Origin of the sequence: Kribbella sp. NPDC051936, assembly GCF_040680955.1 — a bacterium.
In the GTDB taxonomy this organism is placed as follows: Bacteria; Actinomycetota; Actinomycetes; order Propionibacteriales; family Kribbellaceae; genus Kribbella.
This window is the reverse complement of sequence record NZ_JBFAXS010000006.1, coordinates 559,511-671,223: the sequence shown is the minus strand read 5'-3', so window position 1 is coordinate 671,223 and position 111,713 is coordinate 559,511. Positions and strand designations below refer to the sequence as shown.

The 111,713-nt window shown below is 70.0% G+C and carries 114 protein-coding genes (2 of these 114 running past the window's edge); 63 read left to right on the top strand and 51 right to left on the bottom strand.

Annotated features, from left to right (window positions below; all coding sequences use genetic code 11):
- The 5 genes in view from AB0L64_RS24440 to thpR are tightly spaced (at most 55 nt apart) and all read right to left on the bottom strand, a layout consistent with a single transcriptional unit that may run on beyond the window.
- Positions 1-257: the beginning of a hypothetical protein gene (locus AB0L64_RS24440; RefSeq protein ID WP_363713461.1), read on the bottom strand. It extends 583 nt beyond the left edge of the window; 257 of the gene's 840 nt are visible here — the first part of the coding sequence; its start codon is at positions 255-257; its stop codon lies beyond the left edge, outside the window.
- 25 nt (positions 258-282) lie between these two features.
- Positions 283-1,533 carry an iron uptake transporter deferrochelatase/peroxidase subunit gene (efeB, locus tag AB0L64_RS24435; protein ID WP_363713459.1) on the bottom strand — a complete coding sequence of 417 codons (1,251 nt, stop codon included), beginning with the start codon at positions 1,531-1,533 and terminating at the stop codon, positions 283-285.
- On the bottom strand, positions 1,530-2,669 hold the full coding sequence (efeO, locus tag AB0L64_RS24430) for an iron uptake system protein EfeO (protein ID WP_363713457.1): 1,140 nt from the start codon (positions 2,667-2,669) through the stop codon (positions 1,530-1,532). The genes efeB and efeO overlap by 4 nt, the downstream gene beginning before the upstream one ends.
- Positions 2,670-2,684: 15 nt before the next feature.
- Positions 2,685-3,533 carry an iron uptake transporter permease EfeU gene (gene efeU / locus AB0L64_RS24425; protein ID WP_363713455.1) on the bottom strand — a complete coding sequence of 283 codons (849 nt, stop codon included), beginning with the start codon at positions 3,531-3,533 and terminating at the stop codon, positions 2,685-2,687.
- A 55-nt stretch (positions 3,534-3,588) separates the two neighbouring features.
- Entirely contained in the window at positions 3,589-4,152 is a 564-nt protein-coding gene (gene thpR / locus AB0L64_RS24420) for an RNA 2',3'-cyclic phosphodiesterase (RefSeq protein WP_363713453.1), read from the bottom strand.
- A 33-nt stretch (positions 4,153-4,185) separates the two neighbouring features.
- Between thpR and AB0L64_RS24415 the strand changes: the two genes are divergently transcribed.
- The gene (locus tag AB0L64_RS24415) at positions 4,186-5,634 is read left to right on the top strand and encodes an LLM class flavin-dependent oxidoreductase (RefSeq protein ID WP_363713451.1); all 1,449 of its coding nucleotides are present in this window, start codon (positions 4,186-4,188) and stop codon (positions 5,632-5,634) included.
- Here AB0L64_RS24415 and AB0L64_RS24410 read toward each other — a convergent pair.
- Positions 5,617-7,020, bottom strand: coding sequence for a mycothione reductase (locus tag AB0L64_RS24410; protein WP_363713449.1), 1,404 nt, complete (start codon positions 7,018-7,020; stop codon positions 5,617-5,619). The genes AB0L64_RS24415 and AB0L64_RS24410 overlap by 18 nt on opposite strands.
- 67 nt (positions 7,021-7,087) lie before the next feature.
- Here AB0L64_RS24410 and AB0L64_RS24405 point away from each other — a divergent pair, with 67 nt between their 5' ends.
- Complete coding sequence (locus tag AB0L64_RS24405) at positions 7,088-7,777, top strand: DUF4429 domain-containing protein (RefSeq protein WP_363713447.1); 690 nt, start codon at positions 7,088-7,090, stop codon at positions 7,775-7,777.
- Here the strand turns inward: AB0L64_RS24405 and AB0L64_RS24400 are convergent.
- A complete protein-coding gene (locus tag AB0L64_RS24400) occupies positions 7,774-9,105 on the bottom strand; it encodes an MFS transporter (protein WP_363713445.1) in 1,332 nt (443 codons plus the stop codon). The genes AB0L64_RS24405 and AB0L64_RS24400 overlap by 4 nt on opposite strands.
- Positions 9,102-9,551 carry a MarR family transcriptional regulator gene (locus AB0L64_RS24395; protein ID WP_355701090.1) on the bottom strand — a complete coding sequence of 150 codons (450 nt, stop codon included), beginning with the start codon at positions 9,549-9,551 and terminating at the stop codon, positions 9,102-9,104. Before AB0L64_RS24395 ends, AB0L64_RS24400 begins: the two co-directional genes overlap by 4 nt.
- A gap of 96 nt (positions 9,552-9,647) precedes the next feature.
- Here AB0L64_RS24395 and AB0L64_RS24390 point away from each other — a divergent pair, with 96 nt between their 5' ends.
- Complete coding sequence (locus AB0L64_RS24390) at positions 9,648-10,748, top strand: hypothetical protein (RefSeq protein ID WP_363713443.1); 1,101 nt, start codon at positions 9,648-9,650, stop codon at positions 10,746-10,748.
- Here the strand turns inward: AB0L64_RS24390 and AB0L64_RS24385 are convergent.
- Positions 10,709-12,181: an NCS2 family permease gene (locus tag AB0L64_RS24385; protein ID WP_363713442.1), complete on the bottom strand. Its 1,473-nt coding sequence runs from the start codon at positions 12,179-12,181 to the stop codon at positions 10,709-10,711. The genes AB0L64_RS24390 and AB0L64_RS24385 overlap by 40 nt on opposite strands.
- A gap of 69 nt (positions 12,182-12,250) precedes the next feature.
- Here AB0L64_RS24385 and AB0L64_RS24380 point away from each other — a divergent pair, with 69 nt between their 5' ends.
- Complete coding sequence (locus tag AB0L64_RS24380; protein ID WP_363713440.1) at positions 12,251-12,562, top strand: DUF2530 domain-containing protein; 312 nt, start codon at positions 12,251-12,253, stop codon at positions 12,560-12,562.
- 34 nt (positions 12,563-12,596) lie between these two features.
- Here AB0L64_RS24380 and AB0L64_RS24375 read toward each other — a convergent pair whose 3' ends face one another.
- On the bottom strand, positions 12,597-13,370 hold the full coding sequence (locus tag AB0L64_RS24375) for a DUF3027 domain-containing protein (RefSeq protein WP_363713438.1): 774 nt from the start codon (positions 13,368-13,370) through the stop codon (positions 12,597-12,599).
- 118 nt (positions 13,371-13,488) lie between these two features.
- Here AB0L64_RS24375 and AB0L64_RS24370 point away from each other — a divergent pair, with 118 nt between their 5' ends.
- Complete coding sequence (locus AB0L64_RS24370; protein ID WP_363713436.1) at positions 13,489-15,348, top strand: MFS transporter; 1,860 nt, start codon at positions 13,489-13,491, stop codon at positions 15,346-15,348.
- A 65-nt stretch (positions 15,349-15,413) separates the two neighbouring features.
- Here the strand turns inward: AB0L64_RS24370 and AB0L64_RS24365 are convergent, their stop codons facing one another.
- Entirely contained in the window at positions 15,414-16,964 is a 1,551-nt protein-coding gene (locus tag AB0L64_RS24365; protein ID WP_363713434.1) for an MFS transporter, read from the bottom strand.
- Between the two features lie 99 nt (positions 16,965-17,063).
- Here AB0L64_RS24365 and AB0L64_RS24360 point away from each other — a divergent pair, with 99 nt between their 5' ends.
- Entirely contained in the window at positions 17,064-17,792 is a 729-nt protein-coding gene (locus AB0L64_RS24360) for a TetR/AcrR family transcriptional regulator (RefSeq protein WP_363713432.1), read from the top strand.
- Here AB0L64_RS24360 and AB0L64_RS24355 read toward each other — a convergent pair whose 3' ends face one another.
- Both AB0L64_RS24355 and larE read right to left on the bottom strand, forming a co-directional pair.
- Positions 17,793-18,176 carry a cold-shock protein gene (locus tag AB0L64_RS24355; RefSeq protein WP_355482957.1) on the bottom strand — a complete coding sequence of 128 codons (384 nt, stop codon included), beginning with the start codon at positions 18,174-18,176 and terminating at the stop codon, positions 17,793-17,795.
- A 127-nt stretch (positions 18,177-18,303) separates the two neighbouring features.
- Entirely contained in the window at positions 18,304-19,779 is a 1,476-nt protein-coding gene (gene larE, locus AB0L64_RS24350; protein ID WP_363713429.1) for an ATP-dependent sacrificial sulfur transferase LarE, read from the bottom strand.
- Between the two features lie 112 nt (positions 19,780-19,891).
- Here larE and AB0L64_RS24345 point away from each other — a divergent pair, with 112 nt between their 5' ends.
- Genes AB0L64_RS24345 through AB0L64_RS24335 form a run of 3 tightly spaced genes read left to right on the top strand, consistent with a single transcriptional unit; the run spans position 19,892 to position 22,414 of the window.
- On the top strand, positions 19,892-20,821 hold the full coding sequence (locus AB0L64_RS24345; RefSeq protein ID WP_363713427.1) for a TauD/TfdA family dioxygenase: 930 nt from the start codon (positions 19,892-19,894) through the stop codon (positions 20,819-20,821).
- 55 nt (positions 20,822-20,876) lie between these two features.
- Positions 20,877-21,470: a TetR family transcriptional regulator gene (locus tag AB0L64_RS24340; protein WP_363713425.1), complete on the top strand. Its 594-nt coding sequence runs from the start codon at positions 20,877-20,879 to the stop codon at positions 21,468-21,470.
- Positions 21,467-22,414 (top strand): R2-like ligand-binding oxidase, encoded by a 948-nt coding sequence (locus AB0L64_RS24335; protein WP_363713423.1) that lies wholly within the window; start codon positions 21,467-21,469, stop codon positions 22,412-22,414. Before AB0L64_RS24340 ends, AB0L64_RS24335 begins: the two co-directional genes overlap by 4 nt.
- On the opposite strand, the gene AB0L64_RS24330 is transcribed toward AB0L64_RS24335, so the two are convergent.
- Complete coding sequence (locus AB0L64_RS24330) at positions 22,388-23,545, bottom strand: MFS transporter (protein WP_363713421.1); 1,158 nt, start codon at positions 23,543-23,545, stop codon at positions 22,388-22,390. The two genes, AB0L64_RS24335 and AB0L64_RS24330, sit on opposite strands and share 27 nt — an antisense overlap.
- A 7-nt stretch (positions 23,546-23,552) precedes the next feature.
- Here AB0L64_RS24330 and AB0L64_RS24325 point away from each other — a divergent pair, with 7 nt between their 5' ends.
- Entirely contained in the window at positions 23,553-24,515 is a 963-nt protein-coding gene (locus tag AB0L64_RS24325; protein WP_363713419.1) for a LysR family transcriptional regulator, read from the top strand.
- Here the strand turns inward: AB0L64_RS24325 and AB0L64_RS24320 are convergent.
- Positions 24,508-24,948, bottom strand: coding sequence for a helix-turn-helix domain-containing protein (locus tag AB0L64_RS24320; protein WP_363713417.1), 441 nt, complete (start codon positions 24,946-24,948; stop codon positions 24,508-24,510). The two genes, AB0L64_RS24325 and AB0L64_RS24320, sit on opposite strands and share 8 nt — an antisense overlap.
- A gap of 50 nt (positions 24,949-24,998) precedes the next feature.
- Between AB0L64_RS24320 and AB0L64_RS24315 the strand changes: the two genes are divergently transcribed.
- Positions 24,999-26,156 carry an MFS transporter gene (locus AB0L64_RS24315; protein ID WP_363713415.1) on the top strand — a complete coding sequence of 386 codons (1,158 nt, stop codon included), beginning with the start codon at positions 24,999-25,001 and terminating at the stop codon, positions 26,154-26,156.
- Here the strand turns inward: AB0L64_RS24315 and AB0L64_RS24310 are convergent.
- A complete protein-coding gene (locus AB0L64_RS24310) occupies positions 26,092-27,714 on the bottom strand; it encodes an AMP-binding protein (protein ID WP_363713413.1) in 1,623 nt (540 codons plus the stop codon). The genes AB0L64_RS24315 and AB0L64_RS24310 overlap by 65 nt on opposite strands.
- 153 nt (positions 27,715-27,867) lie before the next feature.
- Here AB0L64_RS24310 and AB0L64_RS24305 point away from each other — a divergent pair, with 153 nt between their 5' ends.
- From AB0L64_RS24305 to AB0L64_RS24295, 3 genes are read left to right on the top strand one after another with little or no spacing between them, the layout of a single operon-like run.
- Entirely contained in the window at positions 27,868-29,331 is a 1,464-nt protein-coding gene (locus AB0L64_RS24305) for a restriction endonuclease (protein ID WP_363713411.1), read from the top strand.
- A gap of 58 nt (positions 29,332-29,389) precedes the next feature.
- Positions 29,390-30,019, top strand: coding sequence for a nucleotidyltransferase domain-containing protein (locus AB0L64_RS24300; RefSeq protein ID WP_363713409.1), 630 nt, complete (start codon positions 29,390-29,392; stop codon positions 30,017-30,019).
- Complete coding sequence (locus tag AB0L64_RS24295; RefSeq protein WP_363713407.1) at positions 30,019-30,396, top strand: HEPN domain-containing protein; 378 nt, start codon at positions 30,019-30,021, stop codon at positions 30,394-30,396. The genes AB0L64_RS24300 and AB0L64_RS24295 overlap by 1 nt, the downstream gene beginning before the upstream one ends.
- On the opposite strand, the gene AB0L64_RS24290 is transcribed toward AB0L64_RS24295, so the two are convergent.
- On the bottom strand, positions 30,389-31,324 hold the full coding sequence (locus AB0L64_RS24290; protein ID WP_363713405.1) for a DUF6454 family protein: 936 nt from the start codon (positions 31,322-31,324) through the stop codon (positions 30,389-30,391). The two genes, AB0L64_RS24295 and AB0L64_RS24290, sit on opposite strands and share 8 nt — an antisense overlap.
- Positions 31,325-31,404: 80 nt before the next feature.
- On the opposite strand from AB0L64_RS24290, the gene AB0L64_RS24285 reads away from it, so the two are divergent.
- From AB0L64_RS24285 to AB0L64_RS24275, 3 genes are read left to right on the top strand one after another with little or no spacing between them, the layout of a single operon-like run.
- The gene (locus tag AB0L64_RS24285; RefSeq protein WP_363713403.1) at positions 31,405-32,022 is read left to right on the top strand and encodes an SIMPL domain-containing protein; all 618 of its coding nucleotides are present in this window, start codon (positions 31,405-31,407) and stop codon (positions 32,020-32,022) included.
- 60 nt (positions 32,023-32,082) lie between these two features.
- Positions 32,083-33,318 carry an Nramp family divalent metal transporter gene (locus tag AB0L64_RS24280; RefSeq protein ID WP_355699626.1) on the top strand — a complete coding sequence of 412 codons (1,236 nt, stop codon included), beginning with the start codon at positions 32,083-32,085 and terminating at the stop codon, positions 33,316-33,318.
- A 19-nt stretch (positions 33,319-33,337) separates the two neighbouring features.
- Positions 33,338-34,105, top strand: a complete 768-nt coding sequence (locus AB0L64_RS24275; protein ID WP_363713400.1) for a metallophosphoesterase — start codon at positions 33,338-33,340, stop codon at positions 34,103-34,105.
- A gap of 26 nt (positions 34,106-34,131) precedes the next feature.
- Here AB0L64_RS24275 and dmpI read toward each other — a convergent pair whose 3' ends face one another.
- Together dmpI and AB0L64_RS24265 are read right to left on the bottom strand one after the other, a co-directional pair.
- A complete protein-coding gene (gene dmpI / locus AB0L64_RS24270; RefSeq protein ID WP_355699624.1) occupies positions 34,132-34,314 on the bottom strand; it encodes a 4-oxalocrotonate tautomerase DmpI in 183 nt (60 codons plus the stop codon).
- Positions 34,315-34,398: 84 nt separating this feature from the next.
- On the bottom strand, positions 34,399-35,271 hold the full coding sequence (locus AB0L64_RS24265) for a LysR family transcriptional regulator (RefSeq protein WP_363713398.1): 873 nt from the start codon (positions 35,269-35,271) through the stop codon (positions 34,399-34,401).
- Between the two features lie 58 nt (positions 35,272-35,329).
- Here AB0L64_RS24265 and AB0L64_RS24260 point away from each other — a divergent pair, with 58 nt between their 5' ends.
- On the top strand, positions 35,330-35,695 hold the full coding sequence (locus AB0L64_RS24260) for a DUF427 domain-containing protein (RefSeq protein WP_363713396.1): 366 nt from the start codon (positions 35,330-35,332) through the stop codon (positions 35,693-35,695).
- Here the strand turns inward: AB0L64_RS24260 and AB0L64_RS24255 are convergent.
- A complete protein-coding gene (locus AB0L64_RS24255; protein WP_363713394.1) occupies positions 35,659-36,432 on the bottom strand; it encodes an alpha/beta hydrolase in 774 nt (257 codons plus the stop codon). The genes AB0L64_RS24260 and AB0L64_RS24255 overlap by 37 nt on opposite strands.
- 108 nt (positions 36,433-36,540) lie before the next feature.
- Between AB0L64_RS24255 and AB0L64_RS24250 the strand changes: the two genes are divergently transcribed.
- From AB0L64_RS24250 to AB0L64_RS24230, 5 genes are read left to right on the top strand one after another with little or no spacing between them, the layout of a single operon-like run.
- A complete protein-coding gene (locus AB0L64_RS24250; RefSeq protein WP_363713392.1) occupies positions 36,541-37,323 on the top strand; it encodes a GNAT family N-acetyltransferase in 783 nt (260 codons plus the stop codon).
- Complete coding sequence (locus tag AB0L64_RS24245; protein WP_363713390.1) at positions 37,320-37,847, top strand: kinase; 528 nt, start codon at positions 37,320-37,322, stop codon at positions 37,845-37,847. Before AB0L64_RS24250 ends, AB0L64_RS24245 begins: the two co-directional genes overlap by 4 nt.
- Entirely contained in the window at positions 37,844-40,126 is a 2,283-nt protein-coding gene (locus tag AB0L64_RS24240) for a helicase-associated domain-containing protein (RefSeq protein WP_363713388.1), read from the top strand. Before AB0L64_RS24245 ends, AB0L64_RS24240 begins: the two co-directional genes overlap by 4 nt.
- The gene (locus tag AB0L64_RS24235) at positions 40,126-40,779 is read left to right on the top strand and encodes a DUF6000 family protein (protein WP_363713386.1); all 654 of its coding nucleotides are present in this window, start codon (positions 40,126-40,128) and stop codon (positions 40,777-40,779) included. The genes AB0L64_RS24240 and AB0L64_RS24235 overlap by 1 nt, the downstream gene beginning before the upstream one ends.
- 45 nt (positions 40,780-40,824) lie before the next feature.
- On the top strand, positions 40,825-42,465 hold the full coding sequence (locus AB0L64_RS24230; RefSeq protein ID WP_363713384.1) for a DNA repair helicase XPB: 1,641 nt from the start codon (positions 40,825-40,827) through the stop codon (positions 42,463-42,465).
- Positions 42,466-42,576: 111 nt separating this feature from the next.
- Here the strand turns inward: AB0L64_RS24230 and AB0L64_RS24225 are convergent, their stop codons facing one another.
- The 4 genes from AB0L64_RS24225 to AB0L64_RS24210 form a co-directional block, all read right to left on the bottom strand.
- Positions 42,577-43,437, bottom strand: coding sequence for a DUF559 domain-containing protein (locus AB0L64_RS24225; RefSeq protein WP_363713383.1), 861 nt, complete (start codon positions 43,435-43,437; stop codon positions 42,577-42,579).
- A gap of 159 nt (positions 43,438-43,596) precedes the next feature.
- A complete protein-coding gene (locus tag AB0L64_RS24220; RefSeq protein ID WP_363713381.1) occupies positions 43,597-44,307 on the bottom strand; it encodes an FCD domain-containing protein in 711 nt (236 codons plus the stop codon).
- 27 nt (positions 44,308-44,334) lie between these two features.
- Complete coding sequence (locus tag AB0L64_RS24215; RefSeq protein WP_363713379.1) at positions 44,335-45,270, bottom strand: dihydrodipicolinate synthase family protein; 936 nt, start codon at positions 45,268-45,270, stop codon at positions 44,335-44,337.
- Between the two features lie 14 nt (positions 45,271-45,284).
- Complete coding sequence (locus AB0L64_RS24210; protein ID WP_363713377.1) at positions 45,285-46,346, bottom strand: sialidase family protein; 1,062 nt, start codon at positions 46,344-46,346, stop codon at positions 45,285-45,287.
- Between the two features lie 47 nt (positions 46,347-46,393).
- Here AB0L64_RS24210 and AB0L64_RS24205 point away from each other — a divergent pair, with 47 nt between their 5' ends.
- The 5 genes from AB0L64_RS24205 (at position 46,394) to AB0L64_RS24185 (ending at position 52,750) form a co-directional block, all read left to right on the top strand.
- Positions 46,394-48,016 (top strand): extracellular solute-binding protein, encoded by a 1,623-nt coding sequence (locus tag AB0L64_RS24205; RefSeq protein ID WP_363713376.1) that lies wholly within the window; start codon positions 46,394-46,396, stop codon positions 48,014-48,016.
- Positions 48,016-48,960, top strand: a complete 945-nt coding sequence (locus tag AB0L64_RS24200) for an ABC transporter permease subunit (RefSeq protein WP_359927412.1) — start codon at positions 48,016-48,018, stop codon at positions 48,958-48,960. The genes AB0L64_RS24205 and AB0L64_RS24200 overlap by 1 nt, the downstream gene beginning before the upstream one ends.
- Complete coding sequence (locus tag AB0L64_RS24195) at positions 48,957-49,844, top strand: carbohydrate ABC transporter permease (protein ID WP_363713374.1); 888 nt, start codon at positions 48,957-48,959, stop codon at positions 49,842-49,844. The genes AB0L64_RS24200 and AB0L64_RS24195 overlap by 4 nt, the downstream gene beginning before the upstream one ends.
- 79 nt (positions 49,845-49,923) lie before the next feature.
- Complete coding sequence (locus AB0L64_RS24190) at positions 49,924-50,703, top strand: phosphatase PAP2 family protein (RefSeq protein ID WP_363713372.1); 780 nt, start codon at positions 49,924-49,926, stop codon at positions 50,701-50,703.
- 37 nt (positions 50,704-50,740) lie between these two features.
- Positions 50,741-52,750, top strand: a complete 2,010-nt coding sequence (locus AB0L64_RS24185) for an AAA family ATPase (protein WP_363713370.1) — start codon at positions 50,741-50,743, stop codon at positions 52,748-52,750.
- Here the strand turns inward: AB0L64_RS24185 and AB0L64_RS24180 are convergent.
- Positions 52,737-53,927 carry an MFS transporter gene (locus tag AB0L64_RS24180; RefSeq protein WP_363713368.1) on the bottom strand — a complete coding sequence of 397 codons (1,191 nt, stop codon included), beginning with the start codon at positions 53,925-53,927 and terminating at the stop codon, positions 52,737-52,739. The genes AB0L64_RS24185 and AB0L64_RS24180 overlap by 14 nt on opposite strands.
- Positions 53,928-54,017: 90 nt before the next feature.
- Here AB0L64_RS24180 and AB0L64_RS24175 point away from each other — a divergent pair, with 90 nt between their 5' ends.
- From AB0L64_RS24175 to tuf, 4 genes are all read left to right on the top strand, one after another.
- Positions 54,018-54,329: a metalloregulator ArsR/SmtB family transcription factor gene (locus AB0L64_RS24175; RefSeq protein WP_355699606.1), complete on the top strand. Its 312-nt coding sequence runs from the start codon at positions 54,018-54,020 to the stop codon at positions 54,327-54,329.
- Positions 54,330-54,396: 67 nt separating this feature from the next.
- Entirely contained in the window at positions 54,397-56,646 is a 2,250-nt protein-coding gene (locus AB0L64_RS24170; RefSeq protein WP_363713365.1) for a PQQ-binding-like beta-propeller repeat protein, read from the top strand.
- Positions 56,647-56,851: 205 nt separating this feature from the next.
- Positions 56,852-59,233, top strand: coding sequence for a PQQ-binding-like beta-propeller repeat protein (locus AB0L64_RS24165; protein ID WP_363713363.1), 2,382 nt, complete (start codon positions 56,852-56,854; stop codon positions 59,231-59,233).
- A gap of 284 nt (positions 59,234-59,517) precedes the next feature.
- Positions 59,518-60,705, top strand: a complete 1,188-nt coding sequence (tuf, locus tag AB0L64_RS24160; RefSeq protein ID WP_363713362.1) for an elongation factor Tu — start codon at positions 59,518-59,520, stop codon at positions 60,703-60,705.
- A 15-nt stretch (positions 60,706-60,720) separates the two neighbouring features.
- Here tuf and AB0L64_RS24155 read toward each other — a convergent pair whose 3' ends face one another.
- Both AB0L64_RS24155 and AB0L64_RS24150 read right to left on the bottom strand, forming a co-directional pair.
- A complete protein-coding gene (locus tag AB0L64_RS24155) occupies positions 60,721-60,987 on the bottom strand; it encodes a DUF4031 domain-containing protein (RefSeq protein WP_355699602.1) in 267 nt (88 codons plus the stop codon).
- Positions 60,984-61,688, bottom strand: coding sequence for a copper homeostasis protein CutC (locus tag AB0L64_RS24150; RefSeq protein WP_363713359.1), 705 nt, complete (start codon positions 61,686-61,688; stop codon positions 60,984-60,986). Before AB0L64_RS24150 ends, AB0L64_RS24155 begins: the two co-directional genes overlap by 4 nt.
- 109 nt (positions 61,689-61,797) lie before the next feature.
- Between AB0L64_RS24150 and AB0L64_RS24145 the strand changes: the two genes are divergently transcribed.
- From AB0L64_RS24145 to AB0L64_RS24120, 6 genes are all read left to right on the top strand, one after another.
- Positions 61,798-62,826, top strand: coding sequence for a LacI family DNA-binding transcriptional regulator (locus AB0L64_RS24145; protein ID WP_359927434.1), 1,029 nt, complete (start codon positions 61,798-61,800; stop codon positions 62,824-62,826).
- Positions 62,827-62,910: 84 nt separating this feature from the next.
- The gene (locus tag AB0L64_RS24140) at positions 62,911-63,135 is read left to right on the top strand and encodes a hypothetical protein (protein WP_363713357.1); all 225 of its coding nucleotides are present in this window, start codon (positions 62,911-62,913) and stop codon (positions 63,133-63,135) included.
- Positions 63,136-63,326: 191 nt separating this feature from the next.
- Positions 63,327-63,671, top strand: a complete 345-nt coding sequence (locus tag AB0L64_RS24135) for a hypothetical protein (protein ID WP_355482883.1) — start codon at positions 63,327-63,329, stop codon at positions 63,669-63,671.
- Between the two features lie 58 nt (positions 63,672-63,729).
- Positions 63,730-64,095, top strand: coding sequence for a hypothetical protein (locus AB0L64_RS24130; RefSeq protein ID WP_363713355.1), 366 nt, complete (start codon positions 63,730-63,732; stop codon positions 64,093-64,095).
- Positions 64,092-64,526: a hypothetical protein gene (locus AB0L64_RS24125; RefSeq protein ID WP_363713353.1), complete on the top strand. Its 435-nt coding sequence runs from the start codon at positions 64,092-64,094 to the stop codon at positions 64,524-64,526. Before AB0L64_RS24130 ends, AB0L64_RS24125 begins: the two co-directional genes overlap by 4 nt.
- Positions 64,523-66,028: a multicopper oxidase domain-containing protein gene (locus tag AB0L64_RS24120; RefSeq protein WP_363713351.1), complete on the top strand. Its 1,506-nt coding sequence runs from the start codon at positions 64,523-64,525 to the stop codon at positions 66,026-66,028. Before AB0L64_RS24125 ends, AB0L64_RS24120 begins: the two co-directional genes overlap by 4 nt.
- A 10-nt stretch (positions 66,029-66,038) precedes the next feature.
- Here the strand turns inward: AB0L64_RS24120 and AB0L64_RS24115 are convergent, their stop codons facing one another.
- Both AB0L64_RS24115 and AB0L64_RS24110 read right to left on the bottom strand, forming a co-directional pair.
- Complete coding sequence (locus AB0L64_RS24115; protein WP_363713349.1) at positions 66,039-66,521, bottom strand: Clp protease N-terminal domain-containing protein; 483 nt, start codon at positions 66,519-66,521, stop codon at positions 66,039-66,041.
- On the bottom strand, positions 66,521-66,745 hold the full coding sequence (locus AB0L64_RS24110) for a hypothetical protein (protein WP_355699594.1): 225 nt from the start codon (positions 66,743-66,745) through the stop codon (positions 66,521-66,523). Before AB0L64_RS24110 ends, AB0L64_RS24115 begins: the two co-directional genes overlap by 1 nt.
- Before the next feature lie 123 nt (positions 66,746-66,868).
- On the opposite strand from AB0L64_RS24110, the gene AB0L64_RS24105 reads away from it, so the two are divergent.
- From AB0L64_RS24105 to AB0L64_RS24090, 4 genes are read left to right on the top strand one after another with little or no spacing between them, the layout of a single operon-like run.
- The gene (locus AB0L64_RS24105; protein ID WP_355482873.1) at positions 66,869-67,195 is read left to right on the top strand and encodes a metalloregulator ArsR/SmtB family transcription factor; all 327 of its coding nucleotides are present in this window, start codon (positions 66,869-66,871) and stop codon (positions 67,193-67,195) included.
- A 2-nt stretch (positions 67,196-67,197) separates the two neighbouring features.
- The gene (locus AB0L64_RS24100; RefSeq protein WP_363713346.1) at positions 67,198-67,668 is read left to right on the top strand and encodes an SRPBCC domain-containing protein; all 471 of its coding nucleotides are present in this window, start codon (positions 67,198-67,200) and stop codon (positions 67,666-67,668) included.
- A gap of 1 nt (position 67,669) precedes the next feature.
- Positions 67,670-68,269 carry a dihydrofolate reductase family protein gene (locus tag AB0L64_RS24095; RefSeq protein ID WP_363713344.1) on the top strand — a complete coding sequence of 200 codons (600 nt, stop codon included), beginning with the start codon at positions 67,670-67,672 and terminating at the stop codon, positions 68,267-68,269.
- Positions 68,269-68,856, top strand: coding sequence for a dihydrofolate reductase family protein (locus AB0L64_RS24090; protein WP_363713343.1), 588 nt, complete (start codon positions 68,269-68,271; stop codon positions 68,854-68,856). Before AB0L64_RS24095 ends, AB0L64_RS24090 begins: the two co-directional genes overlap by 1 nt.
- Positions 68,857-68,861: 5 nt before the next feature.
- On the opposite strand, the gene AB0L64_RS24085 is transcribed toward AB0L64_RS24090, so the two are convergent.
- Positions 68,862-69,539, bottom strand: a complete 678-nt coding sequence (locus AB0L64_RS24085; protein WP_363713341.1) for a peptidyl-tRNA hydrolase — start codon at positions 69,537-69,539, stop codon at positions 68,862-68,864.
- 33 nt (positions 69,540-69,572) lie between these two features.
- Here AB0L64_RS24085 and AB0L64_RS24080 point away from each other — a divergent pair, with 33 nt between their 5' ends.
- The 12 genes from AB0L64_RS24080 (at position 69,573) to AB0L64_RS24025 (ending at position 83,192) form a co-directional block, all read left to right on the top strand.
- A complete protein-coding gene (locus tag AB0L64_RS24080) occupies positions 69,573-70,364 on the top strand; it encodes a thymidylate synthase (RefSeq protein ID WP_363713339.1) in 792 nt (263 codons plus the stop codon).
- Entirely contained in the window at positions 70,361-70,816 is a 456-nt protein-coding gene (locus tag AB0L64_RS24075) for a dihydrofolate reductase (RefSeq protein ID WP_363713337.1), read from the top strand. The genes AB0L64_RS24080 and AB0L64_RS24075 overlap by 4 nt, the downstream gene beginning before the upstream one ends.
- Positions 70,817-70,936: 120 nt before the next feature.
- Positions 70,937-72,211: a toxic anion resistance protein gene (locus tag AB0L64_RS24070; protein ID WP_363713335.1), complete on the top strand. Its 1,275-nt coding sequence runs from the start codon at positions 70,937-70,939 to the stop codon at positions 72,209-72,211.
- 37 nt (positions 72,212-72,248) lie between these two features.
- The gene (locus AB0L64_RS24065; protein WP_359927472.1) at positions 72,249-72,827 is read left to right on the top strand and encodes a hypothetical protein; all 579 of its coding nucleotides are present in this window, start codon (positions 72,249-72,251) and stop codon (positions 72,825-72,827) included.
- Positions 72,824-74,323: an AAA family ATPase gene (locus AB0L64_RS24060; RefSeq protein WP_363713333.1), complete on the top strand. Its 1,500-nt coding sequence runs from the start codon at positions 72,824-72,826 to the stop codon at positions 74,321-74,323. Before AB0L64_RS24065 ends, AB0L64_RS24060 begins: the two co-directional genes overlap by 4 nt.
- Positions 74,320-75,651: a hypothetical protein gene (locus tag AB0L64_RS24055; protein ID WP_363713331.1), complete on the top strand. Its 1,332-nt coding sequence runs from the start codon at positions 74,320-74,322 to the stop codon at positions 75,649-75,651. Before AB0L64_RS24060 ends, AB0L64_RS24055 begins: the two co-directional genes overlap by 4 nt.
- Positions 75,648-76,643 carry a glutamate ABC transporter substrate-binding protein gene (locus AB0L64_RS24050; protein ID WP_363713330.1) on the top strand — a complete coding sequence of 332 codons (996 nt, stop codon included), beginning with the start codon at positions 75,648-75,650 and terminating at the stop codon, positions 76,641-76,643. Before AB0L64_RS24055 ends, AB0L64_RS24050 begins: the two co-directional genes overlap by 4 nt.
- Positions 76,640-77,755, top strand: coding sequence for a hypothetical protein (locus tag AB0L64_RS24045; protein ID WP_363713328.1), 1,116 nt, complete (start codon positions 76,640-76,642; stop codon positions 77,753-77,755). The genes AB0L64_RS24050 and AB0L64_RS24045 overlap by 4 nt, the downstream gene beginning before the upstream one ends.
- Positions 77,752-80,097, top strand: coding sequence for a tetratricopeptide repeat protein (locus AB0L64_RS24040; protein WP_363713326.1), 2,346 nt, complete (start codon positions 77,752-77,754; stop codon positions 80,095-80,097). The genes AB0L64_RS24045 and AB0L64_RS24040 overlap by 4 nt, the downstream gene beginning before the upstream one ends.
- A complete protein-coding gene (locus AB0L64_RS24035; protein WP_363713324.1) occupies positions 80,094-81,149 on the top strand; it encodes a PP2C family serine/threonine-protein phosphatase in 1,056 nt (351 codons plus the stop codon). The genes AB0L64_RS24040 and AB0L64_RS24035 overlap by 4 nt, the downstream gene beginning before the upstream one ends.
- Positions 81,150-81,177: 28 nt before the next feature.
- On the top strand, positions 81,178-82,455 hold the full coding sequence (locus tag AB0L64_RS24030; protein WP_363713322.1) for a VWA domain-containing protein: 1,278 nt from the start codon (positions 81,178-81,180) through the stop codon (positions 82,453-82,455).
- Positions 82,452-83,192, top strand: a complete 741-nt coding sequence (locus tag AB0L64_RS24025) for an FHA domain-containing protein (RefSeq protein WP_363713320.1) — start codon at positions 82,452-82,454, stop codon at positions 83,190-83,192. Before AB0L64_RS24030 ends, AB0L64_RS24025 begins: the two co-directional genes overlap by 4 nt.
- On the opposite strand, the gene AB0L64_RS24020 is transcribed toward AB0L64_RS24025, so the two are convergent.
- Positions 83,189-83,650 (bottom strand): hypothetical protein, encoded by a 462-nt coding sequence (locus AB0L64_RS24020; protein ID WP_363713318.1) that lies wholly within the window; start codon positions 83,648-83,650, stop codon positions 83,189-83,191. The two genes, AB0L64_RS24025 and AB0L64_RS24020, sit on opposite strands and share 4 nt — an antisense overlap.
- Before the next feature lie 81 nt (positions 83,651-83,731).
- Positions 83,732-84,664 (bottom strand): GNAT family N-acetyltransferase, encoded by a 933-nt coding sequence (locus AB0L64_RS24015; RefSeq protein ID WP_363713316.1) that lies wholly within the window; start codon positions 84,662-84,664, stop codon positions 83,732-83,734.
- A gap of 215 nt (positions 84,665-84,879) precedes the next feature.
- Between AB0L64_RS24015 and AB0L64_RS24010 the strand changes: the two genes are divergently transcribed.
- Complete coding sequence (locus AB0L64_RS24010) at positions 84,880-85,290, top strand: ribonuclease domain-containing protein (RefSeq protein ID WP_363713312.1); 411 nt, start codon at positions 84,880-84,882, stop codon at positions 85,288-85,290.
- A gap of 55 nt (positions 85,291-85,345) precedes the next feature.
- Positions 85,346-86,293 carry a glycoside hydrolase family 6 protein gene (locus tag AB0L64_RS24005; protein ID WP_363713310.1) on the top strand — a complete coding sequence of 316 codons (948 nt, stop codon included), beginning with the start codon at positions 85,346-85,348 and terminating at the stop codon, positions 86,291-86,293.
- A 150-nt stretch (positions 86,294-86,443) separates the two neighbouring features.
- On the opposite strand, the gene groL is transcribed toward AB0L64_RS24005, so the two are convergent.
- Entirely contained in the window at positions 86,444-88,069 is a 1,626-nt protein-coding gene (gene groL, locus AB0L64_RS24000) for a chaperonin GroEL (protein ID WP_355699573.1), read from the bottom strand.
- 233 nt (positions 88,070-88,302) lie between these two features.
- Between groL and AB0L64_RS23995 the strand changes: the two genes are divergently transcribed.
- Positions 88,303-88,866: a GNAT family N-acetyltransferase gene (locus AB0L64_RS23995; protein WP_363713308.1), complete on the top strand. Its 564-nt coding sequence runs from the start codon at positions 88,303-88,305 to the stop codon at positions 88,864-88,866.
- On the opposite strand, the gene AB0L64_RS23990 is transcribed toward AB0L64_RS23995, so the two are convergent.
- From AB0L64_RS23990 to AB0L64_RS23980, 3 genes are read right to left on the bottom strand one after another with little or no spacing between them, the layout of a single operon-like run.
- The gene (locus tag AB0L64_RS23990; protein ID WP_359927508.1) at positions 88,847-89,182 is read right to left on the bottom strand and encodes an MmcQ/YjbR family DNA-binding protein; all 336 of its coding nucleotides are present in this window, start codon (positions 89,180-89,182) and stop codon (positions 88,847-88,849) included. The two genes, AB0L64_RS23995 and AB0L64_RS23990, sit on opposite strands and share 20 nt — an antisense overlap.
- 37 nt (positions 89,183-89,219) lie before the next feature.
- Positions 89,220-90,077 carry a PASTA domain-containing protein gene (locus AB0L64_RS23985; RefSeq protein ID WP_363713306.1) on the bottom strand — a complete coding sequence of 286 codons (858 nt, stop codon included), beginning with the start codon at positions 90,075-90,077 and terminating at the stop codon, positions 89,220-89,222.
- The gene (locus AB0L64_RS23980) at positions 90,074-90,565 is read right to left on the bottom strand and encodes a SigE family RNA polymerase sigma factor (RefSeq protein WP_363713304.1); all 492 of its coding nucleotides are present in this window, start codon (positions 90,563-90,565) and stop codon (positions 90,074-90,076) included. The genes AB0L64_RS23985 and AB0L64_RS23980 overlap by 4 nt, the downstream gene beginning before the upstream one ends.
- 129 nt (positions 90,566-90,694) lie before the next feature.
- Between AB0L64_RS23980 and AB0L64_RS23975 the strand changes: the two genes are divergently transcribed.
- A complete protein-coding gene (locus tag AB0L64_RS23975) occupies positions 90,695-91,030 on the top strand; it encodes a PspC domain-containing protein (RefSeq protein WP_355699568.1) in 336 nt (111 codons plus the stop codon).
- A 95-nt stretch (positions 91,031-91,125) separates the two neighbouring features.
- Positions 91,126-92,385 (top strand): M48 family metallopeptidase, encoded by a 1,260-nt coding sequence (locus AB0L64_RS23970; protein WP_363713301.1) that lies wholly within the window; start codon positions 91,126-91,128, stop codon positions 92,383-92,385.
- On the opposite strand, the gene AB0L64_RS23965 is transcribed toward AB0L64_RS23970, so the two are convergent.
- Positions 92,382-93,347, bottom strand: coding sequence for a glycerophosphodiester phosphodiesterase (locus tag AB0L64_RS23965; RefSeq protein ID WP_363713299.1), 966 nt, complete (start codon positions 93,345-93,347; stop codon positions 92,382-92,384). The genes AB0L64_RS23970 and AB0L64_RS23965 overlap by 4 nt on opposite strands.
- 169 nt (positions 93,348-93,516) lie before the next feature.
- Here AB0L64_RS23965 and AB0L64_RS23960 point away from each other — a divergent pair, with 169 nt between their 5' ends.
- A complete protein-coding gene (locus tag AB0L64_RS23960) occupies positions 93,517-95,235 on the top strand; it encodes an ABC transporter ATP-binding protein (RefSeq protein WP_363713297.1) in 1,719 nt (572 codons plus the stop codon).
- Entirely contained in the window at positions 95,232-96,968 is a 1,737-nt protein-coding gene (locus AB0L64_RS23955) for an ABC transporter ATP-binding protein (protein WP_363713295.1), read from the top strand. The genes AB0L64_RS23960 and AB0L64_RS23955 overlap by 4 nt, the downstream gene beginning before the upstream one ends.
- A 65-nt stretch (positions 96,969-97,033) precedes the next feature.
- Here the strand turns inward: AB0L64_RS23955 and AB0L64_RS23950 are convergent, their stop codons facing one another.
- Both AB0L64_RS23950 and AB0L64_RS23945 read right to left on the bottom strand, forming a co-directional pair.
- Complete coding sequence (locus AB0L64_RS23950; RefSeq protein WP_363713294.1) at positions 97,034-97,576, bottom strand: rRNA adenine N-6-methyltransferase family protein; 543 nt, start codon at positions 97,574-97,576, stop codon at positions 97,034-97,036.
- Between the two features lie 61 nt (positions 97,577-97,637).
- Entirely contained in the window at positions 97,638-98,777 is a 1,140-nt protein-coding gene (locus tag AB0L64_RS23945) for a CapA family protein (protein WP_363713292.1), read from the bottom strand.
- Positions 98,778-98,884: 107 nt separating this feature from the next.
- Here AB0L64_RS23945 and map point away from each other — a divergent pair, with 107 nt between their 5' ends.
- Positions 98,885-99,652 carry a type I methionyl aminopeptidase gene (gene map / locus AB0L64_RS23940; RefSeq protein ID WP_363713290.1) on the top strand — a complete coding sequence of 256 codons (768 nt, stop codon included), beginning with the start codon at positions 98,885-98,887 and terminating at the stop codon, positions 99,650-99,652.
- A 12-nt stretch (positions 99,653-99,664) separates the two neighbouring features.
- On the opposite strand, the gene AB0L64_RS23935 is transcribed toward map, so the two are convergent.
- The 3 genes from AB0L64_RS23935 to AB0L64_RS23925 are packed head-to-tail and all read right to left on the bottom strand — an operon-like array spanning position 99,665 to position 102,133.
- Complete coding sequence (locus tag AB0L64_RS23935; RefSeq protein WP_363713288.1) at positions 99,665-100,693, bottom strand: Rv2578c family radical SAM protein; 1,029 nt, start codon at positions 100,691-100,693, stop codon at positions 99,665-99,667.
- A 32-nt stretch (positions 100,694-100,725) separates the two neighbouring features.
- On the bottom strand, positions 100,726-101,289 hold the full coding sequence (locus AB0L64_RS23930; RefSeq protein ID WP_363713286.1) for a DinB family protein: 564 nt from the start codon (positions 101,287-101,289) through the stop codon (positions 100,726-100,728).
- Positions 101,270-102,133 carry an NAD(P)H-binding protein gene (locus AB0L64_RS23925; RefSeq protein ID WP_363713284.1) on the bottom strand — a complete coding sequence of 288 codons (864 nt, stop codon included), beginning with the start codon at positions 102,131-102,133 and terminating at the stop codon, positions 101,270-101,272. The genes AB0L64_RS23930 and AB0L64_RS23925 overlap by 20 nt, the downstream gene beginning before the upstream one ends.
- 68 nt (positions 102,134-102,201) lie before the next feature.
- Here AB0L64_RS23925 and AB0L64_RS23920 point away from each other — a divergent pair, with 68 nt between their 5' ends.
- Positions 102,202-103,005 carry a TetR/AcrR family transcriptional regulator gene (locus AB0L64_RS23920; RefSeq protein ID WP_363713282.1) on the top strand — a complete coding sequence of 268 codons (804 nt, stop codon included), beginning with the start codon at positions 102,202-102,204 and terminating at the stop codon, positions 103,003-103,005.
- Between the two features lie 15 nt (positions 103,006-103,020).
- On the opposite strand, the gene AB0L64_RS23915 is transcribed toward AB0L64_RS23920, so the two are convergent.
- The 9 genes from AB0L64_RS23915 to AB0L64_RS23875 form a co-directional block, all read right to left on the bottom strand.
- Entirely contained in the window at positions 103,021-103,998 is a 978-nt protein-coding gene (locus tag AB0L64_RS23915; RefSeq protein WP_363713280.1) for a winged helix-turn-helix domain-containing protein, read from the bottom strand.
- A 312-nt stretch (positions 103,999-104,310) separates the two neighbouring features.
- Positions 104,311-105,861 carry a glutamine-hydrolyzing GMP synthase gene (gene guaA / locus AB0L64_RS23910; RefSeq protein ID WP_363713509.1) on the bottom strand — a complete coding sequence of 517 codons (1,551 nt, stop codon included), beginning with the start codon at positions 105,859-105,861 and terminating at the stop codon, positions 104,311-104,313.
- Between the two features lie 21 nt (positions 105,862-105,882).
- Entirely contained in the window at positions 105,883-106,080 is a 198-nt protein-coding gene (locus tag AB0L64_RS23905; RefSeq protein ID WP_355699556.1) for a hypothetical protein, read from the bottom strand.
- 11 nt (positions 106,081-106,091) lie between these two features.
- On the bottom strand, positions 106,092-107,180 hold the full coding sequence (locus tag AB0L64_RS23900; RefSeq protein WP_363713277.1) for a hypothetical protein: 1,089 nt from the start codon (positions 107,178-107,180) through the stop codon (positions 106,092-106,094).
- On the bottom strand, positions 107,177-107,839 hold the full coding sequence (bioD, locus tag AB0L64_RS23895; RefSeq protein ID WP_363713275.1) for a dethiobiotin synthase: 663 nt from the start codon (positions 107,837-107,839) through the stop codon (positions 107,177-107,179). The genes AB0L64_RS23900 and bioD overlap by 4 nt, the downstream gene beginning before the upstream one ends.
- A gap of 203 nt (positions 107,840-108,042) precedes the next feature.
- A complete protein-coding gene (locus AB0L64_RS23890; protein ID WP_363713273.1) occupies positions 108,043-109,164 on the bottom strand; it encodes an 8-amino-7-oxononanoate synthase in 1,122 nt (373 codons plus the stop codon).
- Positions 109,164-110,477, bottom strand: a complete 1,314-nt coding sequence (locus AB0L64_RS23885) for an adenosylmethionine--8-amino-7-oxononanoate transaminase (RefSeq protein ID WP_363713271.1) — start codon at positions 110,475-110,477, stop codon at positions 109,164-109,166. Before AB0L64_RS23885 ends, AB0L64_RS23890 begins: the two co-directional genes overlap by 1 nt.
- A gap of 95 nt (positions 110,478-110,572) precedes the next feature.
- On the bottom strand, positions 110,573-111,529 hold the full coding sequence (locus AB0L64_RS23880) for a zeta toxin family protein (RefSeq protein WP_363713269.1): 957 nt from the start codon (positions 111,527-111,529) through the stop codon (positions 110,573-110,575).
- A protein-coding gene (locus tag AB0L64_RS23875) for a hypothetical protein (RefSeq protein ID WP_363713267.1) crosses the window boundary here: on the bottom strand, positions 111,522-111,713 show its 3' portion. The gene runs 189 nt beyond the window's last position; 192 of the gene's 381 nt are visible here — the last part of the coding sequence; its start codon lies beyond the right edge, outside the window; it ends in the stop codon at positions 111,522-111,524. Before AB0L64_RS23875 ends, AB0L64_RS23880 begins: the two co-directional genes overlap by 8 nt.

Sequence of the window (111,713 nt, the reverse complement as noted above, 5' to 3'; positions counted from 1 at the left end):
ACCGGCTTGGCCGAACCGTCGGCGGCGTCGTCCGAGCCGCCGGTGAACCGGGTGACCACGAACACACCGGCACCGATGAGCATCAGCGCACCGACGATCGCGACCACGATCGGCCCCACCTTGCGCGACGGCGGAGGTGGCGGCGGGTAACCGCCGTACTGCTGCTGCCCGTACTGTTGGGGGTACGGCGGCTGCTGCGGGGCCTGTCCCCCGTACGGCGGCTGCTGACCGGGGTAACCGCCCTGATGGTTGCTCACCGCCACAATGTAGTGACCGACCGGTTCAGGAGAACAGCTTCTCGCCCCAGTACGAGCCGGGTGTCACACCTGCTGGGCAGGCGAAGATGCCGGAGCCCACGTGGTGGATGTACTCGTTCATCGTGTCGTTCTTGGCCAGCTGGTTCTGGATCGGGATGAACTGTTTGCGCGGGTCGCGCTGGTAGGCGAGGAAGAACAGGCCCGCGTCGAGCCGGCCGAGGCCGTCCGAGCCGTCGACGAAGTTGTAGCCGCGGCGGAGCAGTTCGGCGCCCTTGTTGAACTGCGGGTGCGCGAGCCGCACGTGCGAGTCCACCGGCATCTTCGGTGCGCCGTCGGCGTTCTTCGCGGTGAAGTCGATCGCGTCGAACTCGTCCGCCTTGCCCAGCGGCGCGCCGGTGCCCTTGCCGCGGCCGATGATCGTCTCCTGCTCGCCGAGCGACGTACGGTCCCAGATCTCGATGTTCATCCGGATCCGCCGCGACACCAGGTACGCGCCGCCGACCATCCAGTCCGGGCCGTCCTCGGGCTGGACCCACAACTGCTGCTCGAGCTTGTCGGCTTCCTCGAGTTTCAGGTTGTTGGTCCCGTCCTTGAATCCGAACAGGTTCCGCGGCGTCGCCTGTGCCCGCGACGTCGACGACGTCCGGCCGAATCCGAGCTGCGAGTACCGGACGGCGACCCGCCCGAACCCGATCCGCGCGAGGTTCCGGATCGCGTGTACGGCGACCTGCGGGTCGTCCGAGCACGCCTGGACGGCGATGTCGCCACCGGACCGTGCGGGGTCCAGGTCGTCGCCGATGAAGTGCGGCAGGTCGACGAGTGCCTGGGGACGCTTCGACGCCAGCCCGAACCGCTTGTCGAACAGCGACGGCCCGAACCCGATCGTCAGCGTCAGCCGCGCCGGCGGCAGGCCGACCGCCTCGCCGGTGTCCTCCGGCGGCGCCTCGCCCGGTCCGTTCACCGCGCCGTACTGCCCGATGTCGCGACCGGCCGTGAGCAGCGCGGCCGCCGCGGTCCACTCCTTCAGCAGGGCGATCAGCTCGTCACGCTTGGTCGTGGTCACATCGAAGGCAGCGAAGTGCAGCCGGTCCTGCACAGGCGTCGTGATACCGGCCTGATGCGGTCCGTGGAACTCCACCGGCCCGTTGTCGTCCGCCGCCTGCGACTCTTCACCGGTCAGTGCCGAGTGGGCGACGTACCCCGCGACTCCGGTGGCGACAGCGGCACCCGCGGCCCCGAACAGGCCGCGTCGGGACAATCCCGTGCGTCCGCTCATTTCTTGGCCAGTACTGCGGCGACCTTGCTGACCGGCTCGGCCAAGCCGTCGACGACCGCGCCGAGGGCCTTCTTCTCGGGCTCGGTGGCCGTGTACGGCTTGAAGCCGTCGCCTTCGCGGTACTTGTCCAGCGACGCGAAGACGGCCTTGAACTGCGTGTCCAGCTGGGTGACGAGCGCGGCGTCGCGCTTCTGCAGGGCCGGGCGGAGCGCCTGGATCGCGGCCTGCGAACCCTCGACGTTCGCCTGGAAGTCCCACAGGTCGGTGTGCGAGTAGCGGTCCTCCTCGCCGGTGACCTTGCCGGTGGCGACCTCGTCGAGCAGTTCCTTGGCGCCGTTGGCCAGCTGCAGCGGCGTGAGCTTCACGGTCTTCGCCTTCGCGACCACCGTCTTCACATCGGTCAGCAGCTGGTCGGCGTACTTCTCCATGCCCTTGGTGGAGTTGGAGACCCAGAGCGCCTGCTCGATCCGGTGGAACCCGGTCCACTCGGTGCCCGGCTCGACGTCGTTCACGCGGGCGTCGATCTTCGGGTCGAGGTCACCGAACGACTCGGCGACCGGCTCGATCCGCTCCCAGTACGTGCGGGCGACCGGGTAGAGCGCCTTGGCCTTGGCGACGTCGCCGGCCTTCACCGCCTCGACGAACTCGCCGGTCTCCTCCTCGAGCTCGGCTGCCTGCGAGTTCACGTACCGCTGGTAGCTGTCGGTCGCCTGCTTCAGCGCGGTGTCGGTGTCGACCTGCGCGGCCGCGTCGCCGGTGACCGTGAGGTCACCGCGGATCCCGTCACCGACCATGCCGGGCTTGCAGACCGCCTGGTACTTCCCGGTGGGCAGCTCGACGATCAGCTCGCGCTTCAGGCCCGGTCCGATGTTCTCGACCTCGCCCATCACCCGGTCGCCATCGGCGTACACGTAGAACTCGGTGACCTTGCTGCCCGCGTTCTCCACCGAGAACGTGCTGGTGCCGGACTTCACGTCGCGGCGGCTCAGCTCACACGCCGAGTCGGACGCCTTGACCGACACCGGGCCGGTGCCGTCGTCCTTGGCCGCGGGCTCCTCCTTCGCACACGCGGTCAGCGCCGCGAGGCCGAGGACGACACCGATGACACAGGCCCGGCGGGCCACAGTGCTGCGCATGGTTCTCCTGGGGATTCAGGCCGCTTTGTGAGCGGTCGTCGCCGGTACGGCGGGCGGTGCGGAGCTCTTCACCGGGCGGAAGTAGAACACCATCACCGGGACGAGATAGACGACCCACGCGGTCGCCTCCACCACGGTCGGGGCCGGGTTGAAGTTGAAGATGCCCTTGAGCAGTACGCCGTACCAGCTGTCGGGCGGGATCACGTGGGAGATGTCGAAGGCCAGCGTGTGCAGGCCGGGCAGGATGTTCGCCTCCTGCAGGTCGTGGAAGCCATAGGCGAAGATCCCGGCCGCGACCAGGATCAGCACCGCGCCGGTCCACTTGAAGAACACGGCCAGGTTGATCTTCACCGCGCCCTTGTAGATCGCGACGCCGAGCAGCACCGCGGTCGCGAGCCCGAGCAGGACGCCGACGAACGGTACGGCGGTGGTCGCGGTGGCGGCCGACGCGTACACGATGAACGCGGTCTCGATGCTCTCCCGGAAGACCGCCAGGAACGCCAGGATCACGACCGCGCGCGACCCCACCTCGAGCGCCTGGCCCATCCGCTCCCGGAGCTCTCGGGCGATGCTCCGGGACGCCTTGCGCATCCAGAAGATCATCCAGGTGACGAAGCCGACCGCGAGGATCGACATCACGCCGCCGACGGTCTCCTGGGTCGTGAAGGACTTCGCGGTCAGCGCGGTGACGAACTGGAGCAGACCCCAGGCGGCGACCGCCACGGCAAGCGCCGTGGCGACACCGATCCAGACCAGTTTGAGTCGATCGCGGTGGCCCGACTTGACCAGGAAGGTGGCGAGGATGCTGACGACCAGCGAGGCCTCGAGCCCTTCACGGAGTCCGATCAGGTAGTTCGCGAGCATGGCGGGACTCTCTCAGTACAGAATTAGGCATTAGGTACGGCTAACCTTCCTGAGGTTAACCTAAGAAGTCCCATTCGCCTACCGTGACGTACGCCGCACTGTGGCCCGGTCCCTCGCCGAGCCTGGACTCGATCAGCTGGAGACTGCCCGCGGTCCACACCGGGCTCTCGTAGGTGTCGAAGATCCGCACCCATTTGGTGACGTCGACGGGCCGCCGCAGCCGCGCGAGCGTCAGGTGCGGGTTGAACTTGCGCCCCTCGACGGTGACGCCGGCCCGGTTGGCGGCCGCCCGGGTGGTCATCGACAGGTGTTTGAGCGACTCGGTCTCGTCGCGCACCCCGGCGTACAGCACCCGGGCGTCCGGGACCCCGGGGAACGCACCCGCTCCGGCGAGCTGCAGCGCGAACGGCTGCTGCCGCTTCGCGGCCCGCTCCAGCCGCTCCTCGAGCTCCTCGGTCCTCCAGTCCGGCACCTCGCCGAGGAACGCGAGCGTGAGATGCCAGTGGTCGTCCGCCGCCCACCGGATGTCGTCATCCGGGTGCTGCCGGCGCGGCTCGACGAACTCGCTCAGATCCTCCACTACTTCGCTGGGTGGCACGACGGCCACGAACAATCGCATCCGAAAAGCGTATCCGTGGTGGAAACTGCTTTTGTGTCCGAGCTCAAGCTGCCGTCGCCGTGTGTGGTGATCCTGGCCGGTCCGGGGGCCTCGGGGAAGTCGACCTGGGCGGCGGAGCACTTCGCCGGCGACCTGATCGTGTCCAGTGACCGGTTGCGGGCGTTGGTCGGGGCCGCCGAGGACGACATCGCGGCGAGCGCGGATGCGTTCGCGGTGCTGGACGTGGTGGTGCGGCAACGAATCGGGCGGGGCCTGACGACTGTCGTCGACACCCTGGGGCTGGACGCGGACCGGCGAAGGTCCTGGCTGGCACTGGCTCGGGATGCCGGGATGGCTTGTGTTGCGGTGGCGTTCGATACACCTGCCGAGGAGTGCCGGCGGCGGAATCGTCAACGGGACAAGCGCATCCCTGCCGACGCCCTGACGGCGCAGCTGCGGTCATGGGCCACGGTGAAGAAGGAGTTGCCGACGGAGGGGTACGACGACGTACTGGAGCCGACCGCCGCGCGGGTGGTGCCGAGCGTGTTCGTCGAGTCGACCGCGGCGCATACCCGGCAATCGGAAGCTCCGGTCGGGTTGCGCTTCGGGCTGCAGCTGAGCAGTTACACCCATCCGGCGGGACGGGCGGGGACGGCCGCGTGGGTGCGTGACGTGGCGGAACGGGCCGAGGCGGCCGGGTTCGACGCGATCTACGTGATGGACCATTTTCGGCAGATCCCGCAGGTGGGGCGGGCCTGGGAGGACTTCCTGGAGAGCTGGACGACACTCGGCTACCTCGCCGCCTGTACGACGCGTGTCCGGCTGGGCACGCTGGTCTCGGGCATCACGTACCGCAACGTCGCGCACCTCGGGAAGATCGCGGCGACGCTCGACGTACTGAGCGGTGGGCGGGCGGTCTGCGGCGTCGGGCTCGCGTGGTTCGAGGCCGAGCACAAGGCGTACGGCTGGCCGTTCCCGCCGGTCGGTGAGCGTTACGCGCTGCTCGAAGACGCGTTGCAGTTGCTGCCGGCTCTATGGGGCCCTGGCAACAAACCGTTCCGCGGCAAGGTCCTCGACGTACCGGACACCACGTGTTATCCGCGACCGCTGCAGGAACACCTGCCGGTGCTCGTCGGCGGCAGCGGCCCACGGACCCTGCGGCTGGCCGCACGGTACGCCGACGCGGTGAACGTGTTCGGCGACGCCGCCGCGGTCCGCAAGGCCGCCGGCTACCTGCAGGGCAGCCGGGCCGAGCTGACACATCTGTCCACAACGCTCGTAGGGAAAGACCACGAACAGCTCGACCAGCTGATTCGCAAGCTCCGGCCGCGGAACGTGAACCCCGCGAAGTACGCGGACCACGTGAACGCAGGCACCGTCGACGATCAGATCGGCCGCTTCCGCGAGCTCTCCGAGGCCGGGGTGACCGAGGTGATGATCAGCCTCCCCGACCTCGACACGCTCGCCACGGTGGCCGACGTGATCTCAGCGTTCCGGACGTAGGTCCAGCTTCAGCAGGGCGTTCTCGATCAGTTCGGGCATCGCCGGGTGGATCCAGTACTGGCCGCGCGCCATCGTGTATGCGTCCAGGCCGAAGCTCATCGCCTGGATCACCGGCTGGATCACGGTCGGCGCCTGCGGGCCGATGACGTGGCAGCCGATGATCTGCCCGGTCTGCGGGTCGGCGAGCACCTTCGCGAAGCCGGTGGTGTCCTCCATCGCCCAGCCGTACGCGATGTCGCCGTACCGCTGAACCGCTGCCACATAAGGGATTCCGCGGTCCCGCGCCTGCTCCTCGGTGAGTCCGACGGAGGCGATCTGCGGCGAGCTGAACACCGCGTGCGGGACGAACCGGTGGTCGGCCTCGATCCGGTCGTCGGGGTTGAGGAGGTTGTGCTTCACCACCCGGGCCTCGTGGTTCGCGACGTGCTTCAGCTGGTGCGGGTTCGTCACGTCGCCGAGCGCGTAGATGCCGTCGACGGTGGTCTGCTGGTACGCATCCACGACGACGCGTCCCTCGTGGTCCACCTCGACGCCGGTCGCGTCCAGGTTCAGCAGGTCCGAGTTCGGCTCCCTGCCGACGGCGACCAGCAGCTCGTCGACCTCCAGCTCGTCGGACCCGTCCGGGTGCAGCATCCCGAGCAGGATCGTCCCGTCGTCACGGCGCGCGACGCGGATGGTCTCGTGGTTGAGCCGGACGTCGTACTTCGCCTGCGCGATCTCCGTGTAGCGCGCGGCGATCTCCGCGTCCTCGGTCCGGAGCAGCTCCTTCGAGCGGGCGACCACGGTGACCTCGACCCCGAACGACGCGAACACGTGCGCGAACTCGGCCGCCACGAACCCGCTGCCGATGATCGCCAGCCGGCGCGGCAGCTCCTCGAGCCGCATGATCGTGTTCGACGTGTGGAACCCGGTGTCCTCCAGCCCCGGGATCGGCGGCACGATCGGCCGGCTGCCGCTGGCGATCACGAACCGGTCCGCGCTGAACACGCTCGACGCCCCGTCCTTGGTGTCGACGGTCAGCTCCTTGAAGCCGGTGAACCGCCCGGTGCCGTCGTACACGGTGACGTTCGCGTTGTCCGCGTTGTGGTGCCGGTACTCCGAGCCGCCGGCCGCGATCGGGTCGATACGGCCGAAGATCCGGTCCCGGACCTCGGGCCAGCGGACGCCGAGCAGCTGCTCGTCGACGCCGTACCGCGAGCTCACCGACGGGGTCGCGGCCACGTCGGCGGCGTGCACGAACATCTTCGTCGGGATGCAGCCGACGTTCAGACAGGTGCCGCCGAACGTGCCGCGCTCGACGATCGCCACCTTCCAGTCGGCGAACCGCCGGTTGACGATGGTGTTGCCGGAGCCGGTCCCGATGATGACAACGTCGTAATGGGTCACGCCTCATTGTGCCCCTGACCCGCAAGGACTGCGCTGGACCTGCGCACGGTGAAAGATAGGACACGTGGTGAGTGGTGAGCTGACGAGCACGCACGGCACGGTCGTCTGGGACGGCCTCGGCACCCTCCGGATCCGGTACGACGGCACGCCGGGCGGGTTCCATCCGCTCGCCGCCGCGGTCCGGGCCCGGCTGGGCGAGCGCGTGCTGCCGGTCGAGGCGTTACGGTCGGTCGAGGTGACCGGGACCGGGCTCCGGCTCGTCCTGCGCGACGGCGCCGACCCGCTGCGGTCGGTGACCCGGCTGATCGACGTCTACGACTTCCCGGACGTCGACCGGGATCTCGCCGAGGACATCGCCCGCGACGTCGCCCAGGTCCTGGTACGGCGCGACGTCCCGGAGACCGCAGCCACCGCGTGGCTGGTCGCGCCGCCGGCCGCACCGGACCAGTTCGAGGGACACGACGCGACCCTGGTGGTGGCGAACGGGCGCCTCACGTTCACCTACCACCGGTTCGCGGGCCGGAAGAAGAAGGCGCACGGCGACCTCTGGCCGGTGCCGCTCGGCGAGATCGTCGACGTCGAGTGGATGCCGGAGCAGGGCCGCTTCGGCCGCGGATTCCTCCGGATCGCCACCGCCGAGACCCCCGACGTACGCCCGAAGCCCAGGCACGACCCGGCGGCGATGGTCAGCCGGCGGCACACGGACGTCGACGCGCTCTTCTTCGCGGCTCGCCTGCTGACCCGGATCAGGCCCTAGGCGACCTGCGGGCCGACGGTCTTCTTGGGCTCCGCCTCGGGGGAACCTTCGAGGACCGCCTTCTCGCCGAGCAGCTCGGTCTGCGGCAGCACCTCGAGGTGCGGGCGCGGCAGCAGCCGCGGCCGGATCGCGAGACCGCGCCGGCGGGAGAAGTACAGCACCGAGCCGACGGTTCCGAGCACGGTCAGCCCGCCGCCGACGATCAGCGAGTAGCGGGCGCCGAACTCCTGCCCGACCCAGCCGATGAACGGCGACCCGATCGGCGTACCGCCCATCAGAACGGTCATGTACAGCGCCATCACGCGGCCGCGCATCGTCGGCTCGATACTCAGCTGCATCGTCGCGTTCGCGGACGTCAGCATGGTCAGCGAGGCGAGGCCGACCAGCGGCAGCACCAGCGCGAAGCCCAGGTAGCTCGGCATCAGCGCACTGACGACCTCGGCGATCCCGAAGGCCAGGGCCGCACCGATCACCAGGCGAGCGCGGATCCGGACCCGGCGGGCCGCCAGCAGGGCACCGGCCAGCGAGCCGATCGCGAGCACCGAACCGAGGATGCCGTACTCCCCCGCGCCCTTGTGGAAGACCTCCGTCGCCATCAGGGCCGAGGTCAGCTGGAAGTTCAGGCCGAACGTGCCGGCGAAGAACACCGCCACCAGCACCATCATCAGATCCGGCCGGCGCCACAGGTACCGCATGCCGTCGCGGATCATGCCCTTGTCCCGAGCCGCGGGTTTCGGCGTGTGCAGCTCGCCCACCCGCATCAGGTGCAGCGACAGGATCACGGCGGAGTAGGTGAACCCGTTGATCAGGATCACCGGTCCGGTGCCGATCCAGTTGATCAGCAGGCCGGCCAGCGCCGGGCCCAGCAGCCGGGCCGCGTTGAACGACGCGGAGTTGAGACCCACCGCGTTCGACAGCTCGTCGCGGCCGACCATCTCGACCACGAACGCCTGCCGGGTCGGGGCGTCGAAGGCTGTGCCGACACCGAACAGCAGCGCCAGCAGATACACGTGCCACGGCTGGACCACACCGGCGATCGTGAGACCGCCGAGCACCAGGGCGACGCTCGCCATCGCGATCTGGGTCGCGGTCAGCACCTGCCGCTTCGGGAAGCGGTCGGCGACCAGCCCGGCGTACGGGCCGAGCAGGAGGGCCGGAAGGAACTGGAGGCCGGTGACGATGCCGAGCGCCGTACCGGAGTGGGTCAGCTCCAGGACCAGCCAGTCCTGGGCGACGCGCTGCATCCAGGTGCCGACGTTCGAGACGATCGCGCCGGAGGCGTACAGACGGAAATTTCGGACTTTGAAGGCACGGAAGGTGGGGCTCATCGAGCCGCCAGTCGTTCCAGTACAGGTGCTGCCTTGCGCAGGATGTCGCGCTCCTCGGGGGTCAATTGCTTCAGCTTGGTCTGCAGCCACTCGTCGCGGCGCCGGCGGTTCGCCAGGATCAGCTCGTCGGCCCTGGCGGTGAGCTCGACCATGATCTGGCGCTTGTCGGTCGGATGGGGCCGGCGGACCACCAGGCCCGCCTCCTCCATGTTCGTCACGATCCGCGTCATCGACGGCGGCTTCACCTGCTCGTGCGCGGCCAGCTCGCCGATCGTCATCGCCTCGTGCTTGGCCAGCGCGCCGAGCACGCTCAGCTGGTTCGCGGTGAGGTCGTGACCGGGCTCGCGCTGCCGGCGGATCTGCCGGGACAGCCGCAGGGTCGACGACCGCAGAGCACTCGCCAGCCCGACGTCACTCTTCACCTGCTGCGCTACGACTTCGGGCATGTCGTTACCTTAACTCATTACCTTTGCTAACTAAAACCGGTTTCCACCGGCTGGTATTCCCCGGCCCGCCACGGCCATGGCCTAGAGTTCGCGATCATGGGGACGACGGCCGAGCTGGAGCGGTACGAGCAGCGGTTCCGCCGGGCGGGACTGCCGCTGTTCATCGAGGATTTCTCGCCCACGCACGACATCTACACGCGGGCCGCGCCGCTGCTCTGGCTGGTGTTCCTGGCCGAGATGCTCGGCGCCACCTCGCTGGACTGGCTGTGGTGGCAGAACCTGCTGGCCGCGGTCGGCGGCCTGGTCGCGCTCGTCATCGGCTTCGGCCTGCTGAACGGGTTCCGCGGCCGGCCGTTCTGGTCGTTGCCGACCCGGTTCGGGATCCCGGAGCTGGCGGTGTTCGTGCTGCTGCCCGCCCTGCTGCCGGTGGTCACCCAGGGGCAGGTCAAGCAGTTCTTCGGCGTCGCCGGCGGCAACCTGGTCCTGCTGGGAGCGGTGTACGTCGTGGTCGGCTACGGCTTCATCGCGACCGTCGTCTGGGGAATGCGCCAGCTGGCCCGCGAGCTGGCCAACTCGGTCGCCAGCTTCATCCGGGCGTTGCCGCTCCTGCTGGTCTTCTCACTGGTGCTGTTCATGACCGCGGACATGTGGCAGGTGTTCGCGGGGATGCCCGCCGCCTTCATCGTCTTCTCGGTGATCGCCTTCACCCTGCTGAGCACGGTGTTCCTGCTGATCCGGCTGCCGCTGGAGGTGGACGCGATCGAGCGCACCGCCGGGTCCGGTCCGCCGCTGCGCCGGATCCAGCGCTTCAACGTCAGCGTCAGCCTGGTGATCCGGCAGTGGATGCAGGTCCTGGTGGTGAGCGCCGGCGTCGGACTGTTTTTCGTTGCCTTCGGCATGCTCGCGATCAGCGAACACATCTACGAACAGTGGGGCGTCGACGCCGGCTCCTGGTCGTACCACCTCACGCTGCTGGACCACCCGCTCGTCCTCAGCGCCTCGCTGATCAAGGTCGCCGTCGGCATCGCGAACTTCACCGGCCTGTACTACTCGATCGCGCTGCTCACCGACTCGACGTACCGCACCGAGTTCCTCGACACCGTCAGCGCCGAACTGCGCGACCTGTTCACCGCGCGCACCGAGTACCTCGAGTTGCGTCAGGTCAGCCAGTCGGTCAACGGGCCGATCGCGAAGTAGACCACGAACAGCGCCGACACCACCCACATCAGCGGGTGCACCTCACGGGCCTTGCCGCGGACGGTCTTGAGCACGGCGTACGAGACGAAGCCCGCGCCGATACCGGCCGAGATCGAGTACGTGAACGGCATCAGCACGATCGTCAGGAACGCCGGGAACGCGACCTCGATGTCGTCGAAGTCGATGCCCTTCACCTGCGTCATCATCAGGAACCCGACCAGGATCAGCGCCGGCGTCGCCGCCTCGTACGGAACCAGCGTCACCAGCGGCGCGACCACCATCGAGATCAGGAAGCAGATCCCGGTCACCACGCTCGCCAGCCCGGTCCGCGCCCCCTCGCCGACACCCGACGCGGATTCGATGTACGACGTGTTGCTGGACACCGACGCCGCGCCGCCGGCGGCCGCCGCCAGGCTGTCCACGACCAGGATCCGCTGCGAGTTCGGCGGGATGCCGTCCTTGTCGTTCAGGCCCGCCTCGGCGCCGATCGCGGTCATCGTGCCCATCGTGTCGAAGAAGTCCGCGAGCATCAGCGTGAAGATCAGCAGCAGCGCCGACACCGCCCCGATCTTCTCGAACGAGCCGAACAGGTTGAACTCGCCGATCGTGTCCAGGTTCGGTGTGGTGAACCACTGGTCCGGCAGCTTCGGCACGCTCAGGCCCCAGCCGCCCGGGTTCTTGTCGGTGCGGGCGCCGATGCTCGCGATCGACTCGAGCACGATCGCCAGCGCGGTCGAGACCAGGATGCCGATCAGGATCGCGCCCTTCACCTTCCGGGCGTACAGCGTGACGATCAGCAGCAGGCCGACCACGAACACCAGGACGGGCCAGCCGTGGAGGTTGCCGCCGACACCGAGTTCGACCGGCGGACCGCCCGGCGCCGCGGGCCGCCGTACGAAGCCCGCGTCGACGACGCCGATGAACGTGATGAACAGGCCGATGCCGACGCTGATCGCGATCTTCAGCTGCAGCGGCACGGCCTCGAACACGGCCTTGCGGAAGCCGGTCAGCACGAGCACCAGGATGATCAGGCCCTCGAGGACCACCAGGCCCATCGCATCCGCCCAGGTCATCTTGGTCGCCACCGAGAACGCGATGAACGCGTTCAGGCCCAGGCCGGTGGCCAGCGCCAGCGGGAAGTTCGCGAACAGGCCCATCAGGATCGTCACCACGCCGGCCACCAGCGCGGTCGCCACCGCGACCTTCGCGATCGCCGCCGCCGGGTCGGTGCCGCCGCCGATGAACTGACCGGCGCCGTCCTTCACGGTGCCGATGATCAGTGGGTTCAGCACCACGATGTAGGCCATCGTGAAGAAGGTGACCAGCCCGCCGCGCACCTCGCGGCCGAGCGTGGATCCGCGTTCTGTGATCTTGAAGAACGAGTCGAGAGGACCGGAACCGGAGCGGGCCGTCGCGGCCTGGGACGAGCTCATGACCGCATCGTGCCAGGTCCTGCCGGGCAGTTGCGAGCACTAATCGGAAACGAAGCTAAGGTAGGTGGCGTGACGGAGGATCAGGGGGCATCCAAGAAGCGCACCGACCCGACGAGCCAGCTCGCCCGCGGCGAGCTGGTCCACGCCGAGGTCAAGCCGCTCGACCTGTCCGGCATCCCCAGCGTGATCACCGGCATCGTCCTGTGGGCCGTCGCCCTCGTCGTCCTGTTCATCTTCCGCGACCACCTCGAGGCCAACGGCCTCGACTGGTGGCTCTGGGTCCCCGTCGCCGGCATCGGCCTCGGCCTGATCGGCCTCTGGTACTGCAAACGCCGCTGGGCCGCCATCCAAGCCGGCCACCGCCCCGAAACCGAAGACTGACCTTCCCCGGCCGAACAGGCCCGGCCTGGTGGGGCTAGTTCTCGAGTTCGAGGGTGTCGTAGCCGGTGGTGTCGAAGGCGTGGTCGGGGGTGGGGGGTTCGGTGATGTCGATGGTGGCGTCGGAGTGGGCGCCGCAGCCGTAGTCGTAGGCGACGACGCGGGCCTCGCCGGGGGCCATCTCGTTGGCGCAGACGCCGAAGGCCTGGCCGAGGCTGTCGGCGAGGCGGATCCAGTAGCCGCAGGAGAAGCACTTGTACGGCACGGCCTGGGCGATCGCGGACGTCGGCCCGAAGTCGCCGGCGTACCACCGCTCGGCCGCCTCCTCCCGCCCGACCGGCGAGAGCACGCGCTCGCGGCCCAGGCCGAGCTCCTCGACCACCGTGAGCACCTCCTCCGGCGCGTCGGCGGTGTCGGTGAACCCGGGCTCGAGGCGCGGGTCGTCGGCGTGGGTCGGGAACAGGTCGCCCGGGCGCAGGTCGCCGGGCTGGACACGCTCCGACCACGGGATCCACTCCGGCGCGACGACGGCCTCGTCGCCGGGCAGCATCACGACCTCGTTGACCGTGACGGTCTTGGCGCGTGACGCGCGGGTCAGCGTGACGGCCCAGCGCCAGCCGCGGTACCCGGGGTGGGTGGAGGCGAAGTAGTGCGTGACGAGGCGCTCACCCTCGACCGAATGACCGAGGTGCTCCCCGACCTGCGCGGCGCCGGCCTCGGCGATCGCGGCCTCACGTGCCGGTTCGACCGCCGCGACGCAGACGGCGTCGGGCTTGGCGCGTACCGGTTCGGGGGTTCTGACGGGAGTCACAATCGCCCATTCTCGCACGCCGTCCGCAGGACTCCGAACCGCCGTCACAAAGGCCGTCGCGCACCGCTCGTACGCGCGGTGCCTGCGGTCTGTCCCCGGCACGAGGCAGGATGGTTCCATGCACTCCCCGGACCCGAAGGCGAATCCCGGCGGCAACGCCGCCGGCGGTCCGCCGCGCGGCGACGCGGGCGGGCCCAAGGCCGCCGGGAAGTCCGCCGGCGACCGGTTCAGTGACGCGCGCGAGCGGATGGGGACCGCGGGGAAGAAGGTCGGGCACGCGTCGAAGGTGGGCGCGGAAGGTGTCGCGTCGGCGTCGAAGAAGGCCGCGGAGGTCAGCGGGAAGGTCGGTCGCGCGACCGGGCGCCGGATCCGCGGGCTGACCAGCGCCCAGGGCGCGGGTGAGTCGGGGCTGTCGCGGCTGATCGAGCTCGGCGCGGTGAACGCGGCGGGTGACACGGCGTTCGCGGTGTCGCTGGCGGGGACGGTGTTCTTCACTGTGCCGAGCGGTGAGGCGCGCGACCGAGTCGCGCTGTTCCTGGTGCTGACGATGGCGCCGTTCGCGTTGATGGCGCCGCTGATCGGCCCGATCCTCGACCGGTTCCGCCACGGCCGCCGCTGGGCGATCGGGGCGACGCTCGGCGTCCGCGCGTTCCTCGTCTGGAGCCTGGCCGCGTCGATCGCCGGCGACGGCTCCGCCTGGCTGTATCCGGCCGCGCTCGGCTGCCTGGTCGCCTCCAAGGCGTACGGCGTCACGCGCGCCTCCGCCGTACCGCGGCTGCTCCCCAAACAGATCACCCTCGTCACGGCCAACTCCCGGATCTCGCTGGCCGGTGTCGCGGGCGCGACGATCGGCGCCGGGATCGCGGCCGCGTTCGCCGCGATCGGGCCGGAGTGGTCGCTGCGCTGGGCGGCGCTGGTCTACATCGTCGGCCTGATCCTCGCGATCCGGCTGCCCGCCGCGGTCGACTCCCCCGCCGACGAAGAGGTGACCGGTACGGCGGGGCGTGATGCCCGCCGCCGCGCGATCACCGCCGCCGTGGCCCGCGGGATCCGGTGCAACCTGGGACTGCGGTTCGTGTCCGGGTTCCTGACCATGTATCTGGCGTTCCTGCTCCGCGACCAGCCGGTCAGTGGGGTCAAGGGCGCCGTCGCGGCCACGGCGGTGGTGGCCGCGGCCGGGCTCGGCAACAGTCTGGGCACCATCCTCGGGTCGTTGCTCAAGGCCCGTAAACCGGAAACAGTCGTGCTCGTGGTGCTGCTCGTCGACGCTGCGGTCGCGGTCGCCGTCGCGGTGCTGTACGGCCTGCCGATCCTGATCGCCCTCGGCCTGGTGGCCGGCCTGTGCAGTTCGCTCGGCAAGCTGTCGCTGGACGCGATGATCCAGCGCGACGTGCCGGAGTCCGTGCGGACGTCGGTGTTCGCGCGGTCCGAGACGGTGCTGCAGCTCGCGTGGGTGATCGGCGGCGGCTGCGGCATCGTGCTGCCGCTGATCCCGCGCCTCGGGTTCGGCTTCCTCGCGGGCGTCCTGCTGGTGGTCATCTTCCTCGTACTACGGATGCGGCCGAGCTCCCGGACGACCCCGGGGCCGCTGCGCCCGGGCGGTCTCGGCGGCCCGCGCACCGACGCACACAACAAGCCGCACGCCGCGGCGCACCCGCACGACCGCGACCACGACCCGTCGTACGAGGGCGATCACCACGCGGACAGCACGACCCGGACGATCCTCAGCGTTGCCGAGCAGCGGGCCAACCGCCGGCGCCGCTCGAGCTCGCATGACGAACCCACCGTCGAGTGGCGCACCGGCGACCGGAAGCCGCCGCCCGAGCAGCCCATCGGCCGCTGGTGGAGCGGCCAGCCAGAGGACGACGAGAACACCGGCGAGAACCCGCAGCCCTGGTCCGAGGAACCTACCGAGGAACGCAACCGCAGCCCGTTCAAACGCCGCCCCGGCAGCAACCCCCGCCGCCCGCCGCGCTGATCCACGGGCAAACAACACGGAGCGCGGACACCAGGTGTCCGCGCTCCCCATCTACTGGCCCAGGTTCAGGCGGTGGCTACGTCCGCCTCCTCGGCCGCCGGCTCCTCGGCGGGAGCGCTGGCGTGGCTGGTGCCGCGGAGGGTGAGGGTGCTGCCGACCGCAGTGACGAGCAGCAGTACGGCGCCGACCAGGGCGACCACGCTCATGCTGTGGGTGAAGGCGTGCCGGGCAGTGGCCAGGACCGTGTCGGCCAGCTGCGCGGGCAACTGGGCGGCTGCGGCGGTCGCCGCGGGCAGCCCCTCGCGGACCGGAGCCGCGACGCCGGCGGGCAAACCGGACGGGACGTCGGCGCGGTAGACCGCCGTGCCGATCGAGCCCAGGACCGCGATCCCGAGCGCGCCACCGAACTCCGCGCAGGTCTCCATCACCGCGGACGCCGACCCGGCCCGCTCCGGCGCGACCGAGCCCACCACCGCTTCGGTCACCAGAGTCATCACCATCACCAGACCGGCCGCGAGCAGTCCGGCCCCGAGCAGCGGCACCACCAGTGACGAGTCGACCTGGATCCGGGTGAGCACGCCGTACCCCGAAGCCGCGAGCACGAACGCTCCACCGATCACATAGGCGCGGTCCATCTTCCCGGCCAGCGCGGTGGCGAGTGGAGCCGCACCGCCGACCAGCACCGACGGGGCCAGCGACCACAACGCGGCCTTCAACGGCGAGAGGCCGTGCACCAGCTGCAGGTACTGGGTCAGGAACACCGCGTTGCCGACGAGCGCCAGGGTGCCGATGGTGTTCGCTGCCAGCGACCCGCTGAACGCGCGGTTGCGGAACATCGACAGGTCGACCATCGGGTGCTCCGCGGTCCGCTGCCGCTGGACGAACAGCACCCCGAACACCAACCCGGCCACGATCGCCGCCACCGGCAGCGCGGACACACCGTGCGCCGCCAGCTCCTTGATCCCCCAGATCACCGGCAGTACGGCGGCCAGCGACAGCACCGAACCCAGCAGGTCGAACCGCCCGCGCACCGCAGCCTTGAACTCGGGCAGCAGCACCGGCGCGAGCACGACCAGCAGCACCATCGCCGGAGTGTTGATCAGGAACACCGAGCCCCACCAGAAGTGCTCCAGCAGGAACCCGCCGAGCACCGGACCGAGAGTGATCCCGCCCATCATCACCGCGCTCCAGAACGCGATCGCCTTCGACCGCTGTTTCGGGTCGTGGAACATGTTCCGGATCAGCGCCAGGGTGGACGGCATCAGGGTCGCGCCGCCGATCCCGAGCAGCGCGCGGGCCGCGATCAGCTGCTCGGGGTTCTGCGCGTACGCCGCCGCGACCGAGGCGAGGCCGAAGCCGATCGCGCCGAACAGCAGCAGCCGGCGGCGGCCGATCCGGTCGCCGAGCGACCCCATGGTGATCAGCAGGCCGGCCAGCACGAACCCGTAGATGTCGAAGATCCACAGCTGCTCGGTCGCGTCGACGCCGAGGTCCGCGCTGATGAACGGGACCGCGAAGTACAGCACCGACACGTCCATCGAGACCAGCAGCAGCGGCAGTGCGAGCACGCCGAGCGCGATCCATTCCTTGCGGCCCGCCCGTTCGGTGGTACCCATGACGCCCCTCCGGTTTATCTGTATATGCCACACACTGTGTGCGGCGTACACAGACCATACACAAGACTGTCTATGCTGTAAACAGATAGACTGCGGCGCATGGACGAGAGCGAGCTGCCGAGGGTCTTGCAGCAGTTGTGGGGTATCGAGGGGCGGAGCCGCCCGGGGCCGAAGCCGGCCTTCCAGGTGAGCGACATCGGCCGTGCGGCGATCAAGCTCGCGGACGCGGGCGGGCTCGGCGCCCTGTCGATGAGCAAGGTCGCGGCCGAGCTCGGGGTCACCACGATGGCGCTCTACCGCTACGTCGAGGCGAAGGACGACCTGTACGTCGTGATGCTCGACCAGGCGTTCGGACTACCGGCCCGGGCGAGCAGTGGGGACGACTGGCGGGACCGCATCACCGCCTGGGCGACCTCGTTCCAGGCCGCGCTGCTGAAGCACCCGTGGATCCTGCAGGTGCCGGTGGTCGAGCCGCCGCTGTCACCCAACCAGCTGGTCTGGATGGAGGAGGGCCTGCGCGCGTTCGAGAACACACCGCTGACGCCGCCCGACCGGATGTCGGCGATGCTGCTGGTGAACATCTACGTCCGCGGTACCACCGGGCTGAGCGCGAGCATGCTGAGCCTGCCGCCGGACGAGGCCGCGGTGGCCGGCGAGCGGTACGCCCGCCGGCTGCGGAGTCTGGCCGACCCGGACCGGTTCCCGACCATCGCGGCCGGGCTCGACGAGCCGCAGGACTACGTCGACAACGACCCGTCGGAGTTCTACTTCGGCCTCACCACGGTGCTGGACGGTATCGAGGCCCTGATCGACCGCCGCAGCGGCTGATCAGTAGTCGAGTTTGTCGGCGACGCCGCGCAGGACGGTGGCGACCTGGCGGGCGGACTTGTTGTCGGGCTGGCGGCCGCGGCGATAGTTCTCGCCGAGGCGGTCGAGGAGCTTGATCAGGTCCTCGATGACGACCTGCATCTCCTCCGGCTTCGGGCGCATCGCCTTGGCCACCGACGGCGGCGGGTCGATCAGCCGGACCTGCAGCGCCTGCTCGCCCTTGCGTCCCTCGACGACGCCGAACTCGACCTTCTGGCCCGGCTTCAGGTTGGTCACACCCGACGGCAAGGCCTCGGCGCGGACATAGACGTCCCCGCCCTCCTCCTTGCTGAGGAATCCGAACCCCTTCTCGGAGTCGTACCACTTCACCTTGCCAACGGGCACGGCAACCTCTTCAGTCGATCGTCGGAAGCAACAGGGCCGTGAGGCCCGATCAGGAAACCCAGCGTACGTGACACCGCGCGACGGCGCCTCCGGGAAACTACCTGATCGAGCAGCCTCCCCGCACCCCTTACAGGTTCCGGTATTTCTCCGGCTCCGCCAGCCGTTCGTTCATCGAGCCGGAGCGGAACCCGCGCGGGTCCACCTGCGCGGCCGGGAACCCTTCGGCCATGACCGCATTCACGAGCGCTTCGTGGTCCACGCGATCCAGCAACGCGGCGTCGATCTCGATCGAGGCGGTCTCCCCGAGGTCCCGGACGCGCACGTTCTGCACGCCGTACGACGCGAGGTGCGCGCGGACCGCCTGCTCGGCTCGATCGACCCGGACGAGCAGGTTCGGGGTGATCCGGATGCCGTACGCGATCCGGCTGGACAGGCAGGCTGCGGCGGGTTTGTCCGACGTCTCGAGACCCCAGCTGCGCGACGCCGTCCGGATCTGCGCCTTGGTCAGCCGGGCGTCCTTCAGCGGCGTCAGCGCTCCCCGCTCGAAGGCGGCTCGGATGCCCGGCCGGAACCCGGCGATCGCGTCGTCGGCGTTCGTCCCGGTCGCGATCGCGGCGATGCCGAAGTCGTCCGCGATCGGCTGCAGCGTCTCGACCAGCTCGGCCTTGCAGAAGTAGCACCGGGCGCCCGAGTTCGCCTGGTACCCCTCGCGCTCCATCTCGTGCGTGTGCGGCGTGACGTGCCGGACCCCGAGCGCGTCCGCGAACCGTGCCGCCGGCTCCAGCTCCGCGGCCGGCAGCGACGGCGACACCGCGGTCGCCGCGACCACGTTCGCCGGGCCGATCGCCCGGGCCGCGGCCGCGAGCAGGAACGCCGAGTCGGCGCCGCCGCTGAACGCGACCACCATCTTGTCGAACGACGAGAGCCGCCGCATGAGCGCTTCGAGCCGCTGCTCGAGCACGTACGCGTCGAGCCAGGCGGGGAACTCGGTCAGGTCGTTCAGCACGACGTCGGCGCCGTACGCCCGCAGCTCGTCCGCGGTGAACGGGCCGGTCGCGACCGACACCGCGACCGCACCGGCCGCGTGGGCGCCGTCGATGTCGGCGGTGTGGTCGCCGACGAAGATCGTGGCCCGGTGCTCGCGCAGCGCGGTCCCCTTCTCGGCGCCGTGCAGGTCGCCGACCGGCTCGTCGACGTCGAGCCCGAGGTGCTCGAGATGCAGCCGGACCGACGGGGCGTGCTTCGCGGACACGACCATCGTCCGCCCGCGGAGCGCCCGGATCGCGGCCAGCGACTCGGTCACGCCCGGCAGCGGCAGGCTGCCGGTGATCGCGTGCGACGGGTAGTGCTCGCGGTACCGCGCGACCATCGTGTCGACCTGCTCGGCCGGGAACCAGTTCGCCATCTCCCAGGTCAGCGGCGGCCCGAGCCGGCTCACCACCAGGTCGGTGTCGATCGGTACGCCGGTCTCCGCGGCCAGCAGGTCCCAGACGGCCTGGATCCCCGGGCGGGAGTCGATCAGCGTCATGTCCAGGTCGAACCCGACCACCAACTCCGGCACGTCGGCGGTATCGGGGGCGGGTTCAAGAGCGGCGGTTGACACGTCCCCAACCCTACGTGCTCCCGCCGGCGGCGTGGTCTCGCATCCCGAAACGGCCGATATGTCTAGTAATTCGGTTGGATTATTGCTGTTAACCGACCGTGAAGGAGCTGTCATGACCACGCAACTGCACGCACCGGAGATCACCGTCACCAAGGCCGGCGGGGCGCTCGGCGCCGTGATCGGCAACGTCGTCCTCGGCGGCGACCTGGCCGCGGAGACCGTGGCCGCCATCCGGCAGGCCCTGCTCGAGCACAAGGTGATCTTCTTCCGCGAGCAGCATCACCTGGACGACGCGGGTCAGCTCGCGTTCGCGAAGCTGCTCGGTACGCCGACGCTCGCGCATCCCACCTCGAAGAGCCTCGACGGCGCCGCGAACGTGCTGCCGATCGACTCCGACTACAGCAAGGCGAACAGCTGGCACACCGACGTCACGTTCGTCGACCGGATCCCCGCGATCAGCCTGCTCCGCGCGGTCACGCTCCCGGCGTACGGCGGGAACACCAGCTGGGCCAACACGGTCACGGCGTACGCGAACCTGCCGCGGTCCCTGCAGGCCCTCGTCGACCGGCTGTGGGCCGTGCACAGCAACAGGTACGACTACGCCGGGCACGCCGACGAGGGGCGGATCGGCGGCGTGGACGTGAAGGTCGAGGAGCACCGCAGGCAGTTCGAGTCGAAGGTGTTCGAGACCGAGCACCCGGTGGTCCGCGTCCATCCCGAGACCGGCGAGCGTGCGCTCGTACTCGGCCATTTCGTCCGCCGGTTCGTCGGGCTGAGCAGCGCCGAGACGACCACGCTGTTCCAGCTCCTGCAGAACCGGGTCACGAACCTCGACAACACCGTCCGCTGGCAGTGGCAGCCGGGCGACCTGGCCATCTGGGACAACCGCGCGACCCAGCACTACGGGGTCGCCGACTACGACGACCAGCCGCGCCGACTGCACCGGATCACGCTCGCCGGCGACGTCCCGGTGAGCGTGGACGGCGTCCGCAGTACGCCGCGCACGGGCGACGCGTCGCACTTCTCCGCACTTGACAACTGAAGACATGTTGTCCGAGTACTTGACATCAGGACCGATTTTGTAAACCCTCGTCCGCATGGACTCGTTTGCCGATCGGACCAGACGCCGGCTGCGGGACGAGTTGCTGGACGCTGCGCAGGACGCCATCGAGACAGGTGGGTACGACGGGCTTCGGATGGCCGAAGTGGCTCGTCGGACCGGGGTGTCCCGGCAGACCGTCTACAACGAGTTCGGCGACAAGTGGGGCGTACTGGAGGCCGTCGCGGCACGCGAGACCGAGCGGTTCCTGCTGGATGTGAACGCGGCGCTCGCCGAGCAGTCCAACCCGATCGACGGCCTCCGGGCCGCCGTGGAGCGGGCGCTCACACTGGCCGGGGAGAACCCGCTGGTGAAGGCGGCGCTGGGTCAGCCGGGATCGGACCAGGCCAGCCAACTGCTGACCACACGGGGGCAGCAGGTGCTGGAGCTGGCACACCTCCGACTGGATGCCCATGTCAGGGAGCACTGGCCGGAGGTGCCTGCGGAAGACGCGACCAGCTGCGTCGACGTCGCCTTGCGCGTCGTCATCAGCCACATCGTCACCCCCGGCCCTCCCCCGGCGGTGGTGGCGGCGCAGCTGGCTCGTGTTCTGTCACCCTTCCTCGCCGAATCCCGGAGGCAGCACGTATGAACGACCTGCACAGGCAAGGCTTCAGCTCGCTCAAGGCCGGCGGCCTCAACTGGGACGCGATGCCGTTGCGGCTGTTCGACAAGGGCAACCGCAAGTTCTGGAACCCGCGCGACATCGACTTCAGCCAGGACGCGAAGGACTGGCAGGAGCTGAGCGACAACGACAAGGACAACGCGTTGATGCTCTGCTCGCAGTTCATCGCCGGCGAGGAGGCGGTGACCGAGGACCTGCAGCCGTTCCTGCAGGCGATGGCGGCCGAGGGCCGGTTCGGCGACGAGATGTACCTGACCCAGTTCTGCTTCGAGGAGGCCAAGCACACCGCGGTCTTCCGGCTCTGGCTGGACGCGGTCGGCGTCACCGAGGACCTGCACCGCTACGTCGAGAACAACCCGGGCTACCGCGCGATCTTCTACGAGGCACTGCCGGTCGCGCTGAAGTCGCTGTCCGACGACCCGTCGCCGGCCAACCAGGTCCGCGCGTCGGTGACCTACAACCACGTGGTGGAAGGGACTCTGGCGCTGACCGGGTACCACGCGTGGAACCTGCTCTGTACGTCGCGCGGCGTGCTGCCGGGGATGCAGGAGCTGATCCGCCGGATCGGTGACGACGAACGGCGGCACATGGCGTGGGGCACGTTCACCTGCCGCCGGCACGTCGCCGCGGACGCGTCGAACTGGAAGGTCGTCACCGACACGATGGAGGAGCTGCTCCCGCACGCACTGGTACAGATCCAGTGGGCGCTCGACAACTCGCCGGAGTTGCCGCCGGAGATCAACCCGACGGCGTTGATGACGTATGCCGGTGATCGAGCCACCCGCCGGCTCGGCGCGATCGAGTCGGCGGTCGGCGCGGATGTCGCCGGGATCGATCTCGACTACTCGCCGGAGAAGCTCGAGGACGACTTCGGCGAGGAGGACTCAGCCGCGCTGGCGGCGGTTCGCTAGCAGGACGAGCAGCGCCGCGGTCGCGAGGACCGCGGGCAGCCAGGTGACCGCCGTCGTACCGAGGCGGTCGGCGACCTGGCCGCCGGTGAAGGCGCCCAGTGCGATCGCTCCGTTGTACACCCCCACCAGGACAGCGGACGACGATTCGGGGGCACTGGGCGCCGCCGCGTGTCCCCAAGCCTGAGTGCTGACGCTCGTCCCGCCGTACGCGAGACCCCAGATCACCAGCAGGACAAGGGATCCCGCGATCGTCGTACCGATGAGAGGCATGGCCAGTGCGGACAGTGCGATGCCGCCCGCGATGACGGTCAGGGCCCGGGACGGGCGGAGGGCGCCGGTCAGGAAGTTGCCGATGACACCCGCCACGCCGTACGCGAGCAGGAAGGTCCCGATCAGCGCCGGACCGGTGTGCGGTTCGAGGAGCGGGCGGATGTAGGTGTACGCCGCGAAGTGGCCCGTCACGATCAGCGTGACCAGCAGGAGGCCGACGCGGACCTGCTTGATCTGCAGGACATCGCGTACGTCCTTCCACCCCACCGCCTGCTCCGGTGCGAGCGACGGAAGGTGGAAGGTCAGTGCGAGGGCCAGCGCCAGAGACAGCACGCCGACGCCCGCGAAGGCCCAACGCCAGCCGAGGAGTTCACCGACGTACGCGCCGGCCGGGATGCCCAGCACCGAAGCGATTCCGATGCCGCTGAAGATGAGTGAGGTTGCAGGACCGGCTGCATGCTCGGGTACGACGCGGCGGGCCAGTCCGATGGTCAGCGTCCAGACACCGCCGATGGAGATGCCCATCAGGACTCGCGCTGCGATGAACATCCAGTAGACCGGTGCGATCGCGACGACGAACGACCCGAGGGCGAGCAACACCATCAACCCACCCAGCGCTGCCCGGCGGTCCAACCTGCCCAGCGCAAGCGGCAGCACAGGCGCGGCCACTGCCGAGACAAGGCCTGTTGTCGTCAGCGCGAGGCCTGCGGTGCCTTCTGTTACGTGGAGTGATTCGCCGATCGGTGTGAGCAGGCCGACCGGGAGCATCTCGGCGGTCACGACGGTGAACACCGTCACGGCCATCGTGATCGGTGCGGCCCATCCCCGGGTGACTGTCTCGTCGGCGCAGATCGTCGTCATAGCTCCAGTGAGCCGTCAGGAGGAGGTGCGGAACAACGGCGATCTGGTCATGCTTGTATTAGCTGAGCTCATCGATCGGAGGTACGCCGTGGCTGTCGAGATCCGTGAGCTGGAGTGCTTCCTCGTCCTCGCCGACGAGCTGCACTTCGGCCGTACGGCGGAACGCCTGTACCTCTCGCAGAGCCGGGTCAGTCAACTGCTGCAGGCGCTGGAGCGACGGATCGGCGGACCGCTGTTCGAGCGGACCAGTCGCCGGGTGGCGCTGACCCCGCTGGGCAAGGAGTTCCTCACCTCGCTGCGCCCGGCGTACGTCGCCCTGGAGCGCGTGGTCGAGAACGCGCGCGAGTACGCCGCCTGCGTCAAGGGGCAGCTTCGGATCGGCTTCCAGGGCACGGTGAACGACGAGATCCTGAACGCGGTGTCGGCCTTCCAGTCGCGCAACCCGAACTGCCTGATCGACGTCTGGGAGCTCCCGATGAACGATCCGTTCAGCGCCCTGCGGCGCGGCGACGTCGACGCGGCCGTCGCGCTGCTGCCGATCGCGGAGGACGACCTCGTGGTCGGACCGATCTTCTCCAAGGTGCCGCAGACCCTCGCGGTGTCGAAGCGGCACCGGCTGGCCGGCCACCCGTCGGTCGACGTCGAGGACCTGGCCGGCGAGACCCTGATCGGTTTCTCCGGCCCGGCCCCGACCTACTGGCGCCTGACCCAGGCCCCGACGCAGACCCCGGCCGGGTCACTGATCCATCGCGGCCCCGAGGTGCGCACCTTCTCCGAGGGCCTCTCACTGATCGCCGCCGACCGCGGCGCGATGCTCGTCTGCCAGGCCACTGCCAGCCGCAACCAGCGCGCCGACATCATCAGCATCCCGCTCACCGGCGTACCCGACTCGGCTCTCGCCCTGACCTGGCGCCGCGGCGAGGAAACCCCTGCCCTGCAAGCGTTCGCGGAACACCTCAAGGTCAGCTGACGAGCTTGTGCACCTCGGTATCGGCGGGAGTGACGAGACGACCGTCGGCAGCGTGCACTTCGAGTGGCCGGAGCGGTTGCTGATCGCGGCGATCCAGCAGGTGAGAATGCGGCTCGCCGGGCTCGAAGGCGAAGGCCTCGCCCCATTGGCGCAGCGCGACGATCACCGGGAACAGCGCCTCGCCCTTGGCGGTCAGCACGTACTCGTGCCGGGCGCCCGCCGGGACCGTCTCGAGGATCCCCTGGTCGACCAGGGACCGCAGCCGAGCGCTGAGGATGTTCTTGGCGACGCCGAGGCTGCGCTGGAAGTCGCCGAACCGGCGGCTGCCGTCGAACGCGTCGCGCACGATCAGCAGCGACCACCAGTCGCCGACTGCGTCCACCGACCGCGCGACCGGACAGCTCTCGTCGTCGAACCGGGTCCTCTTGACCATCCCGCACCTCCTGGTTGCAACATGCTACCAACTGATCTTACGGTAGCAAGATGCAACCAAAACTTCTCGCGGTGGCAGCCGGTGTCGCGGTCGCCACCGTGTACTTCGCCCAGCCGCTGCTCGTGACGATCGGCGCGGACCTCGGGATCGCCGCCGGGACGGTCGGGTTGTTCGTCACCGTCACGCAGGCCGGCTACGGACTCGGCCTGTTCTTCCTTGTCCCGTTGGGCGATCTGCTGGACCGGCGCCGCCTGATCCAGCTCCAGTTCCTGCTCCTCGCCGCGGCCCTGCTCGCGACCGGCCTCGCCCAGAACGCCGCGATGCTCCTGCTGGGCCTGGCCACCGTCGGCACCCTCGCCGTAGTCACCCAGTCCCTGGTCGCGTACGGCGCTGCGCTGGCTGATCCCGCCCGACGCGGCCGCACAGTAGGCACCGTCACCACCGGAATCGTCCTGGGCATCCTCCTCGCCAGAACCACGTCCGGCATCCTCACCGACCTCCTCGGCTGGCGAGCGGTGTACCTCGCCGCCTGCGCCACCTGCCTGGCAATCGCCCTGCTCTTCACCCGCCGAAGCGCGCCGGCGCCGTTGGGCGCAGGTCCGGTGCCGACCTACGGTCAGCTACTGAGGTCGACGGTGAGGCTGTGGCGGGAGCCGGTGTTCCGGGAGACCGCCGTTCGGGCGTTCTTCGTGTTCGCGTCATTCAGCACGTTGTGGACCTCGATCGCGCTGCCGTTGACGGAGCGCCGGCTGTCGCACACCGAGATCGGTGCGTTCGGACTGATCGGCGCGGCGGGGGCGCTCGCCGCCGGGCCGGCCGGGCGGCTGGCGGATCGCGGACAGGGGCGGATCGTCGTCATCGGCGCTTCGATGCTGCTGGCAACGAGTTGGCTGGTGACGGCGCATTCCCTGGCGGGGTTGGCGATCGGCGCCGTGCTGCTCGACCTCGCAGTACAGGCGATCCACGTCACCAACCAGAGCCTGATCTACCGGCCGGACGCCGGCAGCCGGCTGATCGGCGGGTACATGGTGTTCTACTCGCTGGGCAGCGCCGTCGGCGCGATCGCCCCCACGGCGCTGTACGAGCGCGCCGGCTGGACTGCCGTGTGCGTCCTGGGCGCGGCCTTCGGCGCCGGGTCGCTGCTCAGTTCAGTCCGAGGAGCTCGACGGACTTCTCGCGCATCTCGACCTTGCGGATCTTCCCGGTGACCGTCATCGGGAAGTCGTCGACGAGCAGGACGTACTTCGGGATCTTGAAGTGCGCGAGCTTGCCGGCGGCGAACGTCCGGACCGCGTCGGCGTCGAGCGGGTCCGCGCCGGGTTTGAGCTTGATCCAGGCGCAGAGCTCCTCGCCGTACTTCTCGTCGGGGACCCCGATCACCTGGACGTCGGCGATCGCCGGGTGCGTGTAGAGGAACTCCTCGATCTCGCGCGGGTACACGTTCTCGCCGCCGCGGATGACCATGTCCTTGATCCGGCCGACGATGTTCACGTAGCCGTCCTCGCGCATCGTCGCGAGGTCGCCGGTGTGCATCCAGCGGGCCTGGTCGATCGCCTCCGCGGTCTTGTCCGGCTCGTCCCAGTATCCGAGCATCACCGAGTACCCGCGGGTGCACAGCTCGCCGGTCTCGCCACGGTCGACGACCAGCCCGGTCGCCGGGTCGACGAGCTTCACCTCGACGTGCGGCATCACCCGGCCGACGGTCGACGTCCGGCGGTCCAGGTCGTCGTCGCGCCGGGTCTGCGTGGACACCGGCGAGGTCTCGGTCATGCCGTAGCAGATCGCGACCTCGGCCATGTGCATGTCCGCGACGCAGCGCTTCATCACCTCGACCGGGCACGGCGACCCGGCCATCACCCCGGTCCGCAGGCTGGTCAGGTCGTAGTCCGCGAAGCCCGGCAGGCCGAGCTCGGCGATGAACATCGTCGGTACGCCGTACAGCCCGGTGCAGCGCTCGTCCTGGACGGCCTGCAGCGTGGCCGCCGGGTCGAACGCGGGCCCCGGGATCACCATGCAGGCGCCGTGCGTGGTGCAGCCGAGGTTGCCCATGACCATGCCGAAGCAGTGGTAGAAGGGGACCGGGATACACAGGCGGTCGTCGGCGGTGAACGCGATCGTCTCGGTGACGAAGAAGCCGTTGTTCAGGATGTTGTGGTGGCTGAGCGTCGCGCCCTTCGGGAACCCCGTCGTACCGCTGGTGTACTGGATGTTGATCGGGTCGTCGAAGGACAGCTCCGCCTCGCGGGCGTGCAGCCCGTCGAGTGGGATCCGAGACGCGTCGTCGCGCAGCGCGTCCCAGTCGCCGGTGCCGAGGTAGACGATCTGTTCGAGGGCGGCGCAGTCGGGTTCCACCTCGTCGACCATCGCCCGGTAGTCGCTGGTCTTGAACTCGGTCGCGGAGACGAGCAGCCGGACCCCGGACTGGTTCAGCGCGTAGGACAGCTCGTGGGTGCGGTACGCCGGGTTGATGTTCACCAGGATCGCGCCCATCAGCGCGGTCGCGTACTGCGTGATCGTCCATTCGGCCTGGTTCGGCGCCCAGATGCCGACCCGGTCGCCCTTCGCGATGCCGCGGGCCAGCAGGCCGCGCGCGACCAGCTCGACCTCGGCGCCGAACTCGTCGTACGTCCAGCGCCGCCCGGTCTGCACCTCGACGAGCGCCTCGCGGTCGCCGTACTCGTGGATCGTGCGTCTCAGGTTCGCGCCGATCGTCTCGCCCAGCAACGGAACCTCGGACACCCCGGACGCGTACGACGGCTGGCTCATGGTTGCCATCGTCACGCTCGTCAAATGCGTCTGCAAGTGCACGCGCGGCAGGAAACAGGGGGTGGACGGCAAGCAATGTCCTTACCAACTCTGCGTCACGTCGGTCGCGGAGCGTGTTTGGGCCGTTACCTTGGAGTGGAGAGGTGTGAGGCGATGGGCCGATCCGTGGAAGGTCACGCCCGCAGCGACCGTCCGCCCGGGCGTACTGCCGAGGCGGCGCAACGTACCGCTGCGGTGCAGGAACGCGTCCAGGTCCTGGGCGGCGTCCTCGGCGGCGCGCTGGCGGTCGACGTCCACGGCACCGATCTGCAGACCCTGAAGCGAGCACCGCGGCGCGCGCCGCCGACCGTGCCGCCGGCCGATCTCGAGGCGCATCCCGGACCTGTCTGGGATGCGTTCGTGCCCCAGCCGCCCGGCCGGTTCCGGTGGTGGGGAGCCGAGCGCCGGTTCGCGCGCCGGCTCGCCGATGCGGAGGACAGGTTCGCGGAAGCGATCGAGCGGCACCGGGCTTTTGAGGAAGCCCGCAAGGAGCGGGTGGCCCGAGCGCTGCGGGAGCAGATCGAGCACCAGCGCCGGCTCGACGAGGCGACCGCGGAGCAGCATGCGCGGATCGACGCGTACGAGCACGCGGTCCGCACCCGCGACCGCGCTGCCGTGACGCGGTACTTCACCCGGGCGCTGGACCGGGTGCCCGAGCCGCTCGACTTTCCACGCCGGCGCAAGGTCGGGTACGTCCCCGAGTCGACACTGCTCGCTGTGGAATGGGATCTGCCCGACGTCAGCGCCGTACCGGCCGAGGCGTCGTACCGCTATGACCGCTCGCTGGATGCGGTACTGCCGGTCATGCGGGAGCCGCTGGAGCTGCGGCGGCTGTATCAGCAACTGGTGGCGCAGCTGGCTCTGCGCGCGCTGCATTTGGTGTTCGGGAGCGACAGGTACGGCGTGGTCGAGACCGTCGTGTTCAACGGGATGGTCGAGTCGGTCGACCTCACGACCGGGCAGACCGTGCGGCCCTGTCTGATCACGTTGCGGGCGACGCGGGAGCAGTACCAGGCGCTGGTGCTCGACCAGCTCGATGCAGTGGCGTGCGTACGGCACTACTTCGCAGCTGAGGTGTCACGGCACCCGGAGGAGCTGCAGCCGGTCGAGCCGGTGCTGGAGTTCGACCTCGCCGACCCGCGCACCGTCGAGGCGGTCGACGTGATCAGCGAGATCGACGCCCGCCCGAACCTGCTGGAGCTCACTCCCGAGGCCTTCGAGCACCTGGTGCACAACTTGCTCACGCGGATGGGGCTGGAGACCAGGCTGTTCCGGCGCGGGACGGACGGCGGGATCGACTGCGTGGCCTACGACCCCCGGCCGATCACCGGCGGGAAGTTCGTCGTCCAGGCAAAGCTCTGGACCCGCACCGTCCCACCGTCCGCCGTCCGCGACCTCTTCGGCACCGTCGTCGACGCCGGCGCCACCAAAGGCATCCTGATCACCACCTCGGGCTTCGGCCCCACCAGCTACCAGTTCGCCAACGGCAAACCCCTCCAACTCATCGACGGCACCGCCCTACTGGCCCTCTGCCACCACCACGACATCCCCGCCCGCATCATTCCGCGGGCTAGCTGACTATGTTCTGGAAAGTGGGCATATGCTTGATATAGTGGGCAATGGAGGTGGACTGCGGATGCGCTTCTCCGAACCGATGTCCAGTGTGGTGCCGGGGCTGCACGGCCGGGTTCTGGGCGTGCTCGCCCGAACCGATCGCGCGTTGACCGGCCGGGCCGTAGCCGGGCTCCTGCAGTCTCCAGCTAGCCCAAGCGGCGTCCAGAAGGTTCTGGACGACCTGGTCGACAACGGCGTCGTCATCGCCGAGCCGGCCGGTCGCGCCCGGCTCTACACGCTCAACCGTGATCATGTCGCGGCACCCGCAATCGATCAGCTCGCACGACTCCGCGACGTCCTGCTCGACCGGATCAGGGCAGAAGCCGAGGCATGGGAGATCCCTGCGAAGGCGATCTGGCTCTTCGGTTCTACCGCCCGGGGCCAAGGCGACGCCGGCAGCGACCTTGATCTGCTGATCGTCCGCCGGGACGACGTCGACGAATCGGATCCTGTCTGGCTCAGGCAGGTGGACACACTGTCGGCACACGCGAGTCTGTGGTCCGGCAACTCCTGTGAGGTTGTCGAATACAGCGGGCAAGAGGTGCGCGACCTCATCAGTCGCAAGGAGCGCATCGTCAACGAACTCCGGCGCGACGCCATGCCGATCATCGGCAGCACGCCGCAGCAAACCCTCGATCGAAAGGCCGGCTAGTGACCGCACTCGACGAAGCCCGAGCGCACTTGGCGAAGGCTCGCGAGTTTCTCGAAGCCGCAGACCTGACCAATGACCTCGAGCTCTACAACGCGGCGGCGTCCAACGCCGTGACCTCAGGTATCAACTCCAAGGATGCAATCTGTCTGGCTCTCACCGGCCGGACCAAGAAGTCCGACAACCACGCCGAGGCGATCGCTGAGCTGAAGGGTGCCGGGCCGGCAGGCCGGGACAGCAGCGCGACGCTGTCCCGGCTGCTGAGGCTCAAGTCCAAGTCGCAGTACCAGGCGACCTCGGTGTCTGCCGCAGACGCGGCCAAGAGCATCGATTGGGCCACCCGGCTGCTCGAGACCGCGAAGACCGTCACGCCTACTTGAGCGGGGACTCGTAGATCTGGAGTTCGGTGCCGCCGGGGTTTTCGCCGTCGTCGGGGGCTGTGTAGAGGCGGAGGGTGGCGGGGGTGGTTTCGAGGGCTACCGGGTTTCGGGTGGCGTTGTGGTTGGTGGTTGGGGAGAAGTACGGGAACGGGATCTCGTGCAGGATGCGGTTGGTGCGGAGGTCGAGGAGGGCCAGGCCGCCCAGGTCGTACGACGTGTTGTTGGGGCCGGGCAGGGTCGTGACGCCGCCGCAGAGCTGCTTGCCGCGGGCGGCGTAGTCGCAGTCCTGGTAGTCGAGCAGGTGGGACTCGTTGGCCAGCTTGCCGAGCTGCTTGCCGGCGGGCGTCCAGTCGTAGAGCGTGCGGGAACCCCAGCTCACGCCATGGACCTGACCGGTCGTCCGGTCGCGCACCACTCCCCCGACGTGGTCCTGCACCCGGAAACGTTCCGTGACACGGTAGGTCTTCGGGTCGACCGTGTAGACGATCGCCCGCGAGTTCGGCCGGTACTCCGCCGCCGGTACCCACACGTCCTTCCCGTCGAAGTCCAGCCCGCCCGGGTGGTACGCCGTACCCTCACCGACCCGGACGTCCTTCTTCAGATTCCCCTGCCGGTCCAGCACGAAGACATGCCCGATCCCCTTGCCGGGGGTCCGGTCGTACCCGTCCACTGGCACCGGGTACTTCACCGGCGCCTCCAGCACCTCGACACTGCTCAGAAAGATCAGGTCCCCGACCAGCGCGATCCCCTGCGGGTGGTACGTCGGGAACTTCAACGGCACACGCTGCACCAGCTTCCAGGCCGTACTGCGGTCTGTGGCCTGGAAGGCACGCGTGACGTCGGAGTCCCGCCCAGTTGCCTGAGCGGTGGTCAGACCGGTGAGCAACACACCGGTCAGGGCGGCGAATGTCAGCAGTCGTCTGCGCATTGACGGTCTCCTCGGATCGAAAGTCGATGCTGCAGTGTGAGATGCCCAGATGACATGCAGGTGATGCCAGACTGACCGTTATGGACACAGGGGTGAGTGTTGTCGGGTCAGGCCAGGTCTCCGGTAAGCCGGATGTGCTGCGGGTGACGTTCGGCGTCGAGCAGGTCGCGCCTGATGTGGCGGCGGCTGTCGCTACGGTCGGGGAGCGGACGGACGCCGTGCTGGCGGCCCTGCGCGCCCAGGGCGTCCAGGACTCGCAGCTCGGGACCAGTTCTGTGAACGTGTTCCAGGAGTACCGGGAGCCCGGCACCGACCCGGCGTACCGGGCCTCGCACACGGTACTGGTGGAGACGAAGGACCTGACTGGCTTCGGTGCGCTGCTGAATGCGGCTGTCGGTGCTATCGGCAACAGCCTCGCCCTGCACGGGCTGCAGTTCGACATCGAGGACAAGTCCGCGCTGCTGGCACAGGCCCGGGAGCTGGCCTTCCAGGAGGCCAAGGAGAAGGCGGCGCACCTGGCCGCGCTGTCCGGCTACTCACTTGGCTCGGTGACCGCGATCTCCGAAACCCAGGGTCACTTCCCAATCCGTCCTGACGCCATGCTCGGGTCCAAAGGCGCGTACGACTCCGCAATCAACGTTGTACCCGGCGACGAAACCGTCGTGGTCTCGCTCCAGGTGCACTTCGCCTGGGCGTAACCCGCGTCTCAAAACGCGCACAGGGGTTGCGCGCTGGGTACAGACAGAGAGACTTCTCTCATGTACGCACCGGCACCGCTGCGGCGGCAACTGAGTCGGTCCGGGCTGTTACTGCTCGGGCCGGCGTTCGTGGCTGCCGTCGCGTACGTCGACCCCGGTAACTTCGCCACCAACATCGCCGCTGGTGCGACCTACGGTTACCTGCTGTGCTGGGTGGTGGTCGGCGCCAACCTGATGGCCGTCCTGGTGCAGTACCTGGCGGCCAAGGCGAGCATCGCGACCGGGCGGACGCTGCCGCAGCTGTGCCGCGACGAGTTCCGGCGCTCGACGTCGACCGGGCTGTGGGCGCAGGCCGAGGTGGTGGCGGTCGCGACCGACCTGGCCGAGGTGGTCGGCGGCGCGATCGCGCTGAACCTGCTGTTCGGCGTACCGCTGCTGGTCGGCGGCGTGATCACCGGTGTGGTGTCCTTCGCGCTGCTGGTCTACCAGTCGAAACGCGGCCAGCGGCCGTTCGAGGCCGCGATCATCGGTCTGCTCGCCGTCGTCCTGGTCGGCTTCGTGGTGTCCACCGTGAAGTCGGACCCGTCGGCCGGCAGCGTCGTCGGCGGCCTGGTGCCCCGGCTGGACGGCACCGAGTCGCTGGTACTGGCGGCCGGCATGCTCGGCGCGACCGTGATGCCGCACGCGATCTGGCTGCACGGCGCACTGGTGACGGACCGGCACTGGAAGACCATCCGCTCCGAGAACGGCAAGTCCCGCGTACTGCGGGCCACCCGGCTCGACGTCGCGGTCGCGATGGCACTCGCCGGCGCGGTCAACCTGGCGATGGTCGTGGTGGCCGCGGCTGCCCTGAAGGGCACCGGCGCCGACTCGCTCGAGGCGGCCCACGTCGCGATCGGTGACCGGCTCGGTCAGCTGCCGGCCCTGCTGTTCGCGCTGGCGCTGCTCGCCAGCGGCTTCGCCTCCTCGTCGGTGGGGACGTACGCCGGCTCGGTCATCCTGGACGGCTTCTGGCAGCGTCACGTCCCGCTGCCGGTGCGCCGCCTCATCACCCTGATCCCCGCGCTGCTCGTCCTTGCGATCGGCATCGACCCCAGCCGCGCACTGGTGGTTTCGCAGGTGGTGCTGAGCTTCGGCATCCCGTGCGCGCTGTGGCCGTTGGTGAGATTGACCGCCTCCCGGCGCGTCATGGGCGACTTCGTCAACCGCCGGGCGACTACTCTCGCGGCATGCCTGGTAGCCACCGCCGTCACGGCCCTCAACGTCGTACTGATCGTGCTGACGCTGCGGGGATGACGTGACTCGGGTGTACGCCGTGAGCGACATCCACGGCCACCTGGAGAAACTGACCGCCGCGCTGCACGCCGCCGGCCTCACCGATGCCGACGGCAACTGGGCGGGCGCGAACAGCAGGCTGTGGTTCCTCGGTGACTTCTTCGACCGCGGCCCGGACGGGATCGGCGTCCTGCGCTTCGTGCGCGGCCTGATCGACCAGGCACCCGACGGCGCGGTCCGGATGCTGCTCGGCAACCACGAGATCCTGGCGCTCGGGATGTACAAGTTCGGCGACACGTTCGTCCCGCACGACGGCCTGACGCTGCGCAGCTTCGAGCGCTCCTGGGCCCTGAACGGCGGCCAGGACCGCGACCAGGAGCTGCTCACCGACGACGACGTGGCCTGGCTGCTCGACCGGCCGATGCTCGGGCTGGACGCCGACCAGCTGCTGATGCACTCCGACACCGCCGAGTACGTCGAGTGGGGTGACACGATCGACCAGATCAACGCCGCGGCCCGGGCCGAGCTGCACTCCGACGACATCGAGGTGTGGTGGGAGATCTGGCGCCGGATGACGTCGCGGTACGCGTTCCGCGGCCCGAGCGGTCCCGAGGTGGCCCGGATCATGCTGCAGCATCTCGGCGGCCGCCGGATCGTGCACGGCCACAGCATCGTCGCCGACCAGCTCGGCATCGACCCGCAGTTCCTGACCGGGCCGCACCTGTACGCCGACGGTCTGGCCCTGGGCATCGACGGCGGCGCCTTCGACGGCGGCCCCTGCCTGGTCGTCGAGCTCACCGCGGACTGACCCGACGACCGTAGACAGGGCTGGGTTTACTTGTCGGCGGTGAGCGTGCCGCCGATCGCCCAGCTCTCCGGCGGGGTCTCCTGGATCCAGACCTGGACGCTCTCGGCCGGGACGCCGAGGCTGTCGACGAACGCGTCGGTGACCTTCTGGACCAGTTCGCGCTTGAGTTCTGGGGTCCGCGGACCCTGCAGGACGGTGACGACGGGCATCGGATTTCCTTTCGTTGACGGCTTCTGCGCCCATTCCAGTCGCCAGGGCCGCCGCGAACGAGACGCAGTTGCGATGTCCTGCGATCACTCGAACTGATCGGACGCCCTCCGGCAGGCCTCCAGCAGCACGGCGAGGTCGCCGCCGACCGTCGTACCGGCCGGGACCGCGAGGCTGGTGGTCAGCGCCAGCCGTGGGCGTGGTCTGCGGAAGACGACGCGTCCCTCGCGGAGCAGGCGGGCGTGGGACTCGTAGATGACGGTCCAGCTCGGGGCGCCGGCGCCGATCGCGGCGTGGGTGTCCTGCAGGTTGTTCGAGCGCGGGCCGAGGACCGGTTCGAAGCCGGCGGCGGCGCAGGCCGACAGGACCAGGTCGACCAGCGGCGGGTTCGTGCGGCGGTCGGTGATCCTCAGGGGAAGTTCGCGAAGATCGGTCAGGTCGACGTCGTGGCCCGGCGCGGCGGTCCTGGGCAGGGCGATCAGCAGGTCGTCGTCCCAGACCGGGACGAACTCCAGGCCGGCTGCCTCAGCCGTGCCGCGGACGAAGGCCGCGTCGAGCTGGCCTGCCTTCACCCGCTCCAGCCGGGCGCGCGTCGACGTACTCACCAGCTCCACGTGCATGCCTTCGGACGAAAGCTCCGCGACGACGACCTCGAGCCGTTCGCCCAGTCCTGTGCTGGTTCCGAGCCGGAGGCGGCGGGTGGGAACCGCGGTGGCGGCGGTGCGGGCGTGTGCGACGGCGGCCAGGACGGAGCGGGCGGCGGGGAGGAAGCGCTGGCCGGCCTCGGTGAGGCGGACGGCGCGGGCCGAGCGGTCGAAGAGCTGGACGCCGAGCTCGCGTTCCAGACGGGCGATCTGCTGGCTCACGCCCGGCTGGCCGATCCCGAGCTGCTCCGCGGCGCGGCCGAAGTTCAGCACCTCCGCGACGGTGACGAAGTACTGGATCTGTCGGAACTCCACCCGCCGATCATCGCCGATTCGGGGAATGGCGCCGGGCCGGGCGGGGTTGTCAGCGGTTATGGCGGACAAGACTGTGAAGATTCCCGGGCCGGACCACCCGATCACCGTGGGCAAGAACCCGGACCGGGTGGTCGTGAAGGTCGGCGACGTGGTGATCGCGGACACCCGCGACGCGCTGTCGCTGCAGGAGGCGAACTATCCGGCGGTTCAGTACATCCCGCGCGCGGACGTCGACTTCTCGCGGCTCGAGCGCACCGAGCACCAGACCTACTGCCCGTACAAGGGCGACGCGTCCTACTACACGATCCTGCCGGACCTGGTGAACGCCGTCTGGACGTACGAGCAGCCGTACGACGCGGTCGCGGACATCCGCGAGCACGTCGCGTTCTACCCGGACAAGGTGTCCATCGAGATCATCGCCTGAATCACCGGGGCGAGCACCTGCGGCGGTACGACGTGGTGGTGGTCGGGGAGCTCGGTGAACGTCGCGTTCGGCAGGATCGAGACGATCCGGTGGGCCGCGTCGAGCATGAACGGCGCGGTCGCGGTCCCGGCGACCACGAGGGTCTGCTGCGTCACCGCACGGAGCGTCTCGACCGGCGTGTTGGCCTCGTGGGCCATCACCGCGAAGTCGTACGCGAGCGTCGGCGCGAGCTCCGCGACACCCGGTAGCGCGGCCACCTCCAGCGCGTCGGGCTGCGGCGCACCGGTCATCAGCATGAACAGCTCGACGGCCTCCCGGTTCCGGCCCTCGTGGATCAGTTCGAGCACCCGCTCGCCGTCGTCCGTCGGGTCCACGTCGTCGGGTCCGTACGGCGGCTCGTGCAGCACCACCTTCGTGAACGGCAGCTGACTCGCCGCGATCGCCGCCAGGCCGGCGCCGGACGAGTGCCCGTAGACCGCCGCGGTACCGCCGAAGACCGTCAGCAGCGCAGCGAGGTCTTCCACCTCGCGTTGGACGTCGTACGGGGTGCTGTCGCCGGAGTCCCCGCGGCCGCGGCGGTCGTACGTCACCACGTCGCAGTGGCTCGCCAGCTGGTCGGCCAGCGGCCGGAGCGCGTGCCGGTCGCACAGCGCGCCCCCGACCAGGATCAGCGGGTGCCCGCTGCCCAGGCGGTCGTAGGCGATCGTCGTGCCGTCCGCTGACGTCACTTTCTCCATCTGATGCTCCTCGCTCGTCGTGGCTGACGTCAGAGACGTCGGAGCCGGACGACGCACTTCGACATAGTCGGTGGCGCTTGGGCTGCCGGGGTGGTTCACTGCTTCGCGATGATCACGCGAGTCGATGACTACCTGCACAAGGTTCCCTTGTCCGGCGCGGTTCCCGAACAGGTCGGGCCGTTCACCTTGTTCCGCAGTACGACGATCTGGCCGTACTACGCACGCCCGGTTCCCAGTTCCGGGGCGACGATCCAGCCGGCTGACATCGAGCTCGTGCGGGAGCGGTGTGCCGAGCTGGAGATCCCGCTGAGCTTCGAGTGGGTCGTGGAGACCTGCCCGTCGTTGGGTCCGGCAGCAGCGGCAGCCGGGCTCACTGTGGTCGAGCACCCCTTGCTGGTGCTGGAGCGCGCGGACTTCCGCCCTGCCGTGGCAGATGCCCGCTGCGAGATCATCTCGGCCGACGAGGGCCCGGTACGACAGGCGCGTGCGGTCGCCGGACTCGCATTCGGCGAGCCAGGCACGGCTGTTGGCTCGGCCGGGCCGGCAGAGCGGGATGCCGCGGCTGCAGGGATGGCGGCCGACACGGTCGCGGCCCTGCAGGATCGGATGCGGCGTGGGGTCTCTGTGACTGCCGGTGCGTTCACCGACGACGGCATGGTCGCCAGCGGGACTCACCAGCCGGTCGGCTCCATGACGGAGATCGTCGGCGTCGGCACGCTGCCGTCCATGCGCCGGCGCGGCCTGGGTGCCGCGGTGACCTCGACGCTCGTCGAGCACGCGCTGGACAACGGTGTGGACGTCGTACTGCTGTCCGCCGAGTCGGACGCGGTCGCAGCCGTCTACGAACGCGTCGGCTTCCACCGGATCGGACACGCCGGAGCAGCTGAGTGACAGGGAGCCCGGACACCCGTCTGGTCGTACTGCGCGGCAACTCGGGCTCCGGCAAGTCGACCACGGCCCGGACGCTGCGCGAACGCCTCGGCCGCGGTACGGCGTGGGTCGAGCAGGACCACATCCGCCGCATCCTGCTCCGCGAGCACGACCTCGCGGGCGGCGTGAACATCGGCCTCATCGACACCACCGTCCGCTACGCCCTCGACCACGGGTACGACGTGGTGCTCGAGGGCATCCTGGACGCCGGCCGGTACGGCGACATGCTGCGTCGGCTCACCACGGACCACCGCGGCACGACCCTGCACTACTACTTCGACATCCCGTTCGCGGAAACCGTCGCCCGGCACGCGACCCGGGACCTGCACGAGGTCAGCCCTGACATGATGCAGGACTGGTACCGCGACCACGACGTCCTGGACGGCATCGACCAGACCGTGATCGGCCCGGACAGCGCCCTGGACGAGACCGTGGCGAAGATCCTGACCGACCTCGGGGCCGATCCCGTACCGTTGGAGGGATGAGCACGACCGAGCCCACCCGCCCCCGTACCCTCGCCGAGGCGTTGCGGGGCTGGGGTGACGCCGCGCTCGGCGAGCTGCTGCGGCGGCGGCCGGATCTGGCGTTGCCGATCCCCGCGGACACCGGGCAGCTCGCGGCCCGGGCGACGAGCAACGCGTCCGCGGCGCGGGCGATCAACCGGCTCGACGAGTTCGGTGTGGACCTGCTGGAGTCGTTGTCCGCGCTGCCGGAGCCGGTGGACCTGGAGGCGCTGGCGCAGGGCGTCGGCCAGCCGGTGGAGGTCGTCCAGCCGCGGGTCGCCGAGCTGCTGGACCTCGCGCTCGTCTGGGGCGCCGAGGACGACCTGCGTCCGATCCGTGCGGTGCACGAGCTGCTCGGACCGACGCCGGCGGGACTCGGCCCGACCACGACCCGGCACTTCGGTGATCTGGACAAGCTGATCGAGGACGCCGGCCCGGACGCGCGCGCCGTCCTCGACAAGCTGACCTGGGGTCCGCCCACCGGCTCGGTCGAGAAGGCCGACCGGCCGGTGACGATCGCGTCGGCGCGCACCCCAGTGGAGCGGTTGCTGGCGCGCGGTCTCGTCGTACCCAAGGACGCGAACACGGTGGTGCTGCCGCGGCAGATCGGTCTGCACCTCCGCGGCGGGCGGGTGCTGGCGTCGACGCGTCCGGTACCGCCGCCGCTGGACGGCAAGAAGGTGTCTGCCACGATCGCGGACCGGGCCGCCGCCGGCGCGGCTCTGGACCTGGTGCGGTTGGTGGACCGGGCACTGGAGCAGCTGGGCACGGAGCCGCCGCCCGTCCTGCGTACGGGTGGTGTCGGTGTCCGTGAGCTGCGCAGCCTGGCCGGGAAGATCGGTGCCGAGGAGCGCACCGCTGCAGCTGTGCTGGAGATGGCGTACGCCGCTGGGCTGGTAGCAGCGGTAGAAGTCGGGACGAGCGAGCTGTGGCTGCCGACCAGTTCGTACGACGACTGGCTGGAGCTGGACCTGGCGCATCGGTGGGCCCAGCTTGTCATGGCCTGGTTCTCAGGTCTCCGCGCGATCGGGCTGATCGGACGGCGCGACAGCACAGGTAGTACTGCGGCTGCACGCGAGAGACTGATCAACGCGCTGGCACCGGACCTGGAGCGGTTGCTGGCGCCGGAGATCCGGCTGCTGGCACTGCACGCGCTGGCCGAGGCCGGTCCGGGGACTGCGCCGGCTCCTGAGACCGTGGTGACCTGGGTGGCTTGGCATCGCCCTCGACGCGGCGGGCAGTTCCGGGACGACCTGGTGGAGTGGAGCGTGTCCGAAGCCGCCCTGCTTGGGCTGACCGGGTTGGGCGCGCTGGCGTCGCACGCTCAGCCTTTGCTGGGATCCGAGCCGACTGCCGACGAGTTGGCCGAGGCGATCAGTCCGCTGATGCCCGAGCCGGTCTCCGAGGTGCTGTTGCAGGCCGACCTCACGGCAGTGGCCCCCGGACCGCTGGTGCGTACAGTGCAGGACGAGCTGTCGGCGATGGCGGACGTGGAGTCGGACGGCGGTGCCGGTGTCTACCGGTTCAGCGAGAGCTCAGTACGGCGTGCGTTCGACCTGGGACGTACTGCGGAGCAGCTGCACACGTGGCTCGCTGAGCATTCCCGGACCCCGGTGCCGCAACCCTTGGCGTACCTGATCGACGACGTTGCGCGGCGCCACGGCGTACTGCGGCTCGGGACCGCGTCGACGTACCTGCGCTGTGACGACGAGACTGTGCTGACCCAGCTGCTCAACTCGAATCTGCCCGGTGTGCGCTTCCGTCGGCTGGCACCGACCGTGGTCGTGTCGCCGTCACCGCCGGACATGGTGCTGAGCAGGTTGCGCGACGCCGGGCTGGCGCCGCTGGCGGAGACGTTCGACGGATCGGTGCATGTGACCGGTGCGCCGCGCCGTGGCGAGGCACCGCGTCGTCGTACCAGCAGGGACTTCAACGAGAGCGCGTTCGACCTGACGGACGACCAAGTGAAGGCAGTCATCGAGAAGGTTCGCGCCGGCGACCGGATCGCCGCCGAACGCCCCGGCGACGACGGCCTGATCGAGCCCGCGGCCCCGGCGGAGACCATCGCCGTGCTCACCAACGCCGCCGAGGCGCACACCCGCACCTGGATCGCGTACGTCGACCACAACGGCCACTCCTCCGAGCGCATCGTCGAGCCGGTCCGCGTCGCCGACGGCTGGCTCACCGCGTACGACGACACCACCGACAACCCCCGCACCTACGCGCTGCACCGCATCTCTGCAGCCCGGGCTGTCGACTGATGGACGACGACGACAACCGAGCGTTCTGGGCGATGTTTCGCTGGTCGCCGAACGGCGGCTACCTGCCCCTGATCGTCCGAGCGTGGGTCTGGCCACGGCCGCGACAGTGGTGGTACCAGTTCCGCCTTCGGTGGGGCGGCCGGCTGGCGCCCGCGAAAGACCTGGCTCTGATGCTGGAATCCGGCGGCTGGCGGACCAACATGGCCGCAATCTGGCTGATCGCGTCCGCGAAGCGGGCCGACCTCCGCCCGGTGATCGAAGAACACATGCTCGCGGGTCGGCCACGCGGCTTCGGCTGGACCTACAGCTACTGCACTGTGCTGGCCTGCCTCGGTACCGAGGCCGACGCCCGGATCCTCGCCGGCTACCTCGACCACGTGCTCGCCTTGCCCGTCGAGCCGGAGGGCCACAACACCCAGTGCCAGGGGCAGGCACTCGCCACGCTGATCTACCTCGCCGAGCAGCTGGGCACTGCCTACGCCCAGCGCTTCCTGGGCGAAGGCGGCCCGTGGGAGCGCTGGCCCGGCTCGGCCGACGAAGACCTGTCGGCCTACGCGAAGCACATCCGCGCGGAGGTCGTCTTCGCCGCCGGAGGCAACCCGGGAACGCGCCAGGAGATGCAGGAGGAGCGCCGAGCCACCGAGTCCTTTTGAGGTAGGAGGCACAATGGAGGGTCGGGGCGACGATAGGAGTTGCGGGTGACAGACGGTCCACTGATCGTGCAGTCGGACAAGACGCTGTTGTTGGAAACGGCGCACGCGGACGCTGACGAGTGCCGGAAGGCCATCGCGCCGTTCGCCGAGTTGGAACGGGCGCCGGAGCACGTACACACCTACCGCCTCACCCCGCTCGGCCTGTGGAACGCGCGGGCCGCAGGGCACGACGCCGAGCAGGTCATCGACGTGCTGCTGCGCTACAGCCGCTATCCGGTCCCCCACTCGTTGCTGGTCGACATCGCCGAGACCCTGGATCGGTACGGGCGGCTGCGGCTCGAGAAGCACCCGCAGCACGGACTGGTCCTGGTGACGACCGACCGGCCGGTGCTGGAAGAGGTCCTGCGCAGCAACAAGGTCAAGCCGATGCTGGGCGCCCGGATCGACGACGACACGGTTCTGGTGCACCCGTCCGAGCGCGGTCACCTCAAGCAGACCCTGCTGAAGCTCGGCTGGCCCGCGGAGGACCTCGCCGGGTACGTCGACGGTGAGGCGCACCAGATCGACCTGGTGAAGGACGGCTGGGAGCTGCGCCCGTACCAGGAGCAGGCCACCGACTCGTTCTGGCACGGCGGCTCCGGCGTCGTCGTACTGCCCTGTGGCGCCGGTAAGACGATCGTCGGCGCGGCCGCGATGGCACAGGCGTCCGCGACCACCCTGATCCTGGTCACGAACACGGTGTCCGCGCGGCAGTGGAAGGACGAGCTGCTCCGCCGCACCAGCCTGACCGAGGACGAGATCGGCGAGTACTCCGGCGCGCGCAAGGAGATCCGCCCGGTGACGATCGCGACGTACCAGGTGATGACGACGCGCCGGAAGGGCGTCTACACGCACCTGGAGCTGTTCGACGCGCGCGACTGGGGCCTGATCGTGTACGACGAGGTGCACCTGCTGCCCGCGCCGATCTTCCGGATGACCGCGGACCTGCAGACCCGGCGCCGGCTCGGGCTGACCGCGACGCTGGTCCGCGAGGACGGCCGCGAGGGCGACGTGTTCTCGCTGATCGGCCCCAAGCGGTACGACGCGCCGTGGAAGGACATCGAGGCGCAGGGCTGGATCGCGCCGGCGGACTGCATCGAGGTGCGGGTGGATCTCGAGCAGACCGAGCGGTTCGTGTACGCCACCGCCGAGCCCGAGGACCGCTACCGCCTGGCCGCGTCCACACCGGCCAAGTCGAAGCTGGTCCGCCGGATCGCCGAACACCACGCCGGTGAGCCGCTGCTCGTGATCGGTCAGTACATCGACCAACTGGACGAGCTCGGCGAGCGACTGGAATGCCCGGTGATCAAGGGCGAGACCACGGTCCGCGAACGCCAGCGGCTGTTCGACGCGTTCCGCAACGGCGAGATCACCCGGCTGGTGGTCAGCAAGGTCGCCAACTTCTCCATCGACCTGCCCGAGGCGTCCGTGGCCATCCAGGTCTCCGGCACCTTCGGCTCCCGCCAGGAGGAGGCCCAGCGCCTCGGCCGAGTCCTCCGCCCCAAGGGCGACGGCCGCACCGCCCGCTTCTACTCGATCGTCGCCCGGGACACCATCGACGCCGAGTTCGCCGCCCACCGCCAACGCTTCCTCGCCGAACAGGGCTACGCCTACACCATCGTCGACGCCGAAAACCTCTTCGCCTGAGAAACGTGCAAGGTCGACAGGACGTGTCGAGGTGCGGACGTCAGCGGCACGCTCAGCACTCGCAGTACCGGCCGTGATCCGAAGGACATGTCCTGTCGAGCTGGCACACGGTCACCCTGCGAGCCGCTGAGCCAGCGCGGCCCTGACGGTCGCGACGACCCAGGCCGGATCACCGATGACCTGCTCGTAGGTGAATCGGAGGACCAGCCACCCCGCGGCCACCAACTCGTCGTACCGATGGCAGTCGGCGGCGAAGTCGCGCCGGGAGCCGTGGAACTCGAACCCTTCCGCCTCGAGCGCCAACCGAGCCGCCCGGTGCCCGAGATCGACCCGAGCCCGAAACCACCCATGGGTCACCAGCATCTGCGGTTCGAAGCCCTCGATACCCGCACTGATGAGAAGCGCCCGGAGGACGGACTCGAGGAAACTGTCGGACAGGCCGCTCGCCGCCGCGGCCGTCCGGCGAGCGTTCGGACAGCCGTGACCACGTATCGCGGCCGTGGCGGCGAGCAACTCGTCCTGCCTGAGCCGTTCGGTCGCGAGAGCCGCGTCCGCGACCGCCAAGGCTTCGCCGAACGGAAGCGTGCGAGAGCAATCCACGACGGTCCGCAGGAGTGACGTGATCCGCTTGCGGCGTTCGCCGGAGGTGGTGTCGGCCCAATGCAGAACAGCCGGCGGCCCCGGACGAGGACGGCGCTTGGGAGGGAGGATGACGTGGGGTTTCTCCGGCGCTGTGAGCAGCGGGAGCCCGAGCGCCTGCGCTGCACTCATATGCGAGAGCACTCCGTCGTACGCGACCACAGCGAGCTCAGCGGCCGGAAGACCCGGCAACGCATAGATCCCCAGCGCGATCCGCTCTGCCTCACCGCACTCGAGCGCGGTCTCGACGGCGCGGCGGGATGTCGCCTTGACCAGTTCGGACCGGGTCGCCCAACCGCCGTTGCGCTCGAGGACCGCGCCGACCGATTCCATCCGAGGATGGTGCCCCAGACCGGCCGAACAGCGCTGTGGTTCGTCCACAGGCGTGCAAGCTCGACAGGACGTGTCCGCATCTGAGCGTGCAAGGCACGCTCAGCCGACCGATAAATCGCTGTCAGTGGACGTATACGTCCTGTCGAGCTTGCACGACCGCTACGAGTCGAGGCGGGTGTGGATCCCGTTGAAGTGGGACTTCATGGAGTGGGCGTAGGTTGCGGGGTCGCCGGACTCCAGGGCTACCAGGAGGTCTCGGTGCCAGGCGGCGGCGTCGGCGGGGGTGTAGCGGGCGCCGGGGAGGCGGGCGTCGACCTGGGCGAAGGTGCGCCAGAAGACCGAGAGCAGGTCGATGACGAGGGCGTTGCCGAGCGGCTCGTAGAGGGCCTGGTGGAAGGCCCAGTCCTCGTCGGGGAAGTACTTGCCCTCGGCGGCCGTGGCCTCCATGCGCTCGACGATCGGTTCCAGGGTCTCGTAGCCGTGCTGCTTGAAGTGGTCGACCACGTCGTCGGCGAGGCCGACCTCGATGGCCTGGCGGACCTCCAGGACGTTCTGTACGTCGCGGAGGTCACCCGCCATCGACTGCGACATCCGGAAGGCGAGCCCGTCCTCCAGGGACTGCAGGTTCACCTCGCCGACGTACGTGCCGTACCCGTGCCGGATCTCGATGATGCCGACCGCCTGCAGCGCCTTCATCGCCTCGCGCAAGGGATGCCGGCCGACACCGAGCTGCGCCATCAGCTCCTGCTCGTTGGGCAGCGGGTCACCCGCCTTCAGCCCGCGCTCCAGGATGTACGACTTCATCGCGTCCCGGATGAAGGACTGGTTGCCTGCCGCACCACGTGCCCGGCTGAGCCCACCCGTTGTCACTGCCGGCCTCCCATTGTCTGAGATCGCTCAGTGTAATCCGGCGCGTTCCAGCAGCGGCCGGACAGCAGCGATCTCCGTGTCGTCCAAGGGGATGCTCGGGTACGCCGTGAGCGGGCAGGAGATCACGCCCAACAGGTAGAGACCGGCCTTGAACGCACCCAGCGCCGCCGAGCTGGCCCCCATCCGCGAGCGGTCCGCGACGTGGATGATCTCGAACAGCCGGAACAACCGGTCCTGCTCGTCGCGTGCCGCCGCCGCGTCACCGGCCACCGCGGCCTTGAACAGACGCACGTAGCCGGCCGGGTCCACGTTGCCCAGCCCGGGGACGACGCCGTCGACGCCGAACGCCAGTGCGGAGTCGACCGTCACCTCCGAGCCGGTCATGATCACGAAGTCGTCCAGGTTCTTCTCGCGGCGGGAGATGACCAGCTCGCGCAACGAGGTTTCCTGGCCGGACGAGTCTTTCACTCCCGCGATCACGCCCCGCTCGCCGAGGGATGTCACCAGCGACGCAGGCAGCTTGGTGCCGGCACGAGGTGGGATGTCGTACGCGTACAACGGGGTGTCGCCGGCCAGCTCCGCCAGGCGCGTGAAGTGGCGCTCGATCTCGGAGGGATGGGTGGCGGCGTAGAACGGCGCGGTGGCGACGATGCCGGACACACCGGCCTTCAGGGCCGCGGAGACGTGGGACGCAACCCGGTTGGTCGACGTGTCGATGACGCCGGCCAGGACCGGGACCTGTCCGGCCACCTCGCCGACAGCCGTCTCCAGCACGACCTGGCGCTGCTCGTCGGTCAGGAAGGTGCCTTCGCCGGAGGTGCCGAGCACGAACACCCCGTCCACACCCCCGGAGAGCTGGTACTGGATGAGCCGGGCCAGCGATGCGGTGTCGACGTCGTACTCGGGGGTCAGCGGAGTGACCAGCGGCGGTACGACGCCGGCCAGACGGGCGGATGCGGTCAAGGGGTCTCCCAACCTCAAAGGGCGAATGGTGTGAAGCGCAAGGTCGCGAACGACGAGGTCTCACCGGCCTCGTAGAAGATTCCGGCCGAACCGTCGGGGAGCAGCACCAGGTCGGAATAGCCGGCCATGCCTTCGTGCACGACCAGCGTCGGCTTCCAGGACGCGCCGTCGTCCGAACTCACGAAGACGGTCAGCTCACGACGGCTGTCCGGGTTCACCGGCGTGGACAGCAGCAACCGCCCGTCGGGCAGGCAGAGCACGCTGCCCTGGATCCCGGGTGCGGTGATCTCGGGAATCCCGGCGTACGGCGCATCGAGCGTCTGACCGCCGTCCGACGACCACGCGTGCACCCGGGCCGGTCCGGTGCCCTGGTGATTGCGGGCGTTGAAGTACAACCGGCCGTCCGGCAACTCGGCGACGGTGGTCTCGTTGGCGTTGATCTCGGCGCCGTCGTTGCGGTCGACGAATCCGACCGACCACGTGACACCGCCGTCGTCGCTGTAGATGCAGTGCCCGCCGTTCAGCCGGATCAGGTCGTCCACCGGCCGGTCCGGGACGAACGAGTGGTTCGCCGGTACGACGAGACGCCCGGAGCGCAGCGTGATGCCGTGACACGGACCGGTCGCGTACCAGCCCCAGTCGCGCGGCTTCACCTGGGACGTGATCTCCACGGCCGGACTCCAGGTCGCGCCGTCGTCCGCGGACCGCTGCACGAAGACCCGCCGGCCGTCGACCGGATCGGTGCCCCGGGCAAGCGACATCTCGACCGCGTCGGCGCCGTTCTGCACCGTGACCAGCACGATGTCGCCCGACGCGGGATCGACCAGCGGCACCGGGTTGCCGCACGTCTTGCCGGGCTCCGCCGAAACCACCTGCAACGGCAACCAGGAGAGCCCGCCGTCGAGCGACCGGCGCAGCACGACCTCGATCTCACCGGCGTCACCCGAGCCGTGCAGACGGCCCTCGCAGAACGCGAGCAGCACCGAGCCGTGCGCGAGCACCGCCGGGATGCGGAACGTGTGATACCCGCTGCCCGCCGGATCGAAGATTTCCGAAGCGCCGACTCTTGATGACATAGGACGTACTATGTCATGGTGTGGGCCTCCGATGGAAGTGAGGCCTCATGCCGGTCAGCAGAAGAACATTCCTCGGCGGCGGTCTGGCCGCCGCCGCTGTCGCGGTCACGGGTACGCCGCTGCTGGCGGGGTGCGCGTCCGACAAGAAGAACACCGCCGCGGCGAACGCGGCCGTGAAGCTGCCGACGTACACGAAGTACGGCGAGATCGCGCCGGACCTGCCCGGCACCGACGTGGTGCTGGACGGCTTCGTGAAGTACCCGGCGAACCCGGTCAAGGCGATCGCCGAGGCTCCTGGCGACGGCTCGCCGATCACGTTCATGACGAACATCCCCGGCGCGATCCCGCCGGCCGCCGACAAGAACCAGTTCTGGCAGGAGCTGAACAAGCGGCTCGGCTCCGAGCTGCAGATCAGCATGGCGTCCAACGACGAGTACAAGGACAAGTTCGCGACCCGGATCGCGGGCGGCGACCTGCCGGACATCCTGAACATCCCGACCGACACGCCGCAGATCCCCGGCCTGGTGAAGTCCAAGTGCATGGACCTGACCGAGCACCTGTCGGGTGACGCGATCAAGAAGTACCCGTTCCTGGCGAACATCCCGGCCGAGTACTGGAAGGGCTGCGTGTTCAACGGCGCCATCTACGGCGTACCGGTGCCGCGCGGCATGTCCCGGACGTCGCTCGCGCTGTACCGCGAGGACCTGCTCGCCGCCAAGGGCATCAAGGACCCGGCGCCGAAGAACTTCCAGGAGTTCTTCGACCTGGCCAAGGAGATGACCGCGGCCAAGCAGAACAAGTGGGCCTGGACCCGGGTGCCGCTGTCGACCATCCGGCAGATGCTGGGGATCGCCAACGTCTGGAAGGAGGAGGGCGGCAAGTTCACCTCGACGTTCGAGGACGAGGCCCAGCTCGAGGCGCTCGAGGCCGGCCGCAAGATGGTCGCCGCCGGGGTGATCAACCCGGACGCCTTCAACGACAAGGCCAGCGCCCGCAAGCAGTGGTTCAACGGCGGCATCGCCGCGTTCGACTACGACAGCTTCGTCGCCTGGAACCAGTACTACAACGACAACACCGCCGGCGACTCGTTCGCGGTGAACATGCTCGACGTACCGGGCTTCGACGGCGGCGAGGGCAAGCCGTGGATGGGCTCGGCGCTGAACAACGTGACGTCGTTCAGCAAGGCCAGCAAGCACTCGGCCGAGACGCTGCTGAAGGTGGCCAACTGGATGGCGGCCCCGTTCGGCACCGAGGAGTACATGTTCCGCAAGTACGGCGTCGCGGGCCGGCACTACACGCTGCAGGGCACCGACCCGGTCCCGACGAAGGTCGGCGTGGTGGAGACGGGCATCGGCCTGCAGTACATCAGCGACTCGACGCTCGCGCTGTACTGGGCCGGCAAGCCCGACGTTCCGCGCAAGCAGCACGCGATCCAGGAGAAGGTCGCGAAGCGGCTCGTGTACGACGCGTCGTACGGGCTGTACTCCGACACCCAGTCGAAGAAGCAGACGCAGCTGTCCAAGACGATGACCGACCTGGAGGGCCAGATCGTGCAGGGCAAGAAGCCGGTGTCGGACTGGACCGCCGCGGTGCAGACCTGGAAGTCCTCGGGCGGCGACAAGATCCGCACCGAGCTCGAGCAGGCGCACGCCGACACGGCAGGGAAGTAATGCTGCAGAGATCCGCCAAGCACCCGCAGCAGCGCCTGAGCCTCGGCCGGCGGCTGCTGCGGGACCGCGTGCTGCTGCTGTTCGCGCTGCCCGGGGTCGCGCTGATCGTCGCGTTCCACTACGTGCCGCTGCTGGGCAACGTGATCGCGTTCAAGGACTACCAGCCGTTCCTGGGGATCGGCGGCAGCGACTGGTCGGGCTGGGCGAACTTCAGTGTGATCTTCAACGGCGACCCGGCGTTCCTGCGGGCGCTGAAGAACACGCTGATCCTCACCAGCCTGCAGTCGATCTTCGTGTTCCCGGCGCCGATCCTGCTCGCCCTGCTGCTGAACTCGCTGTTCTCGGAGCGGATCAAGCGGATCGCACAGAGCATTCTGTACCTGCCGCACTTCATGTCCTGGGTGATCGTGGTCGCGCTGTTCCAGCAGATGCTCGGCGGCAGCGGCCTGCTGAACAACTACCTGCGGTCCCACGACCTGTCCACGATCGACATCATCGGGAACTCCGAGCTGTTCCACGTGCTGCTGACGTCGCAGATCATCTGGAAGGACACCGGATGGGCGACCATCCTGTTCCTGGCCGCGCTGTCCCAGATCGACTCGCAGCTGTACGAGGCCGCCAGCGTGGACGGCGCGAGCCGGATGAAACAGCTCTGGCACGTCACGCTGCCGGGACTGCGCGGGATCATCATCCTGCTGTTCATCCTGCGCCTCGGTGACTCGCTCACCGTCGGTTTCGAGCAGATCATCCTCCAGCAGCAGGCGGTCGGACGTGACGTCAGCGAAGTGCTGGACACCTACGTCTACAACAACGGCGTGCTGGGCGGCGCCTGGGGCGTGGCCGCGGCGGTCGGGCTCGTGAAGGGCATTGTCGGCGTGGTGCTGGTGCTGACCGCGAACAAGGTCGCCCACATCTTCGGCGAGCAAGGGGTGTACCAGAAATGAGCCGTAAGATCGTTCAGGGCGTGCCCATGCCGGGCTGGCCGATGCGGGCCTTCAAAGGCCTGGTGCTGCTCGTCTTCTGCGCGGTCGTGATCATTCCGTTCGTCGGCGTGGTCTCGACCAGCGTGGCGCCGAACAAGCAGATCAACGAGTCCGGCGGTCTGGTGCTGCTGCCGAAGTCGATCAACTTCGCGGCGTACGAGTCGTTGTTCGCCGGCGGTGTGGTGACGCGAGCACTGTTCGTCAGCATCTTCGTCACGATCGTCGGCACACTGCTCAGCCTGACCGTGTCGTGCCTGCTGGCCTACGCGCTGGCCCGCCCCGGCTTCGTGGCGGGCCGGCCGATCCTGCTGGTCGTGCTGTTCAGCATGCTGTTCTCCCCCGGCATCATCCCGCTGTACCTCACGGTGAAGGGCGTCGGGCTGCTGGACAGCATCTGGGCGCTGATCGTGCCGACGATGATCAGCGCGTTCAACGTGGTGGTCCTGCGGGCGTTCTTCATGAACCTGCCGAACGAGATCACCGAGAGCGCACGGATCGACGGCGCGGGTGAGCTGAAGACGTTCTCGTACATCGTGCTGCCGCTGTCCAAGGCCGTGCTGTCGGTGATCGGCCTGTTCTACGCGGTGGCGTACTGGAACGCGTTCTTCTCCGCGCTGCTGTACCTGAACGACTCCAGGCTGTGGCCGTTGCAGCTGGTCCTGCGGACGTACGTCATCAACGACACGCAACTCGGCAGCGCCGAGCTCGGCACCGAACTGCTGCCGCCGCAGGCCTCGATCCAGATGGCGATCCTGGTCGTCTCGATCGTGCCGATCCTGGTGATCTACCCGTTCCTGCAGCGGCACTTCGCGAAGGGGGTGCTGACCGGCGCCGTGAAGGGCTGACCGCTCAGGGGTTGCCCAGGGCAACGTCAGGGACCGGCCTGGGCCCATCCTGAGGGTCCGGCGAGTACCGTCGATCGGTATGGGGATACAGGCGCTGGAGCGGGTGGGGCAGGGCAGGGAACAACAGCAGAAGGTCTTTTGGAGAGTGGCCCGGGAAGCAGTCCTGCTGGCCACCCTCTTTCTCGTCTACAGCGCCGGCCGGCAACTCGCTGCCCGGCACTCCGGGTCGGCCTTCGACCACGCCCACGAAGTGTTGTCGTTCCAGAACTGGCTGCATCTGCCGAACGAGGCCGCGGTCCAGCACTGGGCCTTCCAGTTCCCCCACCTGATCCAGGGCGCCAACCTGTACTACGCCAGCGTGCACGCGCCGCTGACGGCGGCCGTACTGCTCTGGCTGAGCATCTGGCGGCCGCAGGCGTACTCGCATGTCCGCTGGACGATGGTGTCGTTGACCGGACTGGCACTGATCGGTCACATCGCGTTCCCGCTGGCGCCGCCGCGGATGATGCCGGGCTTCGTCGACACCGGGCTGCGGTTCGGTCAGTCCGTCTACGGTCCGGACCACACCGGCGGAGCGGTGAACCAGTTCGCCGCCATGCCGAGCCTGCACGTCGGCTGGGCCGCCCTGATCGCGCTGTCGATGATCCTGATCACCCGGTCGCGCTGGCGCTGGCTCTGGCTGCTGCACCCGATCATCACGTTCGGCGTCGTCGTCGTGACCGCCAATCACTACTGGCTGGACGGCCTGGTCGCGCTGGTCCTGCTGGCGGCCAGCCTGCCGTTGCTCTTGCGGCGCGGCCTGCACGCAGACAGGCCATGGACTCGTAATTCAGTTCCGCCGCGCAGAGTGCTCAAGTAACGTAGCTGGGCTCCCCACACTCGCCGGAGGTTTCAGCATGCCCTCAGACACGTCCGACACTCTCCAGGCCGAGAAGGACTACCTGAAGACCTCCCGGGCGGCCCTGGCGCAGATGCGAGAGAAGACCGGCGCGCTGGAGATCCACAGCGCGGACCGGGTGAACCAGGAGTTCCTGCAGGCCGCCATCTTCCGGCGGATGAAGGAGCTGGAGGACGACCCCGACGTACCCCTGTTCTTCGGCCGGCTGGACTACCTCGAGCCGACCGACGAGACGTTCCACATCGGCCGCCGGCACGTGAACGACGCGCTGGGCGAGCCGCTGGTGGTGGACTGGCGGGCCGACATCTCGGTGCCGTTCTACCGGGCCAGCAAGACCGAGCCGATGGGTGTGGGGGTCCGTCGGCGGTTCGGCTTCACGCACGGCGAGATGACCGCCTTCGAGGACGAGGACCTCACCGCGAGTGGTGAGGACGACCAGCACAGCGACATCCTCGACGCGGAGATCGAGCGCCCACGGTCCGGCCCGATGCGCGACATCGTGGCCACCATCCAGCCCGAGCAGGACGTGATCGTCCGGGCCGGCGTCGAGGACACCATCTGCGTCCAGGGCGCTCCCGGTACCGGTAAGACCGCGGTCGGGCTGCACAGGGCGGCGTACCTGCTCTATGCGTACCGGGACCAGCTCAGCCGGGCCGGTGTCCTCGTGGTGGGTCCGAACGCGAGCTTCCTGCGGTACATCGGCGACGTCCTCCCCGCCCTGGGCGAGATCGAGGCGAAGCAGACGACCGTCGAGGAGATGGTCGCCCGCGTGAAGGTGGCGGGGCCCGGGCCGGCGTTGGTCGACGTACTCAAGGGCGATGCGCGGATGGCCGAGGTGCTGCACCGGGCCGTCTGGTCCCACGTGAAGCTGCCCGAGGAGTCGCTCGTGGTGCCCCGTGGGGCGCACCGCTGGCGAGTGGCGGCGTACCAGGCCGAGGAGCTCGTCACCGAGCTGCGCAGCCGCGGCATCCGGTACGGCGCCGGCCGCGCGATGCTGCCGCAGCGCCTGGCGCACGCTGTCCTGCTGCGGATGGAGGCGGCCGGCGACTCCCCCGACGACCGCGTGCAGGACTCGGTCGCCCGCAGCCGCCCGGTCAAGCAGTACGCCGACGCGCTCTGGCCGGCTGTGGACCCGGCGAAGCTGCTCTTCCGCCTGTTCACCGACCCTGATCTGCTGGCCCGGCACGCCGACGGCATTCTCACCGCGGAAGAGCAGGCGCTGCTGATCTGGGACAAGGTGCCGCGGTCCGCGGGCGCGGCCAAGTGGTCCGTCGCGGATGCCACCTTGATCGACGAGATCGCCGACCTGGTCGACCGTACGCCGTCCCTCGGGCACGTGGTGCTGGACGAGGCGCAGGACCTGTCCGCGATGCAACTGCGGGCCGTCGGGCGGCGTTGCTCGACCGGCTCGATGACGGTGCTCGGCGACATCGCACAGGGCACCACGCCGTGGGCCACGCCGTCGTGGGACGAGGCGCTGAAGCACCTGGGCAAGACCAGCGCCCACACCGAGGAGCTGACCGCCGGCTTCCGCGTCCCCGGTCAGGTGATCGAGTACGCCGCCCGCCTGCTCCCGTCGATCGCCCCGCACCTGAAACCGCCGACGGCCGTACGGCGGGCACGCGGTGAGCTGACCATCACTCGCGTGCCCGACAGCCTGGCCGCCGCGGTCACCACCGTCCGCGAGGTGTCGGAGCGTCTCGGCTCGATCGGGCTGATCGTCCCGGACGCGCTGGTCCCCGCGGCCCGCAAGGCTCTACAGGGCATCCCGTTCTCGGTGCTGGGCGACGAGGACGACGTCGAGGCCCACCTGGACGTCGTACCGGCCTCACTCGCCAAGGGTCTCGAGTTCGATCACGTGGTGCTGGTGGAGCCGGCCGGCATCGTGGCTGGTGAAGCCGACGAGCGGACCGGGCTCCGCCGCCTCTACGTCTGTCTGACTCGTGCGGTCACCTCACTGGTCGTCCTGCACAGCGAGGACCTGCCTGCAGTTCTCAGTCAGCCGTAGCCGTGACGTAGATGTCCTCGTCACGCTCGAGCTCCTCGACGCGCCGCAGAGACGGGTCACGCCACAGCACGTAGACCAGGCCGAGCACCACGAGCGACAGCGCGGCGGCCAGCACGGGGAGATAGCCGACCCCGACGGTCTGGATGACCAGTCCGCCGACCACGGCCGACAGTCCGGCGCCCAGGTAGATCGCGGACGCGTTGAGGGAGATCAGGAGTCCACCGCCGAGCTCCATCAGCAGGTTCTGGATCGGCGGGTTGAACGCCCAGGTCAGCATGCCCCACACCACGAGGGCCACCCCGGCGCCGGCCTCGGTCGTGAGCGTCAGGTCCAGCGTGGCGAGGACGGCCGTGATGCCGGCCATCAGGACGACCAGCGTCCGGAGGCTGCCGAACCGGTCCGTGATCCGTCCGCCGAGGAAGTTCCCGATCACCGCGCCCACGCCGTACAGCAGCAGGAGGAGGCCGGTGACGTTGCCGGTCAGTCCGGCGGTGTGCTTGAGCAGCGGCACGATGTAGATGTACACGCTGAACGCTGCAAGGACGGCGAGCACCGTGATGGCCAGGACGACCTGCACACGCCGGTCGGTCACGCCCGCGAAGCGCTCGCGCAGGCTGACCACGGGCGGAGCGTCGACCTTCGGGAGCGCGCCACGCTCGGCGATGGCGACCAGTACGGCGACCGCGGTGATGAGTGCGAAAACGCCCTTGTAACCGAGTGTCGGGCCCAGCAGTGTCCCGGCGGGTACGCCGAGGACCAGCGCGAAGGTGAGACCGCCGAAGACGATCGCCACTGCCCTGCCGCGTTCCTCAGGTGGCATCAGGCTGGTGGCGAACAGTGTGGCCGCCGGTGTGTACAGGGCGGCGCCGAGCGCGGCCACGACCCGGCCGGCGATCAGGACCGGGTAGTTGGCGGCCACCGCGGCGATCAGGTTGCCGAGCGCGGCCAGGACCAGTGCGGCGATCAGGAGGGTACGACGCTCCCACCGGCCGGTCAGTGTGGACAGGATCGGGGCGCCGATCGCGTACGACAGCGAGAACGCGGTGGCGAGCTGACCCGCGGCGGTGAGCGAGACGTGCAGCTCCGAGCTGACGTCGGGCAGGACACCGGAGACGACGTACGCGCTGGTGCCGACCGCGAACGCACCGGCGCCGAGCAGGTAGATCCGTGCGGACATCGAAGACCTTCCGGGGACGAGGTTCACTAGTTCGACGATCATCGTACTACGAAGTTCATCGAACTTCGACAGGCGTCGTACTATGGAGCCATGGCCACGAAAGTTCTCCCGCAGCCGGGGCGGGACGAGATCCGCGTCGAGGCGGTTCTCCAGGCGTTGGGCGAGCCGGTCCGGCTGACCATCGTCCGCGCGCTCGCCGACAACCCGGCCGGCGTCTGCTGCGGTGAGATCGAGCTGCCGGTGACCGCGTCCACGCGGGCCCACCACCTCAAGATCCTGCGCGAGGCAGGCGTCCTGTCCACCCACACCGACGGCACCCGGCGGATCAGCATCCTGCGCCGCGAAGACCTCGAGGCGCTCTACCCCGGTCTGCTCACGGGCATCCTGTCGGCGAAGCAGTAAGCAACCGCAAGCTCGCGGTGGGGTGATCGTGGGACGGTTGTAGAAGTGCGGCTGGCAGACTGAAGCAGTGGTGGAGCTCCGGGCGCGGTGGGACGACTTGGTGCCCGGGTCTGCCTCGCTGGCCGACGACCTGGTCGCCCGGTACGTCGAGCGCACCCGTCGCGCCTACCGCGACCACTACCTCGGCATCGTCCTCACCGCGCTGGACTCGCTGATCCAGCTGTCCACGGACCCCACCAGCGTCCGCCTCGCGGCCTGGTTCCACCGAGCGGTTCATGAGCCGGGCGGCGCCCCGGACGAGGACGCCGAAGCATCGGCCCGGCTCGCCGAGCAGCTGCTGCCGCAGTACGGCGTACCTCCTGTCCGGATCGCCGAGGTCGCCCGGCTGATCCGGCTGACCGGCGACCTCGCCGCACCGCCGCCGGACTCCTACGCGCCGCCCCGCCGCGACGCGAACGGCGACGTACTGCTGGATGCCGTCAACGCCGTCCTCGCGTCCGACCCCAGCCGGTACGCCGTCCACACAGCCGAGGTACGACGCGACGCCGGCGACCGGAAGGCCGCACTGGAGCACAGGTACGACGAGGTCCGCGAACTGCTCGGCGGGCACCTTTACCGGACCCAGCTGGCGCGCCAACGCCTCAGTCCGGTCGCCCGTGTCAACCTCGAGGCAGAGCTCGCCGAGCTGGACAGCGAGCTCCCGGCCCCGTGGCGTGGCTGGCAACAGGCAGCCCTGACCGCAATCGCCACCTTCACCGCGATTGCGGCCGCGGTTGTCGCCATTGCGGCGTCGGGCGCGTCCTGGCAGACCCCGGCCGCACAAGACGAGGCCGGCTGGCCGACGGTCGCACTGGCCGTCCTCTCGTTCTTCAGCGCACCAGTCCTCTTCCGCTGCGCCCGCAGTGCCAGCCAGCGCGCCCGTCTCATCGCGGGCGCCGTACTGGCGGTTGCTGTCACCGGACTGCTCATCGCCTGGGCTCAAGCGCCCAGAACCAACCCAGCCGTCGGCGTGGGCCTGCGCGTCCCGTTGCTGATCTCCGCACTGATCCTGCTGCTCGGCGCCGGTGCGGCCGCCCTCGTGGCCTCGCTGCTCCGTACGCGGACCGCTCGCTTCCTGCCGGCCCGCAACCTCGGTCAGCAGCTCGCCTGGCTCGCCGTACCCGCAACAGTCGCCCTCGTCCTGTTGCTGATCGTCCAGCCGCTGTCCCGCGGGTACGTCCTCCGGTCCAACGAGCGGATCGAGGGAGCCGCGCGTGCGGCCGGTAAGGCCAGCCCGTCGGTGCTCGACGGCGGCGTCGCGTGGGTCAGCGACTCCGTCGCGGGCACCGGAGCGGAGGAGGCGATCGGCACCCGGTACGGCGTCGCGATCCCGCGCCCGAACGGCGTGGTCGAGATGCTCGACGCGGCCACCGGCGCGCTGCGCTGGCGCTACAGCCGCTCCGACTCCGACGAGAAGCCCGTGATCGCGGCCACCGGCAACGGCGAGTACGTGCTCGCCCAGTTCGCCGACGTCGGCTACCTGCTGCTCGACGCGAACACCGGTCACCGCAAGGCGGCGTGGCCCGGCCGGACCCGGGACCGCTTCGTGCTGCAGGCTCAACCGCTCCTGGTCGGCGAACGCTCCGGCAAGCTGCACGGTGTCGACCCCAGCGGTCACGAGCGCTGGACGTACGACTCCGGCGACTGCACAGACATGGGCGCCATCGCCACGGCCGAGACCGTGCTCACCTTCGTCAGCCACACCTGCGACGACCGGCCGGACGAGATGACCGCCCTGGACGTCCAGTCGGGCAAGAAGCTGTGGACCAAGACCTCGGCGGACACCTACCGCCGCCCGGTCGTGGTCGCGGGTCTCGTCGTCGTGGCCGAGCCCGGCGGCGACTCCGACGTACCGGCAGCGCTGACCGCGATCGAGCCACGCACCGGCGACATCCGGTGGCGCTGGGAGGTGCCGAAGACCTGGGCCTGCCGCACGCTGCTCAATGCGGCCGGGAAGTACCTGATCGTCATCGACTGCCCCGGCCCGAGCACCACAGTGAGCCGCCGGACGATCGTCACCGCCATCGATGCGAACACCGGCCTCACCGCCTGGCAGACCCTGGCACCGGTGAACCCGCGAAACAAGGTCACGGTCACCGCGGACGGCCGAGTCGTCTCACTGGCCCGCGGCACCACCGCCTGCGTCGCCAACGTGATCAGCCGCGCCGGTTTCCGCCAGACCCGCCTGCCCACCGGCATCACCTGCAGCCGCGACCCCCGCGCCGTCGGCAACCTCGTCCTCACCTCCGGCCGGAACACAGTCATCGCCCTGCGCTAGTGACTGCGCGTAGCCGGGGTCGTCCGCGAGGCCCGGAGGCCGCGCCGGAGTGTGATCTGCGCCGCAATTCCACGGGTGCAATTCGTTGCGGAGCGCAGTTGCCGGAGCGGTCAGGTGACGAGCCGATATCGCTTTGGCCACGGACCGATCCGGGAACGCCGGATCGGTCGGCGACGGCTCCCTACCGGTGCCAGACTCCTTGGCCATGGACCTGCGCGACCAGTGGAATCGCCTGCTGCCGCACGCGCAGCCGTTGGGCGACGACCTGCTGGCTCGTTACGCAGAGCAACATCGCCACTATCACGACCAGCAGCACCTCGCCGAGGTCCTCCAGACCATCGACGAGCTGGCCGAGTACGCCGACGACGCGGACACGGTGCGGCTGGCGGCCTGGTTCCACGACGCCATCTACGACCCGCAGGCCGACCCCGGCGAGAACGAAGAAGTCTCGGCGCAGCTGGCCGAGCTCGAGCTGGCGGCGTACGGCGTCGAGGCCGCGCGGGTCGAGGAGATCGGCCGCCTGGTCCGCCTGACCGCGAAGCACGACTGTGCGGCGGACGACCGCAACGGCGCCGTGCTCTGCGACGCCGACCTGCGGGTCCTGAGCCTGCCGGCCGTGCGGTACGACGAGTACGCCGCCGGGATCCGGCAGGAGTACGGGCACATCGCCGACCGGGACTTCGCCCGCGGCCGGATGTCGTTCCTGCAGAGTCTCAGCGAGACCCGGCTGTACGCGACCGCCAAGGGCCATGAGGAGTGGGAACGGCCCGCCAGGGAGAATCTGACCCGGGAGGTCGCCTCCCTGGGCCCTAAGGCGGCCCGGCCGATCGGCGGGCTGATCCCGGTCGTCTACTTCGGTGCGGCCCTCGGAGCGGTCGTCGCGTCCTCGGTCCTGCTGGGCCGCGGCCTCGGCGCAGCCGCCAAGTGGCCCGCCGACCCGGCCGATATCAGCGGCTTCCCGGTGTGGGCCCCGATCGCCGGTACGGCGGTTGCGGCCGCGCTGGCCTGCGCGTGGTTCCGCAGGTCGCAGCAGCGGCTGGTGACCGTTCCGGCGATCGTCTTCGCGGCTGTCGGCCTCATCGCCGTCGGCGTGTGCTGGTGGCGCTGGCCGGTCGCCCAGCCCGGTGCAGCCATGTCCGAGCGCTGGCCGTACCTCCTGATCGCCTCGGTCGCGCTGGTGCTCGCCGGCGCCTTGCTGGCGCTGGCACGACGGCTGCGGCTCGCCCCGCCATACGCCCAGGCTCCCCCGCGTTGGCTGGGCGTCGGCGCGACCGTCGTGTGCGGCGCGCTGCTGGCGTGGGTCGTCGTCTCGGCGGGCGAACCGTTCGTCCAGGCCCGGCTGGAGACGGCCAACACGGTCAGCACGACCACGACCGCGCAGCCGACCCAGCTGCCGGTCCAGCTCGACGGGACGCTGGCGTGGAGCCGTGAGGTCCCGGCGACCGGCGCCATCACCGGTACGGCGGGCGGCGTCGCGGAGCTGCGGCCGGACGGCGTCGTCATGTCCGACGCGGCCACCGGCCAGATCAGGTGGCGGTACTCCCGGGCCGACGTCCAGGACGCCGCGTCCAGCGGCGCCAAGGGCTTGGTGGTGTCCGCCGACGGACGCACTGTCGTGGCGCACCTCCCGCGCTCGGACAACCGCGCACCCGCGGGCATCAAACTGCCGACGTACGCCGTGCTGAATGCGGTCAGCGGACAGGTGCTGACGGAGGTCGACACCGACGGGACCGCGCTGGCCGTCGACGGCGACCGGCTGCTCGTGGCTGAAGACAACTACGTGGTCGCGCACGGCGTCAGCAGCCCGACACACTGGCGGGCGCAGGTGCGCTGCACTGTCACCCAGGGCGCGCTGGTCGGCGACCAGGCAGTCGTCGTAGACGCGTGTGCGGGCAACGGCGCCGTCGTCCGCGGCCTGGACATCAAGACCGGCGCACAGCGCTGGGAGGTCGACCTGGGCGCACGGATCGACCTGAGCTCGGAGCTGGACCCGTCGACGTGGGTCGGCGACCTGGTCGCCGTACCGGATACCCGTGAGGTCTCCGGCCTGATCTGGACCGGCGCCGCCGGCGGCACCCTGTACCAGTGGTCGGTCGACATCAGCGAAGGCCACCTGATCTGGACCACGCCTGTCCCGGGCACCCCGCGCCCGCGGCTCGGCTCCTCGTCCTGCGATGCGCAGCTGGCCGCGACGCACGCCGCACTGGTGCTGATCACCTGCCGGACCGGGAACGACCCCGGACAACCGCAGACGTACGACGTGTCGTCGTCGAGCCCTGCCGACGGGACACCGCAGTGGCACCACCTGCTGCAGGTACCGCCGCGGCTGCAGCAGCCGGAGTACCCGCGGAACGGGTTCGCACTGCTGCCCGACGGGCGCGTGGTGACGCTGATGCCGCAGCCGAACGGCAGCTGCTCCCCCGTGATGATCGGCACCACCGGCGTCCAGCCGCGACCGATCCTGCCCAGCCCGAACACGCAGCCGGTGGCCAAGTCCGAAGAAGTCACCTGCAACAGGCCGGCCGTCACGGTGGCCGCCGCCCGCCCGATCTTCTCCGACGGAACCCGGCTGTTCGCGCTCAACTGAGGGCCCGGGAATTCTGTTGCTCCCGGCACTGTTGAGACCTACCGTGATCCGCATGTTCCGCGTGGTTTTCGAGTCCGACCTGTCAGGCACCGGCCTGACGGGCGCTCCCACGTGGGCTCTGTCAGTCGATTGCACCGGCGCGCGAAGCTGACCCTCCTCCTGCCCAGCAGGACCCGCGGAGGAGGGTGGCCCGAACCGGCCCCCTCCACGCGGTGACAGCGCTGTGAGGGCTTGCCGGAGGGTCCTGGCTCACACCGAACCTTCTGACAGACAAAGGATTTCTCATGGCCAAGAGCCAGTTCGTGCGAACCAAGCCGCACCTCAACATCGGGACGATGGGGCACGTCGACCACGGCAAGACCACGCTGACCGCCGCGATCACCAAGGTGCTCGCGGAGCGCGACCCGAGTGTCAACCGCTTCGTCGCCTTCGACGGCATCGACCGTGCGCCGGAGGAGATGCAGCGCGGGATCACGATCAACATCTCGCACGTCGAGTACGAGACCGCGACCCGGCACTACGCGCACGTGGACATGCCCGGGCACGCCGACTACGTCAAGAACATGATCACCGGCGCCGCCCAGGTGGACGCCGCGATCCTGGTCGTGTCCGCGCAGGACGGCGCCATGCCGCAGACGCGGGAGCACGTGCTGCTCGCGCGCCGGGTCGGCGTACCGTACCTGGTCGTCGCCCTGAACAAGGCCGACACCGTCGACGACCCGGAGCTGCTCGACCTGGTCGAGCTGGAGGTCCGTGAGCTCCTCTCGGAGTACGGCTTCCCCGGCGACGACGTACCGGTCGTTCGCGTGTCCGGACTGAAGGCGCTGGAGGGCGACCCGCAGTGGACCGCCGCGATCGGCGAGCTGCTGGACGCGGTCGACAACTACGTGCCGGTCCCGGACCGTGAGCTCGGCGAGCCGTTCCTGATGCCGATCGAGAACGTGCTCACCATCAGCGGCCGCGGCACCGTGGTCACCGGTGCCGTCGAGCGCGGTTCACTGAAGCTCGGCGACGCGGTCGAGGTGGTCGGGCTCGGTCCGACGATCACCAGCACGGCGATCGGGATGGAGACGTTCGGCAAGTCGCTGGAGTCCGCGGACGCGGGCGACAACGCGGCGGTGCTGCTGCGCGGCGTGAAGCGCGACGAGGTCCGTCGCGGCCAAGTGGTGGCACTGCCGGGCAGTGTCCGGCCGCACCGCAGGTTCCGGGCGAACCTGCACGCGCTGTCCACCGCCGAAGGCGGCCGGCACACCCCGTTCGCCGCGGACTACCGGCCGCAGTTCTACTTCCGGACCACGGACGTGTCCGGCGGGATCGACCTGGGTGAGATCGCCCTGGTGATGCCCGGCGACACGATCGAGCTCGGCGTGGAACTGGAGAAGCCGGTCGCGATGAACGTCGGCCTCGGCTTCGCGGTCCGCGAGGGCGGCCACACGGTCGCCGCCGGCACCGTCACCGAGCTGCTCGACTGAACGACGGCCCCCGACCTACCCGGTCGGGGGCCGTTTTCTGTGCCGTAGCCCCGACGCGATCAACCGGCTGACCAGCTCGCGGCTGGACACCGGTACGGCGCCGGCGGCGACCAGGTCGTCGTACCGGTCGCTGGGTACGTCGTAGTGGTCGCGGTCGAAGCCGCGTTCCGGGATGCCGTTGGCCTTCGCGAACGCGTGCAGCTCCTCGTGGGACTCGTCGCTCACCAGGTGCGACCAGATCCGGTTCCAGGCCGGCCAGGCGGGCGGGTCGATGAGGATCATTCGCGCGCGTCCTGGGCGTCGAGCAGGGTGCGCCACGAGCGCACGAACCGGGAGTTCACGTACGCCTTCGTCCACGAACCGTCCTGGCGGACCGACGTACCGACGTGGAACCGGCGGACGCCGCTCTGGTAGAGCCAGGGCACGTGTTCGGGCTGCAGACCGCCGCCCGCCATCATCACGCCTGCCACCGCGGCGTCCTCCTTCGCCAGCTTGCACAGGTCGTCCAGACCGTGGCTGACACCGATCGACGAGCCCGCCGTCAGCACGCAGTCCAGACCGGGCAGCGTGCGCAATGCGCGCCAGGCCTGCTGCTGATCCAGGACCGCGTCGATCGCGCGGTGGAACGTCCACGGCGTCCCGGCGAACGTGCTGACCAGCGCGGACACCGACTCGACGTCCACCTGGTTGTCCGGCGTCAGGAACCCGAGCACGAAGCCGTCCGCACCCGCGGCCAGGAAGGACTGCGCCATCGCGGTCAGCCGGTTCAGGTCGGCGCCGCTGGCGGTGAACGAGTTCTCCAGCCGCAGCATCACCCGTAGCGGCAGATCGGTGACCCGACGGATCGCGCTGACCGTCGACACCGACGGGCACAACCCGTCCGCCTCCATCGAGGCGCACAGCTCCAGCCGGTCCGCCCCGCCCTCCTGCGCCGCCTCCGCGTCCGCCGGATGCAACGCGATGATCTCCAGCAACGAACCCATGCGCGCCATCATCTCCCATATTGCGGTTGCACTCGCGCACGACCATCTGTATCGTTTTTCTAGAACGATTTAGAAGAACGATACAGATGAGGTGATCGAGGTGGCGGGAGTGACGCTGAAGACCGTGGCGAAGGCCGTGGGCGTCTCGCCGTCGACCGTCTCGAACGCCTACAACAAGCCCGACCAGCTCTCCACGGCGCTGCGCGAGCGGATCCTGGCCACCGCCCAGGAGCTCGGGTACGCCGGACCGGACGCGTCGGCCCGCGCGCTGCGCAGCGGGAAGGCGGGCGCCGTCGGGGTGCTGTTCACGGACAAGCTGGCCTACGCCTTCTCGGACCCGTACGCGGTCGGCTTCCTGGCCGGGCTCGCGGAGGTCGCGGAGGAGTTCGCCACCAGCCTGCTGCTGATGCCGCTCAGCTCGACCGACATCGCCGGCGGCAGCAACGCCGTCCAGCAGGCCGCGATCGACGCGGCGGCGATCTTCTGCGTGCCGGGCGGGCACCCGGCGCTCGAGATCCTCGCCAACCGCGGGATCCCGGCGGTGTCGACCGACCGGGGCGACCACCCGGACCTGTCCTGGGTCGCGATCGACGAGGTCGAGGCGGCCGCGCAACTGGGCGAGCACCTGGCCCGGCTCGGCCACCGGGAGGTCGTCGTCCTGGTCGACAACGCGCAGGCGGCCGGCGGCCGGCCGGTGGAGCTGACGCTCGACGAGGTCGGGTACACCGACTGCGAGCTGCGGATCCAGGGCCTGCAGAAGGCGATGCCGGACGCCCGGCTGCGGATCGTCTCCGGTGGGCACAACGCGTTCGCGTCCGGGCTGAAGGGCGCGGAGTTCGTGCTCGACTCGCAGGACCGGCCGACGGCGATCGTCGGGCTGAGTGACGTGCAGGCGCTCGGCGCACTGGAAGCGATGAAGGTCCGGGGGCTGACCCCGGGTCGCGATCTGACCCTGGCGGGATTCGACGACATTCCGGCCGCCGCGGCCGCCGGGCTGACGACGGTCCGCCAGCCGATCAAGGACAAGGGGCGCGCGGTCGGCCGCATCCTGCTCGACCCGGCCTCGACCGAGCGCCAGTTGCTGATGCCGACGCAGCTGATCGTCCGCTCCAGCAGCGGACCCGCGCCCAAGCCCTAAGAAGCACTGACAACCACACACACCTCCCCAGGAACCGTCCGGTTCCCGGGTCGATCAACCACGCTCTCGGGAGGGAGCAGAACCATGACGTACTTCATTGCCGGCAACACCGCCGTCGAGAACGCGCGCAGTCTCACCCAGTCCGCGCTCCCGAACGCTCCCCAGCAGCCGCACGACGAGCCGACGCCGCGCCGCACCATCGCGGTCCGCGCGCGCTTGAGCGCCGTACTGCGGTCCGCCGCCGAACGCGAGCTCCGCCTCGCCAACCGAATCGACCCCGCCCCCACCTGCCCCACCCCCGCCCGCTGACCCCCGCCCACTGACCCCCGCCCACTGACCCCCGCCCGCTGACCCCGAACCGTTTGAGTGGTTAACCACCCGAATGCACCCTTCCTCCCCCCGCATGCGCGCCGTGAAGGGGCGTGCTGAGGGGTTAACCACTCAAACGTGACGGGCGAAGGGCGTGGATTTGTCGGAGGGGTCTGGCACTCTGAAGGGCGATGAACGAGCCAGGGGTGTTGCTGACCGCGCGGGCGATGGTGCTCCACGACCTCGCCGCGCGCGGCTTCGACGACGCGGTGATGGTGTCCTTGCTCGAGGACGCCGTCGCCGGTCGTCAGTGGTGGCTGGACCAGTGGCCCGACGGCGCCGAGCACATCGCGGGCCTGGTGGCGCAGGACGTCCAGGACCGCCTGGTCGACTCAGGCGTCCGCTGGCCGCGCTGCACGGCCTGCGACGACCTGCATGACCACGAGCTCCGCATCGAGCCCGAGCTCGGCCCCGACCCGCACTGGGTCTGCGAGCGGGCCGGCATCACCGTCGCACCCCTGGGGCACCTCACCTGACCCCTCGGGGTAATACCTGATTGCTCTACATGTAGCCAGGCTACTATTGTCTGTCTACATGAAGGTGTTGAACGCGCTCCGCGTGACGGCCGCGGTGCATGCGCTGGCGATCTGCCTGCAACCGGTGTTCGCGGGTGTGTACCTGAACGGCTCGCCGTCCGGCCTGCGCCTGCACGAACCGATCGGCCTGGCGCTGGTCTTCCTCGGGCTCGCGCAGTTGCTGCTGGCAACGATCTGGTGGCGGGCCGGCGGCGACCGGACCGCGCCGGCGGTGAGTCTGCTGATCGTGGCCGGCGAGGTCGTCCAGGTCGCGATGGGGTACGGCCGCCAGCTGGCGATCCACGTCCCGCTGGGCATCGCGCTGGTCGTGGTCTCGGTCGCCTTCGCGCTCCGGGTCGGCAGGCGTCAGGCGGTCGCCGCGTGATCACCCTCGAGCCCCAGCCGGCTGCCAAGGTACGACGGCCGCGCGTCAGCCTGCAGGTGCTGCGCGCCAGCCTGCTGCTGCACACCGCGTTCGTGATCGCGCAGCCGATCGCGGCCGGGTACTTCCTGGCCGGCAACGTCGATGCGATGACGAACGTGCACAGCGTGCTCGGCGGCACCATCTGGATGATCGCGCTGCTCCAGACGGTCGCGGCCGTCTGCTACGCGATCGGCAGCCGCGGCCGGATCTGGCCGGCCCTGATCTCCGTGGTCCTGGTCGTCGCCGAGATCGTCCAGCTCACCTTCGGCTATCTGCAGAACTTCGCCGTCCACGTCCCGCTCGGCACCGCGATCGTCGGCACCGTCTGCTGGATGACCGTCTGGTCGTTCCGCCGCACCGCACGTCTGAGCCGCCAGGAGGCGAAACGATGAGGCTCTCCCGCCGAGGACTTCTGGCCGCCACGGGCGGCGCCGTGGTTCTCACCGCCTGCGGCCAGGAGGCCAAGCCCGCGCAGGCCGGAGAACTCCTGCGCAGCAAGGCGAAACTCCCTGCTCCGTTCCAGGTATCGCTGCCGGTCCCACCGGTCAAGAAGCCGACCCGGTCGGACGCGAAGGCCGACTACTACCGGGTCGTCCAGCGCAAGGCGAGCCTGGAGATCCTGCCCGGTCTCAAGACCGAGGTGATGGGGTACGACGGCCTGCTCCCCGGCCCCACCTTCGACGTGCGGAGCGGGCGGACCACCGTGGTCGAGCAGGTCAACGAGCTGGACGTGTCGACCGTGGTGCATCTGCACGGCGGCCACACACCCGCGCCGAGCGACGGCTGGCCGCTCGACCTGATCATGCCCGCGAACGGTCAGCACGGCGGACACCACATGTCCGGCGGCGACATGGCGATGGGCAAGCGCACCTACACGTACCCGAACACGCAGCGCGCCGCGACGCTCTGGTACCACGACCACACGATGGACTACACCGCACCGCAGGTGTACCGCGGCCTGTTCGGCCTGCACATCATCCGCGACGACGAGGAGGAGAATCTTCCGCTGCCGAAGGGCGATCGGGAGATCCCGCTGGTGATCGCGGACCGCGCGTTCGACGCGGACGGGTCGTTCCTGTACCCGGCCGCGAAGGACGGCCCCGGCGTCGAGTCGGCGTACATGGAAGGTGTCGTCGCCGACGTCACGCTGGTGAACGGCGCGCCGTGGCCGGTGCACGAGGTGGACGCGGCCCGGTACCGCTTCCGCATCCTGAACGCGAGCAACGCCCGCCGGTACGAGCTCGCTCTCGACAAGGGCCCGGCGACGTTCGTGCAGATCGGCAGCGACGGCGGACTGCTCGACAGGCCGGTCGAGCACAAGACGCTGGTGATCGCGCCCGCCGAGCGGTTCGACGTGATCGTGGACTTCTCCCAGTACCAGCCGGGCGACGAGGTCACGGTCGTCAACAAGCTCGACGGCAACGCGAACGTGTTGCGCTTCAAGATCGCTCGCAAGGCGCCGGACGACACGAGGATCCCGGCGACGCTCTCGTCGTACGCTGCGGCTCCGCGGCCGAAGGGCGTCGTACGGCGCGAGTGGCGGTTCCGGCGCGGGAGCGCCGGCGATCACCGCGGCTGGACGATCAACGGGAAGGGTTTCGATCCGGCGGTGATGCAGGCGCAGGTGAAGCTGGACCAGGACGAGATCTGGTCGTTCGTCACCGATGTCCATCATCCGGTGCACGTCCACCTCGCGCCGTTCCAGGTCCTGAGCCGCGGCGGCGGCAAGATCTCGGCGTACGACCGCGGCTGGAAGGACACCGTCGACATCCGCCCGGCCGAGGTCGTCGAGGTGCTCGTCAGGTTCACGGCCCACAAGGGCAAGTACCTGATCCACTGCCACAACCTCGAACACGAGGACATGGCCATGATGGCGGCCTTCGAGACGATCTAGGCACGCCGGATCAGCGAGTGCCGGCGGCCAAGGCCGTGACAGCTCGGGCACGGAGGGCGGCGCGGTCGACGCCGGCCGCGGTGAAGGCGCGGGCCACGCGGCCGCGCTCGGTGTCGAGGATGCCGACCAGCATCCGCATCGGTCCCATGCCGCCGCCACCGATCTTCGGCGGTGCGTCCATCGCGCGCTTGAGCAGCAGCTTCGTGGACTCGCCGATCTGCGGGTGCCGATCCGGGTCCGGCGCTGCCTCGGGCAACAAACCGATCCGGACGGCGATCCCGGCGACCGCCAGGCTCTGCTCCCACTCACGGTTCAGCGCGTCGCGGATCGCGCCTTCGGTCAGCCCGGCCTCGGCGAGCATCTGCGCGGCCGTGGTCTCGTCGCGGCGTGCGAGCGCGAGCAGCACATGCTCGGCCTCGATGCTGCGGGAGCCGTCGCGGCGCGCCTCGTCGCGCGCGGACCGCACCAGGATCGAACGAACATCGGACGGCATCAGCGCCTCCTCAGGGCGACGCCGGCGGCGACCAGCCGCCGGGCGTGTTTCTTGTGCACGGCCTGCCGGGTGACCCCCAGCACCTCGGCCACGTCGGACCAGCTCCAGCCGGCCCGCATCGCGCGCTCCACCTGGCTGTCCTCCAGCCGGTCGGCCAGCCGGCGCAGCGCCACCACCGCGGCCAGGCCGGCCGCGGGGTCCTCGGGATCCACCAACTCGGTCATCTAAGCAACCTAGGTTGACATCTTCAGGTTGTCAACCAAAGTTGCTCGAATCGACGGGTTGACGACGCCTCAGCGCCTGACTATATTCAACGCATCAGTTGATCAAGGGAATGGTTGATAAAGATGATGGTTGACGACGATCAGCTCGACCGGGCGTTCGCGGCACTGGCCGACCCGGTCCGACGGGCGATGATCGCGCGGCTGTCGCGCGGACCGGCCACGGTGAACGAGCTGGCCGACCCGTTCCCGATCACCAAGCAGGCGGTGTCGCGGCACATCCAGGTGCTCGAGGCCGCCGGGCTGATCACCCGGACCCGGGACGGCCAGCGCCGCCCGTGCCACCTGGTGCCGGCCGCCCTCGAAGCACTGACGAGCTGGATCGACGAGTACCGGCTCGAGACCGAACGCCGCTTCCGCCGGATGGAAGCATTACTGGACAAGGAGCAGTAACCATGAACGGCACCACGATCAACACCCCGGCCGGCACCCCGTTCGTCGAGGTCACCCGCGAGTTCGCCGCGACGCCGGCGCAGCTGTTCCGGGTGATGTCCGACCGCGACCTGGTCGCCCAGTGGCTCGGCCCGCGCAACCTCGACGCGACCATCGAGGAGTACGACGTCCGCACCGGCGGCAAGTACCGCTACATCCACAAGGACCAGTCCGGCGAGTACGCGTTCCGCGGCGTCTTCCACACCGTCGAGCCGGACAAGCTGGTCATCCAGACGTTCGAGTGGGAGGGCGCGCCGGGCGAGGTGTGCATCGAGAAGATGACGCTGGAGCCCACCGAGAAGGGCGTCCGGCTGCACCAGCGGTCGGTGTTCCCGTCGGTCGAGGCCCGCGACCAGTCGATCGAGTACGGCATGGCCAACGGCATCGAGGACTCGATGGACCGCCTGGCCGAGCTGGTTGCGAAGGAGGGCTGACATGAGCCAGGTCGTCGTCGACATCTCGGTGTCGCTGGACGGCTACGTCACCGGGCCCAACGCCGGCGTCGGCAACGGGCTCGGCGACGGCGGCGAGGCCCTGCACGACTGGGTCTTTCACGGCACCGACGCGGACCGCGCCGTCCTCGACGCCGCCTTCGACGCGAGCGGAGCGGTCGTCCAGGGCCGGAACCTCTTCGACGTCATCGACGCCCCGGACGGGTGGAGCGACGAGATGGGGTACGGCGCGAAGCCGACCGGCGAGGTCAACCCGCCGGTCTTCGTGGTCACCCACACGCCGCCGGCCAATCCCCGGCTGGGCGACCGGTTCCGTTTCGTCGGCAGTCCGGCCGCGGCGGTCGCCCAGGGCAAGGAGGTTGCCGGCGGCAAGGATGTGTACGTGATGGGCGGCGGGCAGATCTGCCACGAGGTGCTCGCGGAAGGGCTGGCCGACGTACTGCGGTTGCACCTGGCGCCTGTCGTGCTCGGTGGCGGGACCCGGCTGTTCCCTGTCGAGAACGCACCGGCGTACGCGCTGGAGTTGATCGAGGCCGTGTCGACGCCGGCCGCGCAGCACCTCACGTACCGGGTGGTGAGGTAATGGGCAGCGTCATCGCTACGGCGGTCGTCTCGCTGGACGGTTTCGTCGCGGACACCGAGGACGCGGTCGGGCCGCTGTTCGACTGGTACAACAACGGGCCTGTCGAGGTGTACGGGACGGACCCCGGACGACCCTTCCACCTCAGCCAGGCGAGTGCCGACTACATCAACTCCACCTGGCCGAACGTACGGTCCTGCGTGATCGGGCGGCGGCTGTTCGACATCACCAACGGCTGGGACGGCGTGCCCTCGGTGGGTGACCACGTCTTCGTCGTCACCCACCAGCCGCCGGCCGAATGGCCGTTCCCCGACGCCCCGTTCACGTTCGTCAACGGCATCGAGGAGGCGATAGCCCGCGCCAAGGAACACGCCGGCGACCACGACGTAGCAGTCACTGGCGGAAACCTCACCGGCCAGGCCCTGGCGGCCGGGCTCGTCGACGAGATCGCCTACAACGTCGTCCCGGTCGTCTTCGGCACCGGCATCAAGTTCTTCGGCGACTACGTGGGCCCGCAAATCCTGCTGGACAACCCTCGCGTGGTCCAAGGCGACCGCGTCACCCACCTCCACTACCGCGTCGCCCGGTAGAAGGGTTACCGCCGGAGTTGAGGGTGGTCGGCGATGACGGTGCGGGAGCCAGGGGCGATCTCGGTGAAGCCGGCGTCCTGCACCACCGGGAGGTTGCTGGTGAGCAGCGTTCGCCAGTGCTCCGGGGTCGCCGTACGAACGGCGAGCTCGAAGTCGGTTGCCACCCACTCCTTCCGCGCCTGCGCCGGCAACGCCCACCAAGCGAGCTGAGCAGCATGGCCGACCTGCGCCATCGCCTTCCCACTCGACATCTCCAACGCCGGATTCACCCACAGCACGGGCACGCCGGCCGCGACCGGCGGCAGCTCACCGGAGTCCTCGAAGTCGGTACCAGTCACCTGAAGCTTGAACAGGTCAACCGGCACCTCGTCCACCCCGGTCGGCGGAAACACCCGAACCTCGGCCGCCGCGGACTCGGGCTCGGCGCCGGTGCCGTACCCATGGACGGTGATCCCCGGCAGCGCCTCGGCCCGGCGCCACTCGATCCCGCGGGCACGCTTGGTGATCTTGCGGATGCGGTTGTCCTGCCAGGCCGCCATCGCCTCCGCCCACTCCCCCTCGCCGTACGACCGCTCGTCGGCCAGCATCGCGAGCACCGCCCGCGCCGCCGTCTCCAGCGCATCGGTCTGCGCCGGCCGGGCCTTCTTCTCGACGCGCACCACGAGCGTCAGCACCTGTTCCACGCCGCGAGTCTGCCAGGGCTGTAGGTTGGCCCCATGCAGCAGTACCTGGATCTGTTGAGGCACGTGCTGGAGAACGGGACCGCGAAGGGGGACCGGACCGGGACGGGCACGTTGAGTGTGTTCGGGTACCAGTCGCGGTACGACCTCCGCCAGGGCTTCCCCGCGGTGACCACGAAGAAGCTGCATCTGCGGTCCGTCATCGGAGAGCTGATCTGGTTCCTGAGCGGCTCGACCAACATCAAGTGGCTGCACGAGAACAACATCTCGATCTGGGACGAGTGGGCCGACGAGAACGGTGAGCTCGGCCCGGTGTACGGCTACCAGTGGCGTTCCTGGCCGACGCCGGACGGGCGGCACGTCGACCAGATCGCGAAGCTGATCGAGTCGATCAAGAAGAACCCGGACTCCCGCCGGCACATCGTCAGCGCGTGGAACGTGGCCGACGTGGACGACATGGCGTTGCCGCCGTGTCACACCATGTTCCAGTTCTACGTCGCGGACGGCCGGCTGTCCTGCCAGCTGTACCAGCGGTCGGCCGACATCTTCCTGGGCGTGCCGTTCAACATCGCGTCGTACGCGCTGCTCACCCACATGGTCGCGCAGCAGACCGGTCTCGAGGCCGGCGACTTCGTGCACACGCTGGGCGACGCCCACCTGTACCTGAACCACCTCGACCAGGCCCGCCTGCAGCTCACCCGCGAGCCGCGGCCGCTGCCGACCCTGAAGCTCAACCGCCGGGACTCGATCGACGGCTACGAGATCGCCGACGTCGAACTGGTCGGCTACGACCCGCATCCTGGCATCAAGGCCCCGATCGCCGTATGACGATCATCCTGATCGCGGCCGTCGGACGGAACGGTGTGATCGGCCGGGACAACGACCTGCCCTGGCGGATCCGCGAAGACCTGCAGCGGTTCAAGCAGCTCACTCTCGGTCACACCCTCGTCATGGGCCGCAAGACCTACGATTCGATCGGCCGCCCGCTTCCGGGCCGCCGTACCGTCGTCGTCACCCGGCAACACGACTGGTCCGCCAACGGCGTCGACGTCGTCCATTCCCTCGACGACGCCCTGAAGTACGACGGCACCCTGTACGTCGCCGGCGGCGGCGAGATCTACCGCCAGGCCCTCCCGCACGCCGACGCCCTCGAACTCACCGAGGTCGACCAGTCACCCGACGGCGACGTCACGTTCCCGGAGATCGCTCAGGCCGACTGGAGCGAGACCGCCCGCGCGACGCACGACGGCTTCTCCTTCGTTGGTTACCGCCGCAGCTAACAACGAGTAGGCAACGGGCCGCCCGCGGGGACCCGGAACCGACTAGATTGGGCGCGCGTCACGGAGGAGAAAGCGCGCGGCGAGGGGACGCCTCGCGGAGGCCACCGGAGGGGAACGACGATGACCGAAGCAGACAACGCAGCAGGTGGAGGCGCCACGGGTGCGCAGCCCGCAGCGCAGGCGGCGATGCCGCTGCAGCCGCCGACCGCGACCGCGCCGGGGTTGATACTGACCGCCCCGCCGCCGTCACAGCCTGTTGCGGCCACTGCGGCGCCGAGCATGGCGCCGGCTGTCGACCCGGCCGCGTTGCCGGGGCTGGACAGCAAGGTGGACACGTTCCTGACCGCGTTGATGGCGGCCGAGCCGCGGTCGCCGGAGTTCGCGGCGAAGGCCGGCGACGTGCGCAGCATGGGTGACGTCGACATCCGCGCCGCGGCCGAGAGCTCGAACCGGCTGCTGCAGTCGCCGGTCCGGGCGCTGCAGGAGGGCGGCCTGTCGGAGGGGTCGACGGTCGGCAAGACCCTGCTCGAGCTGCGCCGTACGGTCGAGGAGCTGGACCCGAAGGAAGCCACCGGGGTGAAGAAGTTCCTCGGGATGATCCCGTTCGGGGACAAGATCGAGGACTACTTCCGCAAGTACCAGACCGCGCAGAGTCACCTCGAGGGCATCCTGCACAGCCTGCGCAACGGCCAGGACGAGCTCGGCAAGGACAACGCCGCGCTGAACCTGGAGAAGCAGCAGCTCTGGGACGCGATGACCCGGCTGAACCAGTACGTGTACGTCGCCGAGCGCCTCGACGCGCGGCTGTCCGCGGCGATCGCGGAGCTGGAGGCGACCAACCCGGACAAGGCGAAGGCGTTCCGCGAGGACGTGCTGTTCTACGTCCGGCAGAAACACCAGGACCTGCTCACTCAGCTCGCCGTGTCGATCCAGAACTACCTGGCGATCGACATCGTGATCAAGAACAACATCGAGCTGATCAAGGGCGTCGACCGGGCGTCCACGACCACCGTGTCGGCGCTGCGTACGGCGGTCATCGTCGCGCAGGCGCTCGGCAACCAGAAACTCGTGCTCGACCAGATCACCGCGCTGAACACCACCACCAGCGGCATGATCGAGCGCACCTCGCAGATGCTGAAGGACAACTCGGTGGCGATCCAGCAGCAGGCCGCGTCGGCGACCATCGGGCTGCCGCAGCTGCAGGCCGCGTTCGCGAACATCTACGCGACCATGGACGCGATCGACACCTTCAAGGTGGAGGCCCTGGACAACATGGCCGCGACGATCGGCACGCTGGAGACCGAGGTGACCAAGTCCCGTTCGTACCTGGACCGGGTCGCCCAGCAGAACCAGCAGGTCGTGCACGGCAGCCTCGACCTCAACCTCGGTCGCTGAGTCACTGGAAAGCAACAGGAAGTAAGGGGGTACGGCGTTGGCTCTGGGTGACTTCTTCGCGCGGCTGACCGGTCGCAAGGAGGAGCCCGAGCCTGCGCCGGTTCCCGGGCCGCCGACGAACGACGACCTGCTGGCGGCGCTGGTCCGGGTCGAGCAGCTGGTCGCGGGCGGCGCCGTACCGGCTGTGGTGGCGTCCCGCGTCGCACGGGTGGTGCGCGTCGTCCGGGAGACGATCCCGCGGCTCGGCAACCTGGGCGGCAGCGTGCAGGCGTACTCGGTGATGGCGACCGCGACGGACTACCTGCCGGAGGCGATCGGCGGGTACCTGCGGCTGCCGCGGCAGTGGGCCGACACCCGCCCGGTGGACCGCGGCAAGACGTCGCTGATGATCCTGATCGACCAGTTGGACCTCTTGGCCGCGACGATGGACAAGGTCTTCGACGCGGTGAACCGCGCCGACGCGGCGGCCCTGATCGCCCACGGCAGGTTCCTGCAGGAGAAGTTCGGCACCGGCTCCACCGGCGGCGGACTGGCCCTCGGACCGACCGCGTCGACCCCGCCACCCGATCCCGGGGCGGGACCGTTGGCACCACCACCTGGACGAGGAGGGTCATGAGCGGCGCGGGGGGACTTCAGGAGGCGCTGTCCGCGCTCCTCACCGTGGCGGGCCGGGCCGGCGTCGCCGAAGACACCGCCCGCAGCGAGGCGCTGACGCTCGCCGCGGCCCTGGCCGAGTCGGCGCCGGGCGCTTCTGCGGATTGGGCCAAGGCGGTCCCGGGCGGAACGACGCAGGACTTCTTCGACGCCGCCGTTCGCGGCCGTCGCTGGCGGGGCGCTCCCACCGCCGTACTCACCGAGCTGATCGCTAGCGGTTCGTCCGAGAAGTCGGCGTACGCCGAGGCGCTCGCGGAGGTGGCCTCCGCTGCCTGCACGTTGGGTGAACCGACGATGCGGGTCGTGGGCAATGCGTCGGTCGCGGCTGCTGCACAACTGCAGGCGGCGGGCGCGCGGCCGCTACAGGTCGGACATGGACCTGTGCAGGTGCCGCCGACCGCGGACGCACCAGCTGCCGCAGCCGGCACGACCGAGGCGGCCGCGGCGGCTCCGAAGGCGGCGGAGGACGTTGCTCCGGTGAAGACGGTCGAGGAGCTGCTGGCGGAGCTCGACGAGCTGACCGGGCTGGCCCGGGTCAAGCAGGAGGTGCACCGGCAGGTCGCCGTACTGCGGGTCGAGAAGCTGCGAACCGAGGCGGGGCTGAAGAGTCCGACGATCACGCGGCACCTGGTCTTCGTGGGGAATCCAGGGACCGGGAAGACGACCGTCGCGCGGCTGGTGAGCGGGATCTACAAGGCACTCGGCCTGCTGTCGAAGGGGCAGCTGGTCGAGGTCGACCGGTCCGAGCTCGTCGCCGGGTACCTCGGGCAGACCGCGACGAAGACGGCCGAGGTGGTCGCCTCGGCCGCCGGCGGCGTGCTGTTCATCGACGAGGCGTACAGCCTGACCGCCGGTGACCTGGGCGCCGACCAGTACGGGCGGGAAGCTGTCGACACGCTCGTGAAGGAGATGGAGGACCGGCGCGACGACCTGGTCGTGATCGTTGCCGGGTACCCCGAACCGATGGAAGTGTTCATCGCCGCGAACCCCGGGCTGGCGAGCCGGTTCCGGACCACCATCGAGTTCGAGAACTACAGCGACGACGAGCTCACCGACATCCTCACCGGGCTCGCCGAGGCCGCCGACTACGAGCTGGTGCCGGAGGCGGTCGACGAGTTCCACGAGATCCTCGCGGTCACCCCACGAGACAGCTCCTTCGGCAACGGGCGCTTCGCCCGCAACATCCTGGAAGCCGCCATCGGCCGCCAGGCCTGGCGCCTCCGGGACGTCAAGGCACCGACCAGGGACGAGCTGCGTCAGATCATTGCCGCCGACCTGACCGACGAGGCAGAGCAGCCAGAACAGCCGGCACCGGCGGACGAGCCGCAGCAGGGCAAGCCGGCACAGGGTAAGGCTGCGCAGGGTGAGGCCGGGCAGGCTGAGGCTGCGGAGGCCGGGCCGGGTACGCCGGCCGAGGGTTTGCAGACGGAGCAGAGCGAACGAGGAGAACAGGCGTGACCCAGACGCAGAGTGCGCCGCCCCCGAGTGTGGCGGCGGCCCCGCCGCAGGGTGCGGCCGGGCAGGCGCCGAACGCCCAGAGCGCCGGTCCACGCGGCGCGGTCGCGCAGTGGTTCGAAGGTACGCCGGGCCGGATGCGCGCGTTCCTGATCCTCGCCGCCGCGATGAGCGTGGTGTTCGGGCTCGCAGCAGCGCAGGGATTCAGCCAGTCCGACGGCTCCCTCGAGCGCGCGCAGGCGAACACCGCCCAGCTCGTCCGCATCCAGGCGATCCACACCAACCTGGTCAGCGCGAACGCCGACGCGACCAACGCGTTCCTGGTCGGTGGACTCGAGCCGCCCGAACAGCGGGCGCACTTCGTCAACTCGATGGCCGCGGCCGCCGGGCTGATCGCCGACGCCGCGAGCGCACAGCCCGCGGACCGCGAGGTACTCGGCGCGCTGAACAAGACGCTGATCACCTACGAGGGCCTGATCGAACAGGCCCGCGCCAACAACCGCCAGGGCCTCCCGATCGGCTCGCAGTACCTGAAGGACGCGAACTCGGTACTCCAGGACGACTCGCTCCCGCTGGTCAAGGCGCTGGTCGAGGCGAACGAGAAGCGCGTCGACACCGAGTTCGACGGCATCAGCAAGGGCACCATCTGGATCCTCGTCGGCGGCCTCCTCAGCCTGGTGGTCTTCGTGATCACCCTGCGCTGGCTGGCGCGCCGTACGCACCGCTACCTCAACCTCCCGATCGCGGCCGGCGCCGCCCTCGTCCTGCTGACCACGGTCATCGGCGGCGTCTCCCTCGCGAGCGCCTCCGGTGCCGCGAAGGACACCCGCAACTCCGAGTACGAACGCACACTCGCGCTCTCCCGAGCCCGCATCGCCGCGTACGACGCCCGCTCCAACGAAAGCCTCACCCTCATCGCCCGCGGCTCCGGCGACGCCTTCGACAAGGCGTACAACACCGCCGCCGCGGAGGTCGACAACCAGCTGGGCAAGTCGTCCGGCACCACCGACGGCCTCCAGCAGGCCTGGGCCGAGTACAAGCAGGTGCACAGCAAGGTCCGCGAGGCCGACTCCAGCGGCAACTGGGACGGCGCAGTCGTGATGGCCGTCGGCGGCGAGAAGGCCGGCACCAACGACTCGGCGCAGACGTTCGCCGCCTTCGACGCTTCCTCGTCGCAACAACTGACCGCGAGCAGCGACGCCGTCGCCGGCGACCTGACCGACGCCCGCGACGGCCTGCCTCCCATCGGGTGGCTCGGGATACCGATCGGTATCGTCGCCGCGCTGCTGGTCGCCTGGGGCATGTCGCAGCGCCTGGAGGACTACCGATGAAGAAACTGATCCCGATCGCCGCCACCACCGCCCTACTCCTCACCGCCTGCGGCACCGGCAACTACGCCGCCACCCAGCTTCCGGTGAAAGAGACACCGCCGGCCACCTCGACGACACCCAAGCCCCCCAGGCCGTGCGCGGACGGCCTGAACGCGCTGGCGTCGTACGCACCGAACGCCGAGACCCCGGCACCGGGTGGCGTGATGCCTGCCGGCTCCTGGATGGCGGAGATCAAGAAGCGGGGCCGGTTGATCGCCGGGGTCTCCGCGGACAGCTTCAACCTGGGCTATCGCGACCCGATCAGCGGCAAGATCCAGGGTTTCGACATCGACATGATCCAGGCTGTTGCCGAAGGCATCTTCCCCGATGCCACGACGAACCCGAGCCGGGTCGAGCTGCGCGTGATCTCCAGCCCGGCGCGGATCCCGTCGCTGCGCGACACCAAGAACCCGGTCGACATCGTCGCCCGCAACATGACCATCAACTGCGATCGCTGGAACGACATCGCGTTCTCCGCGGAGTACTACCGCTCCGGTCAGAAGACGCTGGTACAGAGTGACTCGACGGCGAAGACGACCGACGACCTGTCCGGCCAGACGATCTGTGCACCGGCCGGTTCGACCAGCCTGGAGAATCTCAAGAAGAAGAATCCGGCCGTCAAGCCGATCACCGCCAATACCGACACCGGTTGTCTGGTCCTTTTCCAGCAGGGCAAGGCGCAGGGCATCAGCGGGGACGACACCGTCCTGGCCGGCGACGTCGCCCAGGATCCGTACGCCAAGGTCCTTCCGGAGCGGTTCAGCGATGAGCCGTACGGGCTGGGCATCGCGCTGACGCACCCGGAGTTCGTCAGGTTCGTGAACGTCGTCTTGCAGCAGATGAAGGACGACGGTCGGTGGAAGACGTCATACGACAGGTGGTTCAAAGCAGCGCTTGGTGAGGCACCTAAGCCGCCGGTCGCTCTGTACGGCCGTGTTCCGGTGCACCAATGACCGTTCGTACGCCGATCGTGTCGGCGCCTGTGCCGCCGGGGAAGATGGGGAGCGGTGTTCCGGCGGCGGAGTTGCTTGTCTTCTTGGGGGCGCTCGGGGAGTGGCGGGATCGGCGGAAGGCTGAGCTGGACGAGCTGGATCAGGCTGCCTTGCACTCCGCCGAGGCCGATGCGCTGAGTGCGGATGTGGTGCTCAGCATGACGGTCTGGAAGGCGGTCTCGGATCGATACGAGTTGATTCTGGTGACCTGGGACTCGGGGCGGGTCGGGGTCAAGGAGACCGAGCAGATCTCGGCGCTGATCTGGGGCGGGCTGGATGCCGGCGGTGCGGGCGGGTCGCTGGCGGTTTCGTTGCCTGAGGCCTGCAAGCTGTCGGACGCGCTGGCGGCGACGCTGCGCGCCAAGCTCGCGCTCGAGCCGGGCGACGCCGACCTGGCGGCCCGGCTGCGGCAGTTGCGCGCGCAGGTCGAGCGGATCAGCGACCTGGTCAAGCTGGAGCCGGCCAACACCCGCAACGACGCGCTCGCGAAGCACCACGACCTGGACCGGCGGCTCACGGATCTTGCCGACCGCAACAAGCGCGGCGCGGACATCGGCGGGCTGATCGGCCCGTTCGAGATGGACGCCGCGAAGGTCGAACGCGACCTGATCGTCGGCGCCGCCACCCGCAAGGAGCGCGCCGCCGACGTCGCGCGGGCCCGCACGCTCCGCGGTGAGCTCGAGGCGCAGGGTACGGCGGTCCGCGCGCTCGCGGACAAGGCGGTCGCGACGGTCAGTCCCGCCCCGCGCCTCGCCGTACCCGACGTGACCGCACTCGGACCGGTGCCGAACACCCCGGCCGAGCTGGAGAAGTACCTGACCCGGCTGGACGCCGTCCGGCGGGCGCTCGGCCAGGCACAGGCGGCGTACGGCGGCGCGCTGCAACGCCGCGACGAGCTGGCCCAACTGCTGGACGCGTATCAGGTGAAGGCGGCAAGTGTTGCTCCGGGCAACGAAGATCTCGGCGAGCTGTACCGGCGCGGCCGAGCGGCGATCGAGAACGAGCCGGTCGACCTGCCTCGCCTCGCTGCACTGGTAGCGGCCTACCAGGCCTACCTGGAAGGAACGAAATGACGACCTGCACCCAGCCGGGCTGCACCGGCTCCATCGTGGACGGGTACTGCGACGTCTGCGGCTCCCCCGCCGCGCCGAGCAAGGCAGCGAGCGCACCCGCCGCGGCCCCCGCGACCGGCAAGTGCACCGAGCCCGGCTGCACCGGCACCTACGTCGACGGCTACTGCGACGTGTGCGGCTCGCCCGCGCCGGACGGCGGTACGGCGGCCGACCCGGATCCGATCAGCACGGTGTCGACCGTCTCGCGCGCTTCCAACCGCCTGGCCTCGACGCCGCTCGGCTCGGCGCGGGCGGCGCAGGCCGGTTCCAAGCTGACCCGCAAGCTCGGCACGTCGTCCACCCGGCTGCGCGGGGCGCGGCTCGGCGCCGGACTGACGCACGTCCCGTCGATCCCGGCGATCGACGCGAGCAAGGCGATCCTGGCCAACCCGATGGTCCCGGAGGACCGCCGGAACTGCCCGAACTGCGGCAACCCGGTCGGCCGCTCCCGCAACGGGCAGCCGGGCCGCACCGAGGGCTTCTGCCCGAAGTGCCGCAACCGGTTCTCGTTCTCGCCGAAGCTGCAGCCGGGCGAGCTGGTCAACGACCAGTACGAGGTGGCCGGCTGTCTGGCGCACGGCGGTTTCGGCTGGATCTACCTCGCCCGGGACAAGAACGTCTCGGACCGCTGGGTCGTGCTCAAGGGCCTGCTGAACTCCGAGGACCCGGACGCGGTGGCGGCGGCGATCGCCGAGCAGACGTTCCTGGCCCGGGTCGAGCACCCGCTGATCGTCGAGATCTACAACTTCGTCACCCACGACGGAGCCGGCTACATCGTGATGGAGTACGTCGGCGGCACCTCGCTGAAGACCCTGCTCAAGCAGCGGATGGCCGCCAACAACGGCCAGTACGACGCGCTGCCGATCGACCAGGCGATCGCGTACCTGCTGGAGATCCTGCCGGCGTTCTCGTACCTGCACGACCTCGGCCTGGTGTACTGCGACTTCAAGCCGGACAACATCATCCAGGTCGGTGACGCGGTCAAGCTGATCGACCTCGGCGGTGTCCGGCGGATCGACGACCTGGACTCGGCGATCTACGGCACGGTCGGCTTCCAGGCACCCGAGGTGGCCGAGGTCGGCCCGTCGATCGCCTCCGACATCTACACGCTCGGCCGGACGCTGTGCGTGCTGGCGATGGAGTTCCGCGGCTACCAGAGCCGGTACGTCGACACGCTGCCGCCGGTCAGCGACGTACCGCTGTTCCAGAAGTACGACTCGGTGTATCGCCTGCTGGCCAAGGCGTGTGCGAAGGACCCGGCGGACCGCTTCCAGTCCGCGGACGAATTCCGCGTGCAGCTGCTCGGCGTACTGCGTGAGGTGGTGGCCGACAAGCAGGGCGTCAAGGCCGCGCAGCACTCGGCCTCGTCGCTCCTGTTCGGTACGCCGGGCGACAAGTCGGTCGGACTGGGCGACGCAGCACAGCCCTGGCAGCAGCTGCCGTCGCTGGCGCCGGACGACAGCGACAAGATGGCGGGCTGGCTGAAGACGGTCAGTGTGCCGGACTCGGCCAAGCGGCTCGAGCTGCTCATCGACGCGCCGGAGCAGTCGCCGCAGACGCTGCTGGAGATCGCAGAAGCGGCGCTGGAGGTCGGGCCGGACCGCTACGACATGGTCGACACCGCGGTGGCCGACCTGCTCAACGCCGACCCGTGGGAGTGGCGAGCGGTCTGGATGGCCGGACTGGTCGCACTGGCCCGTGGTGACTCCGCCGGCGCTCAGTCCGCGTTCAACGCCGTGTACGGCCAGGTGCCGGGTGAGCTGGCGCCGAAGCTGGCCCTGGCAATCGCCTGTGAGCACAGCGGCGAGTTCGACGTTGCCGAGGGCCTCTACCTGACCTGTGCACGCACCGACGCCAACTACATCGCCCCGTCCGCGTTCGGTCTGACCGACATCCGGACCTCGCGCGGTGACGTGGACGGCGCGCTCGCCGCGCTCGATCTGGTGCCCCGCACCAGCGGCGCGTACGTGCGGGCTCGTCGCCAGCGAGCCGGTCTGCTGGCAGGATCGGGGCGTGGCCTTCCCGCGCTCGCCCAGGCGATGGACAGCATCGCGACGCTGACCATCGACCCGGTCGACCGGGCCAACCTGGCCGCGGACGTGTTCCGGACGGCGCTGACCGAGGTCCAGCAGTCCGGTCCACAGGAAGCGCTCCGGATCGACGGCCGCGCGGCGACCGAGTCTTCCCTGCGGGACGGCCTCGAGGCGACGTACCGGTTTCTGGCCGACCAGGCCCCGACCCGGACGGAACGAATCGTCCTGGTCGACTGGGCGAACGAGGTTCGAGGATGGACGTTGCGATGACGAGTTCGACCGACACGGTCTGCCCCAACTGCGGCGGGCCGGTGGCCGAGGCCGACCTGTTCTGCGAAGCCTGCGGCACCGAGCTGAAGCCGGGGGCCGCTGCTCCGACCTCCCCGGCGCTGGACACCGACACCGAGCCGACAGTGGAGATCACCGCCGCCGTCGTGGAGGCGGTGGGTCCTTGCAGGTCGTGCGGCGGCACCATCGGCGCGGACGGCTACTGCGAGACGTGCGGCACCAAGGCCGCCAAGCCGCGGGACCACTTCGAGGAGCAGCCCGCTCCGTGGGTGGCCGGGGTGTGCGACCGCGGTATCCGGCACAGCCGCAACGAGGACGCGATGGCCATCGCAGCGGACGCGGAGCCGGGCAGCCGGGCGCTGCTGGTGGTCTGCGACGGCGTCAGCTCGTCGCTCGACTCCGATGTCGCCTCGCTCGCGGCCGCTCGGGCGGCGCGTGACGTGCTGGAGGCCGGCCACGCGCAGGGCCTCGGCACCGAGACCTCCCGGGCCGGCGCGGTCGCGGCCCGGCTGAAGGCGGCGGCCGACGTGGCGAGTGACGCCGTACTCGACAACACCAGTCCGGACAGCCCGAACCCGGCGTCCTGCACGTTCGTGGCCGCCGTCCTGGAGAACGGGCTGCTCGTGGCGGGCAACGTCGGCGACAGCCGGGCGTACTGGTTCCCGGACACGGCCGAGCCGATCGCGCTGACCGTTGACGACTCGTGGGCGGCCGAGCTGATCGCCACCGGGGTGTCGCGCGAGGAGGCCGAGTCCGGCCCGCACGCGCACGCGATCACCCGCTGGCTCGGCAAGGACGCGCCGGACCACACGCCGCGGACCACGACGCTGCACGTGACCGGGCCGGGCTGGCTGCTGGTGTGCTCGGACGGCCTGTGGAACTACTGTTCCGAGGCGGCACCGCTGGCCGACCTCGTACGTCAGACAGCTGCGGACCACGGAGGCGAGCCGAAGGCCACCGCGTCCGCCCTGGTTGACTGGGCCAACGCCCAGGGCGGCCAGGACAACATCACCGTCGCGCTCGCGCGTCTCTGACCGGCGCGGACCTAAGGAGAGGACCGAGATGGCCGACTTCACCGCCACCGTTTACCAGAACGAGTTCCTGCCCGACGGCGGGACCGACGTGCACGCCATCGTCACGGTGAACTGCACCGGTGCCGGCGCCGCGGGACAGTCCGGCAGCGGCGACGCGGGTGAGATCATCATCGTCGACACCTCCGGCTCGATGGGCCGCGACGGTGTCCAGGCCGCCGCGTACGCCGCGCAGACCGCGCTCGACCAGATCCTCGACGGCGTCTGGTTCGCGGTGATCTCCGGCAACGACCGCGCGCAGCTGGCGTTCCCGCCGTCCGCGGAGCCGGTGATGGTCAAGATGGACCCGTACACCCGGCAGGCCGCCAAGGACGCCGTGTCCCGGTTCTACGCCGACGGCGGGACCGCGATGGGCACCTGGCTGCGGCTGGCCTCGCGGGTGTTCGCCACCGTGCCGTCGCTGTCGCAGAAGCACGCGCTCCTGCTGACCGACGGCGAGAACCAGCACGAGACCCCGGAGGCGCTGACCCAGGCGATCACGTCGGTCACCGGCCAGTTCCAGTGCGACGCCCGCGGCGTCGGGGTGGCCTGGCAGGTCGACGAGGTACGGCGGATCGCGCAGGCGCTGCTCGGCACCGTCGACATCATCCCGGCGCCGGACCAGCTGGCCGCCGAGTTCGCCAAGATCATCCAGAACGCGATGAGCCGCGGTGTCGCGCAGGCCGATCTGCGGGTCTGGGCGCCGCAGGGCGCCGAGGTGCTGTTCGTCCGGCAGGTCGCGCCGACGGTCGAGGACCTGACGTCGCGCCGTACGGCGGTGAACCCGCTGACCGGGTCGTACCCGACCGGCTCGTGGGGCGACGAGTCCCGCGACTACCACGTGGCGATCCGGCTGGCCGCGAAGGCGGTCGGGCAGGAGCAGCTCGCCGCGCGCGTGCAACTGGTGCTCGGCGACGACACGGTCGCCCAGGGCCTGGTGAAGGCGCTGTGGTCCGCGGACGAGGCGCTCACCACCCGGATCAGCCCGGAGGTCGCGCACTACACCGGACAGACCGAGCTGGCGCAGGCGATCCAGGACGGCCTGGCCGCCAAGGCCGCGGGTGACACCGCGACCGCGACCACCAAGCTCGGCCGGGCCGTGCAGCTCGCCGCGGCGACCGGCAATGAGGAAGCGACCACTCGGTTGCGCAAGGTTGTGGATATCGATGACCAGGAAACGGGTACGGTGCGGCTCAAGCGCACGGTCGAGAAGGCCGACGAGATGGCGCTCGACACAGCCTCCACCAAGACCACCCGGGTGCGGAAATGACCGTGAACTGTCCGAGCGGACACCCTTCCACGTCGACCGACTACTGCGACGTCTGCGGCCTGCCGATCGGCGCCGCCGCGACTCCGGCAGCGGCCGGCACCCCGGCTCCGGCCGTCGCGGCGCCCGGCCCGGCTGCTACGCCGGCTCCGGCACCGGCGGGCCAGACCTGCCCGAACTGCTCCGAGCCGGCCGCAGCCGACGCGCTGTTCTGTGAGAGCTGCGGTTACGACTTCACCACCGGGACGATGCCGCGGCCGGCGTCCTCGCTCGACCTGGGCCCGGACCCGGCGAGTCCGCCGCCCCCGCCGGCGCCCGCCGCGGTGGCCGAGTGGGTCGTCGAGCGTTGGGTCGACCCCGACTGGTACGCCGTACAGCAGAGCGACGACCCGTGTCCGTCACCAGGTCTGCCGGCCGTGATCCCGCTGACCGACAAGAGCCTGCTGATCGGCCGGCCGTCCAAGAGCCGCGGCATCTCACCTGAGATCGACTGCGGCGACGACACCGGCGTCAGCCGCCGACAGGCGCAGCTGACCACGGACGGCCAGCGCTGGTGGGTCGAGGACCTGCAGTCCTCCAACGGCACGTACGTCGCTTCCGCGGCCGGGCCGCTCCCGGAGACGCCGATCATCCCGGGCCAGCGCCAGGAGCTGAACCCGGACGACCGCATCTACGTCGGCGCCTGGACCCGCCTCGTGGTCCGCAAGGCGACGCCGGAGGAGCAGGCCGGCCAGGCCTAGCTGGTGTGGCCGGGCTGGGCCTGCTGGGTCCAGCTCGGCGCCGGGTTGAAGCACAGCCACTCGATCACCGGCGAGCCGATCACGATCGGGATCAGCCACGCCCACCACTGGTGCGGCAGCGAGACCACCGCGATCGCCGTCCACAGTGCAACCCAGCCGCCGCCGTACCCGCGCAGCACGCCGCGGTACCAGAGTCCGCCGGGCGCCTCGGCCGCGCGCTGGCCGACGTACACGAACAGGTACGACGCGATCGTGATCGGCCAGAAGTACCAGAGCCGCGCCCAGTCGTACGGCACCATCACCAGCGCGGTCAGGCAGACCAGTGCGATCGCCCAGTGGTACACCTCGCCGGCCCAGTTCAGCCCGCGGCGGCGCAGTGTGAACACGATCGCCAACGGGCCGAACAGGACGGCAACAACCCCCGCCAGGACATGCAGGATCAACGCGATGTCACGCATCGGCTCCCCCGGAGCTCTCTGACATGTCAGGGAGCATAGGGATCCGGGCGTGGCGCGTCAGTACCTCAAGCCGGACAGGGCCTAGTTCTCCGGGAACGACAGCACGCGGCGGACCGCGAAGTTCCGGTATCCCTGGCGATCGAAGCTCTTCGCCATCGGGATGTTGCCGAAGTCCGTGTCGGCCCGGATCTGCTCGGCGCCGGTCTCCGCGAGAAGGTGCGTGATCTCGGCCAGCAGGTCGTCGCTCAGTCCCTTGCCGCGATGCTCGGGGACGACGCCGAGGTACCCGACGACCGGCCCGCCCGCGTTCGCCGTCGGCAGCGCGAAGCCGACCAGGTCACCGTCGCCGTCGAACGCCAGCCGCCACAGGTCCCGGTCGCCCGGCATCGACTTGTACATCGCGACCTCTTCCCGGGCCGCGCCCTCGGCGCCCAGCCGCGCGATCTCCCGCGCGGTCGCGGCGTCCAGGCTGCCCTGGCTGACGCGCACGAACACGTCGACGAACGCCTCGTCGTCGGCCGGCCCGAACGTGAGCCGGGTGGAGCGCTCCGGCAGGCCGTACGCCGGCTTCCACTCGTACCGCAGCCGGTCGGTGACGTTGCTCATGCCGACCGCCGCGGCCGCACGGGCCCGCGTCTCCAGCGCCGCGACGACGTCCGGCTGGTCCTGCCAGTCGCTGTCCAGGAAGAAGTGGTACTCCGGCGGCTCGGCGTCGGCCGGGCGGGACGCGACGGCGTTCTTCAGCAGTTCGGTCCACACCGGGACCGGGTCGCCGTCGCCGGCGTAGTAGAGGCCGTCGATGCTGTACGGGTGGGTCTCGCCCGGGAGGCCCCACCAGATCGCCAGGGCCTGGATCGTGCCGTCCTCCTCGACGACCCAGTTCCAGTCGTGCTGGTAGTAGCCCGCGGCAACGTATTCGCGGTAGCGGTCGAGGGTGACGGTGTTGACGGACTGCTGCTCGATCAGAGCAAGGATGGTGTCGAGGTCGGCCTCGACGGTGGTGCGGATGGTCACAGATCCTCCAGCAGGAGGCGCGCTGTTCCGCTCAGTGCGAGCTGTGCGAGTGGATCGGGCGCGCCGGGAAACAAGTCAGTGTGTTCATCGGTCGCTCCTTCCACTCCGGAATCTCTCTCGCCGCGCCAGACTCTAGAGGTACGACGGGGTCATAGTCCACCTGTTATTCACAGCTGGGATGTACCGAGGCCGCTGCCCACGGGAAGCCTCCGGACATGAGAACCCTCATCGCCGCCGTGACCCTGGCAACCACCGTTGTCTTCGGCTCCACGGCCTACGCCGCCTCAGCCCCCGCTACCGCTGCCGTGTCCGTCGTCAGCTCGCCGGCCGCGATCGACACCTGTGCCTTGAGTTCGCTGCCGCCCGAGGCCTCGGACACCCTCGACCTGATCCACTCCGGCGGACCGTTCCCGTACGACCAGGACGGCACCGTCTTCTCGAACCGGGAGGGCATCCTGCCGTCGGAGTCGAGCGGCTACTACCACGAGTACACCGTGATCACGCCGGGCTCCCCCGACCGCGGTGCCCGCCGGCTGGTCGGCGGCGGCGCCAAGACCACGCCCGATTACGTCTACTACACCGCCGACCACTACTCCTCGTTCTGCGAGGTCGACGAGAACAGTTGAGCTGTCTGCGAGTAATGTCGTCGGCACTTTGAGTGATCAGGAGGGTCCTTCACCGATGCCGACTCTGCGTTTCACGACCGCCCTGTTGCTGACCGCCGCGCTGCTCGCCTTCGGTCCGCCCGAGTCCGGGCGGGCCGAAGCGACCGGTGATCCGCTGCGGCTGACCACCGGGTTCTACGTCGACCCGGCCTCGTCCGCGGCGGCCTACGTACGACGGCACCCGGAGGACACCGAGCTCGCGTCGAAGATCGCCGCGCAGGCGTCGGCGCGATGGGTCGGCGCGTGGAGCGGCGACGTGAAGGCGGGCGTCACGGCGTACACGACGGCCGCGGACAAGGCCGGAAAACTACCGGTGCTGGTGACGGACAACCTGCCGGGGCGCCAGTGCGGGATCGGCGGCGGGGCCGCGTCGGACGCGGCGTACCGGACGTGGATCGCGGCCGTGTCGGCCGGTGTCGGGGCACGGCCCGCGGTGGTGGTGCTCGAACCGGACGCGCTGGCGCGACTCGACTGCTACCCGCCGGCGGAGTGGGACGGGCGGATCGCCCTGCTGAAGTACGCCGTCGGGGTCTTCGCGGCGAAGAACCCGAACACCTGGACGTACCTCGACGCCGGGAACGGGACGTCCGGCGAGGCGAAGGAGATGGCCCGCCGGCTGCGGCTCGCGGATGTCGGCAAGATCCGCGGGTTCGCCCTGAACACCGCGAACTACTTCACCACCGACCAGTCGGTAGCCCGCGGCAACGAGATCCTGCAGGCGCTCGGCGGCGGCACGCACTACGTCGTCGACACCAGCCGCAACCTCAACGGCTCCGACGGCAGCTCCTGCAACCCGCCGTCCCGCAAACTCGGCACACCCCCGGCCCGCACCGCCGCCCCCGTAGACCTCCACCTCTGGCTCCGCACCCCCGGCGAATCCGACGGCCCCTGCGGCCTCACCCCGGACCTCCCCACCCGCACCTTCTCCCCCCAACTGGCCCACCACCTGATCACCGGCACCTGAAGGCTGAGACCAGAAATGGTGTCCTGGGACCTGAAATACCAGGTCCCAGGGCGCCGGTTCTGGTCTCAGGTCGCCGGGAACAGCAGGAGGTCCCGAGCGTGAGCCCGGGACCTCCTGGGGTACTGCGTGTGCAGTGCGGACTTCAGGGGATCAGAAGTCCATGCCGCCCATGTCGGGCGCGCCGCCCGGAGCGGCCGCGGCCTTCTCCGGCTTGTCGGCGATGACGGCCTCGGTGGTGAGGAACAGGGCCGCGATCGACGCCGCGTTCTGCAGCGCGGACCGGGTCACCTTGGCCGGGTCGATGATGCCGGTGGCGATCAGGTCGACGTACTCACCGGTCGCGGCGTTCAGACCGTGACCCGGCTCGAGGTTGCGGACCTTCTCCACCACGACGCCGCCCTCGAGGCCGGCGTTCACGGCGATCTGCTTCAGCGGCGCCTCGACGGCCTTGCGCACGATCTCCGCACCGGTCGCCTCGTCACCCTCGAGCTCCAGCTTCTCGAACGCGACCACGGACGCCTGCAGCAGCGCCACGCCGCCACCGGCGACGATGCCCTCCTCGACGGCCGCCTTCGCGTTGCGAACGGCGTCCTCGATGCGGTGCTTGCGCTCCTTCAGCTCGACCTCGGTGGCCGCGCCGACCTTGATCACCGCAACGCCGCCGGCCAGCTTGGCCAGCCGCTCCTGCAGCTTCTCGCGGTCGTAGTCGGAGTCCGACTTCTCGATCTCGGCGCGGATCTGGTTGACCCGGCCGGTGATCTGGTCGGCGTCGCCCGAGCCCTCGACGATGGTCGTCTCGTCCTTGGTGACGACGATCTTGCGGGCCTGGCCGAGCAGCTCCAGGTCGACGGTGTCGAGCTTGAGGCCGACCTCCTCGGAGATCACCTCGCCGCCGGTGAGGACGGCGATGTCGACGAGCATGGCCTTGCGGCGGTCACCGAAGCCCGGCGCCTTGACGGCGACGGCCTTGAAGGTGCCCTTGATCTTGTTGACGACCAGGGTGGCCAGGGCCTCGCCCTCGACGTCCTCGGCGATGATCGCCAGCGGCTTGCCGGTCTGCATGACCTTCTCCAGCACCGGGACCAGGTCCTTGATGCTGCCGATCTTGCTGTTCACGACCAGGATGTACGGGTCGTCGAGGACGGCCTCCATCCGGTCGGTGTCGGTCACGAAGTACGGCGAGATGTAGCCCTTGTCGAAGCGCATGCCCTCGGTGAGCTCGAGCTCGAGGCCGAAGGTGTTGCTCTCCTCGACGGTGATGACGCCTTCCTTGCCGACCTTGTCCATCGCCTCGGCGATGATCTGGCCGACCTGGGTGTCCGCGGCGGAGATCGACGCGGTCGAGGCGATCTGCTCCCGGGTCTCGACGTCCTTGGCCAGCGACAGCAGCTGCTCGCTGACGGCCTCGGTCGCCTTCTCGATGCCCTTCTTCAGGCCCATCGGGTTGGCGCCGGCGGCGACGTTGCGCAGCCCCTCGCGGACGAGAGCCTGGGCCAGCACGGTGGCGGTCGTCGTGCCGTCACCCGCGACGTCGTCGGTCTTCTTGGCAACTTCCTTGACGAGCTCGGCCCCGATCTTCTCGTACGGGTCCTCGAGCTCGATCTCCTTGGCGATGGAGACGCCGTCGTTGGTGATCGTGGGTGCGCCCCACTTCTTCTCCAGCACGACGTTGCGGCCCTTCGGGCCTAGCGTCACCTTGACCGCGTCGGCGAGGGTGTTCATTCCCCGCTCGAGGCCGCGGCGCGCCTCTTCATCGAACGAAATCAGCTTGGGCATTCTCCGCGAGTCCTCCCGCGTCGAGTTCTGTGGTCCAGCCGGCTCGATGCCCGCGACGGACGGCACCGGCACCGCGACGCTCATGTCCCGCCGCACTCCGGCACCTCATCGAGGCCGTCTTCTTGCACACTCCACCGAGCGCGAGTTCTTATCACTCTCACCCATGGAGTGCTAACCAAGTATTAGCACTCGCCCCAAGCGAGTGCAAGCCGGCCCCCGGCTACGGTGAGCCCATGGTGAACGTACGCCCGGCCGGCCCGGACTCCTGGCCCGACGTCGCGACGGTGATGGGCGAGCGCGGCGACCCTTCCCGCTGCTTCTGCCAGTACTTCCGCCTCCGCGGCAAAGCGTGGTCCGGTAGCAGCCCCGCGGACAACCGGGAGGGCCTCCACGCGCAGGTCCGTGACGGTGAGTTACCACCCGGTGTCGTTGCGTACGACGGGGACGCTCCGGTCGGCTGGTGCGCCGTCGGGCCGCGTACGTCGTACCCGCGGGTGGTCGCCTCGCCCAACTGGCGCACCGACCACCTGGACGCCTGGGTGATCACCTGCTTCGTCGTACCGGTCGGCCACCGCCGCAAGGGGATCGCGGGCGAACTGGTCCGCGGTGCCCTCGACCTGGCCCGCTCGTACGGCGCCCCCAGCGTCGAGGCGTGTGCCGTCGACACCACGGCTGCCGGCCGCATACCGTCCGCCGACCTGTACCGCGGCCCGCTGTCCGTCTACCTCGACGCCGGCTTCACCGAGGTCAGCCGCACCAGCCCGCAGTGGGTCCTGGTCAGGCGTCCAGCTGGGTGACCAGGTACTTCGGGGCGGTGAGGCGGTAGGCCTCCGTGATGAGCTCGGCCAGCTCTTCCTCGTCGGCGAGGTCCAGCTGGATCAGGATCCAGGCGAACCGGCCGCCCTCCCAGGAAGCCTCGTAGACCTCCGGGTTCTCGGCGACCAGTGCCTCCTGCTCCTCGCGGAGCGCCTTCAGGTGCATCCGGGTCTGGTCCTCGGACAGGTACGCGAAGCTCTTGTTGCGCACCTTGAAGACCGGCTGCCCGGCCCACCCCTCCTGCTCCTCGGCACCCGGCAGCCCCGCCATCACCTTCACCACCGCCTGCGCGTCCATACCCCCTGACGCTAGACGCCGGCACCGACAGTTCTGCTCATCTTGCGATCGTCACCGTCACCGTAGATCCGACCGGCAGCAGCGTCCCGACCGCCGGCGAGACGCCGAGGATCGTGCCGGACGGGTAGCCAGGCGCCGTCACCCACTTGTACAGGGCCTTGAGTTCCGCGGCCAGCAACAGCGGCCCGTAGTTCTTCGCGATGGGGTTGAGAGGCGGGCCACCGAGTGACGAGTAGCTCGGGACACCGGACCGGTCCCGCAGGATCTGGATCCGGTCCAGGATCCGGTCGACCTCGGCGGCGCTCGTGGACGACTCGGCGTAGAACCAGACCTTGAGCGACGGGATACCCACCGCGCCGGTACACACCCTGGTGCCTTGCCAGCCGTCGCGGCAGCTCGTGCGCTGACGCTGGGCCTGTACGCCGTCGATGACGATCGCCTCGTCGGCGTGGTAGTCGAGAGACGGCGGCGCGCCGGTCAGCTGCACGCTCTCCACACCCTTCGGGCGGTGGCTCTGGCAGAACTGTGCCGCGGTGGGGTCGTCGATCTGGACGGTGTCCTGTTGCGGGGTGCCGCACCTGCTCTTGTTGGTCGGCCAGGCGGCCGGTACGGCGATGGCCGCGTGACCGAACGCAACCAGCCGCGTCGCAGGCGGCACCGGAACTGCCGTCGTCGGAGCTGGGGTCGGCGAGGTCACAGGCGCGTTCGGTGTGGCTGAGGTCAGCAGGTTCGAGCCGGCGATCACAGCGCCGACAGCGACCGCAGTGAGCGCTGTGAGTCCCACCGTGCGGCGGCGTCGACGGCGGGTTGCTCCGGCGTACAGGGCATCCAGTGGGGGTTCGCCTACCGGTGTCTGCGCGGCGGTCCGTTCCAGGAGGTCGGTCAGGTCAGTCATCGGGGTTCTCGCAGTTCTGCCAGGTGTGGGTCCTGCGCCAGGGCCTTCACCGCGCGGGACAGTCGGCTCTTGACGGTGCCGGCGGCGACGCCCAGCACGGACGCCATCTGTTGCTCGCTCAGGTGCGCGTAATACCGCAGTACGACGGCTGTGCGCTGGTCGCCGGGCAGGCGGTCGAGTGCGCGCATCACGGCGTCCGTGTCGTCGACACCGGCCGTCTGATCGCTCCCTGGCGACTCCGGGAGGGACGCCCAGGGCAGCTCCCCGTGCCAGCGGCGCCGGCGGGAGGAGCGCAAGCAGTTGACCAGTACGCGGTGCACGTACGCGTCCCGGTCCTCCGCGACCCGCACCCGGTTCCACTTGAGCAGACAGCGCTCCAGCGCGGACTGGACCAGGTCCTCGGCCTCAGGCGGCGTACAGCCGAGCAGAACCGCGGACCGCACCAGTGTGGGCCAGCGGGCAGTGACGTACTCGGTGAACTCGTCCATGTCCCTCCTCACCCTTAGAGACAGGCTGGGCTGGCATGAGGGTTCCACGAAAGTCGTCGGGGTCGGATCAGGGGCCAGTCGGTACCGATCCGGATGTGGAGCGGGCCGCCGAAACGGGACAGTAGAGCCATGACGAACTCCAACGCACCGTTCCAGAACCTCTCCGGCAAGGTCCTCCGTCGTTCCGCGAACCAGCGGATGCTCTCCGGCGTGTCCGGCGGCATCGCCGAGTACCTGAACGTCGACGTGACCCTGGTCCGCCTCGGCTGGGTCGGCCTCACCCTGATCACCGGCGGCGCCGCAATGATCGGCTACGCGGTCGCCTGGATCGTGATGCCCGAGTCCGACGGCAAGGCGGTCTGGCAGAACGTCCAGCACTCGGTCAACCAGAACCAGGACACCACCGAGCAGGACATCGCCTCCCGCATCTACGACGACACCAACAACAAGCCCCCGGCGGCGTGATCTGCACTGCGCCTCAGCACGGCGCAGCACCCCCGGTCCGAGCGGCGGGGTGACGACAACTCGCCACCCCGCCGCCGCGCTGCCACACTTCGGTGGTGCAGCGCGCCGAAGAGATCGCCGTCTGCCCCGACTGCGGGCACCGGATCCGGGTCGACCGCCGGTACGTCACCTGGTGTGACAAGTGCAACTGGAACGTCGACCCGAGTCCTCGCGAGGACCACACTCCGCCGTGGCGTCTCCGGCTGGAGCACCGCCTCGCCGAATCGCTCTACCGCGAACTGGAGACCGGGAGCATCCACCGCCCCGGCTGGGACGCGGCCCGGATCGGCGCGCACGTACTGTCCGCACTGATCCTGCTGCTGCCGCTGATCGCTCTGCTGGCCGGCATCGCTCTGCTCGCCTTCTACCGACCGCTCTGGCTCAGCGGGATTCTCGCGCTCGTCGCGTTCGCGGCAGCCTTCCTCTTCCGGCCACGCGCGACACAACTGCAGCCGGACGTGCAACTGGTCCCACGCGACCATGCCCCCACGCTGTACGCCGTACTCGACGAACTAGCTGACACCATCGGCACCAGGCGGGTGGCGACCGTCGTCGTCAACACCGAGCCGAACGTCTGGTACCAGCAGATCGGCTGGCGCTTCCGGCCGGTCGTCGGTATCGGACTGCCACTCTGGGCGGGTCTACGACCGCAGGAGCGGATCGCCGTCCTGGCCCACGAGCTCGGCCACGGCAGGCACGGCGACGCCCGGAGCGGTTGGCTGGTCGGCGGCGCCTGGTCGGTGCTGCAGGAACTGCAGGAGACCTTCACCGAGCAGCATGGCGACCAGATCCGGCGCGAGTTCGGCACCGAGGACGGGACCGGCGCCGGCCTGATCAGCCAACTGGTCAACGCGACGGTCGGAGCGCTGGTGCGCGGGGTCGCGTGGCTCCTGGAGCGTCTTGCGCTCCGGAGCAGCCAGCGAGCGGAGTACCTCGCCGATCGCAAGTCCGGCGAGATCGCCGGCTCCGAGGCTGCCGCCCACGCACTGGAACGGTCGCTCCTCGCCGACGTCTCGTACCGTGCCATGGAGCGAGCCCTCCGCTTCCCGGCCGGGATCGATCCGGTGGAGGCGGTCCGGCGCGAGGTGACCGAGGTCCCGGCGCGGGAGATCGAGCGGCAGCTGCGAGTCAGCCGCCTCCGCGAAGTCCGGACCGACGCGACGCACCCGCCGACGTACCTCCGCACCAGGCTCATGCGCAGCCGCCCGGCCACCACCGCACGCCTCGTCCTGGGAATCGATCGCAGTCGCGCCATCGACCGTGAACTCCTGCCGGCGGGCGCGAAGGCACTGGCCGAACTGCGGGCCGGTCTCTAGAGGTTCAGGGCCGGTTTGCGGAGGGCGGCGGCGGTTTGGTCGGGGTGGTCGGTGAAGATGGCCTGTAGGCCTAGGGCTGCGAAGCGGGTCAGTTCGGTGGGGAAGTCGGTGGCGGTGGGGAGGAAGCGGCGTTCGGCGCGGAACGTCCAGACCTGGACGGCCAGGCCGGCGCGGTGCGCGTGGTCGACCAGGCGGGTGGGTTCGCCGAGGCAGCCGTCGGCGGTGCGGGGCAGGACGAGGTCCTTGTACGGCGCGAGCACCTGGGCGTACGTCGCGATCTCCCGGAGTCCGCGCGGCTCGATCAGGTCGGCGTACGTGCGGCCGTCGCCGATCCGCAGGAAGTCGTTCGGTGCGCTCTCGGAGTCGATCAGCTGCACCAGCGGGACGCGTGTCATCACCGACAGCCGGCGCAGGCTCGTCGGTTCGAAGGACTGGATCATGACCTCGTCGGGCCGCAGCCCGAGCGCCAGGATCCGCTCGGTGAGCAGCTCCTCCAGCGGGAGGCCGAGCCGCCGGAAGTACGCCGGGTGCTTGATCTCCGGGATCACCCCGATCGGCCGGCCGAGCCGCGCCGACTCCCGGCGCGCCAGCGCGACCACGTCGTCGAAGGTGGGGATCTCCTCGAGCCCGTCGTAGGCCGTGTTGTTCCTCCGAAGCGCGGGCATTCGCTCCCGGGCCCGTAGCGTCCGCAGCTCGGCGTACGTGAAGTCCTCGACGAACCAGCCGGTGACCGCGGTCCCGTCGACGATCTTGGTGATCTTCCGGTCCGCGAACACCGGGTGCTCCGCGACGTCCGTCGTACCGGAGATCTCGTTCTCGTGCCGGCAGACCAGGACGCCGTCGAGCGTGGCGACCAGATCCGGCTCCAGGTAGTCGGCTCCCTGGACCGCCGCCAGCCGATAGGCCCCCGACGTGTGTTCCGGGCGGTAGCCGCTGGCTCCCCGATGCGCGATCACCAACATGGATCCAGGACAGGGGCCCGACATGGCCCGACGGGAACCCGTTGCCCAACGCAAGGTGAAGGTCTACCGACCGTCACCACGCAGCCTGCCGGCCGGCGGCAGGCGGGGTCCACAGGTGCGAGTAATTCGCATGCGGAGTGTCCGTGGCGACACCTAGCCTGAGTGGGCCATGAGACAACTTCCACTCGCCGATCCCGGCGTCCCGAACCATCGCTCGCCGGCCCGCTATCTGTGGTGGGTGGCGGGCGGTCAGGCCCGCACGCTCGCCGGCGGGATGGCGTTCGGCATCCTGTGGATGGCGGCGCAGGCATTCATCCCGGCGATCCTCGGGCGGGCGATCGACGAGGGCATCGCGGCGCAGGACGGCGAGCGGCTGCTGCGCTGGACCGCGCTGCTGTTCGCGGTCGGCGTGGTGCAGGCGACGGCGGGCATCATGCGGCACCGGTTCGCGGTCACCAACTGGCTGACCGCGGCGTACCGGACGGTCCAGGTGGTGACGCGGAAGTCGGCGGACCTCGGCGCCACGCTGCCCAAGCAGCTGGCCACCGGCGAGGTGGTCAGCATCGGCGCGGGCGACCTGTCCTACATCGGCAACCTGATGGAGATCTCGGCCCGGTTCGCGGGCGCGATCGTCGCGTTCGTCGTGGTCGCGGCGATCCTGCTGTCGTCGTCGACGGTGCTCGGCCTGGTGGTGCTGATCGGCGTGCCGATCATGCTGTTCTGCCTCGGCCCGATGCTGCGGCCGCTGCACAAGCGGCAGTCCGCTCAGCGCGAGGCGGTCGGCGAGCTGAACTCGCTCGGCTCCGACATCGTGGCGGGCCTGCGGGTGCTGCGCGGCATCGGCGGTGAGGAGTCCTTCTCCCGGCGGTACCGCAGCGAGTCGCAGCAGGTCCGGCAGGCAGGCGTGCGCGTAGCCGGCATCCAGTCCGTGCTGGACGCGGCGCAGGTGCTGCTGCCGGGCGTCTTCGTCGTTCTGGTGGTCGGCCTGGGCGCGCACTTCGCGCTGCGCGGAGAGCTCAGCGCGGGCTCACTGGTCGCGTTCTACGGCTACGCGACGTTCCTCGTGCTGCCGTTGCGGACGGCGACCGAGTTCGCCAACCAGCTGATGCGCGGGCTGGTCGCCGCGGGCCGGGTGATCCGCGTGCTGGAGCTCGAGACCGAGATCAGCGAGCCGGAGACGTCGGTGCGGCTGCCGGACCACGGCGACCTGGTCGATCCGGTCTCGGGCATCCGCGCCCGCGACGGTCTGCTGACCGCGGTCGTCAGCGCCGAGCCCGACAGCTACGGCGAGCTCGCCGACCGCCTGGGTCGGTATGACGACGCCAGCGAGGTCAGGTACGGCGGGGTGACGCTGGCCAGCGCCACGCGTGCCGACATCCGCGAGCGGATCCTGGTCAGCGACACAGGCTCCCAACTGTTCACCGGACAGCTGCGCACGGAGCTGGACCCGTCCGGCCGGTGCACCGACGACGAGCTGATGGCCGCGATGCGTACGGCGTCTGCGGAGGACGTGCTGGTCGCGCTGCCGGACGGCTTCGACTCCGAGGTGGAGGAGAAGGGCCGCTCGTTCTCGGGCGGACAGCGTCAGCGGCTGGTGCTGGTGCGCGCCCTGCTCGCCGACCCGTCCGTGCTGGTGCTGGTCGAGCCGACCTCGGCCGTGGACGCGCACACGGAGGCGCGGATCGCGGACCGGCTGCACGAGCACCGGTCCGGTCGCAGCACCGTGGTGCTGACCGCGAGCCCGCTGCTGCTGGACCGCGTCGACGAGGTGATCTTCGTCGCCGCCGGCCGGGTGGTTGCTACCGGCAAGCATCGCGAGTTGCTCGAGACCACCCCGCAGTATCGCCGTACCGTCACCCGTCAGACCGAAGAGGAGGCCGTCCGATGAGGCAGATCCTGCCCGTGGCCGGGTCGGCCGAGATCCGCCGGCACGCCCGGCGGCTCGCCCGGCGGCATCCGCGCGCCCTGCTGGTCGCGCTCGGGCTGCACGGGTTGGCGGCGGTCACCGGGCTCGCCGCGCCGCGGCTGATCGGCGACCTGGTCGAGGACGTGCAGAACGGAACGACCGCCGCCAGGGTGAATCTGGTGATCGCGGTGATCGCCGGTTTCATCGTCGCGCAGTCGCTGCTCACCCGCTGGGCGCGGTACCGGTCGTTCGCGCTGGGCGAGCAGGTGCTGGCCGAGCTGCGGGAGGAGTTCGTCGACAACGCGCTGGCGCTCCCGATCGGCACCGTCGAGCGGGCCGGCACCGGCGACTTGTTGTCGCGGACGTCGCGGGACGTCGACACGCTGTCGCGCACCGTGCGCTTCGCCGTACCGGAGACGATCATCGCGTTCGTGACCGTGGTGTTCACCGTGGTCGCGACGGCGCTGGTCGGCGTCTGGGTGCTGGTGCCACTGGTCGCGATGGTCCCGCTGCTCTGGCTGAGCACGAAGTGGTACCTGCGCCGCGCCAAGGACGGCTACCTGCGGGAGAACGCGGCGTACGCGCAGATGACCAGCTCGCTCTCCGAGACGGTCGAAGGCGCGCGGACCGTCGAGGCCCTCCGGCGGTACGACGACCGCGTGCGGCGCGGCGACGCGGACATCCGCGGCAGCTATCTGGCGGAGCGCTACACATTGTTCCTGCGCACCGTGTACTTCCCGGCCGCCGAGCTCGGGTACCTCGTGCCGGTCGTCGGCACACTGCTGTTCGGCGGCTGGATGCACCTCAACGGCCACGCGTCACTCGGCGCCGTGACGGCCGCCGTGCTGTACGTGAACCAGCTGATCGACCCGGTCGACCGGCTGCTGTCCTGGCTGGACGAGCTCCAGTCCGGCGGCGCGGCGTTCGCCCGGCTGCTCGGCATCAGCGACGTGCCGGACGACCGGACGCCGTCGGGGCAGGCACCGGCCGGTGAGCTGGTCGAGGCCCGCGACGTGCGGTTCTCGTACGTCGACGGTCGCGACGTGCTGCACGGCGTCGACCTGACGATCCAGCCGGGTGAGCGGATCGCCATGGTCGGACCGTCCGGCGCGGGCAAGTCGACGCTGGGCCGGCTGGTCGCGGGCATCCATCCGCCCCGGACCGGTTCGGTGACGGTCGGCGGTGTGGGGATGACCGAGCTGCCGCTGGACGCGCTGCGCAAGCAGGTCGCACTGGTCACGCAGGAGCATCACGTCTTCGTCGGCACGCTGCGGGACAACCTGTCGATGGCGCGTCCCTCGGCGACCGACGTAGAGCTGCTCGACGCGCTCGGCGCAGTGGACGCGCGGGAGTGGGCCGAGGCGCTGCCGGACGGTCTCGACACCCGGGTCGGATCGGGTCAGCTGGCGTTGACCCCGGCGCAGGCGCAGCAATTGGCGCTGGCGCGACTGGTGCTGGCAGACCCGCACACCCTGGTCCTCGACGAGGCGACCTCGCTGATCGACCCGCGGGCCGCGCGGCACATGGAGCGCTCGCTGGCCGCCGTACTGGAAGGCCGGACGGTCATCGCGATCGCCCATCGGCTCTACACCGCGCACGACGCCGACCGCGTCGCCGTGGTGGAGGACGGCCGCATCTCGGAGCTGGGCAGCCACGACGAGCTGGTCGCCCGCCAGGGCTCGTACGCCGCCCTCTGGAACTCCTGGCACGGCTGAGACCTGAACGGGTGGGCTGGGACCTGAAATAGCAGGTCCCAGCCCACGATTGCTGGTCTCAGGTTCTAGCGTTTGCGCAGTATCAACACTGCTGAATCGACATGCGGCGGTGGGGTGAAAGCCTTGCGGGGAAGGCGAAGCCCGATCGACGGGTCGTAGTGGCGGAACCAGCGGTTCGCCCCGGGCGCGTCACCGCGAACCCACCGATTCGCCACCTGCCGCTGCAGCACCAGATCGGCCGACACCAGGCGGGAGCCCGGCGACAGCAAGCGCTTCAGCAACACCGTGGAGATGTTGTACGGCGGACTCGACACCACCCGGAACGGCCGCGACGGCAACCGCAGGTCACCGGCATCGGCGCGGACGACCGTCACCGGCGCGTCGGCGAACCGCCGGCGCAACCGATCGGCCCGGCCGGGATGGAGTTCGACGGCGACCACCCGGGCGCCGGCCCGGACCAACGGCGCGGTCAGCGCACCGAGGCCGGCCCCGACGTCGAGGACGAGCTCGCCGGGAACGATCCCGGCCGCGTCCACGACCCGTTGGGCCCAACGACTATCGAGCGGATGCCATCCCCAGGCACCCCGCGCCTGCCCGGAGGCGGGCACGACGGACCATCACGAAGTAGGTAATCATGCGACCGACCCTAGACTGCCGCAACGCCGTGACTCAAAGCATTTTCGGCGTCGCGCCCAGTGCCGTGACGGTGTCCGTCGTCCGCCGCTGCGCCAGCTCCAGACGGCTGCGCCGGGCGGTGTCCTTCGCGAGCTCCCGGCGTACGTCGAGGACCCGGACCGGCAGGTCGTCCGTCATCAGCAGCGGCGCATACTCGGCCTCGGTCGTCCAGCGGTCGCCGCTGCGGGTGAACGTGAAGCGGGCCAGCAGCCCTTCGGCCTTGGTGCTGCTGGGTTCGCGATGCGCGGCAACCAGGTTGCCTAGCCCGTACGCGACCCACTTGCCGTCGATCTCCTCCATCGGCTGCACGACGTGCGCGTGGTGGCCGATCACCAGATCGATGTTGCTGTCGGCAAGCAGTTGCGGGGCGATCTCGCGCTGCTGGTCGTTGAGCTTGCTGGAGTACTCCGTACCCCAGTGGCAGCTGACCAGCACGAGGTCGGCGCCGCGGTCCCGGGCTTCTTGCGCCTTCAGCGTGATCGTCTTCGCGCTGATCGTGCCGGCCCGCCAGGTCTGGCCGTTCGGGTACGGCAGGCCGTTGAAACCGAAGGTGAAACTCAGTGAAGCGACCTTCACTCCGTGGACGTCGACGATCGTGATCTGCTCGGCCTCTGCCCGCGAGCGTGCCGTGCCGGCGTGCCTGAGGCCCGCCCTGTCCAACGTGTCGAGCGTCCGGTCGACACCGTCCGCGCCGCCGTCGAAGCTGTGGTTGCTCGCGGTAGTACACAGGTCGTACCCGGTCTGCTTGAGCGCCGCGGCGATCTGCGGCGGGCCCTGGAAGAGCGGGTACCCGTGGTACGGACCGCCCGCGCGGGCGAGCGGTGTCTCCAGGTGCGCGATGGCGAGATCCGCCTTCTGCACCAGGGGTTTCACGCTGCTCATCAACGGCGCGAAGTCCCAGCGGCCGTCCTTGCCGTCACGTTTCGCGGTGGTCCACAGCCGCTCGTGCAGCAGGACGTCGCCGGTCGCGACCACGGTCAGCCGCTCCGGCTGCTTGCCCGGCTTCGGCTTCGGTGCCGGCGTGGGTCCACCGGCGGGCGTGCTCGCGAACGTGTCCGCGATACATCCGCTCGTCGCCACCGCCGCGGCGCCGGCGAGTACTCCCCCGAGCACCGCGCGTCGTCGTACCGCCATCCCCGCCCCCCCCGAACTCTGCTGTTGTTGTCTAAGACGCTGTGCGGGGCGGATTGGTTGAGAGCGCGTTGTGGTAGGACTGCCGGTATAACTATCCCGGAGGAACCATGGTCGAGTTGAAGACACCGGCGCAGATCGAGCAGATGCGCCTCGCCGGGCGGGTCGTCGGCACCGCGCTCGCGACGGTGAAGAAGGAGGCCGCGGTCGGGGTGTCCTTGCGCGAGCTCGACGAGGTGGCGCGCGACGTACTGCGGGCCGCCGGCGCGGTGTCGCTGTTCGACGGGTACCAGCCCGGTTTCGCGGCGTCGCCGTTCAGCGGCGTGATCTGTACGTCGGTGAACGACGCTGTCCTGCACGGGCTGCCGTCCGACCTGCGGCTCGCCGACGGCGACCTGCTGAACGTGGACTGCGGCGCCTCGGTCGACGGGTGGTGCGCGGACTCGGCGATCAGCTTCTGCGTCGGCACCCCGCGCTCCGAGGACCTGGAGCTGATCGCGACGACCGAGGAGGCGCTGGCGGCCGGGATCGCCGCCGCCGTCGCGGGCCACCGGATCGGCGACATCGGCGCCGCGATCGGGCGGGTCGGGAAGGACGCCGGCGTCGGCACCAACCTGGACTTCGGCGGCCACGGCGTCGGCCGGCGCATGCACGAGGACCCGCACATCCCCAACGGCGGGCGTCCCGGCCGCGGCCTCAAACTCCACGCCGGCCACGTCTTCGCGATCGAGCCCTGGTTCTGGGCGGGCCCCGGGTCCGCCTACACCATCGACGACGACGGCTGGACCCTCCGCTCCAGCGACGGCACCCGGGGCGCGCACGCCGAGCACACCGTGGCCATCACGCCCGAAGGCCCTCAGATCCTCACCCTCCCGTAGCCGGCTGCGCGGTCAGAACAGGCGTTGCTGCGCGGGCGCGCCGGCGGCTCGGGTGGCGTGCATGCCTCGGATCGGTTCGGAACGGTGCGCCGACGGGCCCGCGAAGCCGTGTTTGGCGAGCAGGGGGCGGGCCTTCTCCTCGAAGGCTTTGCGGTAGCTCGGTGAGGCGTAGGAGCCGTGGGAGTACAAGGATTCGTAGCGGCTGACCAGCTTGGGATGGTCGTGCGCCAGCCATTGCATGAACCAGTCCTTGACGCCGGGGCGTAGGTGCAGGACGAGCGGGGTGACACCGGTGGCGCCGGCGGCGGACAGCTCCTCCAGGAGGTGATCCAGTTGGTCGGTCGAGTCGGTCAGCCAGGGGAGGACGGGCGCGACCATGACTCCGCACGGGAGGCCGGCGGCGCGCAGGGCGCGGATGAGGTCGAGGCGGCCGCGGACCGACGGCACGCCGGGCTCCAGACGCTGGCGCAGCTCCTCGTCGCCGAGCGCGAGCGAGATGCCGATACCGACGGAGACGTCGGCCGAGGCCGTCGACAGGAGACCGAGATCGCGGCGGAGCAGCGTGCCCTTCGTGAGGATCGAAAACGGCGTACCGGAGGACGCGAGCGCGTCGATGATGCCGGGCATCAGGCGGTAGCGGCCCTCGGCGCGCTGGTACGGGTCCGTGTTGGTGCCCAGGGCAACCCGCTCGTGCCGCCAGGACGGGCGGGCGAGCTCGCGGCGCAGGACGTCGGCCACGTTCGTCTTCACGACGATCTGCTGGTCGAAGTCGCGGCCGGTGTCGAGCTCGAGGTAGGTGTGCGTCGGCCGGGCGAAGCAGTACCGGCAGGCGTGGGTGCACCCGCGGTACGGATTGACGGTCCAGTTGAACGGCAGCGCCGATCCGGGCACCGAGTTCAGCGCCGAGCGGGCGAGCACCTCATGGAACGTGACACCCTGGAACTCGGGCGTCGTCACCGACCGGACCAGCCCGGCGATCGACCCGAGCCCGGGCAACGTTCCCGGGGTCTCGGCGTCGATCTGCTGTCCCGCCCACCTCATGCCTCATAGTCGAACACATGTTCCCATGGGCGTCAAACGGCGGCCCGCGCGGCCTCCTCGACCTTCGCGCGGTAGGCCTCCCACCACGCGGCGTCCTGCTCGGGGAGGTTCGAGTTGTCCGAGCGCAGGCCGGCGGCGCCGTCCACCTGTTCGCGGATGATGTCGGCGTGGCCCGCGTGCCGGCAGGTCTCGGCGAGGACGTGGACGAGCATCCCGTGCAGCGTGACCGAGGACTTGCGCCACCACGGGACCTGCCCGACCGCCGACAGGTCGAGCGCTTCGATCGTCGCGTCGGCGTGCGCGCACACGCGCCGGTAGCGGTCGACGATCTCGGCGCGCGTCTCGTCGGCCGTGGCCCACATCTCGACGTTCGGCTCGGCGTCGTCGTCCCACCAGGTCAGCTCTTCGGGGAACGGCCGGTCGAAGCTCTTGCCGAAGTACCAGGCCTCGACGATCGTCAGGTGCTTGACCAGGCCGAGGAGGTTCGTGCCGGTCGGTGTCAGCGGCCGGCGGATGTCGTACTCGCCGAGACCGTCGAGCTTCCAGACGATCGCCTCGCGGGCATTACGGAGGTAGTCATGCAGAGTTTCCTTCACGCCCGCGATCATGCCGGAAGGCGCCGACGTTCGAGAACGCCCACTCGCGGTACGTCGTCCCCGGCCGCCCGGTCACCTCGACCACGGCCGGCTCCGGCTTCATCGGATGCTCGGCCATCATCCGGAATCCGTCCAGCAGCCACTGCGCCGTCTCGAGCCCGATCACCGGCGCCAGGCCGTCCAGGTACTCCTGCGGCGTGAGCTCCTCGAACCGCACCTCCCGCCCGATCGCCTCCGCGACAGCGGCGACCTGCTCCGGCGGTGTGAGCCCCTCAGGCCCGCTCATCGTGATCTTCTGCCCGTCGTACGCCGAGGACAGCAGCACCACCCGCGCCACCGCCGCGATGTCGGCGAGGTCGATCGGCGTCTGCACGGCGCCGGCGTACGGCGCGCGGACGACGGAGTCGGCCTTGATCGACGGAGCCCAGTCGAGCGTGTTGTTCATGAACTGCCCGGGCCGCAGGAACGTCCAGTCGAAGCCGGCTGCCTCGATCGCCCGCTCGATCCGGTAGTAGTGCCACGTCGACGGATCTCCCTGCGCCTCGTAGTCCGCGGGCTCCCCCGACAGCACGACGACCCGCCGCACGCCGGCGTCGCGCGCGCAACGGACGAAGTCGTCGACGTACGCCGGAAGCGGCGCCAGGTACACGGTGTCGATGCCTGCGAGCGCCGCGGGCAGCGTCTCGGGCTTGCCGAGATACCCGCGCGCGACCTCCACCTCCGGCGGCAGCGCGGCCCGGGCCGGCTGGTTGGTCAGCGCCCGCACCGGCGCACCGGCCGCGACCAGCTCGTCGACCAGCAGGCGCCCCACACTCGCGGTCGCACCCGTCACCAGGATGGTCATCCGGATCTCCCCTCACTCGAATTCTCGTATGGTATACGAGAATTGATCGGAGCGCCTATCGTAAGGCCGTGAGCGAGCGGCGGAGTGGCGAGGGGCAGCCGGACAAGACGCTGGCGTTGCTGTGGCGCAACCACCGCCAGCCGGCCGCCGGTGAGCTCCCCGACGGAGCGGCGCGCAAGCGGGGCGCGGGCCGGCGGCCGTCGCTGAACGTGGACGACGTCGTGCGCGCGGGCATCCAGCTCGCGGACGACCAAGGCCTGGCGGCCGCGTCGATGGGCGGGCTGGCCAAGGAGCTCGGCGTCGGCACGATGACGCTCTACACGTACGTGCCGTCGAAGGACGAGCTGCTCGACCTGATGGTCGACCAGGTGCTCGGCGAACGCGAATTGCCGGGCCCGGGTGCGGCGCGACCGGAGGACTGGCGGGAGCAGGTCGAGATCTACTCGGAGCAGACCCGTGCGATGTTCCAGCGGCACCTGTGGCTGTCACAGGTGTCGACGATCCGCCCGCCGGTCGGCCCGGGCATGCTGGCCGGCCGCGAGTACCTGCTGTCCGCGTTGCTCGGCCTCGGGCTCGGCGCGCTCGAGACCAACACGGCCGCGCTCGCCGTCACGACGTACGTCGACTCCGCGGCGAGTCTCGAGGCGGAGAGCCGGCTCGTCGAGCGCGCGACCGGCCAGACCAACGACGCCTGGTGGTACGAGCGGAACGACCTGTGGGAGACGTACTTCGACGTCGACCGGCATCCCGCGATGACCGCGATCTGGCACGCGGACGGCTACCAGTCGTCCACCCGGGAGGCCGCCGCCGACTCGTACCGGTACGGCCTGGACCGCCTCCTCGACGGCATCCAGTCCATGAAACCCCAATAGATCAAGGACTCCGGCTCAGCCGCGGACACCGGTGAGGATGTCCGCACCGACCGGGTTCAGCATGTGCCGCACGGAGCTGCCGATGCGGCGCGTCGTCACCAGGCCGGTGTCGTGCAGGACGCGCGCGTGCTCACTGGCCGAGGCGAGCGAGATGCCGGCACGGGCCGCGAGTTCGCTGGTCGAGCAGGCGCCACTCGAGATGCTCCGCAGCACGCGCGCCCTGGTCTTCCCGAGCAGATCGGCGACGGCGCCGTCACGGTCCACGCGACGCGTCACCACCGGGAAGGCCTCGTGCCGGACCGGGTACACCAGGACCGGCGGCAGCGCGGGATCGAGCAGCATCATCGGGTACTTCCAGCAGAAGAACGACGGCACCAGCCGCAGTCCGCGGCCGTTCAGGTGCAGGTCGCGGTCGATGTGCGGCAGGTCGACCGACAGCACCGGCGCGTCCCAGTGCAGCGTCGGGTGCAGCTGCGGGATCAGCGACTCGAGCCCGCCGTTCGCGACCGTGTCGTTGTGCTTGGCAACGGCCGGCTCGATCGCGGTCGTGATCATCGGCATCTGCGGCGCGATCTTGGTCCGGTGGAACGACTTCAGGCCCTGCACGAGCCGGTGCATCACGGCGGTCTCACCGGCCGCGAGCCGCCGGGTCCAGGCGGGCAGCCGGACGGTGTCGGACAACCGGCCAAGCTCGGACCGCAGCTGACCGGCCGGCGTGGCGGCGACGGCCGCCAGTCCCGCCTCGAGTCCCTCGCCCGCGGCCCGCGGTGTCAGGAAGTCCGGCGAGTACCCCACTGGCGGGGTCACTGCGAGCAACTCCTGCTCCAGGGCGCTCAGCCGGGCTCTCGCCCGCTCGCGCCAACTGCCGAATGTCTCCGGCTCGTCATCGGTCTGCAGGACGTGGAGACCCAGCAGGACCTCCCACAACGGATCGGGCTGCTGCGCGATCGTCGTCCTCGCCAGATCCGCACACTCGAAATGAACGCGGAACACCACGGTCTCCTCCCCCGAGGAATATCACCCGCCGTGGTCAACGGGCGACACTACGACACTAACAGTCGTGGGGGTCACCCGCTGTGACAGCCTGGCCCGGAATCCGAGCCCCAGCCGACAAGCTGCCGAAGCGCTCACCGGCCCCGCCGCGCGCGGCAACATCGGGGGTTCACCACTGCCGTTGCCCCTTCGCCCCTGGTGTGCCAGGAGCGAAGGGACAACCCGAGGGGTGAACCCCTCAAACTCGGTGGGCGGCGCGGCCGGGGCGACCGTGCCGCCACGGCAGGTGGGGGGCGCCTCCACGGCGTTCTCTTACTCCCACTCGATGGTGCCCGGGGGCTTGCTGGTGACGTCGAGGGTGACGCGGTTGACCTCGTCGACCTCGTTGGTGATCCGGGTCGAGATCCGCTCGATCACGTCGTACGGCAGGCGGGCCCAGTCGGCGGTCATCGCGTCCTCGCTGGTGACCGGGCGCAGGACGACCGGGTGACCGTACGTCCGGCCGTCGCCCTGGACGCCGACCGACCGGACGTCGGCGAGCAGAACCACCGGGAACTGCCAGATGTCGCGGTCCAGCCCGGCCGCGGTGAGCTCGGTGCGGGCGATCAGGTCCGCGGCGCGGAGGATGTCCAGCCGCTCGCGGGTCACCTCGCCGATGATCCGGATGCTCAGGCCGGGCCCCGGGAACGGGTGCCGGTAGACCATCGTCTCCGGCAGGCCGAGCGCCAGGCCGAGCTCGCGGACCTCGTCCTTGAACAGCGTTCGCAGCGGCTCGATCAGGCTGAACTGCAGGTCGTCCGGCAGGCCGCCGACGTTGTGGTGGGACTTGATGTTCGCCGCGCCCGCGCCGCCGCCGGACTCGACCACGTCCGGATACAGCGTGCCCTGGACGAGGAACTCGATGTGCCGCTCGGCGTCCACCTTGCGCGCGGTCGCCTCGAAGGTCCGGATGAACTCCCGGCCGACGATCTTCCGCTTCTGCTCCGGGTCCGTCACGCCGGCCAGCGCGGTCAGGAACTGCTCCTCGGCGTCGACCGCCTCCAGCCGGATCCCGGTCGCGGCGACGAAGTCCTTCTCGATCTGCTCCGACTCCCCGGCCCGCTGCAGGCCGTGGTCGACGTACACACACGTCAGCTGGTCGCCGATCGCCCGGTGCACCAGGGCCGCCGCGACCGCGGAGTCGACACCGCCGGACAGCGCGCACAGCACCTGCTTGTCGCCGACCTGCTGCCGGATCAGCTCGACCTGCTCCTCGACGACGTTGGTCGTCGTCCAGTCGCCCTTGCAGCCGGCGATCTCGTACAGGAAGTGCTCGAGCACGGCCTGCCCGGCCTGCGAGTGCAGGACCTCCGGGTGCCACTGGACACCGGCGAGCCGCCGGTCCAGGTCCTCGAACGCGGCCACCGGCGCACCCTCGGAGGCGGCGAGCACCGCGAACCCGGCGGGCGGCGCGTGCACCGCGTCACCGTGCGACATCCACACGTTCAGGTCCTCGGGGATGCCGGCCAGCAGCGTGCCGGCCGCGCTCACCGTGACCGGCGTCCGGCCGAACTCGCGCAGCCCGGTCCGCCGGACGTCGCCGCCGAGCGTCTGCGCCATCGCCTGGAACCCGTAGCAGATCCCGAACGCCGGGACGCCGGCCTCGAACAGCCCGGACTCGACCCGCGGCGCGCCCTCGGCGTACACCGACTGCGGGCCGCCGGACAGGATGATCGCCTTCGGCTGCTTGGCCAGCATCTCCTCGACCGGCATCGAGTGCGGCACGATCTCGGAGTACACCTTCGCCTCGCGCACCCGGCGGGCGATCAGCTGCGCATACTGCGCGCCGAAGTCGACGACCAGGACCAACTCGTGCTGCGGGATTTCGTGGGCCACGCGCAAAGCCTATCGGTGCAGGTCAGCAGGGCTGTAATCCGCCGAACGCCGAGGCGCCGGCAGCGGGTCGTTGGTGACGTCCAGGCCCGGGAACCGGCGCCGCATCGCGGCCTCGTGACGGGCGGCCGCGGCCGGTTCGCCGATATAGTCCGCGATCTGGTGCGGTCCGAACCAGAGCCGCACCCGGCGGCGCGATGGGAAGCTCACGAGAGGTGACGCTAGGGCCGCGAGTTGTCCTCGGTGTTACCGCGCGTTACAACCCGGAGACGCTTCGGCGCCCGGAACGAGAGCAGGTCGATCAGCGGCGGCTCCTCCACCGGCCGGACGCCGGCCAGCAGCTCGCCGGCGCTCTCCAGGGCGACCCGCGTCTCCATCCGCGCCAGGCCCGCGCCCAGGCAGCGGTGGATCCCGATCCCGAACGCGAGATCCGCCGGGCCGCCGTGGCCGCTCAGCCCGAGCAGCACCGGCGCTCCCGCCGGCAGGTCCACGTCGCCGAGGGTCGTCGGCTCAGCAGTGATCCGCCGCCAGGTCGGGACCGAGGACGAATCCCGCAGCACACACTCGACCAGCTCCGCCGGCTCGGCAGCGCGGTCGGCCTCTCCCAGCACGCGGTGGAAAGCAGCGGAGATGAGTTGGGTGGTGGTCTCCTGACCGGCGATCAGCAGGAAGTAGCCGACCGCACAGACCTCCTCGTCGGTCAGCCCCAGCCCGACCAGCGCACCGAACAGATCGTCGGCCGGCGCCTGCCGCGCGGCTGTCGTCCGCGAGCGCAGCCACGCATAGAACTCGGCCGCGCTGTGAGCCAGCTCCAGCTGCCGGTCCTCGTCGGGCCATCCCCAGAACAGTTCCAGCGAGTCCAGGCTCCACGCCTTCAACGCTGGTACGTCGACATCCGTCAGGCCGAGCAACCGCAGTACGACGAGGGCGGGCGGCTCGGCAGCGATCGCCTGGACCAGATCCACCTCCCGCCCGCTCGCGAGCTCCGCAGCTGCCGCCGCGACCCGCACGGCGTTGAGCTCCCGGGTGAACGGCTCGGCCGCCGCCACCCGCGCCGGGCTGAAGAACCGGGCGACAGCGGCACGGATCGGCCGGTGCGACTCCCCCGCGTTGTTCGCCAGCGTCGGCGGCAGCGCGAACCCCACCGCGGACAGCACCCGCAACGCCTTCACCGCCAGCGGAGTGTGTGCGAGGACGGCGTTGTCCGGGCGGAACGTCCGCGGATCGAGCAGGACGTCGCGCGCCTGCGCCGGATCGTCGACGACCCAGTACCCGAGCTGCTCGTCGTACCGCGCCGGACAGCCGGTCACTCGAACCATCCCGGCGCGGCGGCGACGAACTCCTCCTGGCTCAGTGATCCCGCCCCGGCGGGGATCCGCCCGAGCACCGGGACCCCGGTCGTCGCCGGCAGGTCCTCCAGGTTGCACTCCTCGGCGAGATCGGGCTGCTCCGGCAACGACCCGATCACCAGCCCGTCGATCGGCAGGCCCCGGGACCGCAAGGCCTCGACGGTCAGCCCCGCATGGTTCAGCGTGCCCAGACCCGCCCTCGCCACCACCACGAATCCGAACGGCGACGTCAGGTGCCCGGCCAGGTCCGCAAGGTTGTTGCCTTCGGCATCCAAACCGACGAGGATGCCGCCCGCGCCCTCCACCAGCACCGTGTCGTTCGTCCGGGCCAGCTCGTCGATCGCCCGTGCGTGCGCCACCACCGGTGGCAGCCTGACGCCCTCCCGCCGGGCCGCGGTCGTCGGCGCCAACGGATCCCGCAACCGGACGCCCTCGTGCAGCTTGGTCAGCCCGCTCAGCCGGTGCACGTCGTCCAGGTCCCCCGGCTCGTCCGGCCCGACGCCGGTCTGCGCGGGCTTGACGACGGCAACCGAACCGGTCGCCCGGACAGCGAGGGCCGCGGTGGTGATGGTCTTCCCGACGCCGGTATCGGTGCCGGTGACAAGCAGGATCCGGGTCACCCGCCCGAGTCTAGGCGCGGCGCCCGGCGGCCCGGCTAGGTCCCTCGGGAGACCCTGGAGCGCCGCGGCCGCCTGTCACGCATGGTGGCGGCGTCGCTACGTCCTGCGGAGACACGATGGGGCCGTCGATCAAGACCATGGCGAGGCAGGAATCATCGCCGCGTTGGTGGTGCCCGCCCCGCATACCTCAGCCGACGCCGGGGTCAGGACGCTTCGGCGATTGCGGCGGTGACCACCGTGGAGGCTCTGTCCAGGTCGGCGGTGGTCAGGCCGGCGTGGGCGGTGAGGCGGAGGCGGGAGATGCCGTCGGGGACGGATGGGGGGCGGAAGCTGCCGACTCGTACCCCGGCGGCCAGGCAGGCCTCCGCCGCGTGGACGGTTTCGCGTGGGCCTGGCATGGGAACGGAGACGACCGCGCCTCGGGGTTGCGGGACTGCGCAGGCGGTGGCCAGTTGGGCTGCGGCTGCGTGGATTGCGGCGGGGCGGTCAGGCTCGGCTTGCAGGATCTGCAGGGCTGCCAGCGCGGCGGCGCAGGCGGCCGGGTTGAGCCCGGTGTCGTAGATGAACGGGCGGGCCCGGTTGACGAGGTGCTCGCGGAGGAGGGACGGCCCGAGGACCACTCCGCCCTGCGAGGCCAGGGACTTGGACAGCGTCATCGTGACGACGACATGCTCGAGACCGGCGAGGCCGGCCGCGTGGACGGATCCGTGACCGTTGCCGGTGACACCCAAACCGTGGGCCTCGTCGACCAGCAGTACGGCGTCGTGGGACTTGGTGATCGCGGCGAGTTCGGGCAGCGGTGCCTCGTCGCTGAGGACGCTGAAGACCGACTCGGTCATCACCAGCGCGCGCGGTTCGTTGCGCTCGGCAAGCACCTTCTCGACGGCGTCCACGTCGTTGTGCGGGACGATCTCGACGCGGGATCGGGCCAGGCGGCAGGCGTCGACGAGGGACGCGTGGACGTGTTCGTCGGAGACCAGGAGCGTGCCCGGGCCGCCGAGCGCGGTGACCACGCCGAGGTTGGCCAGATACCCGGACGAGAACACGAGCGCCGACTCCTGCCCGGCGTACACCGCCAGCGCGGACTCGAGCTGCTCGTGGAGTTCCGTCGTACCGGTGACGAGGCGGGACGCCGTCGCGCCCGTGCCCCACGTCCGTACGGCGTCCGCGGCGGCCGCCACCACCCGCGGATCGCGAGCCAGGCCGAGGTAGTCGTTGCCTGCGAGGTCGATCAGGTCGGCGTCCGCGGCGCGGGCGTGCAGACGCCGGGTCAGGCCGCGGGCCTCCAGCGCGGCTGCCTTCGGGGCGAGCCAGTCCTCCAGCATCAGCCGGCCTCCCCGACGGCACCCGTGATCGCCGCGCCGATGGCGGCGATGTCGTCGTCGGTGCAGACGTACGGCGGCATCGTGTAGACGAGATCGCGGAACGGGCGCACCCACACGCCCCGCCGCAACGCCGCCTCGGTCATCCGCGGCAGATCCACCGGCCCGCCGAGCTGCACCACGCCGACAGCCCCGAGCACCCGCACGTCCTTCACGGCAGGCAGCTCCCGCGCCGGGGCCAGCCCCGCAGACAAACCGGCCGAGATCCGGTCCACTCGTGCGGCCCAGTCCTGGGAGAGCAGCAAGTCGATCGACGCCAGGGCAACCGCGCAGGCGAGCGGGTTGGCCATGAACGTCGGACCGTGCATCAACGCACCACCTGGCCCGTTCGACACCGTGCGCGCGACGTCCGTCGTACACAGCATCGCCGCCAGCGTCAGATACCCGCCGGTCAGTGCCTTGCCGACGCACAGGATGTCGGGGTCGACGCCCGCGTGCTCCGACGCGAACATCGTGCCGGTGCGGCCGAACCCGGTGGCGATCTCGTCGAAGATCAGCAGGAAACCGTGGCGGTCGGCGATCTCGCGGAGAACGCGCAGGCAGGCCGGGCTGTACGGGTACATGCCGCCGGCGCCCTGCAGAACCGGCTCGACGACGATGCCCGCGACCTCACCGGAATGCTGCTCGGCCAGCGCCGCCAGCGCGTCGGCCCAGGACCGCAGCTCCGGGTCGTCGTCCGGGCGGTCGAAGCCGGCGGGTGGTTGCGGGCCGAAGACTTGCTCCTTGAGGGCGCCGGTGAACAGCGAGTGCATGCCGTTGACCGGGTCGCAGACGCTCATCGGCGCGAACGTGTCGCCGTGGTACCCGCCGCGCACCGTCAGCATCCGGGTCCGGCCGTGGTTGCCGCGCGCAACCTGGTACTGCAGGGCGAGCTTGATCGCCACCTCGACCGAGACCGATCCCGAGTCGCAGAAGAACACGTGCCGCAGCGGCTCCGGCGTGATCTCGATCAGCCGGTCCGCCAGCCGGATCGCCGGTTCGTGGGTCAGCCCACCGAACATCACGTGGCTGAACTCGTCGACCTGGCGCTTCAGCGCCGCGTCCAGCACCGGGTTCCGGTAGCCGTGGATCATGCACCACCACGACGCCATCGCGTCGATCGCCTCGACAGTCCCGCCCACGCCGTCGTCCAGCTGCAACCGCACGCCGGACGCGCCCCGCACCATCCGCACCGGCGACGGCTCGGTCAGCGAGGAGTACGGATGCCAGAGCACCTCCGCGTCCCGCTGTCGCCACGCATTGACCGACTGTGACACCGTCCTCCTCCGTCCAAGGGATTCCCAACGGTAATCGCTTCTCCTACGCGCGCGACCCGCAGGTGGGCCCGATGTGATCAGTACCTCGCGCGCCGCTAGAAGGCGGTCCCCGCCTTGGCGATGTGCAAGGTGACGGCCACTGGGTCGAGGCGGGGCTTCGCCAGCGTCATCAAGGCCCTGGCGCCGTCGACGGACTCGTCGCGGATCCATTGGACCGGGGCGGACAGGCCGAAGCGTTCGACGGAGCTGGTGGCCTCGAGGAAGTCGCGGGATTCGGTGACCGACCAGATGCGTTCGCGCTCCCAGGTGATCGCGTCGGCGGCGCGGGGTGGTTGCTGCCAGTCGGGGTCGCGCTCGTTGCCGTAGATCAGCCGGCCGTCGGGTCGCAGTACGCCGACGCGGTCCGCCCAGTCGCTCTCATCGATCAGCTCGGCCGCGCGCAGTACACCCGCGTACCCGGCGTCGTGGCGGGCCTGCGTGACGAGGCGGCCGAAGCCGAAGTCCTCCAGGGCGCGGATGTGGCGCTGCAGTACGCCGAGGCGGCTGACGGCCTCGTGGACGGCGACGAGGGCGACCTCGACCTGGTAGCCGGCCGCCTTGAACGCGCGGGCCGATGCCGCGAACGCCTCCGGGTCGGCCAGTTCGGTCTCGACGACGACGTCGTACCGCTGCTCGGCGACCAGTTCCTCGGCGCGGGCCAGCCAGCGGAGGCCGTCGGTCTCGACGTACCGGTCGGCGGTGGAGGGCTCGTCGCTGATGGGTTCGGACAGCCGCGGGTGGTACGCCTCGAGGGCGAAGCTGCTCAGCACGACCGGCCGGCCGCGGCGCCCCAGCACGGCCTTCACGAGCGCGGTGATCGAGGCCTTGCCGTCGCCGGGCTGACCGGCGACGAAGACCACCACCGGATCGTCCTGCGGGATGCCGGTGAGCCGGTCGGGGACGATCCGCTCGCGGAAGACGCGCTCGCTGTCCGCCTCGCTCAGCACGAACTCGCGCGGCCGGAAGCCGCTCGGCGAGAAGCCGCTCGGTACGAACCGGTCCTGCTCAGTCACCTCGGCCATCCTGCCCGCCCGGCTCCTCCTCGGCCTCGTCGTCCCGCTCGCCGGCGCCCTCATCGTCGTCTTCGTCCTCGTCGTCGACGCTGAGCAGGTTGTCGGCGTCGACGCGAACCCGGCTGACGGCGCGGGTGTCGAGCGGGTCGAGCTGCTCGCCGCGGGCCGCCCAGGCGGCCTGCTC

Bases quoted from the DNA above. Each gene is read 5' to 3' on its own strand.
- efeB (WP_363713459.1), bottom strand. From the start codon at position 1,533: ATGAGCGGACGCACGGGATTGTCCCGACGCGGCCTGTTCGGGGCCGCG.
- efeO (WP_363713457.1), bottom strand. From the start codon at position 2,669: ATGCGCAGCACTGTGGCCCGCCGGGCCTGTGTCATCGGTGTCGTCCTC.
- efeU (WP_363713455.1), bottom strand. From the start codon at position 3,533: ATGCTCGCGAACTACCTGATCGGACTCCGTGAAGGGCTCGAGGCCTCG.
- thpR (WP_363713453.1), bottom strand. From the start codon at position 4,152: ATGCGATTGTTCGTGGCCGTCGTGCCACCCAGCGAAGTAGTGGAGGAT.
- AB0L64_RS24400 (WP_363713445.1), bottom strand. From the start codon at position 9,105: ATGAGCCCCACCTTCCGTGCCTTCAAAGTCCGAAATTTCCGTCTGTAC.
- AB0L64_RS24395 (WP_355701090.1), bottom strand. From the start codon at position 9,551: ATGCCCGAAGTCGTAGCGCAGCAGGTGAAGAGTGACGTCGGGCTGGCG.
- AB0L64_RS24390 (WP_363713443.1), top strand. From the start codon at position 9,648: ATGGGGACGACGGCCGAGCTGGAGCGGTACGAGCAGCGGTTCCGCCGG.
- AB0L64_RS24385 (WP_363713442.1), bottom strand. From the start codon at position 12,181: ATGAGCTCGTCCCAGGCCGCGACGGCCCGCTCCGGTTCCGGTCCTCTC.
- AB0L64_RS24370 (WP_363713436.1), top strand. From the start codon at position 13,489: ATGCACTCCCCGGACCCGAAGGCGAATCCCGGCGGCAACGCCGCCGGC.
- AB0L64_RS24365 (WP_363713434.1), bottom strand. From the start codon at position 16,964: ATGGGTACCACCGAACGGGCGGGCCGCAAGGAATGGATCGCGCTCGGC.
- AB0L64_RS24360 (WP_363713432.1), top strand. From the start codon at position 17,064: ATGGACGAGAGCGAGCTGCCGAGGGTCTTGCAGCAGTTGTGGGGTATC.
- AB0L64_RS24345 (WP_363713427.1), top strand. From the start codon at position 19,892: ATGACCACGCAACTGCACGCACCGGAGATCACCGTCACCAAGGCCGGC.
- AB0L64_RS24340 (WP_363713425.1), top strand. From the start codon at position 20,877: ATGGACTCGTTTGCCGATCGGACCAGACGCCGGCTGCGGGACGAGTTG.
- AB0L64_RS24335 (WP_363713423.1), top strand. From the start codon at position 21,467: ATGAACGACCTGCACAGGCAAGGCTTCAGCTCGCTCAAGGCCGGCGGC.
- AB0L64_RS24330 (WP_363713421.1), bottom strand. From the start codon at position 23,545: ATGACGACGATCTGCGCCGACGAGACAGTCACCCGGGGATGGGCCGCA.
- AB0L64_RS24320 (WP_363713417.1), bottom strand. From the start codon at position 24,948: ATGGTCAAGAGGACCCGGTTCGACGACGAGAGCTGTCCGGTCGCGCGG.
- AB0L64_RS24315 (WP_363713415.1), top strand. From the start codon at position 24,999: ATGCAACCAAAACTTCTCGCGGTGGCAGCCGGTGTCGCGGTCGCCACC.
- AB0L64_RS24310 (WP_363713413.1), bottom strand. From the start codon at position 27,714: ATGAGCCAGCCGTCGTACGCGTCCGGGGTGTCCGAGGTTCCGTTGCTG.
- AB0L64_RS24305 (WP_363713411.1), top strand. From the start codon at position 27,868: ATGGGCCGATCCGTGGAAGGTCACGCCCGCAGCGACCGTCCGCCCGGG.
- AB0L64_RS24300 (WP_363713409.1), top strand. From the start codon at position 29,390: ATGCGCTTCTCCGAACCGATGTCCAGTGTGGTGCCGGGGCTGCACGGC.
- AB0L64_RS24290 (WP_363713405.1), bottom strand. From the start codon at position 31,324: ATGCGCAGACGACTGCTGACATTCGCCGCCCTGACCGGTGTGTTGCTC.
- AB0L64_RS24285 (WP_363713403.1), top strand. From the start codon at position 31,405: ATGGACACAGGGGTGAGTGTTGTCGGGTCAGGCCAGGTCTCCGGTAAG.
- AB0L64_RS24280 (WP_355699626.1), top strand. From the start codon at position 32,083: ATGTACGCACCGGCACCGCTGCGGCGGCAACTGAGTCGGTCCGGGCTG.
- dmpI (WP_355699624.1), bottom strand. From the start codon at position 34,314: ATGCCCGTCGTCACCGTCCTGCAGGGTCCGCGGACCCCAGAACTCAAG.
- AB0L64_RS24260 (WP_363713396.1), top strand. From the start codon at position 35,330: ATGGCGGACAAGACTGTGAAGATTCCCGGGCCGGACCACCCGATCACC.
- AB0L64_RS24255 (WP_363713394.1), bottom strand. From the start codon at position 36,432: ATGGAGAAAGTGACGTCAGCGGACGGCACGACGATCGCCTACGACCGC.
- AB0L64_RS24250 (WP_363713392.1), top strand. From the start codon at position 36,541: ATGATCACGCGAGTCGATGACTACCTGCACAAGGTTCCCTTGTCCGGC.
- AB0L64_RS24240 (WP_363713388.1), top strand. From the start codon at position 37,844: ATGAGCACGACCGAGCCCACCCGCCCCCGTACCCTCGCCGAGGCGTTG.
- AB0L64_RS24235 (WP_363713386.1), top strand. From the start codon at position 40,126: ATGGACGACGACGACAACCGAGCGTTCTGGGCGATGTTTCGCTGGTCG.
- AB0L64_RS24225 (WP_363713383.1), bottom strand. From the start codon at position 43,437: ATGGAATCGGTCGGCGCGGTCCTCGAGCGCAACGGCGGTTGGGCGACC.
- AB0L64_RS24210 (WP_363713377.1), bottom strand. From the start codon at position 46,346: ATGTCATCAAGAGTCGGCGCTTCGGAAATCTTCGATCCGGCGGGCAGC.
- AB0L64_RS24205 (WP_363713376.1), top strand. From the start codon at position 46,394: ATGCCGGTCAGCAGAAGAACATTCCTCGGCGGCGGTCTGGCCGCCGCC.
- AB0L64_RS24200 (WP_359927412.1), top strand. From the start codon at position 48,016: ATGCTGCAGAGATCCGCCAAGCACCCGCAGCAGCGCCTGAGCCTCGGC.
- AB0L64_RS24195 (WP_363713374.1), top strand. From the start codon at position 48,957: ATGAGCCGTAAGATCGTTCAGGGCGTGCCCATGCCGGGCTGGCCGATG.
- AB0L64_RS24190 (WP_363713372.1), top strand. From the start codon at position 49,924: ATGGGGATACAGGCGCTGGAGCGGGTGGGGCAGGGCAGGGAACAACAG.
- AB0L64_RS24185 (WP_363713370.1), top strand. From the start codon at position 50,741: ATGCCCTCAGACACGTCCGACACTCTCCAGGCCGAGAAGGACTACCTG.
- AB0L64_RS24180 (WP_363713368.1), bottom strand. From the start codon at position 53,927: ATGTCCGCACGGATCTACCTGCTCGGCGCCGGTGCGTTCGCGGTCGGC.
- AB0L64_RS24175 (WP_355699606.1), top strand. From the start codon at position 54,018: ATGGCCACGAAAGTTCTCCCGCAGCCGGGGCGGGACGAGATCCGCGTC.
- AB0L64_RS24165 (WP_363713363.1), top strand. From the start codon at position 56,852: ATGGACCTGCGCGACCAGTGGAATCGCCTGCTGCCGCACGCGCAGCCG.
- tuf (WP_363713362.1), top strand. From the start codon at position 59,518: ATGGCCAAGAGCCAGTTCGTGCGAACCAAGCCGCACCTCAACATCGGG.
- AB0L64_RS24155 (WP_355699602.1), bottom strand. From the start codon at position 60,987: ATGATCCTCATCGACCCGCCCGCCTGGCCGGCCTGGAACCGGATCTGG.
- AB0L64_RS24150 (WP_363713359.1), bottom strand. From the start codon at position 61,688: ATGGGTTCGTTGCTGGAGATCATCGCGTTGCATCCGGCGGACGCGGAG.
- AB0L64_RS24140 (WP_363713357.1), top strand. From the start codon at position 62,911: ATGACGTACTTCATTGCCGGCAACACCGCCGTCGAGAACGCGCGCAGT.
- AB0L64_RS24135 (WP_355482883.1), top strand. From the start codon at position 63,327: ATGAACGAGCCAGGGGTGTTGCTGACCGCGCGGGCGATGGTGCTCCAC.
- AB0L64_RS24130 (WP_363713355.1), top strand. From the start codon at position 63,730: ATGAAGGTGTTGAACGCGCTCCGCGTGACGGCCGCGGTGCATGCGCTG.
- AB0L64_RS24120 (WP_363713351.1), top strand. From the start codon at position 64,523: ATGAGGCTCTCCCGCCGAGGACTTCTGGCCGCCACGGGCGGCGCCGTG.
- AB0L64_RS24115 (WP_363713349.1), bottom strand. From the start codon at position 66,521: ATGCCGTCCGATGTTCGTTCGATCCTGGTGCGGTCCGCGCGCGACGAG.
- AB0L64_RS24110 (WP_355699594.1), bottom strand. From the start codon at position 66,745: ATGACCGAGTTGGTGGATCCCGAGGACCCCGCGGCCGGCCTGGCCGCG.
- AB0L64_RS24105 (WP_355482873.1), top strand. From the start codon at position 66,869: ATGATGGTTGACGACGATCAGCTCGACCGGGCGTTCGCGGCACTGGCC.
- AB0L64_RS24100 (WP_363713346.1), top strand. From the start codon at position 67,198: ATGAACGGCACCACGATCAACACCCCGGCCGGCACCCCGTTCGTCGAG.
- AB0L64_RS24095 (WP_363713344.1), top strand. From the start codon at position 67,670: ATGAGCCAGGTCGTCGTCGACATCTCGGTGTCGCTGGACGGCTACGTC.
- AB0L64_RS24090 (WP_363713343.1), top strand. From the start codon at position 68,269: ATGGGCAGCGTCATCGCTACGGCGGTCGTCTCGCTGGACGGTTTCGTC.
- AB0L64_RS24080 (WP_363713339.1), top strand. From the start codon at position 69,573: ATGCAGCAGTACCTGGATCTGTTGAGGCACGTGCTGGAGAACGGGACC.
- AB0L64_RS24075 (WP_363713337.1), top strand. From the start codon at position 70,361: ATGACGATCATCCTGATCGCGGCCGTCGGACGGAACGGTGTGATCGGC.
- AB0L64_RS24070 (WP_363713335.1), top strand. From the start codon at position 70,937: ATGACCGAAGCAGACAACGCAGCAGGTGGAGGCGCCACGGGTGCGCAG.
- AB0L64_RS24060 (WP_363713333.1), top strand. From the start codon at position 72,824: ATGAGCGGCGCGGGGGGACTTCAGGAGGCGCTGTCCGCGCTCCTCACC.
- AB0L64_RS24050 (WP_363713330.1), top strand. From the start codon at position 75,648: ATGAAGAAACTGATCCCGATCGCCGCCACCACCGCCCTACTCCTCACC.
- AB0L64_RS24045 (WP_363713328.1), top strand. From the start codon at position 76,640: ATGACCGTTCGTACGCCGATCGTGTCGGCGCCTGTGCCGCCGGGGAAG.
- AB0L64_RS24040 (WP_363713326.1), top strand. From the start codon at position 77,752: ATGACGACCTGCACCCAGCCGGGCTGCACCGGCTCCATCGTGGACGGG.
- AB0L64_RS24035 (WP_363713324.1), top strand. From the start codon at position 80,094: ATGACGAGTTCGACCGACACGGTCTGCCCCAACTGCGGCGGGCCGGTG.
- AB0L64_RS24030 (WP_363713322.1), top strand. From the start codon at position 81,178: ATGGCCGACTTCACCGCCACCGTTTACCAGAACGAGTTCCTGCCCGAC.
- AB0L64_RS24025 (WP_363713320.1), top strand. From the start codon at position 82,452: ATGACCGTGAACTGTCCGAGCGGACACCCTTCCACGTCGACCGACTAC.
- AB0L64_RS24020 (WP_363713318.1), bottom strand. From the start codon at position 83,650: ATGCGTGACATCGCGTTGATCCTGCATGTCCTGGCGGGGGTTGTTGCC.
- AB0L64_RS24010 (WP_363713312.1), top strand. From the start codon at position 84,880: ATGAGAACCCTCATCGCCGCCGTGACCCTGGCAACCACCGTTGTCTTC.
- AB0L64_RS24005 (WP_363713310.1), top strand. From the start codon at position 85,346: ATGCCGACTCTGCGTTTCACGACCGCCCTGTTGCTGACCGCCGCGCTG.
- groL (WP_355699573.1), bottom strand. From the start codon at position 88,069: ATGCCCAAGCTGATTTCGTTCGATGAAGAGGCGCGCCGCGGCCTCGAG.
- AB0L64_RS23995 (WP_363713308.1), top strand. From the start codon at position 88,303: ATGGTGAACGTACGCCCGGCCGGCCCGGACTCCTGGCCCGACGTCGCG.
- AB0L64_RS23990 (WP_359927508.1), bottom strand. From the start codon at position 89,182: ATGGACGCGCAGGCGGTGGTGAAGGTGATGGCGGGGCTGCCGGGTGCC.
- AB0L64_RS23985 (WP_363713306.1), bottom strand. From the start codon at position 90,077: ATGACTGACCTGACCGACCTCCTGGAACGGACCGCCGCGCAGACACCG.
- AB0L64_RS23980 (WP_363713304.1), bottom strand. From the start codon at position 90,565: ATGGACGAGTTCACCGAGTACGTCACTGCCCGCTGGCCCACACTGGTG.
- AB0L64_RS23975 (WP_355699568.1), top strand. From the start codon at position 90,695: ATGACGAACTCCAACGCACCGTTCCAGAACCTCTCCGGCAAGGTCCTC.
- AB0L64_RS23965 (WP_363713299.1), bottom strand. From the start codon at position 93,347: ATGTTGGTGATCGCGCATCGGGGAGCCAGCGGCTACCGCCCGGAACAC.
- AB0L64_RS23960 (WP_363713297.1), top strand. From the start codon at position 93,517: ATGAGACAACTTCCACTCGCCGATCCCGGCGTCCCGAACCATCGCTCG.
- AB0L64_RS23955 (WP_363713295.1), top strand. From the start codon at position 95,232: ATGAGGCAGATCCTGCCCGTGGCCGGGTCGGCCGAGATCCGCCGGCAC.
- AB0L64_RS23945 (WP_363713292.1), bottom strand. From the start codon at position 98,777: ATGGCGGTACGACGACGCGCGGTGCTCGGGGGAGTACTCGCCGGCGCC.
- map (WP_363713290.1), top strand. From the start codon at position 98,885: ATGGTCGAGTTGAAGACACCGGCGCAGATCGAGCAGATGCGCCTCGCC.
- AB0L64_RS23935 (WP_363713288.1), bottom strand. From the start codon at position 100,693: ATGAGGTGGGCGGGACAGCAGATCGACGCCGAGACCCCGGGAACGTTG.
- AB0L64_RS23925 (WP_363713284.1), bottom strand. From the start codon at position 102,133: ATGACCATCCTGGTGACGGGTGCGACCGCGAGTGTGGGGCGCCTGCTG.
- AB0L64_RS23890 (WP_363713273.1), bottom strand. From the start codon at position 109,164: ATGCTGGAGGACTGGCTCGCCCCGAAGGCAGCCGCGCTGGAGGCCCGC.